The 111,169-nt window shown below is 68.7% G+C and carries 108 protein-coding genes, 3 tRNA genes and 2 rRNA genes (1 of these 113 cut by a window edge); 56 read left to right on the top strand and 57 right to left on the bottom strand.

Annotated elements, in window-relative coordinates:
* The 10 genes from HRJ34_RS21205 to HRJ34_RS21165 all read left to right on the top strand — a co-directional run.
* Positions 1-729 carry the 3' portion of a hypothetical protein gene (locus tag HRJ34_RS21205; RefSeq protein WP_208632328.1) on the top strand. Its footprint begins 123 nt before the window's first position, so the window shows 729 of its 852 coding nt (coding positions 124-852); its start codon lies beyond the left edge, outside the window; the stop codon is at positions 727-729.
* Positions 662-838, top strand: a complete 177-nt coding sequence (locus HRJ34_RS29660; protein WP_404947154.1) for an HGGxSTG domain-containing protein — start codon at positions 662-664, stop codon at positions 836-838. The genes HRJ34_RS21205 and HRJ34_RS29660 overlap by 68 nt, the downstream gene beginning before the upstream one ends.
* A 224-nt stretch (positions 839-1,062) precedes the next feature.
* Positions 1,063-1,299 (top strand): hypothetical protein, encoded by a 237-nt coding sequence (locus HRJ34_RS21200; protein ID WP_208632327.1) that lies wholly within the window; start codon positions 1,063-1,065, stop codon positions 1,297-1,299.
* 139 nt (positions 1,300-1,438) lie between these two features.
* Positions 1,439-1,762, top strand: coding sequence for a hypothetical protein (locus tag HRJ34_RS21195; protein WP_208632326.1), 324 nt, complete (start codon positions 1,439-1,441; stop codon positions 1,760-1,762).
* Between the two features lie 76 nt (positions 1,763-1,838).
* Positions 1,839-2,696 (top strand): DUF2213 domain-containing protein, encoded by an 858-nt coding sequence (locus tag HRJ34_RS21190; RefSeq protein WP_226948879.1) that lies wholly within the window; start codon positions 1,839-1,841, stop codon positions 2,694-2,696.
* Between the two features lie 50 nt (positions 2,697-2,746).
* A complete protein-coding gene (locus tag HRJ34_RS21185; protein ID WP_208632325.1) occupies positions 2,747-3,637 on the top strand; it encodes a hypothetical protein in 891 nt (296 codons plus the stop codon).
* A gap of 215 nt (positions 3,638-3,852) precedes the next feature.
* Positions 3,853-4,176 (top strand): hypothetical protein, encoded by a 324-nt coding sequence (locus tag HRJ34_RS21180; RefSeq protein ID WP_208632324.1) that lies wholly within the window; start codon positions 3,853-3,855, stop codon positions 4,174-4,176.
* Positions 4,163-4,879, top strand: a complete 717-nt coding sequence (locus HRJ34_RS21175; protein WP_208632323.1) for a hypothetical protein — start codon at positions 4,163-4,165, stop codon at positions 4,877-4,879. Before HRJ34_RS21180 ends, HRJ34_RS21175 begins: the two co-directional genes overlap by 14 nt.
* A 9-nt stretch (positions 4,880-4,888) precedes the next feature.
* Complete coding sequence (locus HRJ34_RS21170; protein WP_208632322.1) at positions 4,889-5,338, top strand: HK97-gp10 family putative phage morphogenesis protein; 450 nt, start codon at positions 4,889-4,891, stop codon at positions 5,336-5,338.
* Between the two features lie 5 nt (positions 5,339-5,343).
* Positions 5,344-5,991 (top strand): hypothetical protein, encoded by a 648-nt coding sequence (locus HRJ34_RS21165; RefSeq protein ID WP_208632321.1) that lies wholly within the window; start codon positions 5,344-5,346, stop codon positions 5,989-5,991.
* Between the two features lie 3 nt (positions 5,992-5,994).
* On the opposite strand, the gene HRJ34_RS21160 is transcribed toward HRJ34_RS21165, so the two are convergent.
* From HRJ34_RS21160 to HRJ34_RS21145, 4 genes are all read right to left on the bottom strand, one after another.
* Positions 5,995-6,201, bottom strand: coding sequence for a hypothetical protein (locus HRJ34_RS21160; protein WP_208632320.1), 207 nt, complete (start codon positions 6,199-6,201; stop codon positions 5,995-5,997).
* 50 nt (positions 6,202-6,251) lie between these two features.
* Complete coding sequence (locus HRJ34_RS21155) at positions 6,252-6,728, bottom strand: PIN-like domain-containing protein (protein ID WP_226948878.1); 477 nt, start codon at positions 6,726-6,728, stop codon at positions 6,252-6,254.
* Positions 6,725-7,519, bottom strand: a complete 795-nt coding sequence (locus tag HRJ34_RS21150; protein ID WP_208632318.1) for a DUF433 domain-containing protein — start codon at positions 7,517-7,519, stop codon at positions 6,725-6,727. Before HRJ34_RS21150 ends, HRJ34_RS21155 begins: the two co-directional genes overlap by 4 nt.
* Before the next feature lie 282 nt (positions 7,520-7,801).
* Positions 7,802-9,112: a surface-adhesin E family protein gene (locus HRJ34_RS21145; protein ID WP_208632317.1), complete on the bottom strand. Its 1,311-nt coding sequence runs from the start codon at positions 9,110-9,112 to the stop codon at positions 7,802-7,804.
* A gap of 198 nt (positions 9,113-9,310) precedes the next feature.
* On the opposite strand from HRJ34_RS21145, the gene HRJ34_RS21140 reads away from it, so the two are divergent.
* Positions 9,311-9,640, top strand: a complete 330-nt coding sequence (locus HRJ34_RS21140; protein ID WP_208632316.1) for a hypothetical protein — start codon at positions 9,311-9,313, stop codon at positions 9,638-9,640.
* Positions 9,641-9,841: 201 nt separating this feature from the next.
* On the opposite strand, the gene HRJ34_RS29655 is transcribed toward HRJ34_RS21140, so the two are convergent.
* The gene (locus HRJ34_RS29655; RefSeq protein ID WP_208632315.1) at positions 9,842-10,249 is read right to left on the bottom strand and encodes a type II toxin-antitoxin system PemK/MazF family toxin; all 408 of its coding nucleotides are present in this window, start codon (positions 10,247-10,249) and stop codon (positions 9,842-9,844) included.
* A complete protein-coding gene (locus HRJ34_RS21130; protein ID WP_208632314.1) occupies positions 10,250-10,495 on the bottom strand; it encodes a hypothetical protein in 246 nt (81 codons plus the stop codon).
* A 266-nt stretch (positions 10,496-10,761) separates the two neighbouring features.
* Here HRJ34_RS21130 and HRJ34_RS21125 point away from each other — a divergent pair, with 266 nt between their 5' ends.
* Together HRJ34_RS21125 and HRJ34_RS21120 are read left to right on the top strand one after the other, a co-directional pair.
* Positions 10,762-11,280 carry a hypothetical protein gene (locus HRJ34_RS21125; RefSeq protein WP_208632313.1) on the top strand — a complete coding sequence of 173 codons (519 nt, stop codon included), beginning with the start codon at positions 10,762-10,764 and terminating at the stop codon, positions 11,278-11,280.
* Entirely contained in the window at positions 11,280-11,792 is a 513-nt protein-coding gene (locus tag HRJ34_RS21120) for a hypothetical protein (protein ID WP_208632312.1), read from the top strand. Before HRJ34_RS21125 ends, HRJ34_RS21120 begins: the two co-directional genes overlap by 1 nt.
* A 200-nt stretch (positions 11,793-11,992) precedes the next feature.
* Here the strand turns inward: HRJ34_RS21120 and HRJ34_RS21115 are convergent.
* Positions 11,993-12,078 (bottom strand) — tRNA-Tyr (locus HRJ34_RS21115).
* 125 nt (positions 12,079-12,203) lie between these two features.
* On the opposite strand from HRJ34_RS21115, the gene rlmB reads away from it, so the two are divergent.
* Entirely contained in the window at positions 12,204-12,947 is a 744-nt protein-coding gene (gene rlmB, locus HRJ34_RS21110; RefSeq protein ID WP_016747054.1) for a 23S rRNA (guanosine(2251)-2'-O)-methyltransferase RlmB, read from the top strand.
* 341 nt (positions 12,948-13,288) lie between these two features.
* Here the strand turns inward: rlmB and HRJ34_RS21105 are convergent, their stop codons facing one another.
* Entirely contained in the window at positions 13,289-13,606 is a 318-nt protein-coding gene (locus tag HRJ34_RS21105; RefSeq protein ID WP_016747143.1) for a 2Fe-2S iron-sulfur cluster-binding protein, read from the bottom strand.
* Positions 13,607-13,687: 81 nt separating this feature from the next.
* Here HRJ34_RS21105 and HRJ34_RS21100 point away from each other — a divergent pair, with 81 nt between their 5' ends.
* Positions 13,688-14,332, top strand: coding sequence for a DNA-3-methyladenine glycosylase family protein (locus tag HRJ34_RS21100; protein ID WP_037505483.1), 645 nt, complete (start codon positions 13,688-13,690; stop codon positions 14,330-14,332).
* Positions 14,333-14,469: 137 nt separating this feature from the next.
* Here HRJ34_RS21100 and pheT read toward each other — a convergent pair whose 3' ends face one another.
* The 4 genes from pheT to rpmI form a co-directional block, all read right to left on the bottom strand.
* Positions 14,470-16,848, bottom strand: coding sequence for a phenylalanine--tRNA ligase subunit beta (gene pheT, locus HRJ34_RS21095; protein WP_208632311.1), 2,379 nt, complete (start codon positions 16,846-16,848; stop codon positions 14,470-14,472).
* Complete coding sequence (pheS, locus tag HRJ34_RS21090) at positions 16,845-17,924, bottom strand: phenylalanine--tRNA ligase subunit alpha (protein WP_029993726.1); 1,080 nt, start codon at positions 17,922-17,924, stop codon at positions 16,845-16,847. Before pheS ends, pheT begins: the two co-directional genes overlap by 4 nt.
* Positions 17,925-18,065: 141 nt before the next feature.
* The gene (gene rplT, locus HRJ34_RS21085; protein ID WP_012048646.1) at positions 18,066-18,443 is read right to left on the bottom strand and encodes a 50S ribosomal protein L20; all 378 of its coding nucleotides are present in this window, start codon (positions 18,441-18,443) and stop codon (positions 18,066-18,068) included.
* A gap of 14 nt (positions 18,444-18,457) precedes the next feature.
* The gene (rpmI, locus tag HRJ34_RS21080; RefSeq protein ID WP_012048647.1) at positions 18,458-18,661 is read right to left on the bottom strand and encodes a 50S ribosomal protein L35; all 204 of its coding nucleotides are present in this window, start codon (positions 18,659-18,661) and stop codon (positions 18,458-18,460) included.
* A gap of 166 nt (positions 18,662-18,827) precedes the next feature.
* Between rpmI and HRJ34_RS21075 the strand changes: the two genes are divergently transcribed.
* On the top strand, positions 18,828-20,960 hold the full coding sequence (locus HRJ34_RS21075; protein WP_208632310.1) for an AsmA family protein: 2,133 nt from the start codon (positions 18,828-18,830) through the stop codon (positions 20,958-20,960).
* 106 nt (positions 20,961-21,066) lie between these two features.
* Here the strand turns inward: HRJ34_RS21075 and hisN are convergent, their stop codons facing one another.
* Positions 21,067-21,831 (bottom strand): histidinol-phosphatase, encoded by a 765-nt coding sequence (gene hisN, locus HRJ34_RS21070; protein ID WP_012048649.1) that lies wholly within the window; start codon positions 21,829-21,831, stop codon positions 21,067-21,069.
* Between the two features lie 56 nt (positions 21,832-21,887).
* On the opposite strand from hisN, the gene HRJ34_RS21065 reads away from it, so the two are divergent.
* Entirely contained in the window at positions 21,888-22,310 is a 423-nt protein-coding gene (locus HRJ34_RS21065; protein WP_208632309.1) for a VOC family protein, read from the top strand.
* Between the two features lie 110 nt (positions 22,311-22,420).
* Here HRJ34_RS21065 and HRJ34_RS21060 read toward each other — a convergent pair whose 3' ends face one another.
* Positions 22,421-23,356: a ribose-phosphate pyrophosphokinase gene (locus HRJ34_RS21060; RefSeq protein ID WP_012048653.1), complete on the bottom strand. Its 936-nt coding sequence runs from the start codon at positions 23,354-23,356 to the stop codon at positions 22,421-22,423.
* A gap of 131 nt (positions 23,357-23,487) precedes the next feature.
* On the opposite strand from HRJ34_RS21060, the gene gltX reads away from it, so the two are divergent.
* The gene (gene gltX, locus HRJ34_RS21055; protein ID WP_208632308.1) at positions 23,488-24,816 is read left to right on the top strand and encodes a glutamate--tRNA ligase; all 1,329 of its coding nucleotides are present in this window, start codon (positions 23,488-23,490) and stop codon (positions 24,814-24,816) included.
* A 50-nt stretch (positions 24,817-24,866) separates the two neighbouring features.
* Here the strand turns inward: gltX and HRJ34_RS21050 are convergent, their stop codons facing one another.
* Together HRJ34_RS21050 and HRJ34_RS21045 are read right to left on the bottom strand one after the other, a co-directional pair.
* On the bottom strand, positions 24,867-25,067 hold the full coding sequence (locus tag HRJ34_RS21050; RefSeq protein WP_012048655.1) for a PspC domain-containing protein: 201 nt from the start codon (positions 25,065-25,067) through the stop codon (positions 24,867-24,869).
* 32 nt (positions 25,068-25,099) lie between these two features.
* Positions 25,100-25,267: a hypothetical protein gene (locus HRJ34_RS21045; protein WP_016746880.1), complete on the bottom strand. Its 168-nt coding sequence runs from the start codon at positions 25,265-25,267 to the stop codon at positions 25,100-25,102.
* Between the two features lie 290 nt (positions 25,268-25,557).
* On the opposite strand from HRJ34_RS21045, the gene HRJ34_RS21040 reads away from it, so the two are divergent.
* From HRJ34_RS21040 to ribH, 6 genes are all read left to right on the top strand, one after another.
* Complete coding sequence (locus HRJ34_RS21040; RefSeq protein WP_208632307.1) at positions 25,558-26,190, top strand: energy transducer TonB; 633 nt, start codon at positions 25,558-25,560, stop codon at positions 26,188-26,190.
* 65 nt (positions 26,191-26,255) lie between these two features.
* Complete coding sequence (locus HRJ34_RS21035; protein WP_029993730.1) at positions 26,256-26,597, top strand: hypothetical protein; 342 nt, start codon at positions 26,256-26,258, stop codon at positions 26,595-26,597.
* Positions 26,575-27,552: a bifunctional diaminohydroxyphosphoribosylaminopyrimidine deaminase/5-amino-6-(5-phosphoribosylamino)uracil reductase RibD gene (ribD, locus tag HRJ34_RS21030; RefSeq protein WP_404947153.1), complete on the top strand. Its 978-nt coding sequence runs from the start codon at positions 26,575-26,577 to the stop codon at positions 27,550-27,552. The genes HRJ34_RS21035 and ribD overlap by 23 nt, the downstream gene beginning before the upstream one ends.
* Before the next feature lies 1 nt (position 27,553).
* On the top strand, positions 27,554-28,171 hold the full coding sequence (locus HRJ34_RS21025) for a riboflavin synthase (protein ID WP_012048659.1): 618 nt from the start codon (positions 27,554-27,556) through the stop codon (positions 28,169-28,171).
* Positions 28,172-28,231: 60 nt separating this feature from the next.
* The gene (gene ribB / locus HRJ34_RS21020; RefSeq protein ID WP_012048660.1) at positions 28,232-29,503 is read left to right on the top strand and encodes a 3,4-dihydroxy-2-butanone-4-phosphate synthase; all 1,272 of its coding nucleotides are present in this window, start codon (positions 28,232-28,234) and stop codon (positions 29,501-29,503) included.
* An 11-nt stretch (positions 29,504-29,514) separates the two neighbouring features.
* Positions 29,515-29,937 carry a 6,7-dimethyl-8-ribityllumazine synthase gene (gene ribH, locus HRJ34_RS21015; RefSeq protein ID WP_012048661.1) on the top strand — a complete coding sequence of 141 codons (423 nt, stop codon included), beginning with the start codon at positions 29,515-29,517 and terminating at the stop codon, positions 29,935-29,937.
* 107 nt (positions 29,938-30,044) lie between these two features.
* Here the strand turns inward: ribH and HRJ34_RS21010 are convergent, their stop codons facing one another.
* Entirely contained in the window at positions 30,045-31,100 is a 1,056-nt protein-coding gene (locus HRJ34_RS21010) for an alkene reductase (protein WP_208632306.1), read from the bottom strand.
* A 56-nt stretch (positions 31,101-31,156) separates the two neighbouring features.
* Here HRJ34_RS21010 and HRJ34_RS21005 point away from each other — a divergent pair, with 56 nt between their 5' ends.
* From HRJ34_RS21005 to HRJ34_RS29285, 8 genes are all read left to right on the top strand, one after another.
* Positions 31,157-32,092: a DMT family transporter gene (locus HRJ34_RS21005; protein WP_012048663.1), complete on the top strand. Its 936-nt coding sequence runs from the start codon at positions 31,157-31,159 to the stop codon at positions 32,090-32,092.
* Entirely contained in the window at positions 32,089-32,751 is a 663-nt protein-coding gene (locus HRJ34_RS21000) for a COQ9 family protein (RefSeq protein WP_012048664.1), read from the top strand. Before HRJ34_RS21005 ends, HRJ34_RS21000 begins: the two co-directional genes overlap by 4 nt.
* A gap of 56 nt (positions 32,752-32,807) precedes the next feature.
* Complete coding sequence (locus HRJ34_RS20995) at positions 32,808-33,074, top strand: FeoA family protein (RefSeq protein ID WP_012048665.1); 267 nt, start codon at positions 32,808-32,810, stop codon at positions 33,072-33,074.
* Between the two features lie 13 nt (positions 33,075-33,087).
* A complete protein-coding gene (gene feoB, locus HRJ34_RS20990) occupies positions 33,088-34,953 on the top strand; it encodes a ferrous iron transporter B (protein WP_208632305.1) in 1,866 nt (621 codons plus the stop codon).
* Positions 34,954-35,079: 126 nt separating this feature from the next.
* Complete coding sequence (gene ssb, locus HRJ34_RS20985; protein ID WP_016746874.1) at positions 35,080-35,667, top strand: single-stranded DNA-binding protein; 588 nt, start codon at positions 35,080-35,082, stop codon at positions 35,665-35,667.
* Between the two features lie 140 nt (positions 35,668-35,807).
* On the top strand, positions 35,808-37,349 hold the full coding sequence (locus HRJ34_RS20980; protein WP_208632304.1) for a capsular polysaccharide export protein, LipB/KpsS family: 1,542 nt from the start codon (positions 35,808-35,810) through the stop codon (positions 37,347-37,349).
* The gene (locus HRJ34_RS20975) at positions 37,346-38,407 is read left to right on the top strand and encodes a capsule biosynthesis protein (RefSeq protein ID WP_226948877.1); all 1,062 of its coding nucleotides are present in this window, start codon (positions 37,346-37,348) and stop codon (positions 38,405-38,407) included. Before HRJ34_RS20980 ends, HRJ34_RS20975 begins: the two co-directional genes overlap by 4 nt.
* 47 nt (positions 38,408-38,454) lie before the next feature.
* The gene (locus HRJ34_RS29285; protein ID WP_226948876.1) at positions 38,455-38,607 is read left to right on the top strand and encodes a hypothetical protein; all 153 of its coding nucleotides are present in this window, start codon (positions 38,455-38,457) and stop codon (positions 38,605-38,607) included.
* 110 nt (positions 38,608-38,717) lie between these two features.
* On the opposite strand, the gene HRJ34_RS20970 is transcribed toward HRJ34_RS29285, so the two are convergent.
* The 4 genes from HRJ34_RS20970 to aroA all read right to left on the bottom strand — a co-directional run bounded on the left by HRJ34_RS20970 (position 38,718) and on the right by aroA (position 43,386).
* Positions 38,718-39,248 (bottom strand): GNAT family N-acetyltransferase, encoded by a 531-nt coding sequence (locus HRJ34_RS20970; protein WP_029993738.1) that lies wholly within the window; start codon positions 39,246-39,248, stop codon positions 38,718-38,720.
* Positions 39,249-39,369: 121 nt separating this feature from the next.
* Positions 39,370-41,079, bottom strand: a complete 1,710-nt coding sequence (rpsA, locus tag HRJ34_RS20965) for a 30S ribosomal protein S1 (RefSeq protein ID WP_016746871.1) — start codon at positions 41,077-41,079, stop codon at positions 39,370-39,372.
* A 283-nt stretch (positions 41,080-41,362) separates the two neighbouring features.
* Entirely contained in the window at positions 41,363-41,989 is a 627-nt protein-coding gene (locus HRJ34_RS20960; RefSeq protein WP_012048672.1) for a (d)CMP kinase, read from the bottom strand.
* Positions 41,986-43,386, bottom strand: a complete 1,401-nt coding sequence (gene aroA / locus HRJ34_RS20955) for a 3-phosphoshikimate 1-carboxyvinyltransferase (RefSeq protein WP_208632303.1) — start codon at positions 43,384-43,386, stop codon at positions 41,986-41,988. The genes HRJ34_RS20960 and aroA overlap by 4 nt, the downstream gene beginning before the upstream one ends.
* A gap of 116 nt (positions 43,387-43,502) precedes the next feature.
* Between aroA and HRJ34_RS20950 the strand changes: the two genes are divergently transcribed.
* Positions 43,503-43,823, top strand: a complete 321-nt coding sequence (locus HRJ34_RS20950) for a TIGR02300 family protein (RefSeq protein ID WP_012048674.1) — start codon at positions 43,503-43,505, stop codon at positions 43,821-43,823.
* Positions 43,824-43,979: 156 nt separating this feature from the next.
* Positions 43,980-44,055, top strand: a tRNA-Ala gene (locus HRJ34_RS20945).
* A 52-nt stretch (positions 44,056-44,107) separates the two neighbouring features.
* On the opposite strand, the gene HRJ34_RS20940 is transcribed toward HRJ34_RS20945, so the two are convergent.
* From HRJ34_RS20940 to HRJ34_RS20900, 9 genes are all read right to left on the bottom strand, one after another.
* On the bottom strand, positions 44,108-44,488 hold the full coding sequence (locus HRJ34_RS20940) for a nuclear transport factor 2 family protein (protein WP_012048685.1): 381 nt from the start codon (positions 44,486-44,488) through the stop codon (positions 44,108-44,110).
* 21 nt (positions 44,489-44,509) lie between these two features.
* Positions 44,510-44,995, bottom strand: coding sequence for a hypothetical protein (locus HRJ34_RS20935; RefSeq protein WP_208632302.1), 486 nt, complete (start codon positions 44,993-44,995; stop codon positions 44,510-44,512).
* 119 nt (positions 44,996-45,114) lie between these two features.
* Positions 45,115-46,341: a mechanosensitive ion channel family protein gene (locus HRJ34_RS20930; protein WP_208632301.1), complete on the bottom strand. Its 1,227-nt coding sequence runs from the start codon at positions 46,339-46,341 to the stop codon at positions 45,115-45,117.
* 117 nt (positions 46,342-46,458) lie between these two features.
* Entirely contained in the window at positions 46,459-47,715 is a 1,257-nt protein-coding gene (locus HRJ34_RS20925; protein WP_208632300.1) for a cytochrome P450, read from the bottom strand.
* A 232-nt stretch (positions 47,716-47,947) separates the two neighbouring features.
* The gene (locus HRJ34_RS20920) at positions 47,948-50,428 is read right to left on the bottom strand and encodes a PhoX family protein (protein ID WP_208632299.1); all 2,481 of its coding nucleotides are present in this window, start codon (positions 50,426-50,428) and stop codon (positions 47,948-47,950) included.
* 126 nt (positions 50,429-50,554) lie between these two features.
* Entirely contained in the window at positions 50,555-51,181 is a 627-nt protein-coding gene (locus HRJ34_RS20915; RefSeq protein WP_208632298.1) for an SCO family protein, read from the bottom strand.
* The gene (locus HRJ34_RS20910; RefSeq protein WP_208632297.1) at positions 51,171-51,641 is read right to left on the bottom strand and encodes a copper chaperone PCu(A)C; all 471 of its coding nucleotides are present in this window, start codon (positions 51,639-51,641) and stop codon (positions 51,171-51,173) included. The genes HRJ34_RS20915 and HRJ34_RS20910 overlap by 11 nt, the downstream gene beginning before the upstream one ends.
* Before the next feature lie 56 nt (positions 51,642-51,697).
* Positions 51,698-53,743 carry a TonB-dependent receptor family protein gene (locus HRJ34_RS20905; RefSeq protein ID WP_208632296.1) on the bottom strand — a complete coding sequence of 682 codons (2,046 nt, stop codon included), beginning with the start codon at positions 53,741-53,743 and terminating at the stop codon, positions 51,698-51,700.
* Positions 53,744-53,830: 87 nt separating this feature from the next.
* Entirely contained in the window at positions 53,831-54,232 is a 402-nt protein-coding gene (locus HRJ34_RS20900) for a hypothetical protein (RefSeq protein WP_029993760.1), read from the bottom strand.
* Positions 54,233-54,320: 88 nt separating this feature from the next.
* Here HRJ34_RS20900 and HRJ34_RS20895 point away from each other — a divergent pair, with 88 nt between their 5' ends.
* The 4 genes from HRJ34_RS20895 to HRJ34_RS20880 all read left to right on the top strand — a co-directional run bounded on the left by HRJ34_RS20895 (position 54,321) and on the right by HRJ34_RS20880 (position 57,376).
* Positions 54,321-54,635 carry a DUF1905 domain-containing protein gene (locus HRJ34_RS20895; RefSeq protein WP_012048692.1) on the top strand — a complete coding sequence of 105 codons (315 nt, stop codon included), beginning with the start codon at positions 54,321-54,323 and terminating at the stop codon, positions 54,633-54,635.
* Between the two features lie 133 nt (positions 54,636-54,768).
* Complete coding sequence (locus HRJ34_RS20890) at positions 54,769-55,422, top strand: DUF969 domain-containing protein (protein ID WP_208632295.1); 654 nt, start codon at positions 54,769-54,771, stop codon at positions 55,420-55,422.
* Positions 55,419-56,360: a DUF979 domain-containing protein gene (locus HRJ34_RS20885; protein ID WP_208632294.1), complete on the top strand. Its 942-nt coding sequence runs from the start codon at positions 55,419-55,421 to the stop codon at positions 56,358-56,360. The genes HRJ34_RS20890 and HRJ34_RS20885 overlap by 4 nt, the downstream gene beginning before the upstream one ends.
* Positions 56,361-56,380: 20 nt before the next feature.
* The gene (locus tag HRJ34_RS20880; protein ID WP_208632293.1) at positions 56,381-57,376 is read left to right on the top strand and encodes a DUF2891 domain-containing protein; all 996 of its coding nucleotides are present in this window, start codon (positions 56,381-56,383) and stop codon (positions 57,374-57,376) included.
* A gap of 152 nt (positions 57,377-57,528) precedes the next feature.
* Here HRJ34_RS20880 and HRJ34_RS20875 read toward each other — a convergent pair whose 3' ends face one another.
* Positions 57,529-58,395, bottom strand: a complete 867-nt coding sequence (locus HRJ34_RS20875) for an alpha/beta fold hydrolase (RefSeq protein WP_208632292.1) — start codon at positions 58,393-58,395, stop codon at positions 57,529-57,531.
* Between the two features lie 203 nt (positions 58,396-58,598).
* Here HRJ34_RS20875 and HRJ34_RS20870 point away from each other — a divergent pair, with 203 nt between their 5' ends.
* From HRJ34_RS20870 to HRJ34_RS20860, 3 genes are all read left to right on the top strand, one after another.
* Positions 58,599-59,594: a bile acid:sodium symporter family protein gene (locus HRJ34_RS20870; RefSeq protein ID WP_208632291.1), complete on the top strand. Its 996-nt coding sequence runs from the start codon at positions 58,599-58,601 to the stop codon at positions 59,592-59,594.
* Positions 59,595-59,659: 65 nt separating this feature from the next.
* Entirely contained in the window at positions 59,660-60,679 is a 1,020-nt protein-coding gene (locus HRJ34_RS20865; RefSeq protein ID WP_208632290.1) for an adenosine deaminase, read from the top strand.
* A gap of 17 nt (positions 60,680-60,696) precedes the next feature.
* Positions 60,697-61,209, top strand: a complete 513-nt coding sequence (locus HRJ34_RS20860; RefSeq protein ID WP_016746355.1) for a phosphoribosyltransferase domain-containing protein — start codon at positions 60,697-60,699, stop codon at positions 61,207-61,209.
* Positions 61,210-61,387: 178 nt separating this feature from the next.
* On the opposite strand, the gene HRJ34_RS20855 is transcribed toward HRJ34_RS20860, so the two are convergent.
* Positions 61,388-62,992 (bottom strand): ATP-binding cassette domain-containing protein, encoded by a 1,605-nt coding sequence (locus HRJ34_RS20855; RefSeq protein ID WP_208632289.1) that lies wholly within the window; start codon positions 62,990-62,992, stop codon positions 61,388-61,390.
* A gap of 286 nt (positions 62,993-63,278) precedes the next feature.
* On the opposite strand from HRJ34_RS20855, the gene HRJ34_RS20850 reads away from it, so the two are divergent.
* The 3 genes from HRJ34_RS20850 to HRJ34_RS20840 all read left to right on the top strand — a co-directional run bounded on the left by HRJ34_RS20850 (position 63,279) and on the right by HRJ34_RS20840 (position 65,663).
* Positions 63,279-63,962 (top strand): peptidylprolyl isomerase, encoded by a 684-nt coding sequence (locus HRJ34_RS20850; protein WP_208632288.1) that lies wholly within the window; start codon positions 63,279-63,281, stop codon positions 63,960-63,962.
* Between the two features lie 211 nt (positions 63,963-64,173).
* Positions 64,174-64,587 carry a nucleoside diphosphate kinase regulator gene (gene rnk / locus HRJ34_RS20845; RefSeq protein ID WP_016746068.1) on the top strand — a complete coding sequence of 138 codons (414 nt, stop codon included), beginning with the start codon at positions 64,174-64,176 and terminating at the stop codon, positions 64,585-64,587.
* A 146-nt stretch (positions 64,588-64,733) separates the two neighbouring features.
* Positions 64,734-65,663 carry a 2-hydroxyacid dehydrogenase gene (locus HRJ34_RS20840; protein ID WP_030093103.1) on the top strand — a complete coding sequence of 310 codons (930 nt, stop codon included), beginning with the start codon at positions 64,734-64,736 and terminating at the stop codon, positions 65,661-65,663.
* Between the two features lie 4 nt (positions 65,664-65,667).
* Here HRJ34_RS20840 and HRJ34_RS20835 read toward each other — a convergent pair whose 3' ends face one another.
* Genes HRJ34_RS20835 through HRJ34_RS20825 form a run of 3 tightly spaced genes read right to left on the bottom strand, consistent with a single transcriptional unit; the run spans position 65,668 to position 69,654 of the window.
* On the bottom strand, positions 65,668-67,182 hold the full coding sequence (locus HRJ34_RS20835) for a malonate--CoA ligase (RefSeq protein ID WP_208632287.1): 1,515 nt from the start codon (positions 67,180-67,182) through the stop codon (positions 65,668-65,670).
* Positions 67,183-67,222: 40 nt separating this feature from the next.
* A complete protein-coding gene (locus HRJ34_RS20830) occupies positions 67,223-68,533 on the bottom strand; it encodes a lipopolysaccharide biosynthesis protein (RefSeq protein WP_208632286.1) in 1,311 nt (436 codons plus the stop codon).
* Complete coding sequence (locus HRJ34_RS20825) at positions 68,530-69,654, bottom strand: glycosyltransferase (RefSeq protein WP_208632285.1); 1,125 nt, start codon at positions 69,652-69,654, stop codon at positions 68,530-68,532. The genes HRJ34_RS20830 and HRJ34_RS20825 overlap by 4 nt, the downstream gene beginning before the upstream one ends.
* Before the next feature lie 76 nt (positions 69,655-69,730).
* Between HRJ34_RS20825 and HRJ34_RS20820 the strand changes: the two genes are divergently transcribed.
* The 3 genes from HRJ34_RS20820 to HRJ34_RS20810 all read left to right on the top strand — a co-directional run bounded on the left by HRJ34_RS20820 (position 69,731) and on the right by HRJ34_RS20810 (position 72,836).
* A complete protein-coding gene (locus HRJ34_RS20820) occupies positions 69,731-70,873 on the top strand; it encodes a sugar-transfer associated ATP-grasp domain-containing protein (protein ID WP_226948875.1) in 1,143 nt (380 codons plus the stop codon).
* 99 nt (positions 70,874-70,972) lie between these two features.
* Positions 70,973-72,007, top strand: coding sequence for a D-alanine--D-alanine ligase family protein (locus HRJ34_RS20815; protein ID WP_208632283.1), 1,035 nt, complete (start codon positions 70,973-70,975; stop codon positions 72,005-72,007).
* Complete coding sequence (locus tag HRJ34_RS20810; protein WP_208632282.1) at positions 71,994-72,836, top strand: NTP transferase domain-containing protein; 843 nt, start codon at positions 71,994-71,996, stop codon at positions 72,834-72,836. Before HRJ34_RS20815 ends, HRJ34_RS20810 begins: the two co-directional genes overlap by 14 nt.
* Here the strand turns inward: HRJ34_RS20810 and HRJ34_RS20805 are convergent.
* From HRJ34_RS20805 to HRJ34_RS20785, 5 genes are read right to left on the bottom strand one after another with little or no spacing between them, the layout of a single operon-like run.
* Positions 72,833-74,104 carry an NAD(P)/FAD-dependent oxidoreductase gene (locus HRJ34_RS20805; RefSeq protein ID WP_208632281.1) on the bottom strand — a complete coding sequence of 424 codons (1,272 nt, stop codon included), beginning with the start codon at positions 74,102-74,104 and terminating at the stop codon, positions 72,833-72,835. The two genes, HRJ34_RS20810 and HRJ34_RS20805, sit on opposite strands and share 4 nt — an antisense overlap.
* On the bottom strand, positions 74,101-74,484 hold the full coding sequence (locus tag HRJ34_RS20800) for a RidA family protein (protein ID WP_208632280.1): 384 nt from the start codon (positions 74,482-74,484) through the stop codon (positions 74,101-74,103). The genes HRJ34_RS20805 and HRJ34_RS20800 overlap by 4 nt, the downstream gene beginning before the upstream one ends.
* Positions 74,484-76,685: a TonB-dependent receptor gene (locus HRJ34_RS20795; protein WP_208632279.1), complete on the bottom strand. Its 2,202-nt coding sequence runs from the start codon at positions 76,683-76,685 to the stop codon at positions 74,484-74,486. Before HRJ34_RS20795 ends, HRJ34_RS20800 begins: the two co-directional genes overlap by 1 nt.
* Positions 76,686-76,732: 47 nt before the next feature.
* The gene (locus HRJ34_RS20790; protein WP_208632278.1) at positions 76,733-77,170 is read right to left on the bottom strand and encodes a hypothetical protein; all 438 of its coding nucleotides are present in this window, start codon (positions 77,168-77,170) and stop codon (positions 76,733-76,735) included.
* Positions 77,171-77,196: 26 nt separating this feature from the next.
* Positions 77,197-78,195, bottom strand: a complete 999-nt coding sequence (locus tag HRJ34_RS20785) for an aromatic ring-hydroxylating oxygenase subunit alpha (protein WP_020372110.1) — start codon at positions 78,193-78,195, stop codon at positions 77,197-77,199.
* Positions 78,196-78,376: 181 nt separating this feature from the next.
* On the opposite strand from HRJ34_RS20785, the gene HRJ34_RS20780 reads away from it, so the two are divergent.
* The 3 genes from HRJ34_RS20780 to HRJ34_RS20770 are packed head-to-tail and all read left to right on the top strand — an operon-like array spanning position 78,377 to position 80,142.
* Positions 78,377-78,898, top strand: coding sequence for an Lrp/AsnC family transcriptional regulator (locus HRJ34_RS20780; RefSeq protein ID WP_012048715.1), 522 nt, complete (start codon positions 78,377-78,379; stop codon positions 78,896-78,898).
* A gap of 30 nt (positions 78,899-78,928) precedes the next feature.
* Positions 78,929-79,372, top strand: coding sequence for an SRPBCC family protein (locus HRJ34_RS20775; RefSeq protein ID WP_208632277.1), 444 nt, complete (start codon positions 78,929-78,931; stop codon positions 79,370-79,372).
* Positions 79,372-80,142 (top strand): hydroxyacylglutathione hydrolase, encoded by a 771-nt coding sequence (locus HRJ34_RS20770; protein ID WP_029995134.1) that lies wholly within the window; start codon positions 79,372-79,374, stop codon positions 80,140-80,142. The genes HRJ34_RS20775 and HRJ34_RS20770 overlap by 1 nt, the downstream gene beginning before the upstream one ends.
* A 23-nt stretch (positions 80,143-80,165) precedes the next feature.
* Here the strand turns inward: HRJ34_RS20770 and HRJ34_RS20765 are convergent, their stop codons facing one another.
* From HRJ34_RS20765 to HRJ34_RS20740, 6 genes are all read right to left on the bottom strand, one after another.
* Positions 80,166-81,554 carry an FAD/NAD(P)-binding protein gene (locus HRJ34_RS20765; protein WP_208632276.1) on the bottom strand — a complete coding sequence of 463 codons (1,389 nt, stop codon included), beginning with the start codon at positions 81,552-81,554 and terminating at the stop codon, positions 80,166-80,168.
* Positions 81,555-81,557: 3 nt separating this feature from the next.
* A complete protein-coding gene (locus HRJ34_RS20760) occupies positions 81,558-84,086 on the bottom strand; it encodes a TonB-dependent receptor plug domain-containing protein (protein WP_208632275.1) in 2,529 nt (842 codons plus the stop codon).
* Between the two features lie 102 nt (positions 84,087-84,188).
* Positions 84,189-85,145, bottom strand: coding sequence for an ABC transporter substrate-binding protein (locus HRJ34_RS20755; RefSeq protein ID WP_208632274.1), 957 nt, complete (start codon positions 85,143-85,145; stop codon positions 84,189-84,191).
* The gene (locus HRJ34_RS20750; protein ID WP_208632273.1) at positions 85,142-86,236 is read right to left on the bottom strand and encodes an LLM class flavin-dependent oxidoreductase; all 1,095 of its coding nucleotides are present in this window, start codon (positions 86,234-86,236) and stop codon (positions 85,142-85,144) included. The genes HRJ34_RS20755 and HRJ34_RS20750 overlap by 4 nt, the downstream gene beginning before the upstream one ends.
* Before the next feature lie 51 nt (positions 86,237-86,287).
* Complete coding sequence (locus HRJ34_RS20745) at positions 86,288-87,067, bottom strand: ABC transporter ATP-binding protein (protein WP_208632272.1); 780 nt, start codon at positions 87,065-87,067, stop codon at positions 86,288-86,290.
* 3 nt (positions 87,068-87,070) lie between these two features.
* A complete protein-coding gene (locus HRJ34_RS20740) occupies positions 87,071-87,871 on the bottom strand; it encodes an ABC transporter permease (RefSeq protein WP_208632271.1) in 801 nt (266 codons plus the stop codon).
* Positions 87,872-88,056: 185 nt separating this feature from the next.
* Here HRJ34_RS20740 and HRJ34_RS20735 point away from each other — a divergent pair, with 185 nt between their 5' ends.
* Positions 88,057-88,893, top strand: coding sequence for a LysR family transcriptional regulator (locus tag HRJ34_RS20735; RefSeq protein ID WP_012048724.1), 837 nt, complete (start codon positions 88,057-88,059; stop codon positions 88,891-88,893).
* 16 nt (positions 88,894-88,909) lie between these two features.
* Here the strand turns inward: HRJ34_RS20735 and HRJ34_RS20730 are convergent, their stop codons facing one another.
* The gene (locus HRJ34_RS20730) at positions 88,910-90,034 is read right to left on the bottom strand and encodes a GGDEF domain-containing protein (protein ID WP_208632270.1); all 1,125 of its coding nucleotides are present in this window, start codon (positions 90,032-90,034) and stop codon (positions 88,910-88,912) included.
* A 128-nt stretch (positions 90,035-90,162) separates the two neighbouring features.
* Between HRJ34_RS20730 and HRJ34_RS20725 the strand changes: the two genes are divergently transcribed.
* A complete protein-coding gene (locus HRJ34_RS20725; protein WP_016745134.1) occupies positions 90,163-91,287 on the top strand; it encodes a pyridoxal phosphate-dependent aminotransferase in 1,125 nt (374 codons plus the stop codon).
* Positions 91,288-91,398: 111 nt separating this feature from the next.
* Here the strand turns inward: HRJ34_RS20725 and HRJ34_RS20720 are convergent, their stop codons facing one another.
* Positions 91,399-92,265, bottom strand: coding sequence for a TetR/AcrR family transcriptional regulator (locus tag HRJ34_RS20720; protein WP_208632269.1), 867 nt, complete (start codon positions 92,263-92,265; stop codon positions 91,399-91,401).
* 106 nt (positions 92,266-92,371) lie between these two features.
* On the opposite strand from HRJ34_RS20720, the gene HRJ34_RS20715 reads away from it, so the two are divergent.
* From HRJ34_RS20715 to HRJ34_RS20705, 3 genes are all read left to right on the top strand, one after another.
* Positions 92,372-94,732 carry an arylsulfatase gene (locus HRJ34_RS20715; RefSeq protein WP_208632268.1) on the top strand — a complete coding sequence of 787 codons (2,361 nt, stop codon included), beginning with the start codon at positions 92,372-92,374 and terminating at the stop codon, positions 94,730-94,732.
* Positions 94,733-94,772: 40 nt separating this feature from the next.
* Positions 94,773-97,202 carry a TonB-dependent receptor gene (locus tag HRJ34_RS20710; protein WP_208632267.1) on the top strand — a complete coding sequence of 810 codons (2,430 nt, stop codon included), beginning with the start codon at positions 94,773-94,775 and terminating at the stop codon, positions 97,200-97,202.
* 62 nt (positions 97,203-97,264) lie between these two features.
* Positions 97,265-99,559: an arylsulfatase gene (locus tag HRJ34_RS20705; RefSeq protein ID WP_208632266.1), complete on the top strand. Its 2,295-nt coding sequence runs from the start codon at positions 97,265-97,267 to the stop codon at positions 99,557-99,559.
* Here the strand turns inward: HRJ34_RS20705 and HRJ34_RS20700 are convergent, their stop codons facing one another.
* The 6 genes from HRJ34_RS20700 to HRJ34_RS20675 all read right to left on the bottom strand — a co-directional run bounded on the left by HRJ34_RS20700 (position 99,560) and on the right by HRJ34_RS20675 (position 107,135).
* A complete protein-coding gene (locus tag HRJ34_RS20700) occupies positions 99,560-99,997 on the bottom strand; it encodes an SRPBCC family protein (RefSeq protein ID WP_030091533.1) in 438 nt (145 codons plus the stop codon).
* Positions 99,997-100,353: a nuclear transport factor 2 family protein gene (locus HRJ34_RS20695; RefSeq protein WP_208632265.1), complete on the bottom strand. Its 357-nt coding sequence runs from the start codon at positions 100,351-100,353 to the stop codon at positions 99,997-99,999. Before HRJ34_RS20695 ends, HRJ34_RS20700 begins: the two co-directional genes overlap by 1 nt.
* A gap of 10 nt (positions 100,354-100,363) precedes the next feature.
* Positions 100,364-101,395: a Rieske 2Fe-2S domain-containing protein gene (locus tag HRJ34_RS20690; RefSeq protein WP_016745129.1), complete on the bottom strand. Its 1,032-nt coding sequence runs from the start codon at positions 101,393-101,395 to the stop codon at positions 100,364-100,366.
* Positions 101,396-101,406: 11 nt separating this feature from the next.
* Positions 101,407-103,509 carry a TonB-dependent receptor gene (locus HRJ34_RS20685; RefSeq protein ID WP_208632264.1) on the bottom strand — a complete coding sequence of 701 codons (2,103 nt, stop codon included), beginning with the start codon at positions 103,507-103,509 and terminating at the stop codon, positions 101,407-101,409.
* A 146-nt stretch (positions 103,510-103,655) separates the two neighbouring features.
* Positions 103,656-106,295, bottom strand: coding sequence for a LuxR C-terminal-related transcriptional regulator (locus HRJ34_RS20680; protein ID WP_208632263.1), 2,640 nt, complete (start codon positions 106,293-106,295; stop codon positions 103,656-103,658).
* Between the two features lie 135 nt (positions 106,296-106,430).
* Positions 106,431-107,135: a type 1 glutamine amidotransferase domain-containing protein gene (locus HRJ34_RS20675; RefSeq protein WP_208632262.1), complete on the bottom strand. Its 705-nt coding sequence runs from the start codon at positions 107,133-107,135 to the stop codon at positions 106,431-106,433.
* A 171-nt stretch (positions 107,136-107,306) separates the two neighbouring features.
* On the opposite strand from HRJ34_RS20675, the gene HRJ34_RS20670 reads away from it, so the two are divergent.
* Positions 107,307-107,780, top strand: a complete 474-nt coding sequence (locus tag HRJ34_RS20670) for a ferritin-like domain-containing protein (protein WP_226948874.1) — start codon at positions 107,307-107,309, stop codon at positions 107,778-107,780.
* Positions 107,781-107,883: 103 nt separating this feature from the next.
* Here the strand turns inward: HRJ34_RS20670 and HRJ34_RS20665 are convergent.
* The 3 genes from HRJ34_RS20665 to HRJ34_RS20655 all read right to left on the bottom strand — a co-directional run bounded on the left by HRJ34_RS20665 (position 107,884) and on the right by HRJ34_RS20655 (position 111,124).
* Positions 107,884-107,960, bottom strand: a tRNA-Met gene (locus HRJ34_RS20665).
* A 164-nt stretch (positions 107,961-108,124) separates the two neighbouring features.
* Positions 108,125-108,239: ribosomal RNA gene (rrf, locus tag HRJ34_RS20660) — 5S ribosomal RNA — on the bottom strand.
* Positions 108,240-108,331: 92 nt separating this feature from the next.
* Positions 108,332-111,124, bottom strand: a 23S ribosomal RNA gene (locus HRJ34_RS20655).
* Positions 111,125-111,169: the final 45 nt, after the last annotated feature.

Here is a 111,169-nt window from a genome sequence, read left to right as displayed (position 1 = left end):
CCGCTGCCAGGAGAAGCCAAGGAGATCGAGGCCGCTACGGAGCGCTATCTCGATCGATGCCCGAGGGCGATGCTCGAATATGACGAGAGCGGAAGTGTCGTCGCCCCATATGGCGATCGGATTGGCCACATCTTTCGCCTGATGGACGCGCTCGGCACGCCATCGATGGATTTCGCCAATCTGCAGCTCGTTGTCCTGGAGCGGGCTTGCGGCGGCGCGGGGGACGGGAAGGATGACGTCGCGGTCAATGCGGCTCTGGCGATGATTCAGGCGATCGGGCCGAAGGATGAGCTCGAGGCGGCATTGGCAGTCCAAATGGCAGCAGCGCACGCCCTTTCGCTCAAGGCTGCCGGCTGGGCCAACCGGACAGAAAATATCGTCGCTGCGACGGCCGGTGGCAATCTCTCAGTCAAGATGATGCGCACATTCACCGCCCAGATCGAAGCATTGGCCAGGCTTCGCGGAAAGGGTCAGCAGACGGTCCGAGTGGAACACGTCACGGTTCAGCCGGGCGCCCAGGCGATCGTCGGCGATGTGCACCAACACCTCCCGGGGGGAGGGGGTGGTTCGAAGGAAAGCAAGGATCAAGCCCATGAGCAAACTACCGATGCACCTATCGCCGCGTTGCGGCGCCCGGACCAGAGCAACCACGGCGTGCCGATTGCCTGCGATGAAAAACGGCCGATGCAGGCTGCATGGCGGGCTGAGCACAGGGGCGCCGAAGGGTAATCAGAACGCGCTAAAACATGGCGCCTACACTCGTGAGGCGCTGTCGGGTCGCGCCCAGGCCGCGGCCATTACCCGGGCATGGCGCGACCTACTGGAATCGCTCGAATAGTCGCGCAAACATTCACCGGTGGAGTATTCATCCACCTGACCTCGGGTCAAAAAGCGCCATAAATGGTGAGATCGCCCCTTCTAGCCGTAGGATGTCCCACATTTGGTCCCACAACAGACCGCCGGTGGACGCGTTCGCCGATGCGCCCATCGAACTGGCCGAGCTATATCGACGCGCTGATGTGATCGTCTTATGTTCGTCGAGACGACAGACGCGGGGCCATCATGATCAAGCACTTATCACTGCTCGAAATCATCAACATCTTGCGTGCCGGCGGCGGGGCGACCGTTAGCGCCCGTCAGTTTACCGCGTTGGACCTCGTTAACATGGCGCGCTCTTTGAGAGGAGCGGCCGTTCTGAATGTTGCGAACAGCCAAGCTCTCACCGGCTTGGACATGATTTCTATCGCGCGGGGGGCAACCAAACCGGCGTTCGTGACATTCTCCGGGCGGGCAGAGTAATCGCGCACTGATCCGGCAATATCCTGTCGAACGCTCTGAAGTGCGAAGGTCTCGTCAGGCCATCGCCGCGCCTCCACGGTAGCCCCTTCCCCTGTGACGGCGGTAATCGCATCACGCCGCTTCAATACCTTCACCGGCCATGTTCGCCGGCACCGCCATTCGGAAGCGCAAGCCCGACACCGGCCTGCTGCGCCCCTATCGACCTAAGCCCGCCGACTTCCGCGAAACCTATATCCTGATCGGTTGGGACGGCATCGACGAGCACTTCCACACCAACTGGCGGTGCATCCGGCGCTGGATCATCGAGCAGATCGCCGAGGACGAGGCCGCCGGTCGCATCCACCTGAAGGCGGCCCGCGCGGCTTGGATTCGCGAAAATGGCAGGCTGTTGTCGCGCACGGGCAGCAGGCGGCGCGCCAAGCGATACTGCGCTGGTCGCACTCTAACATCGGTCAGTGGTTGACGGCGGTAGAGATGCGCGTCCCCCAGCCATAGCCTCTCCCCGCCGCTCGCGATTTCGCTGGCTGCGGAGAAAGATGATGCAGATCACGTTGATGGACCGCGCGCCGATCGAGAAGGTCCGCCGGTTGCCAGATGGCCGAATCGCCGCCGTCGCCAAATTTGCCCGTACTGGCTGCCAGACCTATCTCGGCGCCGAACTGGGTCGCCCCGATCTCACCACCGTCACCGTGTATCGCCCCGAAGATGAGGTCTTCGCGCAGGATGCTATGGCGTCCTTCGCGCACAAGGCCATCACGCTCGATCATCCCGGCGAAGACGTGAGCGCCACCAATTGGAAGCGCTTGGCCGTCGGCTTTACCGAGGGGCGCGTCGCCCGCGATGGCGGGTTCGTCGAAATCCCTCTGATGCTCGCCGATGCCCAGGCAGTCAGCGCTTACGACCAGGGCCGAGCTCGCGAACTTTCAGCCGGCTATTCCTGCGAGCTCGTATGGGGTGATGGCATCGCCCCCGACGGCACCCCCTTCCAGGCGACCCAGCGCAGCATCCGCGGGAATCACATCGCTCTTGTGCCGGCTGGCCGTGCCGGTTCGGAATGCAGGATCGGAGATGCCATGACGCTGTTGAACGATGCGGCCGTCGCGGCCGAGGTGGCGCGTCAGCGCATGATCCACGATCAGAAATTCGCCTTCATGGGCAATCGAGCGCCAGCTTTTGATGAGGCCATCGCTGCTATCACGGCGCGGTCGACTACCCTTTCGGGGCAGGCCGCCGACGTCCGCAATATGGCTCGCGACATCCGCTATTCGGCAGCTTCCACACCCGCTCAGGTTGCGGATGCGCGCGCCGAAATGATCGCGGTCATGCGACAGCCGGCAGGGTCGTCCGCGACCTCCGCAGAGGACGTGCGCAACTTGGCTCGAGCTGCCCGCTACTGACTGTCCGCCGTCACGGCCGCGCGTCTGCGCCGCCAATCAGGAGAAGTGAAATGGCGAAACCTCTAGATGATCGCATCCTGGCCGCGATGGGTCATGGTGCCCGAGCAGCAACCGTCTCGGATCTCATCAACGAAGTGGCTGCGGCGATCGATGTCGCCCAGATCGAGCACGACGCACTCGATGCCAGGTCGAAGTCTGCCACATCGCCGGAAGACGAGGCAGAGGCCGCGGCCGAGGAGGCCGGTCGCGTCGCTCGCCGATTGGTGCGCCTGCAGGCCAAGCGCCAGCAGCTCCAGGGACGGTACCAGGAGTTGATGGACTCCGAGCGCCGCAAGCGCCACGTCGAAGAGTATGAGGCGATCAGGGGCCGGCGGGATCAGCTCGCGGCAGACATCAAAGATCGCTGGCCGGTCCTGGTCGGTGAGATCATCGACCTGATCGAACGCATCGAAGCGAGCGACGCCGAGATCGAAGCGTCCCGCCGCAATGTACCGAGCGGCTGTGATTGGCTGGAGTCGGCCGAATCGATGGCCCGGGGATGCCCGGCCAACTGGTATCTTCACGGAGGGTCGCCCGTCCTTCGGTTTACGAAGATGAAGATTCCAACATTCGACGGCACCGATACGTTGCGTCCAAACCTGCGGCCGCAGCGAGAGGAGCGCATGCGCATGGAAGAGCAGGAACGGCAACGCAACCGCTCCTATCTGGCGCAGAAGGCCGCTGAGGAGGCTCGCTTCGCTCGTTACATGGTTACACCGCCGGACCGGCAGAGCGGACCTGCGGTATCGCTGGCCACCCAACATGGCGCGGTGGATTGCATCCGTCGGGGCGAGCTGATGATGACCGTCGAACAAGCTGCCGAAGCGCAGGCAAAGGGCTGCAACGTCGAGCCGCTCGCGGCCGGCCAGGCTCTCAGCCAGCCGGCCGACGCACACTTCTAATGTCCGAGGCTTCACATCATCGGTGCCCGTCTCCTGGCGCCGATGGCCGCGCGCCGAGGCAGGGTATGTTCTCCACCTGCTGGCCGGTGCGCGGCACCCTTTCCGCTTCTCGACGGGGAGGCCGCCGAAGATGCGCCGTCGCTCCTCGATTGGGCGATTGACGACAGCGAGTTCGACCGGACCTGGGCAACTACAAATTTCAGCGAGGATGTGACATGGGGAAGACACTCGGTACCGTCCTGACCATTGGGGCGGCGGCGGCACTGGCCTATTTCAGCTTTGGCGTTGCCGCATCGTTTGCGGCTTTGCCGGGGGCAGCGACGGCCGGTGCCACTGCCATCGCCGGCGCTATCACCGCGCTCGGCGTGACAGCGACGAGCTTCGCCTTGCAAAAGGCGGCCGGCGTGCTCGGGCTTGGACCGAAAGCGCCCAGGCCGCCGACCGCCGAAAACGCTGTGAAAATCACGCTGCCCGAGAGGCAAGCCGCCTATGGTCGGAGCAAGATGGCGGGGTGGGCGCTGCGTTATGACCGCGATTAACGTGTTGCTGCAGCCGACGGCAGCCTATCTGATCACGGACAGCGCGACCACCGACAGCAACGGCGTGCTGATCGACATACGCTCCAAGGTCACCGTTTTATCGCGTTTCAGAGCCGCTATCGCCTGGACCGGCGCGGGGCCTATCCACGCCGCAGGTCAAGCCGATCGCAGGATCAGCGAGGCTTTGGTTTCGAAGGGCGTTTCGAGCCAGGCCGAGCTGCTTGCAGCGTTGCCGCTGATCGCTGCCGAGATGCATGCGGAAAACGCCGCCTATATCGATACAGGCCACGACACGGCGGTTTCTGTCTTCGTCGCCCTCTGGAGCAAAAAGCGGCGCGAACCCCAACTTTGGGCATGTCATGGTGATCAGAGCGTGTTCGGACCGAGCTACGTGCCCTATTCGATGGTGCGGCTCCGGCAGTATGTGACATGTCCTCCAGACGTCGATCCCGACGGGTGGTGTCGTGCGGCGTTCGGTCGCGTGGTCGATTTCGCAGATCCCAAGAGCTTCCGGCCTTCCGTCGACGGCGTCGCGCTCCTTGAGGCCCAGCGACATATTCGTGAAGGCATCGGCGTGTGGGGAGGGTACAGTGTCGGCGGCAGCGCCAATCTCACCACCGTCAGCGCGAAGGGTATTCGCGAGCGCGTCCTCAAGACCTGGCCAGACAAGGTTGGCGAAAAGATTTCGCCGGCTGTGACGTAGGCTTCTACCATGGCAAAGATCCGCGGTGCCAAGGAGCATGCTGCCCGCCTGCGTCGATTAGGCGGCGGAAGTGGCTCGGGCGGTGCGATAGCAGAGGGTATCGGCGATGCGCTGTTCGCTGGTGCCGATCTGATCAAAGCCGATGCCCAAGTGTCGATAACGGCCGGGTCTCGTTCGGGGAGAATGGTAAAGGGGGTCCTCCGGGGCAAGTATCAGGCGTCGGCACCGGGAGAGCCGCCTGCTTATGATACACACGACTTGGCTAATAGCATCGAGAGTGCGCGGCTTGGGCCTCTTCATGCCCAGGTTACCGCCAACGACCGCAAGGCGGCATGGCTTGAATTCGGCACTTCGAAGATGGCCGAACGTCCCTATATGCGGCCAGCGGTCGCCAAGAACCGGAAAGAAGTGGTCGAGATGGTTCGTCAGGCGGTGAATAAGGTGATCCGGCGCAAATAGTCCGCATGACCGCCTGCAACATGATCATATCCGATGACCGCGCCGTGTTCCTGACCGATACAGCGCTGTTCGACCCTGACGGCGTCGTGGTTGGCTTTGAGCGCAAGGTCGTATGTATGCCACGGCTCGGCCTCGCAATTTCGCTGACTGGCATGATGATCGGCGGGCCAGCGGTGTTGAGAGCTATGTTTCGCCCCTTTCGAACGCAAGCCGAGGCGCTCGAGGAATTGCCCGATGTTGCGTGGGCGATCCGGGAGGTGAACATGGAGCATTGCGCGAGAGACGGACGTCGGTGGGCATGTGACGTGACGTTAGCGATCGCCGTGTACGATATAGGGGATCGCCGATTTTCCGGACGTTTGCTGTCTACAGGCAATCTGCCCATCCGCGGCACAGGGCAGGCTTATGTGCCCGGAACATATCTGCAGGTTCGGAACTGCATCAGCCCCGCGATCGATCGGCATTTGCCCGTAGAGTTCTCGGTCATCGAACATGGCCGCTGGCTTTTGGAGCGACAGCGCAGGACGCTATCGAGCGGCGGCTACCACAGCGTGGGCGGTATGGCCGAGCTGAGGATCATCACTGCCGAGGGCTCACGGAAACGGGTAATTTCGACCTGGCCTGATCGCGTGGGCGAGAAGATCGTCCCTTAGCCCTCAGTCGTTCTCGCCACCCATCGGGTTGGCTTCATCGATCAGCGCCTGCACTTCGCCTATGCGAGTATCATCCTCAAGGCGGATCAGCGCGCCACAGGAGCAGCCGGCTGCCTGGTGGAGCCTGATCTGCTTGTAGGTCACGCGCAGTTCGGTGCCGCATTTCGGGCAGTCGACCAATGCGATGATGTCGTCGAGTTCACCGGGCATGGCGGGGATATATGACTTGCAGCCGAGTCGAACCAAATAGCAGCATGCATTTAACGGTTCGGGTCAATTCGTGAAGCGCGCTGAGCCTTCTTAACCTTCTTGTTCATGCCCTGAAAATCGATCGCGATTTTCTTCAGCGATACAGCGTCCGATATGCTAAAGGGCGTAGTATAGCATTCCCGCGGTTTCATCGCTTTGAGCTGCGCTTCTATGCGCTGCCACCAGATCATCAAATGTCCCGCTTGAATTGCTCGGCTTGCATTCGCCCAAGCCGAAGGCAAGTGGATCACTCTCACGCCGGTTCTTTCTACAGCTTGCACTTGGGGCGGCTGTTTCAGGAAATCGGTATCTGCCGTCAAAATGGCTTCACCGCCGTCTGCCGCAAAAGCGGTGATCCAGTGGACATCGGTGCTCCCTTTGAACCCCTCTTTTAGAACCGAGGTGAGTTCGAATCCTTCACCGAGGGCGATCTGGTTGACCGCCTGCACGATCGCTGGTGCGATATGCTCGTCCGCTCTGATTCTCAATTTGCCGTCGTTATCTCGTATTCGACGGCCGCTCTCACAGCGTCTTCGCTGATCTCAAAAGCATCTGCAACACGGCGAATACTTCCCCCCTCGGCTTTCCACATGCGATGGATCGCGGCCGTGGGAATTCGCTCATCAATTAGTGCCGGCTTCCCGAACGCCACTGCGGGATCGACGCTGATCTTTGGAAATTCGGCCGGTAGTGGATACCAGCGCCGCGCGAGCTCCGAAGCAGGATCAAATTCGACACCTTTCGCGATTGTCGCTTCAATCACATCCCACATTTCATGCTGACCAGAAGCCATATCCCAAGTCATCCGATCACCCTGTTGCTCAGCGACCTGGGCAAACACACTACGGCGATCCGTAAGATATCTTGCTCTCGACAATGCAAAGGGATGCGGTTGATCCCATTCCTTCCGAGCTCGGGCCGCGGCGGCGCGCAGTGTCTGCATAGACACACCTTGCCGTCGGAAAGCTTCGATGAATCTCATCTCCATCAGATCTAGGAAGCTGATGGTACGAGAATGCTTGAAGTCGCGGTCCACAATTGGGCCTGCGGCACTATTACCCCAACCGTTCAACCAACCGCGCAGCTTCGGTGAAGCCACTTGGAGGAGGCGTGCAGCGTCGGCCGGACTATAAAAGCCGGCAAGCAACGGATCTGCATTGATTGGGCTATGCTCCAGCGCGGCCTCCTTCGCGATATCCGAGGAATCGGCTATCGACGCGAGCGCGTCAAGTCGGTCATCTCCCAGCACATAAAATGGGCACGCGCACTCCCGCACCATGCGCGGTCCCAAGCCCGCAGGTTTTCTCCGTTCCCTGGATCCCTCCGAGCTCATTCCCCGGCTGGTCAACCCTGGAAGATTCGCGGCGCCACCCAATATATTCGCCATGGAATCCGAGAAATCGAAGTCCGACCACCTTCGCCGCCATCCTCGCCGAAAGCCGAAGCCCCCGAACTGGCTGGTAGCCCCCACGTTCCGAACGATCGTCGTTCGCGAAGAACAGGCGGAGTATGTGCCGGATAAGCGGCCGCCGGACCGCAGGGAGTAGTCCTTCGCTGCCGCCTATTTGGCGGTGCTGAAAAACGACGCCGCAGCCGCATCCGGATCCTCGAAGAGCTTGCCGAACTTGCGCGAGCCGCAGGCCGCCAGGACGGTTTCCTCGTCCACCGTGCCCCGTTTCGGGGTGATCGCCTCGGCGCTTTCGCCTTTGCTCCCAACCGCTGATTTGCCCAGATAGTAGCTCACCGAGATATTCCGGAATGACCGATCGCGACAGTTCGCCTCGCGCAACGCGACGAAATGGTCGCTCCCTTGGTCGGGGCGATAGTAGAGCGCCTCCCGGAAGCGCACGACATCGCCCTGCCGGCGAACGCTCGCAGCATCGATGAAGGCGATCGAGGTGCCAGGAGAGTAGGACGCCTGGCGCCATTGCGCGCCGGCCGCCGGCGCCGAGGATAACGTAGATGGAACCACCTTGGGCATTGAATGCTCCGAAGGCGCCGCTGATGCGAGCTGGACGCCAGCGCGCGGTTGTACCGAAAAATCGAATATGCGGGCCGCCAGAGCGCCGGCTGCCCCACCGGCGGCCAAGGAATAGATGAACCCGTACTCGCCCGGCTCGAGCGGCTCGCGAGGCGTGACGCGATAAACTCCGGGGCGCACCGCATCGTACTGGAACGCGATGCGGTCTTGATCCATCACACCGGTCTTCGTGCCGCCAATATTCATGCTTCCGACGCGGGCCTCGCGGCGCCCATCCTTCTCGTTCAGCCTGATCAACGTAAACTCGCTGGGCGAGGTGACAGTCGCTGCGGTACCGGAAGTCCAGGCAACTGATTGTCGCGCCGCCTCGGGGTTGGATTCGTCGAAAAAGAAGAAAAAGACCGGGGAGGGATCGCCTACACCGACACGAGCCGTCTCATTCTGGATCGTGGCCTTAATGGACAGGGAGGCGATGCCACCAGTCAGAACATACCCCCAAATCCCCCCACTCTTTGCTTGGTTGACGACGGTGGCGTCGAGCTTCTGCATTTCCGCCGACGGCCCTTTTACGAGCACGTAAACGCCGGCCGGATGAGGCGCCATAGGATCCGGCGAGGTCAGCGACATTACCGGGCTGGCCGCTGCAGCCGAAGTGCCTGTGCCCAGCATCGCCGCGATCACTGGCGCGGAAACGCCCCGCTTCTTCAGATCCAACATTTGGCCGGCGGATAGGTCAAAGGTCGCGCCATCCCGCCTCATTTTCGCGATGATCGCTTCGTCACCGAGGCCGGCGGCCGATAGCTCCGCGACCTGGTCGATAGTCAGAGCTTGAGCAAAAAGCGGCCCTGCAGCGAACAGACAGCCCGCCGCGGCCGTCAGGATCTTGATCATCGAAAGCCCCCTATCGAGTCGCAGCGCTAACCGCGAGATCGCACAGGGCAACCAGCGCGCCGCGCCGTCAAGTGGGTTCTTAGGAATGCTCCAGAATGGATGGAGACGGCGAGGTCAGGGAATGCTCGTGAAGTTCCTTGCGGCTGGAGGGTGATCGGGGCAACCTGGCTCCGTCGCCGCGCGCCATTGGGAGCCGCCATGCCCACATTCCTCGTCCGCCTGAACGCTCAACAAAAACATCCGCGCGATTTCGTCGGGGTCTTCGTCGCCGACAATGTCAGGGATCTGCGGGAATACGTGGATGAATGCTGCCCGACGGATGCGTGCGAGTTCGCCACTCTGCCCAATGGCGGGGTATTTCTATCCGGAACCTCGCTGCCTATCCCATATGACCTCGGCGAGAGCGAAGAGGGAGACTTCTTCAAAAGCGCCCAGGTAACCGATAGCTGGTTCCGGTATTTCGTCGGACCTGACGATCAGGCCGAGTGGGAGCCGCTAGAGGCAGACGAGGACGATTTGACGGCGTAAGAACCGTAACTGTCCGACTGGCTGGAGGAGATGGGCGCGACGGGTGTGGTGAACCGCCAAAACGAAAAGACCCGACCCAATCGCTCGGGCCGGGTCTTTCGTCAGATTCCAAGCTGGCAACGCCTGAATCCCGCCGTTGGTACGGACTTAAGCCTGATGCCGAAGCAGTGCAGGAATGGTCCCGATATAGTGCGAAACGCATTAAGGTTCAATGACGATCCCCAGAGCCAGCGCCACCTTGCGCCGTAGTTCCCCCACGACGTCGGGTAACTCAATCTGAACATATTTCCTCACGCCGGTGACCGGGTGCTTTGTGTGGGGAAGGTTCACCCTCGCATATCCTACGGTGGCGACGTGATCGCACGCTGCCCAGCGAGGGCCGTCACCCCAAGGCGCGGGTATCACTAAATCCAATCGATGGTGCCAATCCTCCAAGGGTTGAGGGCATGTCGCACTGAGCGGAACGACGGCGACGAGGTTGTCTCGCCTCTTCAGCTTGGGCGATATCGTGATCGCGAGCCGACGCTTCACCATCTCAGGAGGTCGGAAGCCAGTTGAATAGTCGCAGATTACGATGGTGCCGGGGCGCGGATGGAAGGGTAACGGCATTCAGCTTTTAGCGATCTTTTTGAAGAGGTTCTGCGCATCTGCCAAAGTCAGGCCAGATATCCTTGTTCTGCCCGGATCGACTAGCGTGAAGCCGCTTTTCCCAGAGCCACTCCGCGTTAATTTCCAGCCGCGCCGCTCAAACTCTGCACGCAATCTGTTCTCATTTTCCTCAGTGTGCGCAGTATCGATTTTGGCGAGCTCTGCTTTGGCGCGCGCCTGGATATCTCGCAGTTCGTCAGGAGTCACGCCAGCTTCTCCGTAAGCAGGATCCGCACAGCCTCCGGCCGAGAAGGCTTTGGATCGGACTGTTCCGCGATCCAGCGGTCGAGTGTCGCGAGTTGGTCGGGCGGAAGGCGAAGCGTAATCGGCACCGAGTTAACGGCCGGCCGCCCACGCGATTTTCTGACGTCAGATATTGACATAGCGATTTGTTGATGCCAGAAAATGTGGACCGAAGCAAGGCGGCAACCTCGCTCCGGCCCTAACCGCAACGATCAACTGAGGTGATCGATATGGCTACTCAACCTGTACAGCCGGCCGAGGCGCCGGCCAATACCTCCGTGCGCCGGAAGCGGCGCCTGGTGATCGCCAACGACAATGGCCGTCCCACGCCGCCTGCGGCACCTATTGCCCTTCCGCCCATCCTCGCGTTCATCACCGGCGTTCCGATGGCCCCGCGTCAGGCCGTCGAACAACTCATCGAACAGGCAATCGAGGCGCTCGACCTACTGGACGGAGATCTCGACGTCGAACTGAACGGCGACGAGGTGGATGGCATTAACTCCGAGGACGATTTCTGGCCGCATTCCAATCGCCAAGACACGCCCGGCTGCCCTGTCTCCGATCCCGACCTGGGCGCCGATGATGAGGGCGAGGAGACCAACGAGGACGGCGAGCCGGAACTGTATGTGATCTGGCCGGAATATGGGGACGACCAGTCAAGCGGCCCAATCAACGAGGCATACGCGGAGCGCATCAGGATCGCCACCCAGCGCGCGGACGATTGGCGCTATGAACGGAGGTTCGCGTGATGGGTACCGCCATCCCCACTCGCCGGGCCGCCCTCGGCACCCTGATCGCCGCCCCGTTCGTCATAGGCGCCCCGGTGGCCGCCCTGCCGTCTCCCGCGGCTGGAGCGTTCGAACAGGCGCTTGCGACCCTTGAGCGCGCCAAGGCCGCCCATTACGCCGCGATCGAAACCATGGACGCCGCCGAGGCCGCGTTCTACGCCGCCTGCCAACCGCGCCAGCCCATGGCCGAGCTGGCTGATAGCGAGCGAGCCGCGCGAAAGCAGGCCGATGTGGAGGCCCGTCAACGGTTCGGCGTCGACGAAGCTCTGGAGATGGAAGGACTGGCCGGCAGCGCCGCTTGCGACGCCCTGGCCGCCGTGCTCGCCACCCCAGCTCCCGATATCGCTGCGGTGGTGCTCAAGATCGAGCTGGCCCGGGACGGCAGCCTCGGCATCGACGATCTCGCGCCCGTCCTGGCCGATCTGCGGCGGCTTGGCGCTCCGTTAGCGTCCGTAGGCGCTGGCAGGAGCTGACGATACCTCTCGATCGTCGAAGTGCGCTTCTCCTCGGTTCGACGTCGATGATGGAATGGGCGGGGTGGCTGGCCTGGGCATTGGCTAGCTGCTCCGCCATTTTCTTGATGAGCTCATCACGGCGTGGGTGAAAGTGTGGGAGCCGAAGCCAGAACCTTTCCGGGTTTCCCCGAAAAATCATCAACTTAACCGAAGATTGATGGTGGAAGGGGCTGGATTCGAACCAGCGTACGCTCACGCGGGCAGATTTACAGTCTGCTGCCTTTAACCACTCGGCCACCCTTCCAAAGGCGCCTGAAGCGAGGCGGCTCAATGGCCAATCGGGACACGGCTGTCAACGCCCGAAGCCCGGAAAAATCTCTGTCGCTGCAATGCTTGCGCGAAACCGCCCACCATCGGTAAGGCAGGCCCATGCGCAAAGGCCATCGTCCGTCCCAGCCCGCCCAGGGCCGTCCCCGCTTCTGGGGCCGCCACGCCGTGATCGCGGCGCTCGCCAACCCCGACCGCACCGTCAAGCGACTATGGGGCACACGCGAGGCGGTGAGCGCGCTGGAGCTGCCGCCGGTCATCCCGGTCACCTATGCCGACGCCGCCGATCTCGGCCGCCTGGTGCCGCACGACGCGCCGCACCAGGGGCTGGTGATCGAGGTCGATCCGCTGCCCGACATCTGGCTGGGCGACCTGCTGGAGGCGGCGCAGGGCGACCGCCGGCCGCTGGTCGTGCTGGACCAGGTCACCGATCCGCACAATGTCGGCGCGGTGCTGCGCTCGGCCGCCGCCTTCGACGCGGTCGGCATCGTCACCCAGGACCGCCACGCGCCGCCCGAATCGGGCGCGCTCGCCCGTTCGGCCTCGGGCGCGCTCGAGCTGGTGCCGTGGGTCCGGGTGGTCAACCTCGCCCGCGCGCTCGACGAGATCGCCGAGGCGGGCTTCTGGCGGATCGGCCTGAGCGGCCACGCCAAGGGGACGCTGGCGCAGGTGATGGGGGATTCGCGGATCGCGATCGTGCTCGGCGCCGAAGGAGAGGGCATGCGCCAGAACACCGAGGCGCATTGCGACGAACTCGCCAAGCTGCCGATCAGCCCCAAGGTCGAGAGCCTGAACATCTCGAACGCCGCCGCGATCGCGCTCTACGCGATCGCGGTGAGAGGGTGATGGGGGTTTTGTAGGTTTTTTGTTTTAGCCCTCAGGCGCCGGGCGCCGGGCCTCCGCCCGGCTTGGCTAACCTCGCATAAGCTCGGGCGCGCGTTCGCGCTTGCGGAGCCCTACGGACTCCGAGGCCAATCTCTTGCGGTGGAACGGGACGCGCAGCGTCCCGCAAGGATCGAAGCCGGTCCGCGGACTGCCCGGGGGGCAGTCCGCAGGCGGAGATCGGCTCGCGAAGCGAGCCGTGGCGGCCGCCCGAGCTTATGCGAGGATAGCCAAGGTCGCGGATGCGACCGCCGGCGCTTGAGGCCAAACAAAAAAGGATCGGGCCTCGGCCCGATCCTAACAGCTCAATCTTCCGGCGCGATCGTGACGGTCAGGCCGTCGAGCTCGTCGGTCATGGTGAGCTGGCACGACAGGCGCGAACGGTCGTCGCGATGGTCGCTGCTGTCGAGCAGGTCGTTCTCGTCGTCGCTCATGTCGGGCAGCAGGCCGTTGAAGGCCGGATCGACGAACACATGACAGGTCGCGCAGGAGCAGCAGCCGCCGCACAGCGCCAGCAGCTCGTCGATTCCGGCGTCACGGATGACCTCCATCACCGATAGGCCGGTCTCCGCTTCGATGACCGATTCCTCACCCTCACGCGTAACGACAACCAACTTGGGCATTACCACTCCCCCGATTTGCATAATCCGGATTTCGCGCGCCTATGTAGCGCGGGACCGGTGAAATCAAGAGCAGGAACCGAAATGAGCCTTTCCGCCGAACAGCTCCACCGGAGCATCGATGCGCTGGCGGGCATCGAACCGGCCATCGCGCGCATGCTGGAAGCGATCGGCTACCCCCCGCCCCGCATCCGCGATCGCGGCTACCAGACGCTGCTGCGGACGATCGTCGGCCAGCAGGTGAGCGTCGCCGCCGCCAATGCGATCTGGGCGAAGATGGAGACGATGGTCGGTGCCGGCCTCGCCCCCGAGGCGGTCGCCGCCGCCCCCGACGACCTGCTCCGCGCCACCGGCCTGTCGCGGCAGAAGATCGCCTATGCCAGGAGCCTGGCCGAGCATGTCGCGAGCGGCACGATCGATTTCGACCGGCTGCCCGCCGACGACGAGGAGGCGATCGCGCAGATGACCGCGATCAAGGGGATCGGCCGCTGGTCGGCGGAGATCTACCTGCTGTTCGCCGAGGGGCGCGGCGACGTCTGGCCGGCCGGCGACCTCGCCGTGCAGATCGAGGTCGGCCGCCTGCTGGGCCTGCCCGAGCGGCCGAGCGAGCGCGAGACGCGGCGCCTGGCACATGGCTGGAGCCCGCATCGGGGCGCCGCCGCGATCTTCGCCTGGCATAGCTACAACGCGCGCGCCAGCACGGCCAAGACCGACAAGATGCCGCTGTAGCTTCGGCCGATCTCCCTGCCCTTTTCCGTCATTCCCGCGAAAGCGGGAATCCACGGTCGCGGAGCGTGCGACCTCCTGCGGGCCGCCGTCCATGGATTCCCGCTTTCGCGGGAATGACGCGGTTTTTCAGCGGCCTGTCAGCCCCTGAGCTTCGCCCCCAGCTTCGCCGCCGCCGCGACGATCTTCTCGGAGATCGCCTGGAGGTCGGCGTCGGTGAAGCTCTTCTCGCTGGGCTGGAGCACCACCTCGATCGCCACCGACTTCTCGCCCTCGCCGACGCCCTGGCCCTGGAACAGGTCGAACAGCCGCGCCTCGGCGATCGCCGCCTTGTCGGCGCCGCGCACCGCGCGGAGCAGTTCGTCGGCCGCCCGGTCGGCAGAGACGAGGAAGGCGAAGTCGCGGCGCACCGCCTGCAGCGCGGGCGGCGCATAGGCCTCGCGCATATGGTCGGACGAGGCGCGCTTGACCGGCGCCGCGTCGAGGAACACTTCCGCCGCGACGACGGTGCCGTCGATGTCGAAGGCGCGCGCCACGCTCGGGTGCAGTTCGCCGAACTCGGCCAGCACCGTCTTCGGCCCCAGCCGCAGCGATCCCGAGCGGCCGGGGTGATAGACCCCGCTCGACACCGTCTCGAACAGTTGCAGCCGATCGACCGGCGCGCCGACCGCGCCGAGCATCGCCACCGCCTCGGCCTTGGCGTCGAACGCGTCGAACGCCTGCGCCTTGCCGCTGCGCCAGTCGCGCGGGGTGCGGTCGCCGGCCAGCAGCAGGCCGAGCGTCAGCCCCTCGCCGTCGGCGAGATAGCGGCGGCCGACCTCGAACAGGCGGATGCTGCCGGCGCCGCGATCGGCGTTGCGCCGCGCGGCGGCGACCAGCCCGGGCAGCAGCGACGGCCGCATGACCTTCAGCTCCTCGCTGATCGGGTTGGCGAGCGTCCACGCGCCGCCGCCGAACGGCCGCGCCTCCGCCTCGCTGATGAAGCTCCACGTCACCGCCTCGTTGAGGCCGCGCGCGGCGGCGGTGCGGCGGGCGCGGCGCTCCACCTTCTGCGCCTGGGTCGCGGTCGGCCGGGCGACACCCTCGCCGCGCGGCAGCGGGGTCGACGGGATATTGTCGATGCCGATGATGCGGACGACCTCCTCGACCAGGTCGGCCGGGCCGTCGACGTCGCGGCGCCAGCTCGGCACCGAGACGTTCCAGACCGCGTCGATGCCGAAGCCGAGCGCCGCCAGGATGGTGCGCTGGCGATCGGGCTCGACCGCGAGGCCGGCGATCTTCTCGGTCAGCGTCGGATCGTAGCGCAGCGCCTTGGTGCCCGAGGGCGGGGTGCCCGCCTGGACGACCGGGCTCGGCGTGCCGCCGCACAGCTCGGTCACCAGCCGGGTCGCGATGGCGAGGCCGGCTTCGAGGAACTGCGGATCGACGCCGCGCTCGAACCGCGCCCGCGCGTCGGAGGTCAGGCCCAGCTTCTGGCCGGTGCGGGCGATCGCCTCCGGCGTGAAATAGGCGCATTCGATCAGCACGTCGGTGGTGGCGGCGGTGACGCCGGTCTTCTCGCCGCCCATGATGCCGCCGATGTCGTCGGGGCCGTTGGCGTCGGCGATCACCGTCATCGTCTCGTCGAGCGTGTAGCTCTTGCCGTTGAGGGCAAGAACCTCTTCGCCCGGGGTCGCCTTGCGCGCGACCAGCGGGCCGCTGAGCCTGGCGAGGTCATAGACGTGGAGCGGGCGGCCATGGTCCAGCATCACATAGTTGGTGATGTCGACCAGCGCCGAGATCGGCCGCTGGCCGACCGCGATCAGCCGCTTGGCCAGCCATTCGGGACTGTCGCCGTTGACGACGCCGCGCACCGCCCGGCCGAAGAAGGCGGGGCAGCCCTCGGGATCGTCGGTGCGGATCTCGATCGGGCATTCGCCCTGGCCGATGATGGACGGCAGGTTGAGCGGCCTGAGCGCGCCGAGGCCCGCCGCCGCCAGGTCGCGCGCGATGCCGCGCACGCCCATGCAGTCCTGCCGGTTCGGCGTGATCGCGACGTCGATCACCGGATCGGACAGCCCCGCCCAGTCGGCATAGACGGCGCCGACCGGCGCGTCGGCCGGCAGCTCGATGATCCCGTCATGCGCGTCGCTCAGCTCGAGCTCGCGCATCGAGCACATCATGCCGCGCGATTCGACGCCGCGGATCGCCGCGACCTTCAGGGTGACGTCGATGCCGGGGACATAGTCGCCCGGCCGGCCGAGCACGCCGACCAGCCCCGCGCGGGCGTTGGGCGCGCCGCAGACGATCTGCAGCGGATCGCCGCCGTCGCCGGCGTCGACCGACAGGACCTGCAGCTTGTCGGCCTGCGGGTGCGGCGCCGCGGTCAGGATGCGGGCGATGCGGAAGGCGCCCAGCTTCTCGGCCGCGTCCTCGACGCCCTCGACCTCCAGGCCGACCCGGGTCAGCCCCTCGACGATCGCGTCGAGGCCCGCCTCGGTGTCCAGATGCTCCTTGAGCCAGCTCAGCGTGAACTTCATGCGCCGACTCCCCCCGACAGCGTGGGCACGTCGAGCGCCGCGAAACCATAATGCCGGAGCCAGCGGAGATCGCCGTCGAAGAAGGCGCGCAAGTCGTCCATCCCATATTTGAGCATCGCGAGCCGGTCGATCCCGCAGCCGAAGGCGAAGCCCTGCCATTCGTCCGGATCGAGGCCGCAATTGGCGATCACCCGGGGATGCACCATCCCCGAGCCGAGAATCTCCATCCAGCCGCCGTTTCCGGCCGCCGGATCGCCGCCGATCACGCGGCGTCCCTTCTCCCAGGTGAAGCCGACGTCGACCTCGGCCGAGGGCTCGGTGAAGGGGAAGAAGCTGGGGCGCAGGCGCAGGACGATGTCGTCGCGCTCGAAGAAGGCCTTCACGAAGGTCTCCAGCGTCCACTTGAGATGGCCCATATGGATGCCGCGATCGATCACCAGCCCCTCGACCTGGTGGAACATCGGCGTGTGGGTGGCATCCGAATCCGACCGGTAGGTCCGCCCCGGCGCGATGATGCGGATCGGCGGCTTCTCGGTCATCATCGTGCGGATCTGCACCGGCGAGGTGTGGGTGCGCAGCAGCATCTTCTTCCCGTCCTCGCGGTCCGGGAAATAGAAGGTGTCGTGCATCGCGCGCGCCGGATGCGTCTCCGGGATGTTGAGCGCGGTGAAATTATGCCAGTCGTCCTCGATCTCGGGCCCGGTCGCGACCGCGAAGCCCAGGTCGGCGAAGATCTCGGCCAGCTCGTCCATCACCTGCGCGACCGGATGGACCGACCCCTGCATGCCGGCCGACACCGGCAGGCTCATGTCGAGCGTCTCGGTGGCGAGGCGCGCCTCGAGCGCGGCGCCCTCCAGGCTCGCCTTGCGATCGGCGATCGCGGCGGTCACCGCCTCGCGCAGCGCGTGGATCTTCGGCCCCTCGGCCTGTCGCTGATCGGGCGTCATCGCGCCCAGCGTCTTGAGCAGCGCGGTGATCGTCCCCGACTTGCCGAGCGTGCGCACGCGAATAGCCTCCAGATCGGCAAGCGTCGCCGCCGATGCGATCTCCGAAAGCGCGTCCTGTTCGTCTGCCACCCTGTCTTACCTTCGTCATTCCCGCCTTGTGGCGGACCACTTGTTCGCGCCAGCCCCGTACCCTCGCGGGCGGGCACAAGACAAACAAAAAGGGCGCGGTGACCATGGCCACCGCGCCCCTCCTGTCTGGTGTCCGAAGACTTACGCCGCGATGCGGGCGCCTTCGGGGAGGGCGGCCTTGGCCTGGGCGATGATGCCGCTAAAGGCCTCGCCCTCGTGCATGGCGATGTCGGCCAGGACCTTCCGGTCCAGCTCGATGCCCGCCAGCTTCAGGCCGTGCATGAACACGCCGTAGGTCAGGCCTTCGGCGCGGACAGCGGCGTTGATGCGCTGGATCCAGAGCGCGCGGAACGAGCGCTTCTTAACCTTGCGGTCGCGATAGGCGTACTGGCCGGCCTTCTCGACGGCCTGACGCGCGATGCGGATGGTGTTCTTGCGGCGGCCATAATAGCCCTTCGCCGCGCCAAGAATCCTCTTGTGCTTGGCGTGGGTGGTCGTACCGCGCTTGACGCGTGCCATTTAGCGGTCCTCCCTCAGTTCAGGCCGTACGGGGCCCACAGCTTCACGCGGGCCGTATCGGCCTCGGCGAGAACGGTGGTGCCGCGATTGGTGCGGATATACTTGGAATTGTGGCTGATCAGCCGGTGACGCTTGCCGGCGACGCCGTGCTTCACCTTGCCGGTGGCCGTGAGCTTGAAGCGCTTTTTGACGCCGCTCTTGGTCTTGAGCTTGGGCATTTTCGTCTCCTGATATGCGACGTTTGCAGACAGCCACGGCAGCCCATACAGCCGGACCGTCCATCAAATCGCGGAAGCGCGGGCCTATAAGGGGGGCGGGGCCGGATTGCAACCCGTCAGGGCCGGAATCGGAACCAGCGTCGGCCGCCGGGGGTTTCCCCAGGTCATGGTAGTCGAACCCCATCCCCCGATCGAGGTCCCCGAGGGGGCTTCCGACAACGCTCCGCAGCCGGCCCGGCGGCGGCGCGATCCCGCCAACTGGACGCTCGCCGCGGGCTTCGCGGTGGTGGCGACGGTCATCGGCCTGGTCGTGCTGGCCTGGTTCGTCCTCTACGTCACCAAGGGCCGCTTCCTGAAGCCGACCTTCGAGTCGGTCGCCAGCCGGATGACCGAGCGGCAGGTGAAGGTGGCGGGCGATTTCCAATTCTATTTCGACATCATCGACGCCCGCTTCCTGGCCGACGGGCTGACCATCTCCAACCCGAAATGGACGACCCGGCCCCATTTCCTCGAGGCGCGCCACGTCGCCGCCCGGATCAAGACGATCCCGCTGATCTTCGGGGAGCGGAAGGCCGACTGGCTGGTGCTCGACGGCGCCCGGGTCGACGCCGAATGGGACGCGCGGAAGCGCAACAGCTGGACCTTCGGCGATCCGAACAGGAAGGGCGAGCCGTTCCGCTGGCCGACGATCGCCCGCGCCCGGGTGACCGACAGCCAGGTCCGCTACATTGATCCGGCGTTGCAACTGCGCACCGACGTCAAGGTCGGCGACATCGCGGCCGGCGACGCCCGCATCGCCGGCAAGGTGCCCTTCACCGGCACCGGCACGCTGCGCGGCAAGCCCTTCACGATGAACGGCGCGCTGCTCTCGCCCAATTCGACGGTGGCGTTCGGCAGGACCCGGTTCGCGATGCACGCCCGGTCGGGGCCGACCCGCCTCGACCTCGACGGCGTGCTGCCGGCGGCGACGCAGATCGAGGGATCGGACCTCAACCTGAAGGTGCGCGGCCCCAATATCCGCCTGCTGTTCGACTTCCTCGGCGTCGCCGCGCCCGACACCCGCGCCTATTGGTTCACCTCGAAGCTGACCAAGGCCGGCGGCGAATGGCGCTTCACCCGGATCAACGGCCGCTACGGCGCGAGCGACCTGCACGGCCGCATGACGATCAGCCTGCCGGGCGACCGGCTGTTCCTCGACGCGGTGCTCGATTCGAACCGGGTCGACATCATCGATGTCGGCCCGTTCATCGGCTATGAGCCCGAGGCGCTGGCGGCGAAGGGCGCGCAGGCGGCGGTCGCGCAGACCGGCGGCACCCCGCGCATCCTGCCCGATGCGCCGCTCCGGATCGACGCGATCCGCAATTTCGACGCCCATATCCTCTACACGGTGAAGGATTTCCGGAATCCGAAATTCCCGATCAGCAACGTCGACCTGACCTTCGACCTGAACAAGAGCCTGATGACGCTGTCGCCGTTCAGCTTCGAGATCGCCGGCGGCCACCTCGCCTCCGACATCGTCATCGACGCGCGGGTGCCGGCGGTGGTCACCGACTATGACATCCGCCTGTCGCCGACGCCGATGGCGAAGCTGTTCGCGGGCTTCGGCGTCCACCAGGCGGGAACCACCGGCGCGATCAAGGCGCGCGTGCGGATGAAGGGCACCGGCGACACGCTGCGCGACTCGCTCGCCACGTCGAACGGGCGGATCGCGATCATCCTGCCGCGCGGCACCTTCTGGACGCAATATATCCAGCTGTCCGAGTTCGACGTCGGCGTGTTCGTGCAGAAGCTGCTCCAGGACAAGCTCAAGAAGCCGGTGCAGATCAATTGCGGCCTGCTCGGCTTCACGGTGCGCGACGGCGTCGCCGCGGCCGACCCGATCCTGATCGACACCGACAAGAACGTGATGACGGCGAAGGGCGGCTTCAGCTTCAAGGACGAGTCGCTCGACATGCGCTTCCGCGCCGATTCCAAGAAGTTCAGCCTGTTCTCCGGCCAGTCGCCGGTCGGCATCAAGGGCTATTTCGCGCAGCCCGGCATCAACATCATCAGCCCGCAACTGCTGGCGCGCGGCGGCGCGGGGCTCGCGCTCGGCGCGGTGGCGAGCCCGCTCGCGGCGGTGCTGGCCTTCGTCGACGTCGGCGACGCCAAGGCGGCCGCCTGCGGCCCGGTGCTGGCGGGCGCGCAGGCCAGCGCGATGCGGACCACGAAGGGGAAGCCGCGCAAGGACGTCGGATCGGCCCGCGAGAACCGCCGCCAGGCCGGCGACCGCAAGCAGCCCGACAAGCTGGGGATGTAGGCCCTAGAGCGGTTCACGATCCGATTGCATCGGATCGGCTGCCCTAGACCATTGTTTTACCGCGATTTCCGAGCCGGCAGATGTATCCATCTGCCTAGAAATCGCTCTAGTTCAGCAGCGCCACGATCTGCTCGATCAACCGGTCGTCGCCCACGGCGATCACGTCGCCCGCGCTGTTCGCGTCGAGCGGCCGGCCCTGCCAGTCGGTCATCCGCCCGCCCGCGCCCTCGATCACCGGGACCAGCGCGGCGAAGTCGTGGAGCTTGAGCCCCGACTCGATCACTGCGTCGAGATGGCCCGAGGCGGTCAGCCCGTAATTGTGGCAGTCGCCGCCCCACAGCACGTCGCCGGCGGCGGCGCTCACCCGGGCGAAGCGGTCATAGTCAGACGCCGCGAACAAGGCGGGCGAGGTGCTGCCGAGATGCGCGTCGGCCAGCCGCGCGCAGGCGCGGCTCCGCACCGGGACGCCGTTGAACATGGTGAGCTGGCCGGACGCGCCGACCCAGCGGTCGCGCGCGATCGGCTGGTCGATCACCCCGAGCACCGGCTGCCGGTCCTCGACCAGCGCGATCAGCGTGCCGAACAGCGGCCGCCCGGCGATGAAGGCGCGGGTGCCGTCGATCGGATCGAGCACCCAGACGCGCTCGGCATCCTCCCGCTCGCGGCCATATTCCTCGCCGATGATCCCGTCGGTGGGCCGCTCGACGGCGATGATCGCGCGCATCGCCGCCTCGGCCGCGCGATCGGCCTCGGTGACCGGCGAGGCGTCGGCCTTGGTCTCCAGGTCGAAGCGGGCGCGGAAGAAGGGGCGGATCGCCTCGCCCGCCGCCTCGGCCAGGCGGTTGGCCAATATGATGTCGTCGTTGGTCATGCTGGCGTCATCCCCGCGTCGGGTGCAAAGTGCAAGCCCGCCGAGGAGGAATAGCCATGACCAAGTCGCGCCTGATCCCCTGCCTGCGTTATGAGGACGCCCCCGCCGCCATCGCCTTCCTGTGCGACGCCTTCGGCTTCGCGCGCCACGCCGTCTATGCCGACCCCGACGACCCGTCGATCATCCATCACGCCCAGCTCACCCTCGACGGCGGCATGGTGATGCTGGGCTCCGCCCGGTCCGGCGAAGCGGCCGAGCTGTACCGCTGGAAGACCGCGCGGGAAGCGGGCGGCATCACCATGTGCGTCAGCGCCTATGTCGCCGACCCCGACGCCCACCACGCCCGCGCAAGGGCCGCCGGCGCCGAGATCCTCACCGAACCGAGGGACAACCCCGGCTATCCGGGCCGCGGCTACGACGCGCGCGACCCGGAGGGCAATGTCTGGAACTTCGGCAGCTACGACCCCTGGGCGGGGTGAGGCCGAACGAATGCCGGACCTCAGAATGAGGTCCGCAAGCGCGAACGCGCGCCCGAGCTTATGCGAGGAAGCCAAGCCGGGCGGACGCCCGGCGCCCGGCGTTTGAGGGCTTAATCAAAAAGACTCGACACCGAGCTTTCGTCGGCGATGCGCTTGATCGCCTCGCCGAGCAGCGGGGCGATGGTCAGGTGGCGGATCTTCTTGGCGTCGGCGACCGCGGGGGAGGCGCCGATCGAGTCGGTGATCACCAGTTCGAGCAGTTCCGACCCCTCGACCCGGGCGACGGCGCCGCCCGAGAGGACGCCGTGGGTGACATAGGCGACGACGTCCTCCGCGCCCGCCTGGCGCAGCGCGGCGGCGGCGTTGCAGAGCGTGCCGGCCGAATCGACGATGTCGTCGACGAGGATGCAGAAGCGACCCGACACGTCGCCGATGATGTTCATCACTTCGGATTCGCCGGCGCGCTCGCGACGCTTGTCGACGATCGCCAGCGGAGCGTTGTCGAGACGCTTGGACAATGCCCGGGCGCGGACGACGCCGCCGACGTCGGGCGACACGACCATGATGTTGCGCCCGCCGAAGCGCGCCTGGATGTCGGCCGACATCACCGGCGCGGCGTAGAGATTGTCGGTCGGGATGTCGAAGAAGCCCTGGATCTGCCCGGCGTGGAGATCGACCGAAAGGACGCGGCTGGCGCCCGCCGTCTCGAGCAGGTTGGCGACCAGCTTGGCCGAGATCGGGGTGCGCGGGCCGGGCTTCCGGTCCTGCCGGGCATAGCCGAAATAGGGGATGACCGCGGTGATCCGGCGCGCCGACGAACGCTTCAGCGCGTCGATGCAGATCAGCAGCTCCATCAGATTGTCGTTGGCCGGATAGCCGGTCGACTGGATCACGAACACGTCCTCGCCGCGGACATTCTCATGGATTTCGACGAACACTTCCTCGTCGGCGAAGCGGCGGACGCTGGCGTCGGTCAGCGGCAGTTCGAGATAGGCGGCGATCGCCTTGGCGAGCGGCTGGTTCGAATTGCCGGCGAGCAGTTTCATGGACAGTTTCCCCGAGGGCGGTGGCCGAGACTCGGGCGCTCTTAGGGCTTGCACCCTCAAACGGCAATGGTCGCGGCGGCGCGACGGGGAAGAGGGTGGCTGAACCAACGATATCCGCCTAAAGGCGCCGCATGGTCGTCACCCGCTTCGCTCCATCCCCCACCGGCCGCCTCCATGTCGGCAACATCCGCACCGCGCTCCACAACTGGATGTGGGCGCGCGCGCATGGCGGGCGCTTCCTGCTGCGGCTCGACGACACCGACCTCGAACGGTCGACCGAGGAGAATGCCGCGTCGATCCGCGCCGACCTCGGCTGGCTGGGCCTGCACCCCGACGCCGAGGCGAAGCAGTCGGACCGCTTCGCGCTCTACGAATCACGGTTCGAGGAACTGCGCGCGCAGGGCCGTGTCTATCCCTGCTACGAGAGCGCCGAGGAACTGGAGCTCAAGCGCAAGATCCTCGCCGGACGCGGCCTGCCGCCGATCTACGATCGCGCCGCGCTGGCCCTGTCCGACGCCGAGCGCGCCACTTATGAGGCCGAGGGGCGCCGCCCGCACTGGCGCTTCCTGCTCGACCATGAGTCGCCGATCGCCTGGACCGACCTGATCCGCGGGCCCCAGCATCTCGATCCCAGGCTGCTGTCCGACCCGGTCGTCCGCCGCGCCGACGGAAGCTGGCTCTACATGCTGCCGAGCGTGATCGACGACATCGCCATGGGCGTCACCCATGTCGTGCGCGGCGAGGATCATGTCACCAACACCGGGCTGCAGTTGCAGATGTTCGCCGCGCTCGGCGCGCCCGAACCGGCCTTCGCGCACGAGGCGCTGCTGGTCGGCAGCGAGGGCAAGCTGTCGAAGCGGCTCGGCTCGCTCGGCTGCGACGCCTTCCGCGACGAGGGGATCGAGCCGGTCGCGCTGATCGCGCTGCTCGCCCGGATCGGCACCAGCCTGCCGGTCGAGCCGGTCGCCGATCCGGCGGCGCTGTTCGACGGCTTCGACTTCGCCCGCTTCGGCCGCGCCCCGGCGCGCTTCGACCTCGACGAGTTGAAGGCGCTCAACGCGCGGATCATCCATATGCTGCCCTATGCGGCGGTGGCCGGCCGCCTGCCCGCCGGCATGGACGCCGCCGGCTGGGAGGCGATCCGCCCGAACCTGAACCGTATCGACGAGGCCGCCGGCTGGTGGGCGGTGGTCGAGGGCGCGGTGTCGGCCGCAATCGCCCCCGAGGACCGCGCCTATCTGGCGCAGGCGGCCGACGCGGCGGCGGCGATCGACTGGAACGAAAGCGCTTGGAAGGCGCTCACCGCCGCGCTCGGCGCCGCGACCGGGCGCAAGGGCAAAGCGCTGTTCCTGCCGCTGCGCCTGGCGCTGACCGGCCGCGAGCACGGCCCCGACATGAACGCGCTGCTGCCGCTGATCGGCAAGGCGCGGGCGGTGGAGAGGTTGCGGGCGGCGGCCTGACCTTTCCTCGTCATCCCGGCCTCCGCTGGGATGACGTTTGAGAGGGGGTCTCAGTACCGGTTCGACGGGGCGATCAGGCCGACCAGCAGGTAGAGGATGATCGTCGAGCCGACGCCGCACAGCGTGAGCAGCACGGCGAGCACGCGGACCAGCATCAGGTCGATGCCGCTATAGTCGGCAAGACCGGCGCAGACGCCCATGATCTTGCCCTCGCTCTTGTTGAGGCGGAAGCTGTTGCTGCGGACGGACATGGCAATTTCCCTTTGCGGATGAGAGGGGCGGGTCAGAGCAGGGCGGGCCGGTCGAGCGAGACCGAGGCCGCCGTGCAGAAGCAATTGGCGTTGGCCGGGCCGAGCGCGGTCGCGAGGCAGGCGAGGCTGAACAGAAGACCGCCGCCCACCGCGAGCAGGAAGCGCCGGGCTTCGCCGAGGCTGAGGCTGGTGTCGATCATCGTCTTGCTCCCATTGTCACGACCACCCTTCCGGCCGATGCCAGGACGATTGCAGGAGCCGTGCCAAATCGCCGAAAGCCCGGAATGCGGGCATTTTCCCCAATCTCGACCACATAGGCCGAAGCGATCGCGCCAACAGGTGGGAATATTCACCAATTCCACATGGGAAACGACGCCATACCGCCACCGTTGCGGCCCCGACAGGATTTCCGCGCTAGACCCATCGTAATGATGTATCATTGCCTCTGCGGTCCGCCGCAGCGCGGACGCATTCGGAGCAGGAGGCGTTCATGACCCATGGAGGTTTTCTCGACCAAGGCAAGACGACCAACAAGATCGGCCTGACGCTCGTCATCGCCGGCCATGCGGCGGTCCTCGCCGCGCTCGCGCTCGCGCCGCCCGAGGCGATCCAGCGCATCGTCTATCTTCCCACCATCGTCGAAAGCATCCGGGAGGCGACCCCGCCGCCCGTCGAACCGCCACCCCCGCCGGCCGCCGAACCCGAGCAGGCGCAGCCGACCAGGGTCGATCCGATCGTCCGGGCCGGCGATCCGGTGCGGCCGATCGAGCTGACCCCGCTGCCGCCCCGGCCGCTGCCGCCGGTGCTGCCGCAGATCCCGGCGGCGTCCGAACCGGCGATGCTGCCGGCGACGATCGATCCGTCGGCGGTGGCGCGCTTCCAGCCCGACTATCCGCCCGAGCTGGTCCGCGCCGAGCTGGAGGGGAGTGCCACCGTCCGGGTGCTGATCGGCATCGACGGCCGGGTGAAGGCGGTCGAGATGGTGAGCGCCACCCACCCCGGCTTCTTCGACGCGACCAAGCGGCAGGCGCTGCGCTATTGGAAATTCCGGCCGGCGACGAAGGACGGCATCGCCACCGAAAGCTGGCGGACGATGACGGTGCGCTTCACCCTCAAGGACTGAGGCCCGCACCGGCCCGTCGCGCCCCGGGCTGGCGCGGCGGGCCTTCGGCCACTATCTAGGCGGCCATGGCCGTCTTCCCCCGCCCTTCGAAACCCTCCGCCGTCTGGGCCGACTTCAAGGCGCTGCTGCGCCAGCAGGAGCGGCACAAGCTGCTGATCGCGCTGGTGTCGGTGCTGATGCCGGTGATCATCGTCACCGGCTTCTACGTCGATTCGAAGATGGACCCGCCCAAGGCGCAGATCATCTATGCGCAGAGCTGGCCCGCCAGCCGCACCGACGCCGAGATCGTCAAGCAGAACATCGCCGACCAGAAGATCCGCGACGCCGCCCTCGCCGAGAAGCAGCGCGGCTATCGCAAGCTCGCAGACCAGCTCGGCATCGATTATGAGCAGCAGCCCAAGCGCTGACGACCGCCGCTGGATGCTCTCGGCCGTCGCCCTCGCGGGGCGCGGCCGCGGGCGGACCGCGCCCAATCCCAATGTCGGCTGCGTCATCGTCCGCGACGGGCGGGTGATCGGGCGCGGCTGGACCGGCGCGGGCGGCCGCCCCCATGCCGAGGCGATCGCGATCGAGGCCGCCGGCGACATCGCCGGCGCGACGCTCTACGCCACCCTCGAACCCTGCGCCCATGTCTCGGCGCGCGGCCCCGCCTGCGCCGACCTGATCGTCGCGGCGAAGCCGGCGCGCGTGGTGATCGCGCTGCGCGATCCCGATCCGCGCACCGACGGGCGCGGCATCGCCCGGATCGAAGCAGCGGGGATCGCCGTCGCCGCCGGGGTCGAGGCCGCCGCGGCGCGCGCGGCGATGGCCGGCTTCCTGACGCGCCGGTCGAAGGGCCGCCCGCATGTCACGCTCAAGCTCGCCACCTCGCTCGACGGGCGGATCGCGCTGCCCGACGGGTCGAGCCGCTGGATCACCGGCCCCGCCGCCCGCGCCCACGCCCATCTCGAACGCGCCCGGCACGAGATGATCCTGGTCGGGCGCGGCACGCTGGAGGCCGATTCGCCCGGGCTCGACGTCCGCCTGCCCGGCCTCGAAGAGCGCAGCCCGCGCCGCGCGGTGCTCGGCCATGGCGCGGCGCCCGAGGGCTGGACGGCGCTGCGCGATCCCGCCGCCATCGCCGGCCTCGACGGGGTCGACCATCTGTTCGTCGAGGGCGGGGCGGGCGCCGCCGCCGCCTTCCTCGCCGCCGACCTGGTCGACCGGCTGCTGCTCTACACCGCGCCGATCGTCGTCGGCGCCGGCCGCTCCGCGATCGGCGACATCGGCCTCGCCGACCTCGCCGCCGCGCATGATCGCTGGCGGCTCGCCGACACGCGGACGCTTGGCATCGACCGTCTCTCCATCTACGAGCGGGCCTGACATGTTCACAGGCATCATCACCGACGTCGGCACGATCAGCGCGACCGAGATGCGCGGCGACCTGCATGTGCGGATCGCCTGCGGCTACGACACCGGCACCATCGACATCGGCGCCTCGATCGCCTGTTCGGGCGCGTGCATGACCGTCGTCGAGCTGGGCCCCGACTGGTTCGCCGTCGACATCAGCCACGAAAGCGTCTCGCGCACCGCGCCGGGCCGCTGGGAGACGGGCCGCCGCCTCAACCTCGAACGCTCGCTCAAGGTCGGCGACGAGTTGGGCGGACATATCGTCACCGGCCATGTCGACGGCGTCGGCACGATCGTCTCGATCGCGGCCGAGGGCGACTCGACCCGGCTGGAGATCCGCGCGCCCGCCGAACTCGCCCCCTATCTGGCGCCGAAGGGCTCGATCGCGATCGACGGCATCTCGCTGACCGTCAACAGCGTCACCGACCAGCCCGACGGCAGCACCGTCTTCGGCCTCAACATCATCCCGCACACCGCCGCGGTGACGACGCTGGGCGGCATGACCGTCCATGACAGCGTCAATCTGGAGATCGACGTGCTCGCCCGCTATCTCGGGCGGATGGAACAGCTCCGGTCACTGACGAAGCGATAAATCACATTATAATGTGATTCTTGGATTGTAGGGCATATTGCGGTGTGATATTCACGCCGCATGAGCACCGAACTGATCGAACGCATCCGCACCGCCGTCGCCGAGCGCGGCGTCTCCCGCTCCGGCATCGCCCGCGCCGCCGGCCTCCACCCCAATTCGCTGCGGTCGCTCGACGACCCCGATTGGAACCCGACGGCGGAGACGCTCAAGAAGCTCGAAAGCTACCTGTCCTATTCGGGCCTGTCGCCGATCGAGGAGATCATCGACGAGGCGCGCAACGGCCGGATGTTCATCCTGGTCGACGACGAGGACCGGGAGAATGAGGGCGACCTGATCATCCCGGCGCAGATGGCGACCCCCGATGCGATCAACTTCATGGCCCGCTACGGCCGCGGCCTGATCTGCCTGTCGATGACGCAGGAGCGGATCGACCAGCTCGGCCTGCCGCTGATGAGCCGCAACAACGGCACCCGGCACGAAACCGCCTTCACCGTCTCGATCGAGGCGAAGGACGGCGTCACCACCGGCATCTCCGCCGCCGACCGCGCCCGCACCGTCGCGGTGGCGATCGACGCCGCCAAGGGCGCCGAGCATATCGTCACCCCCGGCCATGTCTTCCCGCTGGTCGCCAAGCCCGGCGGCGTGCTGGTCCGCGCCGGCCATACCGAGGCGGCGGTCGACGTCGCGCGGCTCGCCGGGCTCAACCCGTCGGGCGTGATCTGCGAGATCATGAACGACGACGGGACGATGGCGCGGATGGATTCGCTGGTCGAGTTCGCCCGCACCCACAAGCTGAAGATCGGCACGATCCGCGACCTGATCGCCTATCGCCGCAAGCACGACCATCTCGTCGAACGGCGCGCCGAGGCGCGCTTCGACAGCCGCTGGGGCGGCGAGTGGAAGATGATCACCTTCTTCAACAAGGCGACCGGGACCGAGCAGACCGCGCTGGTGAAGGGCCATATCGACCCCGAGACCCCGACCCTGGTCCGCATGCACCTGCTGTCGCCCTTCACCGACATCTATGGCGAGGAAGGCCCGCGGTCGAACCTGATCCAGCGATCGATGGAGATCATCGCGGAGGAAGGCGCCGGCGTGATCGTCATCCTCAACCGGCGGGTCGGCGGCTGGATGAGCCGTGCGGTCGAGGCGCGCAACACGGGCGACAAGTCGGTGATGGACGAGCTGCGCGACTATGGCGTCGGCGCGCAGATCCTGACCGAGCTGGGCGTCCACGACATGCTTCTGCTGACCAATTCGCACCACACGCTGATCGCGCTGGACGGCTATGGCCTGTCGATCGTAGGCGAACGTCCGATCCTGGCGGAATAGAAAGCGAGAATATGGCCAAGCTGCTCATCGTCGAAGCGCGCTTCTACGACCATCTCAACGACCTGCTGCTCGACGGCGCGCGCACCGCGATCGAGGACGCGGGCCACAAGCACGAGACGATCACCGTCCCCGGCGCGCTCGAAGTGCCGGGCGCGATCGCGATGGCGGCGGAAAGCGGCCGCTATGACGGTTTCGTCGCGCTCGGCGTCGTGATCCGCGGCGAGACCTATCATTTCGAGGTGGTCTCGAACGAGAGCGCGCGCGGTCTGATGGCGCTGTCGATGGACAGCCTCGCGATCGGCAACGGCATCCTCACCGTCGAGAACGAAGCCCAGGCCCTCACCCGCGCCCGCCGCACCGAGAAGGACAAGGGCGGCGAGGCGGCCAAGGCCGCGCTGCGGATGATGGAGCTGCGCGAGAAGTTCGCGGGCTGAGGTAATAATCGTCATCCCGGCGAAAGCCGGGATCTCACTGCCTTTCCGCACCCGAACGAAAAGAAGAGAGATCCCGGCTTTCGCCGGGATGACGTCTTGAGGCCGCCCTACGCCGCGCTGGGATAGTCGATATAGCCCTCCGGCCCCTGCGCGTAGAAGGTCGCGACGTCGGCCCGCAGGATCGGCAGGCCCTTGCTGAAGCGTTGCGGCAGGTCGGGATTGGCGATGAACGGCTTGCCGAAGCTGACCGCGTCGGCCGCCCCGCTGTCGAGCGCGGCCTGCGCGCCCGCCGCGTCATAGCCGGCGTTGACGATGAACGGCCCGTCGAAGGCGCGCCGCATCGCCGGCCCGACCGGGGGATGGTCGAGCCCGCTCGGCTCGCGAATCTCGAGGAAGGCGATGCCGATGTCGGACAGCAGCGCCGCCGCCGCGGTGAACAGCGGCTCGGGATCGCTGTCGTCGACGCCCTGGATGACGCCGTTGGGCGACAGCCGCACCCCGGTCCGCTCGGCGCCGACCGCGTCGACCACGGCGCGCGTCACCTCGCCCAGCAGGCGGGTGCGGTTCTCGATCGACCCGCCATAGATGTCGGTGCGGCGGTTCGACGAATCGCGCAGGAACTGGTCGATCAGATAGCCGTTCGCGGCGTGGATCTGCACCCCGTCGAAACCCGCCGCGATCGCGTTGCGCGCCGCCCGCGCATAGTCGTCGAGCAGCGCAGGCACCTCGTCGATCCGCAAAGGCCGGGGCTCGGTATAGGGCTGGTCGCCCTCATAGGTCATGGCGAGGTCGGGCGCGGTGATCGCCGAGGCGGAGACCGGCTGCTGCCCGCTGACCGACGGATGGACGACGCGGCCCATATGCCAGAGTTGGCTGACGATCCGTCCGCCGGCGACGTGGACCGCGTCGGTCACCGGCCGCCAGGCCGCGACCTGCTCCTCGTTCCAGATGCCGGGCGCATGCGGCCAGCCGAGCCCGGCGCGGCTGATCCCGGTCGCCTCGCTGATGATCAGCCCGGCCGAGGCGCGCTGCGCATAATATTCGGCCATGATCGGCACCGGCACCGCCGCGCGCGTCGCCCGCGCGCGGGTGAGCGGGGCCATGATGATGCGGTTGCGCGCCTCGATGGCGCCGAGGCGGATGGGATCGAACAAAGTCGGCATGCCGGAACCTTTCGCACTTGCGTGATGGAGCAAAAGGTAGGACGAGCCGCCGGGCGATGCACCGGCCCGACGAGACAAGATTTGCTCGCCCCCGCGAAAGCCGGGCTGTCATGGTCCGCGCCTATGCGGCGATGGTGGTCGGCAATGTCGCGCTCGCCTTCGGGCCGTGGCTGGTCCGGCTCGCCGACGTCTCCTCGCTGTCGTCGGCCTTCTGGCGGCTCGCGCTCGCGGCGCCCTTCCTGTTCCTGCTGACCCGGCTCGCCCGCCAGCCGATCCCGCGCCTGTCGCCCGCCATGCTGGGGGTGATCGCGATCGGCGGGCTGTGCTTCGCCGCCGATCTCGGCACCTGGCACATCGGCATCCACCACACCAAGCTCGCCAATGCGACGCTGTTCGGCAACGTCGCCAGCTTCCTGCTCGCCGCCTATGTGCTGATCACAACCCGCACCCTGCCCAATCCCTTCCAGTCGGCGGCGCTGGTCCTCGCCGCGCTCGGCACGGTCCTGCTGCTCGGCCGCTCCTACCAGCTCGACACGCGCTACCTGACCGGCGACCTGCTCTGCATCTCGGCCGGCGTGCTCTACACCGGCTATCTGATCGCGATGACGCGGGCGCGCGGGCTGCTCCAGCCGATGCCGGTGCTGCTGATCTCGACGCTCGCCGGCATGGCGCCGCTGCTGCTGTTCGCGCTGGCCGATGGCGGGCGCATGCTGCCCCATGACTGGACCCCGCTGCTGCTGCTCGCGATCGGCAGCCAGGTGATCGGCCAGGGCTGCATGATCTACGCGATCGGCCATCTGTCGCCGCTGGTGATCGGCCTCGGCCTGCTGACCCAGCCCTTCGTCGCGGCGCTGATCGGCAGCCTCCAATATGGCGAGCGGCTCGGCGCGCTCGACATCGCCGGTGGCCTCGCCATCTGCGCCGCGCTGGTGCTGGTCCGCGCCGGCGGGGCTGGTCAGGCGCGCCGCCCGGTCGTAGAACCCGCGCCATGATCGCGCCGATCGACATGACCCTGGACGAGCTGCGCATGGCGCTGGCCGAGGCGCTGCCCGCCCATGCCGCCTTCGACGGCTGGGGCGAGACGGCGATCGCGGGCGCCGCGGCCGAGCTGGGCGTTCCCGCCGATCGCGCCGCGCTCTGCTTCCCCAAGGGGGCGATCGACATGATCGATGCCTGGTTCGAGAGCATCGACCGCACGATGGCGACGAAGCTCGCCGCGCTCGACCTGCCGGCGATGAAGATCCGCGACCGCATCCGCGCCGCGCTGCTCGCCCGCCTCGAAGAGGCCACCCGCCATCCCGACGCGCTGCGCCGCGCGATCGCCATCCTCGCCCGTCCCGTCCATGTCGCGCGCGGCGGCAAGCTCGCCTGGCGCGCGGCGGACGGCATGTGGCGCGCGATCGGCGACGCCAGCGTCGACGCCGCCTGGTACAGCAAGCGCGCCACGCTGACCGCGCTCTACGTGGCGACGATGACCGCGTGGATGGACGACGACAGCGAAGGCTTCGCCGACACCCGCGCCTTCCTCGACCGGCGAATCGACGACGTCATGAAGGTCGAGAAGCTCAAGGCGCGGCTGAAGCCCGATCCCGACCGGCATTTCAGCCCGGCCCGCTTCCTCGGCCGCCTGCGCTACCGCATCGAGGGGTAGATGGCGCGCACCTTAGCGCTGGCTTTCGCCACCAGTTATTGATAATCACTCGCAGCATGGACGATGATGCCGCACCGATCACCCTCGACAAGCTGCCGCTGAGAAGCGGCGGCGCGATCGTCGGGATCGACTGGAACAGGCTCAGCGAACGCGACGCCCGCCGGCTGCGCGAACTGGGCGTCGACGAGGGCGTGCCGGTCGAGAAGCTGCACAAGGGCCCGTTCGGCGTCGATCCGATCGCCTGCCGGATCGGCCGCATGACGGTGGCGCTGCGCAGTGCCCAGGCCGCCGCGATCGCGGTCGGCCCCCTCAAAAGCAAATGAGCTGCCAGAGCCGATGAACCCCACACCATTGGTCGCGCTGGCCGGCAATCCCAATGCCGGCAAGAGCGCCCTGTTCAATGCCCTGACCGGCGCCCGCCAGAAAGTCGGCAATTATCCCGGCGTCACCGTCGAGCGCAAATCGGGGCGAATGAGCCTGGCCGACGGACGCCCTGTCGAGCTGCTCGACCTGCCGGGCACCTACAGCCTGCAGCCGTCGAGCCCCGACGAGGCGGTGACCCACGACGTGCTGCTCGGCAAGCAGGAGGGCGAGCGGCTGCCGTCGGCGCTGCTGGTCGTGATCGACGCGACCAACCTCGACAACCATCTGCGCTTCGCGCTGCAGCTCATCGCGCTCGGCCTGCCGACCGTGGTCGCGCTCAACATGGTCGACATGGCCGAGCGCGACGGCCTGACGATCGACGCCGCCCGGCTGTCGGCCGAACTGGGCGTGCCCGTCATCCCGACCGTCGCGGTGCGCCGCCGGGGGATCGAGGAGCTCAAGACCGCGATCGGCATGCTGTCGGCGAGCGGCGGCGCGGTCCGCATCGACGCCGATCATCCGGCGCTGCACGAGGACATCGTCGAGTTGCAGCGCCGCGCCCGCGCGATCGCCGTCGCCGCGACGACCGAGGAGAATTTCAAGCGCCGCTGGACGCATCGCGCCGACGCGATCGCGCTCCACCCGATACTCGGCCCGATCCTGCTCGCCACCATATTGTTCGTGATGTTCCAGGCGGTGTTCGCCTGGTCCGCCGCGCCGGTCGACCTGATCGACGGCGCCTTCGTCGACCTGCAGGGCACGGTGACGGCGACGATGCCCGCCGGCTTCCTGCGGTCGCTGATCGTCGAGGGGCTGATCGCCGGCGTCGGCGCGGTGGTCGTCTTCCTGCCGCAGATCCTGATCCTGTTCCTGTTCATCCTGCTGCTCGAAGCGTCGGGCTACATGGTCCGCGCGGCATTCATCATGGACCATCTGATGGCGCGGGTCGGGCTGTCGGGGCGCGCCTTCATCCCGCTGCTCTCCTCCTTCGCCTGCGCCATTCCCGGCATCATGGCGACCCGCACGATCGACGATCCCAAGGACCGGCTGACGACGATCCTGATCGCGCCGCTGATGACCTGCTCGGCGCGGCTGCCGGTCTATGCGGTGATCATCGGCGCGTTCATCCCGGCGCGCGACATCGGGCCCGGAATCGGCCTCCAGGGCCTGGTCCTGTTCGGGCTCTACATCGCCGGGATCGCGGGCGCGATGCTCGCCGCCTATGTCCTGCGCCGCACCGTCACCAAGGGCCCGCCGCCCGGCTTCATGATGGAGATGCCGCGCTACCAGATGCCGATCCTGCGCGACATCGTGCTGGGGCTGTGGCAGCGCGCGCTGATCTTCCTCAAGCGCGCCGGCACGATCATCGCCTTCACCACGGTGGTGCTGTGGCTGCTCGTCTCCTTCCCGAAGCCGCCCGCCGATTACGACCTGCCGTCGATCGACTATTCGGTCGCGGGCCGGATCGCCAACGGGCTAGAGCCGGTGTTCCGCCCGATCGGCTTCAACCGCGACATGGCGCTGGCGCTGATCCCGGCGATGGCGGCGCGCGAGGTCGCGGTGTCGGCGCTCGCCACCGTCTATGCGGTCGACGCCGACGACGAGACGGTGCAGGAGAAATCGCTGGTCGAACGGCTGCGCGGCCGCTGGTCGCTGCCGACCGCGCTCGCCTTCCTCGCCTGGTTCGTGTTCGCGCCGCAGTGCATATCGACGATCGCCGTGGTCCGGCGGGAGACCAACGGGTGGAAATGGACGGGCTTCATGCTCGCCTATCTCTTCGCCCTCGCTTATGTCGCGGCGGGCGCGACCTATTGGACGGCGGTCGCTCTCGGGCTTTGACGGCGGCTATCGTCGGGGGCCTTGCACACCCCCCTTGCCCGCGCTACCCGACATGTCTTGCCGACAGTCGTTCGAAGCCGTCCTGGGACGGTTCCGGCTGTCGACCGAACCCTTAAGGAGAATGCCGTGGCAGGCAGCGTGAACAAGGTCATCCTGGTCGGCAATCTGGGTCGCGACCCCGAGTCGCGGAGCTTCCAGAACGGCGGCAAGGTGGTGAACCTGCGCGTCGCGACCTCGGAGCAGTGGAAGGATCGCAACACCGGCGAGCGCCGCGACAAGACCGAGTGGCATTCGGTCGCGATCTTCAACGAAGCGCTCGCCAACGTCGCCGAGCGTTATCTGCGCAAGGGCAGCAAGGTCTATCTCGAAGGCCAGCTCCAGACCCGCAAATGGACCGACCAGCAGGGCCAGGAGCGCTATTCGACCGAGGTCGTGCTCCAGGGCTTCAACGCCGTGATGGTGCTGCTCGACCGTGCCGAGGGCGGCGGCGGCAATTTCGGCGGTGGCGGCGGCGGCGGCGCGATGGGCGGCGGCTCGGGCGGCGGTGGCGGCTGGGGCGATGACGACGGCTATGGCAGCGGCGCCGGCTTCGGCGGCGGCGCCTCCAGTGGCGGCAATTTCGGCGGCGGCACCCGGGGCGGGAGCAGCGGCGGCGCCGCGCGCAAGTCCGACCCGTTCGACGCCGGCGACCTCGACGACGACGTTCCCTTCTAACGGCCGCTTCGGCCGGAACCTTCCCCGAATCAGGACGAACCGCCCCGGATCAGGGGTCCGGCGTCGTTCAGGCGGTTGATCGAATGTGACGGGGGCGTATTTTCCCGCGATGAACAAACTTGCCCGCGCTGAACGATGAGATGAGACTCCTCGCGCCGGTCCTTCGGTCCCCTCCCTTTCCGGGCACGCCGGCCGACACCGCGGCGGTGAGCCGCGCCGCGCGGCTGCCGGCGCCGCGCGGCGAGCTTTCGGCGGCCGAGATCGAGCGGGCGCGGCGGCTGGCGGAGCAGATCGCCGCGGAACGGATCGGCGGCGACTTCTGGAGCCCCGGCGCCGCCAATGTCTGGACGCGGATCGCCGCCGGATCGCCGGTCGCCGCGCAGGGCGACGACGAGGCCGGGCTGCTCGCCTGGATCGCGGGGGCCGAGGTCGACTGGCTGAGCGACGGCCGCTTCGCCGACATCGCCCGCGACGGCGCCCCCGATCCGCTCGAACGCGCGATCACCTGCTGGCTGATCGACGCCGCCGACTATCGCGATCCCTATTCGGGCCGGCCCGTGTCGATCGAGGCGGCGGTCGAGCAGCTCGCCTTCTGGCGCCAGACGATCGACCATAATCGCGGCATCGCCGTCGCCGCCGGCATCGCCGGATGGAAGCGGCGCGAGGTGGAGGCGATGCTGTGGCCGGGCGAGCCGCTGCATTTCGCCCGCTCGGCCGACGACGCGGTCCGCGCCGCCCGCACCGTTGCGGGCATGATCGCGGTGTGGCCGTCCAAGGCGCCGCGCGGGCTCGATGCCGAGGCGGCCGCGCACGGCGTCGCCGTCCATCCGGTCGAGGACGGCTTCCTGCGCTCGACCGGCCTCGGCAGCGACTGCCATCCGCCCCATTCGATCATCCTCGACCGCGAGGGGCTCCACCTCGATCCCAATCGCCCGTCCGAGCTGGAGCGGCTGATCGCCACCCCGATCGACAACCCCGTGCTGATCGCCCGCGCCGAGCGGCTGATGCGCGACCTGGTCGAGAAGGGGATCAGCAAATATGCCAGCGGCGGCCGCCCCTATGAGCGGCCGGTCAAGGGCCGCCGGCTGGTGCTCGTCACCGGCCAGGTCGAGGACGATCTGTCGGTCCGTCTCGGCGCGGCGGGGGTCGAGGGCAATCTCGACCTGATCCGGCGCGCCCGCGCCGCCGAGCCCGACGCCTTCCTGATCTTCAAGCCGCATCCCGACGTCGATGCCGGCCACCGGCGCGGCGCCGTCCCCGACGCGGAGGCGCTCGCCCATGTCGACCTGGTGCTGCGCGACGTGCCGATGGCGTCGCTGCTCGACAGCGTCGACGCGATCCACGTGCTCACCTCGCTATCGGGATTCGAGGCGCTGATCCGCGGCTGCGAGGTTGTTACGCATGGGCAACCCTTCTATGCAGGTTGGGGATTGACGCGGGACATGGCTCCGCCCATTGAACGGCGACGGGGCCGCAACATAACGAAAGCGCAGCTTGTGGCGGCAACCTTGATCCAGTACCCGCGCTACCTCGATCCGGTCACCAAGCTCCCCTGCCCTCCCGAAATACTGGTCGAGCGGCTCGCGGCCCAACCCGTTCCCCAGGAGACGATCCTGACCCGGCTGCGGCGGTTGCAGGGACGGCTGCGGCGCGGCCTCGCCGCCGCGGGAGGCCGGGCATGAAGCTGCACGACATCGCCAAGCAGCGCTTCCTATTCCTGCAGGGTCCCCCCGGTCCCTTCTTCGACCGGCTCGGAGCGGCGCTGCGCGAGCTGGGCCATGCCGTCCATCGCATCAACCTCAACGCCGGCGACGCCGCGTCCTGGACCGGCCCCGCGATCGACTATCGCGGCACCGCCGAGCGCTGGCCGAGCTTCGTCGACGACTATCTGGTCCAGCATGCGATCACCGACGTGATCCTGTTCGGCGACTGCCGCCCGCTCCACAACGCCGCGCGCGGCATGGCGCGGCTGCGCGGCGTGCGCGTCCACGTCTTCGAGGAAGGCTATATCCGCCCCGACTGGGCGACGCTGGAGCTCGACGGCGTCAACGGCCACAGCTCGCTGCCGCGCGATCCCAAATGGTATCTCGACGCGGCGCGGACCCTGCCGCCGCTCGCCAAGCTGCCGACCGTGCCGTCGCGCTTCCGGCGGCGCGCGCAGGAGGCCACCAGCTATTATGCGCGGACCTCGATCGGCCGCTGGCGCTTCCCACACTACAAGTCGCACCGCGACCGCTCCGCCCCGGCCGAGGCGCTCGGCTGGCTCAAGCAGTTCGCGCTGCGCAGCGTCCATGAGGAGCAGGCCGAGACCGCGCTCGCGACGCTCGAGGGCAAGCGCTATTTCGCGCTGCCGCTCCAGCTCTCGTCGGACCACCAGATCCGCGTCCATTCGCTGTTCGGCACGATGCAGGCGGGCGCCTCCTATGTGATCGAGAGCTTCGCCCGCTCGGCGCCCGGCGACACCTATCTGCTCGTCAAGGAACATCCGCTCGACAGCAGCCTGTTCAGCTGGCGCCGCTTCATCCGGCGCGAGGCGCGGCGGCTCAACGTCGAGGACCGGGTGCTCTTCGCCAAGGGCGGCAAGATCGACGACATCGTCGAGAATTCGCTGGGCGTCGTCACCGTCAACAGCACCACCGGCACGCTGGCGCTGGCCTGCGGCATCCCCGTGATCGCGCTGGGCCAGGCGGTCTACAACATCCCCGGCATCACCTTCGAAGGTCCGCTCGACGCCTTCTGAGCAACCCGACCCCGCCCGACCCGCGCATCTGGGACGCCTTCGCGCGCGTGCTCCAGGCCCGCTGCCTCGTCTATGGCGGCTTCGCCAGCGACGAGGGGATCGAGATGCTGGTCGAGGGATCGATCGCCCGCCTGGTCGAAGCGTCGAAGATCATCGACCTGAGCCGCTATCTGGAAGGCACCGCGCAGGCCGCGGAGTAACTCCCGGGCCCCAACCTCGTCATGCCGGCGGAGGCCGGCATCTCAGGCGGCTCCTGTCGCGACCTCTTCTCCTCCCGAGATCCCGGCCTCCGCCGGGATGACGATAGACGTCAGCGATCCTTCCGCAGGATATATTCCTCGTCATACCAGCTGCCGACCTTGAAGCGGTAGTCGCCGACCTTCTCGAAGCCGCGCGCCGCATAGACCGCCTGCGCCTTGTCGTTGCCCGACCAGACGCCGAGCCACACCGGCCCCGGCCGCGCCTCGGCGAGATGGCCGAGTGCGGCGTCGAGCAGCGCCTTGCCGAGCTTCATCCCCTGCGCCTCGCGCAGCACGTAGAGCTGGTAGAGTTCGCCCTGCGCTTCGCCCGCCTCGGGGTGCGGCAGCTTGCACGGGCCCACCTGCGCATAGCCGAGCAGCCGGTCGCCGGCATCGGCCACCCAGGTCCGCCGGGCCGGATCGGCGAGCTCCGCCGCGACCGCCGGCGCCGAATAGGACGCCGTCTCGAAGATTGCGCGATCGGCGGGGGGATAGGGAATGGCGAAGCCTTCCTCCAGGAAGGTCTCGCGAAAGGTGCGAAGCTTGAGCGCGGCCAGCGCGGCGGCGTCCTCGGGCCGGGCGATGCGGATCGTTGCGGTCATCCCGCCTGACTGGGGGCGACGGGGGGCCGAGGTCAAGCCCGTCCCGTCTCGGTCCAGGCAAAAGAAAAGGGGCGCGGAAGCAAGCCTTCCGCGCCCCGATCCTTTTTCCGTTCGAACAGGCTTAGCTGTTCTGGCGGGCCTTGAGGGCTTCGCCGAGGATGTCGCCGAGCGAAGCGCCCGAGTCCGACGAGCCGTACTGCGCGACGGCCTGCTTCTCTTCGGCGATCTGCATCGCCTTGACCGAGAAGGTCGGCTTCTTCGACCGGTCGAAGCCGGTCACCATCGCGTCGAACTTCTGGCCGACCTGGAAGCGCTCCGGACGCTGCTCGTCGCGGTCGCGGCCGAGGTCGCTGCGCTTGATGAAGCCGGCGGCGCCGTCGTCACCCGCCTGCACCTCGAGACCGCCGTCGGTGATCGCGAGGACCGTGACGGTGACGACCGCGTTCTTGTTGAGCTTCGAGCCGTCCGCGGTCGCCGCGCCGACGCCGCCGCGCTCGAGCTGCTTGATGCCGAGCGAGATGCGCTCCTTCTCGGAGTCGATGTCGAGCACGATCGCCTTGACGGTCTCGCCCTTGTGGTGGAGCGACAGGGCTTCCTCGCCGGTCACGCCCCAGGCGATGTCCGACATGTGGACCATGCCGTCGACGTCGTTGTCGAGGCCCACGAACAGGCCGAACTCGGTCGCGTTCTTGACCTCGCCCTCGACCACCGAGCCGACCGGGTGCGCTTCGGCGAAGGCCTCCCACGGGTTGGTGATCGCCTGCTTGAGGCCCAGCGAGATGCGGCGCTTGTCGGCGTCGACCTCGAGGATGACGACTTCGACTTCCTGGCTGGTCGAGACGATCTTGCCCGGATGGACATTCTTCTTGGTCCAGCTCATCTCCGAGACGTGGACCAGACCCTCGATGCCCGGCTCGAGCTCGACGAAGGCGCCATATTCGGTGATGTTGGTGACGCGGCCGGTGAACTTGCCGCCGATCGGGTACTTGGCGGCCGCACCCTCCCACGGATCGCTCTCGAGCTGCTTCATGCCGAGCGAGATGCGCTGCGTGTCCTTGTTGATGCGGATGATCTGCACCTTCACGACGTCGCCGATGTTGATCATCTCGTTCGGGTGGCCGACGCGCTTGTAGCTGAGGTCGGTGACGTGCAGCAGGCCGTCGATGCCGCCCAGGTCGACGAAGGCGCCGTAATCGGTGATGTTCTTGACGACACCCTCGATCACCTGGCCCTCATGGAGCGACTGGATCAGGCCCGAACGCTGCTCGGCGCGGGTCTCTTCGAGGACGGCGCGGCGCGACACGACGATGTTGCCGCGGCGGCGATCCATCTTCAGGATCTGGAACGGCTGCGGGATGTCCATCAGCGGGGTGACGTCGCGGACCGGGCGGATGTCGACCTGCGAGCCCGGCAGGAAGGCGACGGCGCCGTTCAGGTCGACGGTGAAGCCGCCCTTGACGCGGCCGAAGATCACGCCCTCGACGCGGCTGGACTGCGAGAATTCGGCTTCGAGCTTGTCCCAGGCGGCTTCGCGGCGGGCGCGGTCGCGGCTGAGCATCGCTTCGCCATGGACGTTCTCGACGCGGTCGACATAGACCTCGACCTCGTCACCGACCTTGAGATCGGCCTTCTGGCCGGGCGCGGGCGCGAATTCGCGCAGCGCCACGCGGCCTTCCGACTTCAGGCCGACGTCGATGACGGCCATGTCGTTTTCGATCGCGGTGACGGTGCCCTTGACGACGCGGCCTTCGAAGCCTTCATTCTCGCCGCCGAGGGTCTGATTGAGCATAGCCGCGAAATCGTCGCGGGTCGGGTTTGCCGTAGTGGCCATAGACGAATGTCTTCCTGTTTCGATTTATTCCGGCCATCCGGTTGTCTCCGGAGGTCTAAAAGCCCGATCGGATCAGGCTTTCATCGGGATTTGCGATCTCGATCCACGAACCGGGCTCATTCCCGGCTCGATCGAGGTCGTGGGCCAGAACCGCCCCGGAAGCCCCATGCCTCCGCGGCATCCGCCACGCGATTGCGATCGCGAAGCCCCGAAAGCATAAAAGGCACGGCAAAGGATCGGCTGTTGCTGCCGACCCCCTGTCGCGCCTGCTGGCGATCGCTTTCTAGCGGTCCGCCGTCCGGGCCTCCACGAGCGAAATCGCCCGTTGGACGGCCGCGTCTATACCGAGATCGCTGGTATCGAGCAAGTCGGCATCGTCGGCCTGCCGCAGCGGTGCGGCAGACCGCCCGGCATCGCGTTCGTCGCGGGCGAGGATGTCGGCCATCACCGCGTCGAACGGCACGGCCGCGCCCATCCGCTCCAGCTCGTGGAAGCGGCGTTCGGCGCGCACCAGGCTGCTGGCGGTGACGAACAGCTTGGCGTCGGCGTGCGGCGCGATCACCGTGCCGATGTCGCGCCCGTCGAGCACCGCCCCGCCCGGCTGGCCGGCGAAGGCGCGCTGCCGGTCGAGCAGCGCCGCGCGCACCGGCGGATGGACCGAGACGAGCGAGGCCGCCCGGCCCGCCGCTTCGGTCTTGAGCGCGGGATCGCCGAGCAGCGCGGGATCGAAGGCGCAGCCGGCGAGCGCGTCGGCCGGATCGGCGGGATCGCCGCCCGCCCGCTCCACCGACACGCCGACCGCGCGGTAGAGCAGCCCGGTGTCGAGATGCGGCAGCCCGTAATGGCGCGCGAGCGCCTTGGCGATCGTGCCCTTGCCCGACGCCGCCGGCCCATCGACCGCGATGATCATGCCGCTACCGCCCCCAGCTCGCCCATCAATCGGGTGAAACCCGGGAAGCTGGTCGCGACCGGGCCCATGTCGTCGATCGTCACCGCCGCCTTCGACACCAGCCCGGCGACCGCGAAGCTCATCGCGATGCGATGGTCGAGTCGCGCGGCGATGGTCGCGCCGCCGGGCAGCGGATCGCCGCCGGTGCCGTCGATGATCAGCCCGTCCTCGAGCTCCTCGACCCGGGCGCCGATCGCGCGCAGCCCCTCGGCCATCACCGCGATCCGGTCCGATTCCTTGACCCGGAGCTCCTCCAGCCCGCGCGCGACGGTGCGCCCCTCGGCCAGCGCCGCCGCGACGAACAGGATCGGATATTCGTCGACCATCGAGGCGACCGTCTCGACCGGGGTCTCGATGCCCTTCAGCGTCGAATGGCGCACGACGATGTCGGCGACCGGCTCCCCGCCGACCTCGCGCGGATTGGCGAATTGGATGTCGCCGCCCATCATCCGCAGCACGTCGAACAGCGCGGCGCGGGTGGGGTTGAGGCCGACATTGGCGATCGTCACCGCCGACCCCGGCACGAGCAGCGCCGCGACCGCCGGGAAAGCGGCCGAGGAGGGGTCGCCCGGCACGACGATATGCTGCGGCCGCAGCTCGGCCTCGCCGCGAATCGATATGATCCGCGCGCCGTCAGCGTCCTGCTCGACCTCCAGCTCGGCGCCGAAGCCCCGGAGCATCCGCTCGCTATGGTCGCGGGTCGCGACCGGCTCGATCACCCGGGTGATGCCGGGGGTGTTGAGCCCGGCGAGCAGCACCGCCGACTTGACCTGCGCCGAGGCGACCGGAAGCCGATAGTCGATCGGCACCGCCGGGCTGATCCCGCGCAGCATCAGCGGCAGCGTGCCGCCCTTGCCGCCCGGGGTGGCGGTCACGTCGGCGCCCATCAGCGACAGCGGCTCGATCACCCGGTTCATCGGCCGCTTCGACAGCGAGGCGTCGCCGGTGAAGGTGGCGGTGATCGCGTGGCTGGCGACGAGGCCCATCAGCAGCCGGGTCGAGGTGCCCGAATTGCCCATCTCCAGCGCGCCCTCGGGCTGGAGCAGCCCGCCGACGCCGACGCCGTGGATGCGCCAGACCTCGTCGTCGCCGCGCTCGATCGACGCGCCCATGGCGCGCCCACCGCCGCCTGTGGCGGCGGATTCCCTGACGATATGCGCGCCCATGGCGCGCATGGCGGCGGCGGTGGCGAGCACGTCCTCGCCGGTCAGCAGCCCTTCGACCCGGCTTTCGCCGATCGCCAGCGCCGACAGCATCAGCGCGCGGTGCGAGATCGACTTGTCGCCCGGCACGGCGATGCTGCCGCGAAGCGGGCCGGGGGCCGAGAAGCTGGCGGGTCGGGGCGAGGAGGCATGCATAGGGCGCGGCTTTTGACAGCGGCGCTCCGCTATGGCAAGGCGCCCGGCGATCAGGCTTTCCGCTGACGCGGGGGGCCGGGAATTCATCTTCATTTTCGATCTGGAGTTTGTCGACCGTGGTGAAACCGGAATGGGGCACCAAGCGGACCTGCCCGAAGTGCGGTACCCGCTTCTATGACCTGGAAAAGGACGATCCCGTCACCTGCATCGAATGCGGCACGGCGTGGGAGCCCGATCCCGTCCTGAAGTCGAAGCAGCCGCTGCCGTTCGACGCGCCCAAGAAGGAGGGCCCCGAGCCGAAGGCGGTCGATTCCGACCTGTCGGACGACGATCTCGACATCGACGAGGACGCCGAGGAGAATCCGGACGACGACGTCGACCTGGGCGGCGACGACGATATCGGCCTCAACACGGCCGACGACGACGACGAGAATTGACCGGGCCCGCCGGAATGCCCAGCGATGCGGCATTCCGGCGCCCTTTCATCGAAAAAGCCGTCCGTCATGCAAAAGGGCTCTTGCAGGGCCCCGCAACCTGACCTAAAGGGCGCGCTCCGCCGCCGGGCCCAACCGGCGAGCGACCGAAAATGGCACGGGGCCGTAGCTCAGCTGGGAGAGCGTCGCAATGGCATTGCGAAGGTCAGGGGTTCGATCCCCCTCGGCTCCACCATTTTCCCATTCCCCACGAAACATCTCCATGACGCCGTGAAGCGGCCGGCCGGCTACCCCTGCGCCGGAAGCTGGGTCGACGCATAGGCGGCGATCCGCCATGCCCCGTCCTCATGCGCCCAGACCGAGAGGAACAGCGTCTCGGCCAGGCCTTCCTCGCCGGTGTCGGGCCGGCGATAGCCGACGCGGGAGACGCCCCTGATCCAGCCGGCGGCGCCGATCAGGTGCGCGTCGAGGTCGTGCGCCGTCATCGTCGTATACTGGACCTGTCCGGCCCTGATCCGCGCCAGATAGGATAGGCGGTCGTCGGTCATCCCGTTGAGATGCGCATAATAGAAGCCGTCCGCCATCATCGCTTCCAGCCCGGCGGCATCGCCGTCGACCGATAGCCGCCGGCGCCGATGCTCCGCGGCGATCAACGATTGCTCATCCATGCCGATCTCCCTCCCGGCGCCTCAATTGTCCCGCATGTCCTTCAGCCAGGGCGGCATGTCGATCGGCGGATCGGGGAGCTGGACCACGCCCCGCTCCTCCATCAGCGCGACATAGGCGTCGTTGTCGCCCGGAAAGGATCGGGGATCGCCCATCATCACCTCGATCAGCCTGGTGCCGTTCGGCCCGGCGATGAACGGCCCCATCGCCTGCCCCTTGTCGACGGCGATGTGCGTGCCGGCCGGGCAGTAACGATCGCCGCACATCATGTCGCCGTCGATCACGAACATGACGTGATCGCTGTAATGGCCGTGCGACCGGACGATCACGCCAGGGTCCCATTGGCAATAGAGCGACAGATAGGCCGGCGAGAACTCCATCCACTGGTCGCGGATCGAGGCGATCCGGTCGCCATGCCGCTGGCGGCGCACCTCCTGCACCTTGACGCTGTCGAGATGCGTGAAGCGCGCCCGCCGGTTGAGATCGGGGTCCCGGTCCGCAACGCTCATCCTGTTCCCTCCGAACCGTCATGGAGGGCCAAGGCTATACCGCGGCCGGCGCCAAGTCATTTGAATGGTCGTCACGCCGATGCTGAACGGCGGACAGCTCTCCGGACCGGCCGCGCCGCCTATGCCGCCAGCAGCCGGCGGACGTCCTGCCCGCTCGGTTCCTGGAACAGGCGCAGGCCGAATTCGGGCAGGATCGCGAGCAGATGGTCAAAGATATCGGCCTGGATGCTCTCATAGTCCGCCCAGGCCGTGGTCGCGGTGAAGCAGTAGATCTCGAGCGGCAGGCCCTGCGGACCGGGCTGGAGCTGGCGGACCAGCATCGTCATGTCCTGCGACACCCGGGCATGGCTGCGCAGATAGGCGACGACATAGGCGCGGAAGGTGCCGATGTTGGTGGCGCGGCGATCGTTCACCGGATCGCGCCCCGCCGCCGCCAACCGCTCGTTCCACCGGTCCAGCTCGGCGCGCTTGCGGTCGAGATAGTCGTCGATCAGCGCGAAGCGGCGCATCGCCTGCCGCTCCTCGCCGGTCAGGAAGCGGATGCTGGTCTGGTCGATCGACAGCGAGCGCTTGATCCGGCGCCCGCCCGCTTCGCGCATGCCCCGCCAGTTCTTGTAGCTTTCGGCGATGAGCCGGTGGGTGGGGATGGTGGTGATCGTCTTGTCCCAGTTCTGCACCTTCACCGTGTGCAGCGCGATGTCGATCACGTCGCCGTCGGCGTTGAGCTGCGGCATCTCGATCCAGTCGCCGACCCGCAGCATGTCGTTGGAGGTGAGCTGGACCGAGGCGACCAGCGACAGGATCGTGTCCTTGAACACCAGCATCAGCACCGCGGCCATCGCCCCCAGCCCCGACAGCAGCAGCAGCGGCGACTGTTCCATCAGCGCAGCGACGATCAGGATCGCGGCGCCGGCGAACAGCAGCATCTTGACGACCTGGACATAGCCCTTGATCGGCCGGCTCGCCGCGTCTGGGCGGCGCTGGTAGAGTTGGTTGGCGAGGTCGAGCGCGCCGCTGACCGCCAGCATCACCGTCAGGATGACGAAGGCGCTGACGACGTTGCGGGCAACGGCGACGGCCGCATCGGGCAGGTGCGGGACGGCGCCGACGCCGCGCGCGACGATGATCGCCGGGACGATTGCGGAGAGCCGCCCGGCGATCCCGGCCAGCGCTGCGCCGTCGTCGGGCAGCAGGCGCAGCGCCAGCCGCAGGATGATCTTCCGGACAAGGAGATGGGCGAGAAAGGCGACGGCGGCGAGCAGGCACAGGCCGATCGACGTCTCGAGCCAGGGCGCCCCTTCGGGGAGAAGGGACAGGGCGGTCGGGATCGATGCAATGTCGGTCATCAGGGACGATATCGCTGTCGCCGGGCGACAGGCGGCGGCTCCTTGCTGTGGGCGGGATGGCGGGGACCCTGCCCGCCGGGGTCCCAGCTGTCAAACCCGGGCCGCCGCGCCCCGCGCCTACCGCACCAAGCGGACCGGCATCGTCTCCCAGCTGTTGCGGATGATGTGGACGACCGGAACCGGTTCGCCGGTCGGCTCGATCCGATCGAAGCGATCGAGCATCGCTTCCAGCACCAGCGCGCCCTCCATCCGCGCCAGGCGCTGGCCGAGGCAGAGATGCGGCCCGGCCCCGAAGGCGAGCTGGCGCGAGGCGGTGGCGCGGCGGAGGTCGAAGGCGTGCGGGTCGGCGAACACCTCGGGATCGCGATTGGCCGCCATGTACATCAGATAGACGTGCTGCCCCTCCTTCATCGCCTGCCCGTCCACCTCGGTATCGGCGGCGACGTAGCGCAGGAAAGCCCGCGCCGGGGTCACCAGCCGCAGCGTCTCCTCGATGGCGTTCTTCACCAGCGAGCGATCCTCCTTCAGCAGGCGCCACTGGTCGGGATTCCGGGCGAGATAATAAGGCAGGCCGAGCAGCAGCGCGCGCGTCGTGTCCGCCCCCGCCGCGATCGCCGTCATCGCGAAGGTGATGACGTTGGGCAGCTTGACGCCCTTCTGCCCGTCGAGCTCGGCGTCGAGCAGGACCGAGATCAGGTCGAGCCCCTGCGTGTCGCCGGCGGCGCGCTCCGCTTTGCGGCGCTCGACATTCTCGGTGATATAGTCCTTCAGGCTGTCGAACTCCGCGACCGCCGCCTGCAACTCCTCGAACGAGATGTCGGCGCCCAGCTTCTCGAGCTCGTCGCTCCAGAATTGCACGCGCGACCGATCGGTCGCGGAAAGGCCGATCAGGTGACAGGCCGCCTCGACCGGGACGCCCGCGGCGAATTCCCAGAAGTCGACGTCGCCGCCGTCACCCAGCGCATCGAGCCCATGCCCGACATGCGCCGTCAGCTTTTCCTGCAGCGACTGGATCGCCGGAATCGTGAAGGCCCCCTGGCTGACGCGGCGAAGTTCCTGGTGGCGCGGCGGATCGGTATTGCCGATCTGCTCGCCGCCCTCGGGCCAGAAGCCTTCCGAGAAATTGGTGCCGCCGGCCGCTTCGCGATATTTGATCTCGTTGAGGAAGATGCCGCGAGCATTGCTGAACACGTCGGCCCGCGACGATATCGTCCGTATGTCGCGATGCCGCGTGATGACGAAGGTATCGAGCGGCTCATAATGATAGAAGGGGGCCTCCCGCTGCATCCAGGCGAAGGTGGGCCACGGGTCGTCCAGATAGAATTGCGGTGACTCGATCGGCACCTCCCGGTGCAGTGCCGCTTGATCGGACATGTTCGCTCTCCATGATCTGGAACTTTTGGGACGTTGGCATCTCGTCTGGCAGACGTCGCGACCTTTCACCGCTTCAGTCGGCCGGCACGATGCCACAGACCTGTCGAGCATAAAGCAGCGACCGCGGGCGGTTTAGGCGTCGCTCGCGCGGGATTGGAGGCCGAAGCACCTAAACAGGAAAAGGGACGCGGTCGCCCGCGTCCCCTTTCCCTTTCCGTCGCGGAGGATCGGGTCAGAGACCGACGACGCCGCCGTCGTTCCTGGTGATCACGATCGTCGCCGAGCGCGGGCGCGCGGTCGAGCTGGTGCCGCCCTGGGTCGCGGGCCAGCTGCTCTGCAAGGTGGCCAGGCTGCCCTCCTCGCCGGGATGCTGGATGTTGACGAACAGGGTGCGGCCATCGGGCGTCGTGTCGATGCCGGTGATCTCGCAGCCCTTCGGACCGACCAGGAAGCGCTTCAGCGTCGCGCCGGTCGCCGCCTTGCCGACGATCGTCGCCTGGGTGCGGGTGCTGCCGTCGGCGCCGGTGTTGGTGATCGTCTTCGCGCCGCCGTCGCCGACCTTGCCCGGAAGCGCGACCAGCATCTGGTTGTTGGTGCGATCGGTAAAGGCGCCGTCGTCGGTCTGGATCCACAGCAGCGGGCTGACCTGGCCCGATTCGTTGCTCGGCCGGCCGAACCACAGGCCATCGGGGCTCGAGAAGTCGTTGCTCGCGTCGAGGCCCGACAGATTGACGTTGGCCGGGTCCGAATCGGCGGAGTCGGCGCCGAACAGATAGACGTCCCAGTTGAAGCCGGTCGCCTCCGACGTGTCGCCGGTCTCGCGCAGCCGCACGATATGGCCGTTCGGATTGCCGCGCTGCGCGCTGTTCGCCGCGCCCTTCGGGTCGTTATAGTGGCGCGGGTTGGCGGCATCGGTGCCGTCGAGCGGGCGGACCGAGGCGCTGTTGTTGGTCAGCGTCAGGTACATCTCGCCGGTCGCCGGGTTGATCGCCGTCCATTCGGGACGATCCATCTTGGTGGCCCCCAGCGCGTCGGCGGCGAGCCGGGCGTTGGTCAGCACGTCGGCCTGGTCGGCGAAGGCATAGGCGGCGTTGGCGGCGGTCAGCGGGCCGGTGCCGAACAGCAACGGCATCCAGGTGCCGCTGCCGTCGGCGTTGAACTTCGCGACATAGAGGGTGCCGGCGTCGAAATATTTGTCGCCGATCGCGAGCCGGTCGGTCGCGCCGGCGTCCGCCGCCGCCCAGGGCTGGGCCGAGACGAACTTGTAGAGATATTCGCCGCGCGAATCGTCGCCCATGTAGAAGGCCGGCTTGCGGCCCGCGACGAACGCCGACGGCCAGCAGCCCTCATGGCCGAAGCGGCCGAGCGCGGTGCGCTTGCGGGGCGCCTTGGTCGGGTCATAGGGATCGATCTCGACCACCCAGCCGAACTGGTTCGGCTCGTTGCGGAAATCGGCGGTGCCGTCGGCGGCAGCGCCGCTCGCGCTCGCGTCCCAGCGCGCATAGACGGTGCTCGCCGCATCGGCGGGGACGACCGAGGCCCAGCCATAGCTGCCGCCGGCGCCTTCGGGGATGCCGTAGCGCTTGAGCGCGACCACCGACCTGGCGGCGCCGCCGCCGCGCGCGGCATCGTCGCCCGCCGCGCGGCGGAAATAACCGGCCCAATTCTCCTCGCAGGTCAGGTAGCTGCCCCAGGCGGTGAAGCCGTTGGCGCAATTGTTGATCGTGCCGCGACCGTCGGTGCCGGCGGCCGAGAAGCGGGTGCGGAGCAGCGCGTTGCCGCGCGCCGGACCGCTGAACAGGGTGGGCGTCAGCGGGGTGACGCGGCGGTTGAGCGCGCTGCCCTGGACATAGCTCCAGGCGCCCGAGCCGGCGCGGCCGACCTCGACGACGGCGACGCCGTGCGCCTCCATCTCCTTGAGCGCCTCGCCCTCGGGGCGGACGCCGCCGGTCGAGGTCGGGCCGTTCGCGTGCAGATAGACCTGGGTGATGTTCTCATGGTTCATCACCAGCAGGCCGCGCGTGTTGCTGGCGTCGTCGCGGGTCGATCCGGTCGCGGCGAGGCCGAAATAGTGCATGCCGTCATGATGGTCGCCGCCGCGCGCCGAGAAGCCGGTGTCGGTGCCGTTGTTGGCATAGGCCGAGGTCGCCGCGTTGAGCGGATCGCCGAGGCGATAGAGGACCGAGACGGCATAGCCCTCGGGCACCTTGACGACGTCGTCGAGGCTCTTGGCCACGGCGGTGAAGCCGAGCACCGCGGGGGAGACGGTGACGGTGGTCTGCGCCGTGGTCGACTTGTTGCGGTCGTCGGTCGCCTTGAACTCGAACACCAGCGGGGTCGCCGCAGACACCGCCGGCGCGATGAAGGTCGCAGTGTTGGTGTTGGCATTGCTCAGCGTGACGGTCGGGCCCGAGACCTGGGTCCAGGACAGGGTCAGCGCATCCTTGTCGGTGGCGGTGCCGGCCAGCGTCACCAGCTTGCCCGAGCTCGACTGGCCGTTGGCGCCGGCGTTGACGACGGGCGCGTCGTTGTCGCTGCCGCAGGCGGTCAGCAGCAGCCCGCCGAAGCTGGCGGCGGCGATCGCCGAAATGCCGCCGAACAGCGTCTGGCGGCGCGAATAGCGCTCGGCGGCGATGCTTTCCAGCGTCGGATTGTCGGTCGGATTGCAGTCGACGACACCATCCGAATAGCCGTCACGAACCACGTCAGTCATGGGCTTGCTCCCCTTGATGAGAAGCCGGCTCGCTAACAACGGCGCGCGAAACATTTGTGCGCTTCGGCTTACGCGAACATGAAGGTCCTATGGCGTTTCCGTGTCAGGGCGCTGGTGACGGCGGGCTCAGCCCGCCGTCACCAGCCTCCGCAGCTTGGCCAGCCGGGGCGCATCGCCCTCGTCATGCGCCAGCGTTCCGAAGAAGCGCCCCTCGGCGTCCATCAGGAAGACCGTCGCGGTGTGATCGATGACATAGTCGCCGCCGTCGACCGGCACCTTCTTGTAATAGACGTGATAGGCGCGGACGATGCGGTCGATCTCCGCCGCCGATCCGGTCAGGCCGATGATCGGCGTGCCGAACAGGGTGAGATACTGGCCGATGTCGGCCGGCCGGTCGCGCTCATGGTCGAGCGACACGAAGACGAGGTCCAGCTTCTCGCCGGCCGGGCCCAGCGCCCGCTTGAGCCGCGCCATGGTCTGGAGGGTGGTGGGGCAGACCTCGGCGCAGCGGGTGAAGCCGAAGAAGATCGCGAAGGGCCGGCCGCGCAGGCTCGCCTCGGTCACGGTCCGGCCGGTCTGGTCGGTCAGGCGGAACGGCCCGCCGAAGGCGGCGGCATAGCCGGCCTGCGGATCGGCGGGCGGACGCAGGCGCGGCCACAGCGTCAGCCCGGCATAGCCCAGCAGCACCGCCGCGACCGCCGCCCACAACAGGACGCGCAGCGGGAACAGCGGCCCGCGCGGTTCACCGCCCATGCTGTCCTCCCTCGGGCCGGAAGTCGATCGGCTCGACCCGGAAGCGGACCGGCAGCTCGCCCGCATGGGCGAAGCGCAACCGGATCTCGACGACATCGCCGCGCCGCAGTGGGCGCTTCAGCCCCATCAGCATCAGGTGATAGCCGCCCGACCGCAGCGCCACCGCGCCGCCGGCGGGAACGGCGAGCCCGCCGGTCACCGGCCGCATCCGCATGATGCCGCCGTCCATCGTCATGCTGTGCACCTCGACGCGCTCGGCGACCGTCGAGCGGGCGTCGAGCAGCCGGTCCTCGCGCCGGCCGGCATTGCGGATCAGCGCATAGCCCGCGCCGGTCCTGGCGGCGGGCGGGGTCTCGCGCAGCCAGGGGGTCTCGATCCGCAGCGGCGCGGCGACGGCGGAGGCCGGAGCGGCGGCAGCGGTGGCGGCGATCGCCAGCGCGATCGTCATCGTCTTGATCATCGGGATTCTCCACAGGCAGCGCGGGGCGGCGCGACGGCCGCCCCGCGCCGGGATCGTCAGAAGGTCATGCGCAGGCCGCCGTAGAAGGCGCGGCGCTCGATCGGGTAGAAGGCGACGCTGCCCTCGTCGGCCGGGGTCGCGCGGTTGTCGGGCGCATAGGCGACCAGCGCGCTGATGTCGCCGACCGCCTTCTTGCCGGTCAGGTTGCGCGCGTCGAGGAACAGCGTGACGCCGGGCGCGAGCCGCGCCTCCGCCCCCAGGCCGATCGTCGCATAGCCCGGCGCGCGGAGCGTGTTGCGATAGTCGGCCCAGGCGCCCTCGGGCACCCATTCGACATTGGGGGTGAGGTTGAGCCCCTCGAAGCCCAGCCGCAGCTCGGCGCGATATTGGTGCCGGGGGATCACCGGCAGCCGGTTGCCGCCATAGACGGCGTCGTCGCGGAAGCGGAAGTCGTTATACTGATAGACCTGCCGCAGCCGGATCAGCGCGCCAAGCTGGAGGTCGAGCCCCGCCTCGATCCCCTGGTGCCGGGTGCGCCCCGCGTTGAAGGTCGCCGCCGGGATGATCGGGCTCACCGCATATTGCAGCATCTCGCCCTTCAGGTCCGCGCGATAGAAGCTGATGTCCCAGGCGGCGATGCCGTGGCGGCCGCGCGTGCCGATCTCGACCGTCCAGGCCTTTTGCGCCCCGACCGGGGTGAAGCCCGGCAGGCCGGTGTTCGGCGTCTGGCTCAGCTCGTTGAAGCCGGGCAGCTCGACCGAGCGGCTGACATTGGCGAAGAGCTGCACCGCCGCCGACGGCGCGTAGAGCAGGCCGAGCTTGGGGGCGAAGGCGTCGAAATCGGCCTCGCCGCTGCGCGCCGGGGCGAGCCGGTTGACGATCCGCCGCTCGCCGCTGGTGTAGACGCCGCCGGCGATCAGGGTCAGCGGCTCGATCGGCCGCAGCCGCAGCTCGCCATAGCTGTTGATCGTCCGCGCGGTCTGGCGCTGGTCGGCGGTCGGCGCGCCGCGTCGGCCCGCGACGTTGACGAACTGCTTCGCCGCGACCGTGCCGAACCGCGCCTGGGTGCCGAGCGTCGCCTCCCAGGGCAGCCCGCCCAGCTCGCCGGCCAGGTCGAGGCTGGCGAAGACGCCGCGATCGTTGCTCTTCTGGTCGAGCACCTGGAAGATCGGGTGGAACAGCTTCTTGGCGTTGAAGAAGCCGCCGAAGCTCAGCCGCCCGCTGCCGAGGTCGACCGTGGTGCGGTTCTGGAGGCGGACCGAATCGACGTCGCGCTCCTGGTCCATCGCGATGTTGGCGGGCAGCGACAGCTTCGGCGTCGACAGCGCCTGCGCCAGGGTCAGCGAGCCCGGCAGGTCCTGGTCGATATGGCTGATCGTCGCGTAGAAGCGCGTCTCGATCGCATCGGTCAGGCGCAGGCCGACATTGCCGTTGAAGCGGATCGCGTCGCGCTTCGCATGGTCGCGGTCGCCGTCCGAGCGATCGGTGGTCAGCGCGACATAGGCGTCGCCGCGCGCATCGGCGAAGGCCGCCGCCGCCTTGGTCCGCAACGTGCCATAGCTGCCGCCGTCGACGCGCAGCTCGAAGCGCGGGGCGGTCCGGCCGGTCGGCGTGACGGCGTTGATCGCGCCGCCCAGCGTCGATCCGCCGAAGCGCAGCGCATTGGCGCCGCGATAGACCTCGATCCGCTCGAACACCTGCGGGTCGAGCTCCTGGAAGTCGCCATTGTCGTCGGCCAGGTTGATCGGGATGCCGTCCTGCAACAGCGTCAGCCCGCGCATATGGAAGCCGCGGCTGAGCCCCGATCCCCGGATCGACAGGCGGACCTCCTGCCCGAAGCGCGGCTGGGTGTAGACGCCGGGCGAGAAGGCGAGTGCATCGCGCAGGTTGACGGCGACCTTGTCGGCGAAGGCCGACGCCTCGACGACGTCGACGCCGCCGGGCCGCTTCTCGACCGCCGCGCGGGCGTCGTCGGCGACGGTCTGGGCGTTGACGATGATGGTGGCGCGATCGGCCTCGGCCTCCTCGGCGAGGGCAGCGGCGGACAGGCAGAGCAGCGCGAGCGCCGAGGCGCCGCGAGCGAAATGGGATATGCGATTCATGGAAATAGGCCTCGATCGGGCGCGCCCGATCGCGGGCCGCCCATGGACAGATCACCGGCCGCGCGGAGGCGGCCGGTCAGCTCCGGATCAGAGGCGGGCGGGTGGTCCTGTCGCGGGCGGCGGCGGGGCGGCGAGGCCCCGGCCGATCGCAACGGCGGTGACGGCGAGCGCGGGCAGCGCGGTCGCGACCGGCAGCGGCGCCGCGATCGCGTCGAGGCCCGAGGGCAGGTCGAGCACCGCCGCGAAGCCGCCGAACACGCAGGGGTGATCGGCCTGGCCCTCGCCGGGCTTGCCCTTGTGGATATTGCCCTGCTCGTCGATCCACGCCTGCTGCGCGCCGGCGCCGGTGCAGAGCGTGATCGCCAGGCCGCGATCGGCGGCGGGCATCCAGCCGGCGGGGACCAGCAGGCGCATGAACAGCGCCAGCGCGACGAGGATCAGCGCGATCCTGCCGCCCCTTCGTCCCCGATCGAGATCCGCCCCGGTCATGGCGGCGCGTCTAGCCGCGAGGCCGGGCGAAGTCCATCACCCGCGTCGCGGGATTGATTCCCGCCGCGCCCGGCGCCACTCTGCCGCCATGACCGGAGACGAGACCTTCGCGCTGACCGCCACCGTCTGGCTGTGGCAATCGGCCGGCAAGGAGCGGCCGATGGCCTGGCACTTCTTGACCATCGACGGGCAGACCTCGGCCGAGATCCGCTTCGCCGCGCTCGGCCGCACCGGCGGCTTCGGGTCGATCCCGGTCGAGGCGCGGATCGGGACGACCTGCTGGCGCACCTCGATCTTCCCGCACCGCGACAGCGGCGGCTACATCCTGCCGCTCAAGGCCTCGGTCCGGAAGCGCGAGGGGATCGCCGCTGGCGACGAGGTGAGCCTATCCCTCGCGCTTTGAGTCCCCCTCTCCTCCCGTCACCCCAGCGAAGGCTGGGGTCCATGTCTCTCGTCAGCCAGATGGCATCCGAGGAGACGACAGACATGGATGCCTGCCTCCGCAGGCATGACGATATCACCCTGAGTGCGGACTGATGCTCGTCCTCTCCGGCATCCTGATCATCGTCGCGGGCTTCGTGCTGCGCTTCAACCCGCTGCTCGTCGTGCTCGTCTCGGCGCTGGCGACGGGGCTCGCCGCCGGGATCGGCCCGCTCGACCTGCTCGCCGCCTTCGGCAAGGCGTTCAACGACAGCCGCTATGTGACCGTGATCTACATGGTGCTGCCGGTGATCGGCCTGCTCGAGCGCCACGGCCTGCAGGAGCGCGCCCGCACCCTGATCGCGGGCCTGCGCGGCTTCACCGTAGGCCGGCTGCTGCTCGGCTATCTGCTGTTCCGCCAGGTCACCGCCGCGCTCGGCCTCGTCTCGGTCGCCGGGCATGCCCAGACGGTGCGCCCGCTGGTCGCCCCGATGGCCGAGGCCGCCGCCCAGCAGCAGAGCGGCGAGGAGGCGCGCGACGAGGAGGCCGCCGCGATGGCGGCCGCGACCGACAATATCGGCCTGTTCTTCGGCGAGGACATCTTCATCGCGATCGGGTCGATCCTGCTGATGAAGGGCGTGCTCGAAGGCTATGGCATCGTCATCGAGCCGTTCCACCTGTCGGTCTGGGCGATCCCGACCGCGATCGCCGCCTTCGTCATCCACGGCCTCCGGCTGATGCTGTTCGACCGGCGGAAACGGCGTCCATGATCGGCCTGAATCTCGTCTATCCCTTCGCGGGGCTGATCTTCCTGGCCTTCGCCGGATCGGCGCTGCGCGACCGCAGCCATGGCAAGCGGATCGGCAACGCGCTGTTCTACGCGCTGATCGCGCTCAGCCTGCTCGCCGGGGACCGGCTCGGCGACCTCGGCAACGGCGTGCTGGTGCTGGGCCTGGTCGCGATCGCCGGCTTCGGGCTGATGGGGCGCGGCGACGCCGCCACCACCTCGCCCGCCGAGCGCGCGGCCGAGGCGGCGGCCCGGCGCAACCGGCTGTTCCTGCCCGCGCTGGCGATCCCGGCGACGGCGCTCGCGGGCACGCTGGCGTTCAAGCAGATGCCGGCGCTGGTCGATCCGAAGCAGGCGACGCTGGTCGCGCTGACGCTGGGCGTCACGATCGCGCTGGCGATCGGCTATGCCTGGCTGCGGCCGCGCGCGATGACGCCGTTCGACGAGGGCCGCCGGCTGATGGACGGGGTCGGCTGGGCGGCGGCGCTGCCGCAGATGCTCGCCAGCCTCGGCGCGGTGTTCGCGCTGGCCGGGGTCGGCGACGTGGTCGGCGGGCTGATGGGCCGGCTGATCCCCGAGGGCAGCCTGTTCGGGGCGGTGCTCGCCTATGCGCTCGGCATGGCGCTGTTCACCATCATCATGGGCAACGCCTTCGCCGCCTTCCCGGTGATGATCGCGGCGGTCGGCATCCCGGTGCTGATCCACGGCGCCGGCGGCAACCCGGCGATCGTCGCGGCGATCGGCATGCTCGCCGGCTTCTGCGGCACGCTGATGACGCCGATGGCCGCCAACTTCAACCTCGTCCCCGCCGCGCTGCTCGACCTCAGGGACCGCCACGGCGTGATCCGCGCGCAGATCCCGACCGCGCTGCCGCTGCTGGCCGTCAACATCGGGCTGCTCTACTGGCTGGCGTTCCGGTGATGCGAGGGGCTGGGACGACGATGGACACCACCACCCTCACCCCCGATCTCGCCGCGCGCTTCGCGGCGCTCACCCTCGGCCATCTCGGCCGGGAATGGCCGTTCAAGCTCGACCATGTGATGGCGGGGCCCGAGGACGTGCTGCCGCCGTCGGTGCTTCACCCGATCTTCCACGGCAGCTTCGACTGGCATAGCTGCGTCCATGGCTGGTGGCAGGTGATGCGGCTGCTGCGCCGCTTCCCCGATCTGCCGCAGGCCGCCGCGATCCGCGCCCGCGCCGACGCGATGCTGATGCCCGACAAGGTGGCGGGCGAGCTGGCCTATCTCGATCGCCCCGCCTCGGCCGGGTTCGAGCGGCCCTATGGCTGGGCGTGGCTGCTCGCGCTCCACGACGAGCTGGGCCGCCACGAGGACCGGCGCTGGTGGCAGGCGCTCGATCCGCTCGCCCGCGCCTTCGCAGAGCGGTTCAAGGCCTATCTGCCCCGGCTCACCTATCCGATCCGGGTCGGCGCCCATCCCAACAGCAGCTTCGCGCTGCTCCACACCCATGCATGGGCGACCGCGCACGACCCCGAGCTTGCCGCGCTGGTCGCGGCCCGTGCGACGGGCTGGTTCGGCGCCGATCGCGGCTGCCAGGCGTGGGAGCCGGGCGGCGACGAGTTCCTCTCGCCCGCGCTGACCGAGGCGCATCTGATGCGCGCGCTGCTCGCCCCCGCCGATTTCCACCGCTGGTTCGACGCCTTCCTGCCCGAGGTGCCCTCGACGCTGCTGACCCCGGCCGTCGTCTCCGACCGGACCGACGGCAAGATCGCCCATCTCGACGGGCTCAACCTGAGCCGCGCCTGGAGCTGGCGCGCGATCGCAGCCCGCTTGCCCGCCGATCATCCGGTCGGCCCGATCGCGCGCGACGCCGCCGAGCGCCACCTCGCCGCCGCGCTGCCGCACCTCGCCGACCATTATATGGGCGAGCACTGGCTGGCGAGCTTCGCCCTGCTCGCGCTCGACGACGAGGACTAGAGCATGCGTTTAGTTTGACGCACCCCGGTCCGTTCATCCTGAGGAGGGACTGAACGAAGGTGAAGGCCCGTCTCGAAGGACCTTCGAGACGCCATTTCGACTTCGCTCAATGGCTCCTCAGGATGAGCGGTTCAGATAAACCGCACGATGTCCTAGCCTAGGAATTCCCGGGCCAGCGCGATGAACGCGTCGCGCCGGTCGTGATGGACCCAATGGCCGGCGCCCTCGAACAGTTCGACCCGGGCGTCGCGGAAATGGCTCGCGCGCCCGTCGACGGCCGGGTTCGACGCCCAGCTCTCCGCGCCATAGACGAGCAGCACCGGACAGGCGATCGCCGCCCACATCCGCTCCTTGGTCGCCTGGGCGAGGTCGACCGGCGAGGTCGGCCCCAGCGCCGGATCATGCTTGGGGCGGACCGTCCCGTCGGGATCGGCATGGGCGGCGTGGATTGCGAGATGATCGAGCGTGGCGTCGTCGAGCCGAGGATCGGCCTCGCGCAACCGGGCGGCCAGCGCGGCGCGGTCGGCGAAGGCGCGCGGCGTCCGCGCGGTCGTCTCGGCGCGGCGCGCGATCCAGGCGCGCAGCGTCTCGAGCGGGTCGGCGGCGGCTCGGCGGGCCGCGGCCTCGGGCGAATCGCCCAGTCCCTCGATGCTGATCAACCGGGTCGCGCGATCGGGATAGAGGCCGAGGAAGCGGGTGACGATGTTGCCGCCCAGCGAATGGCCGATCATCGGGCAGGGCGGCAGGTCGAGCGCCGCGACGATGCCGGCGAAATCGTCGAGATAGTCGATCATCTCATAGGCGCCGTCGTTCGACCACTGGCTGTCGCCATGGCCGCGCAGGTCGGGCGCGATCACGCGATGGTCGGCGGCGAAGGCGTTCGCCACCCAATCCCAGTTGCGGGCATGGTCGCGCCCGCCATGCTGGAGGATCAGCGGCGGCGCGTCCGGGTCGCCCCATTCGACGATGTTGAGCTGCAGGCGCCGGACGGCGAGCATATGGGTGCGGGGCTCGATCATGGGCGGGGGAGTAGAGGAGCGGCCGGGCCGATACAATCGCGCGATACCCGCCCACATTCGCCCGTCATCCCGGCGAAAGCCGGGATCTCCCTTTTCTTGCCTCGATAAAGGCAGGGAGATTCCGGCCTCCGCCGGAATGACGGGAACGGAAGGGGAGCCCCACTCCGCTTGACGGCGGCCGCGCGCGCCGACATTCCCCGGCGATGCGCCTGATCGCCCGCCTCCTGAAGGGGCTCGACCCCTTCCTCATCCTCCTCACCCTGACGATCGTGGTGGCGTCGCTGCTGCCCGCGCGGGGCGTGGCGGTCGGCCTGTTCGAGGGGCTGACCGACGCCGCGATCGTGCTGCTGTTCTTCCTTCACGGCGCCAAGCTGTCGCGGCAGGCGGTGCTCGCCGGGATCGGCAACTGGCAGCTCCACCTGCTCGTCCTCGCCTCGTCCTTCCTGCTGTTCCCGCTGCTCGGCTGGGCGCTGGCCTGGGGCGCCCGCGGGCTGACCACGCCCGAGATATTGTCGGGCATGCTCTATCTGTCGCTGCTCCCCTCGACGGTGCAGTCGTCGATCGCCTTCACCGCGATGGCAGGCGGCAACGTCCCCGCCGCGGTGTGCAGCGCGTCGCTGTCGAACATCACCGGCATCGTCCTGACCCCGCTGATGGTCGGGCTGCTGATCGAGGTGCAGGGCAGCGCGCCGGGCGTCTCGCTCGACGCGATCGAGGCGATCATGCTCCAGCTGCTGCTGCCCTTCGTCGCGGGCCACCTGCTGCGCCCGTGGATCGGCGGCTTCCTGGACCGGCACAGGAAGCTGCTCATGCCGGTCGACCGATCGTCGATCCTGCTGGTGGTCTACACCGCCTTCTCGGCCGCCGTCGTCAACGGCATCTGGCAGCGGACCGAAGCGGCCGACCTGCTGATCATCCTCGGCCTCAGCGCGGTGCTGTTGGCCGTGGTCATGACGGTCAACCTGTTCGTCGCGCGCCGCCTGCGCCTGCCGCGCGGCGACGAGATCGTCCTGCTGTTCTGCGGTTCGAAGAAGAGCCTGGTGTCGGGCGTGCCGATGGCGGGCGCGATCTTCGCCCCGGCGCAGGTCGGCGTGATCATCCTGCCGCTGATGATCTTCCACCAGCTCCAGCTGTTCGTCTGCGCGCTGGTCGCCGCCCGCTACGCGCGGACCGCCGCCGACGTCCCGGTCGACGCCTGACGCCGGCTTCATCGCCATTGCCACGCATCGATCCCCTGTTAGGATCGCGGCGGAAGGATGGGGCCATGATCGATCTCGCGCATTTCGTATCGGGCCTGCCCAAGGCCGAGCTCCACCTCCACATCGAGGGCAGCCTCGAGCCCGAGCAGATGTTCGAGCTGGCCCGGCGCAACCGCATCGCCATCCCCTTCGCCTCGGTCGAGGAGCTGCGCGGCGCCTATTCGTTCAGCCGGCTGCAGGACTTCCTCGACATCTATTACCAGGGCGCCGACGTGCTCCGCACCGAGGAGGATTTCCGCGACCTCGCCCTCGCCTATTTCCGCCGCGCCGCCGCCGACAGCGTCGTCCATGCCGAAATATTCTTCGACCCGCAGACCCACACCGACCGGGGCATCCCCTTCCAGGTCGTCGCCGACGGCCTGCTCGCGGGGATGCAGGAGGCCGAGCGCGACCTGGACGTGACCAGCCGGCTGATCCTCTGCTTCCTGCGCCATCTCGACGAGGACGCCGCGTTCGAGACGCTCGCCGCCGCCGAGCCCTGGCTCGACCGGATCGCGGCGGTGGGCCTCGATTCGTCGGAGGTCGGCCATCCGCCGTCCAAGTTCCGCCGGGTGTTCGACCGCGCCGGGGAGATGGGGCTGCTGCGCGTCGCCCATGCCGGGGAGGAAGGGCCGCCCGCCTATGTCCACGAGGCGCTCGACCTGCTCCACATCGACCGGCTCGACCATGGCAACCGCGCGCTGGAGGACCGGGCGTTGACCACCCGGCTGGCGCGGTCGGGGATGACGCTGACGGTCTGTCCGCTGTCGAACCTGAAGCTGTGTGTGGTCGAGGACATCGACGCGCATCCGATCGAGCGGATGCTGCGGCTCGGCCTGCGCGCGACGGTCAATTCGGACGACCCCGCCTATTTCGGCGGCTATGTGAACGACAATTACCGGGCGCTGATCCCGGCCGGCCGGCTCGACGCGCACGACTTCGCGACGCTGGCGCGCAACAGTTTCCTCGGGTCCTTCCTCGACGACGTCGCGGTGACCCGGCATATCGACGCGCTCGACGCCTATGTCGCGGCCGCCCTCGCCTGATCCCAAGGAACCCGTTCATGCCGACCCTGACCCCCGTCGACCAGCCCGAGTTCCTGACCGCCGTCCATTATGTAGCGGCGCGCATCCGCGAGAGCGGCTGGCGGCCCGACGTCATCATCGGCATCGGCCGCGGCGGCCTGATCCCGGCGGTGTATCTGAGCCATGCGACCAGCATCCCGATGCTGTCGGTCGACCACAGCTCGCACCTGCCCGACTTCTCGGCCGGGCTGCTCGCCACGCTGGCGGGGATGAGCGCGGCGCAGCGCCTGCTGTTCGTCGACGACATCAACGACAGCGGGACGACGATCACCCATATCAAGGCGGCGCTGCGCGACGCGGGCGGCGCGATCGACAATGTCCGCTTCGCCACGCTGATCGACAATGTCGTCTCGGCCGAGCGGGTCGACTATCGCTTCCGCACGATCGACCGGACCGCCAACAAGGACTGGTTCGTCTTCCCCTGGGAACAGGTCTCGCCGGTCGACAAGGTGATCGAGGATTCGGCGGTGGTGCCCGAACGGCTGGCCTGACGACAGCCATGGCCGGTTCGTGTCGAGCGGTTTAGACGGGTTCCAAGTCAGATAAAGCCATGTCCTCGCCCCTGTCGTCATTTCCGCGAAAGCGGGAATCCATGGACGGCGGCCCGCAAGAGACGACATGCTCCGTGACCGTGGATTCCCGCTTTCGCGGGAATGACGGAAGGAGGCATCAACCCACCTCCCCCAGCCGCCCGTCCGACAGCTCTAGCCGACGCCCGATGCCGATATGGGTGAGGAAGCTCTCGTCATGGCTGACGACCAGCAGGGCGCCGTCATAGGCGGTCAGCCCGGCCTCGATCGCCGCGATCGAATCGAGGTCGAGATGGTTGGTCGGCTCGTCGAGGATCAGCAGCGGCGGCCGCGTCTCGCCGCCCAGCACGCAGGCGAGGCCGGCGCGCAGCTTCTGTCCGCCGCTCAGCGATCCCACCATCTGCTCGGCCGCCTCGGCGCGGAAGCGGAAGCGCGCCAGCGCGGCGCGGCAGCCATTGTCGGTGGCGCCGGGATGCAGCCGCGCGAAATTGCCGGCGAGCGACAGCGCCGGATCGAGCAGGCTCACCCGCTGGTCGAGCAGGGCGCAGGCGGCCGGGCGGCGCACCTCCCCCGACAGCGGCGCCAGCGCGCCGGTGGCGAGCGCGAGCAGCGTGCTCTTGCCCGAGCCATTGGCGCCGCCCAGCGCGATCCGCTCGGGGCCGCGTATCTCCAGGTCGACGCCGTCGAGGACGAGCCGGTCCGGCGTGTAGCCGGCGCGGACGTCGCAGAGCTGGAGGACGATCCGGTCGCCCGGCAGGCCGGTCGAGGCGAGCGTCACCCGCATCGGTTCGAGCCGCTCGATCCGCGCGCGGGCGGCGGACAGCGCCTCGGCGGTCTCGGTCCGCTGGCGTTCGGCCAGCCGCGCCTGCGCGCCGACGCTCTCCTCCGCCTGCCGCTTGCGGCCGCCGGCGACGATGCGCGGCATGTCCCCGCGCGCGCCCTTGCGCGCGCCGGCGGCATCGCGCCGCTGCTGGCGCTCGCGCGTCGCCTGGGCGGTGCGCGCGGTCTCGGCGGCGCGCCGTTCGGCCTGGACGAGGTCGTGCCGCGCGGCGTCGAGCTCGATCGCCTTGCGCGCGCGATAGGCGGTCCAGTTGCCGCCATGGCGCGCCGCGCCGAGGCCGCTCAGCTCGACGATCGCGTCCATATGGTCGAGCAGCTCGCGGTCGTGGCTGACGACGATCGCGCCGCCGTGCCAGCCGGCGAGCAGGTCGTGGACGGCGGCGCGGCCGGCGCGGTCGAGATTGTTGGTCGGCTCGTCGAGCAGCAGGAAGTCGGGCTCCGCGAACAGCGCCGCCGCGATCGCCGCGCGGCTGCGCTGGCCGCCCGACAGCGCCGCGAGCCGCGCATCCGGCCCGGCGTCGAGCCCGACCGCGCCGAGCGCGGCGAGCATCCGCGCCTCGAGCGTCCAGTCGGCCTCGGCCAGCTCGTCGAGGCTCGCCGTCCCCGCCTCGGCGCGCGCGAGCAGGGCGAGCGCGTCGCGCACCCCGAACAGGTCGGCGATGCTCTCGTCGGGGGCGACGTCGACGATCTGGCGCATCACGCCGATCGTGCCGTCGATGCCGATCCGGCCGGCGCGCGGCGCCAGCTCGCCCGCGATCAGGCGGAGCAGCGTGCTCTTGCCGATGCCGTTGCGGCCGACCAGGCCGCAGCGCTCGGGCGCGAAGACGATGTCGAGATGGTCGAAAAGCGGACGGCCGTCAGGCGTGGTCCAGCTCAATTGGGAAAGCGTGATCGAGGCAGGCATGAGGATGATCCCGGACGACAAGGCGGAAGGGCTTTGCGGTCGGGTGGGAATCCATCGTCTCGTCCTCGGTCTGACGGCGCGTCGCACGTCGCGCGTGCCGCCGCTATAGGCGATCCAGCCGGCGCGTCCAAGTCATCCTCTACCCGTCATCCCGGCGAAAGCCGGGATCTCCCTGCCTTTTCGACGACCCGGCCCGAGCAGTGGAAGAGAAGGGAGATCCCGGCTTTCGCCGGGATGACGCGTGGGCATCTTCTGTCGCGGCCGCTTCCTGCGCTAAGCTCGCGCCATGACGATCCATCGACTCGCGCTCGGCGCCCTGCTGTGCCTCTCCGCCCTTCCCGCCCTCGCGCAGGAAACCGCTCCGCCCGCCGCCGCGCCGGCCCCGGCCGCGCCGCCGGCGGCGCCCGCGCCCAAGCCGGCGACGGTGCAGGTCAGCATCCTGACCAGCGAGGGCCCGATCCTGCTGGAGCTGGAGAAGGAGCGCGCGCCGATCACCACCAGCAATTTCCTGCGCTATGCCGACACCAAGCGCTTCGACAACACGACCTTCTACCGCGCGGTGGCGGTGCCCAACGCGCCCGAACTGGGCCTGGTCCAGGGCGGCATCAAGTTCGACCCCAAGAAGGTGCTGCCCGGCATCGCGCACGAGCCGACCACCAAGACCGGCCTCAAGCATGTCGACGGCACCATATCGATGGGCCGCAACGCGCCGGGCACGGCGGCGGGCGACTTCTTCATCGTCGTCGGCGACATGACCTATATGGACGCCAATCCCTCGGCCCCCGGCGACAATCTCGGCTATGCCGCCTTCGGCCATGTCGTCGAGGGGATGGACGTGGTGAAGAAGATCCTCGCCGCGCCACGCTCCCCGACGCTGGGCGAAGGCGTGATGAAGGGCCAGATGCTGGCCGCCCCGATCAAGATCATCAGCGTCCGCCGCGTCGCCGCGCCCAAGCCGGCCCAGCCCTGAACATCCGACATTTGACTTAGATGGGCGCAGGCACCATCTTGGCCTGATGCGGAGCTTCTGCTGCCTTTTCCGTTTCCGCCATCAAGCGGGTCAGCTTCTCGCGGGCATCTAGCCCCGGGTTCCGGTGCCTCGCGCCCCGAGCCCGGGGCGAACCTTCGATAGACCGGCGCGCCGCATGGCTGCGCGCGCGCCCATATCCGGAAAAGGCACCATGATGAAGAAGAAGGCGGGCCGGCGTCCGGCCATCCATATGATCGATTCCGAAGCCGAGACGCTCGCCAACATGGCCGTCGCCGCCGAGGAACGCATTCCCCAGGTCAGCGAGCTGCTGCTCGAGGAAATCGACCGCGCCACGCTCTACAAGGCGGCGCGCATCCCCGCCGACGTCGTCACCATGCACTCGCATGTCGAGTTCGTCGACGAGGCGAACGGGACGTCGCGCACCGTGCAGCTCGTCTACCCCAAGGACGCGGACATCGACGCGGGCAGGGTCTCGATCCTCACCCTGGTCGGCGCGGGGCTGATCGGCCTGCGCGAAGGCCAGTCGATCCTGTGGCCCGGCCGCGACGGCCACCGCCGCCTGCTCACCATCACCAGGGTGAGCCGGGAGGCGGAAGCAGCCTGAGCAGGCGCGGGACCGGGCGGCGGAGGCGCAAGGCGCTTCCACCGCAACGGATCAAGGTCTCACCTATTTGAAGAGAGCCTGATTCACGTCATCGGCGGAAGCGCGAAGCGCTTCCACCTCAGACGATCAGGCTCTAGACAAGGCGCATGTCCGATCGTCCCGTCATCGCCGTCGTGCAGCCGCATCTCGGCCTGCTCGTCCCCCAGCTTTCCCAGCATTACGACATGATCGCGCTGTGGGAGGAGAAGGACCCGCCCCGGCTGGCGGAGGTCAGCGCCCTCATCATGGCGGGCGAGTTCCGGCTACCGCCCGAACTGGTCGAGCGGATGCCGAAGCTGGGCCTGATCGCCTGCTTCACGGTCGGCTATGACGGGGTCGACGTCGCCGCCGTCCGCGCGCGCGGCATCCAGGTCTGCCATGCGCACGATGCCAATAACGAAGACGTCGCCGATCACGCCATCGGCATGATCCTGGCCGAGCGCCGCCGCATCTTCTCCGGCGACCGGATGCTGCGCGCGGGCGAATGGAAGCCCGGCGCGAAGCTGATCACCGGATCGCTCGATGGCGCCCGGATCGGCATCGTCGGGCTGGGCAGCATCGGCGCCGCCGTCGCCCGCCGTGCCGATGTGATGCGGATGGAGACGCGCTGGTGGGGTCCGAACCCCAAGCCCGACGCCGCCTGGCCGCGCATGGAGACGCTGGAGGACCTCGCCGCGTGGAGCGACATATTGGTCGTCGCGGCGCGCGCGCATCACGACAATGAGAAGATGATCTCCGCCGCGGTCATCGACGCGCTCGGCCCCGAAGGGCTGCTCGTCAACGTCGCGCGCGGCCAGGTGGTCGACGAGGACGCGCTGATCGCCGCGCTGCGCGACGGTCGGCTCGGCGCCGCCGCGCTCGACGTCTATGCGCAGGAGCCGACCCCGGCCGAGCGCTGGGCCGACGTGCCCAACACCATCCTCACCCCCCACACCAGCGGCGCCACCGACGCGGCGGTGCGGCGGATGAAGGAGATGCTGCTCGCCAACCTGACCGCCTTCTACGCGGGCGAGCCGCTGCCGACGCCGGTTCCATAGGCGCCTACCGCGCCGCCAGCAGGTCCTTGTGCTCCTCGCGCAGCAGCGCCTTCTGCACCTTGCCCATCGCATTCTTGGGCAGGGCGTCGACGAACAGGATGGCGCGCGGCTGCTTGTAGCGGGCGAGCGTGTCGGCGAGGCCGGCGCGGATCGCATCGGCGTCGGCATAGCCCTTGTCGCGCGGCACGATCACCGCGACCGGCGCCTCGCCGAGGTCGCGGTGCGGGACGGCGATCACCGCCGATTCATGGACCTGCGGCAACTCGTCGAGCGCGGTCTCGACCTCGGCCGGATAGACGTTGTAGCCACCCGAGATGATCAGGTCCTTGGCGCGCCCGACCAGCGTGACATAGCCGCGCGCGTCGACCAGGCCCAGGTCGCCCGAGACGAACCAGCCGTCGCGGAACTCGGCCGCGGTCTTGTCCGGCATCCGCCAATAGCCCTGGAAGACGTTGGGCCCGGCGATCTGCACGACGCCGACCTCACCCTGCGGCACCTCCGCCCCCGTCTCGGGATCGGCGATGCGGATCGACACGCCGGGCAGCGGGAAGCCCACCGTCCCGGCGATCCGATCGCCGTCATAGGGGTTGGAGATGTTCATGTTGGTCTCGGTCATGCCGTAGCGTTCGAGGATGGCGTGGCCGGTGCGCTCGCGGAACTCGCGGTGGATGTCGGCCGACAGCGGCGCCGATCCCGACACGAACAGCCGCATGTGCGCGACATGGTCGCGGGTGAAGCCGGCCTCGTCGAGCAGGCGGATGTAGAAGGTCGGCACCCCCATCATCACCGTCGCGCGCGGCAGCCGGCGCAGCACCTCGGCCGCGTCGAACTTAGGCAGGAAGACCATCGATGCGCCCGCCGCCAGGATCGTGTTGGTCGCGACGAACAGGCCGTGGGTGTGGAAGATCGGCAGCGCGTGGAGCAGCACGTCGCCGCCGCCGAAGGCCCAGGCCTCGCGCAGCGTGAAGGCGTTGGAGCCGAGATTGTCGTGGCTCAGCATCGCCCCCTTCGAGCGGCCGGTCGTGCCCGAGGTGTAGAGGATCGCCGCGAGGTCCTTGTCGTCCCGCGCGACATCGTCGAAGCTCTCGGGCCGGCCGGCGAGCAAAGCGGCGAGGCTGCCGCCGCCGTCGGCGCCGAGCGTCTCGACCCGCGGCACGCCCGCCGCCTCGGCGAGCGGGGCGACCGCCGACAGCGCCGCCGGATCGCAGACGAACAGCGCGGGCTCGGCGTCGCGCATGAAATAGTCGAGCTCGCCCGCCGTATAGGCGGTGTTGAGCGGCAGGAACACCGCCCCCGCCCGCAGCGCGCCGAGATAGAGCATCAGCATGTCGATGCTCTTCTCCGCCTGCACCGCGACCCGGTCGCCGACGCCGACGCCCGCCCCGCGCAGCAGGTGCGCGAAGGCCGCCGATCGCCGGTCGACGTCGCCATAGGTCACGACGCTGCCGTCGGGCAGATGGGCGAAGGGGGTGGCGGGATCGGGAAAGCCGGCGGCGAGGCGCGAGTAGAGATTGCTCATCGCGCGGGCTTAGAACGTGATCGTCCGGGGTGGAAGTATCCTATTGCACCGCTGCCGCCCGACCCAGCGCGACCCGCATCGCCAGCGACGCCGCCACCGTCGCGACCGCCGCCGCCATCGCGCCGAGGGTCGGCAGCAGCAACGCGATCAGCAGCCCGAGCAGGAGGGTGCCGGCGACGCGGATGGCGAGCACCGTTCCCGCCCGGCCGTGCGCGACCAGCAGCGGTTCGAACGCGAAGCCCGACAGGTCGATCGCGACGCCGATCGCCATCACCACCAGCATGTCGCGCGCGAAGCCATAGCCGGGGCCGGCGATCAGCCCGATCAGCAGACCGCCGCCCGCCAGCGCGACGACGACCACCGCCAGCGACAGGCCGATCGCATAGCGCGACACCCGCGCCATGACATGGTCGAGCGTGGCATGGTCGGCGCTGGCGTGAAGCCGGGCGAGCTCGGGATAGAGGACGCGCGCGGCGATCTGGATCGGCTTGGCGAGCGCGCGGGCGACCTTGCTGGCGATGCGGAAGCCACCCGCCGCGATCGCCCCCGCCGCGCCGCCGACCGCGAGCGTCGCGAGCTGCTCGCCGAGCAGGCCGACCGTGCCCGCCGCGTTGGTGGTGAGGGCGAAGCGCCAGATGCCCTCATTCTCGCGCACCGCCCGCCCGGCGCGCCGCCAGCCGATCGCAACCGGCAGGCCGGTTCGGGTCAGCGCCGCGAACCAGGTCGCGCCATGCTGGAGCAGCGCGGCCGCCGCCCAGCCGGCCAGGAACAGGCCGATGCCGCCGTCGGTCGCCCAGGCGGCGATCGATGCCGCCAACCGCACCAGCGGGCCGACCGCCTGGCACCAGGTGGTGAGGTCGAAGCGGTCGACGAGGCGCAGCATGCCGGTCGGCGTCGCGCCGATCGACAGCAGCAGCGCGACCCCGAACCAGGCCGCGCGGCCCCGCTCGGCCGCGTCCCAGCCGAGCCAGCCGGCGGCGAGCGCGACGCCGGCCGCCGCGACGATCGCGCCGAGGATCGCCCCGCCGCCGTCGAACAGGGTGGTGAGGCCGAGCAGCCGGCCGAGCCGGTCGCGCGCGCCGGCGGCGATGTGGATGGTGCCGTAGCGGATCACCGTCTGCCACGACTGGAACTGCGCGACGTTGGCGATCGCCTGGCCATAAGCGAGCACCAGGGTGAACTCGCCGAAGCGAGCGGGGCCGAGGGTGCGCGCGGCGAGGCCGAGATAGAGCAGGCTCGCCACCGCCTGGAAGCCGCGCCCGCCGAGCAGCCAGGCGAGGTTGCGCCCCATCCGCGCGAAGACCGCGCCGCCCTGATGGGCGGGAAGACTCGCGGAAGGGCTGGCGGTCATGCGGCGGCCCGCGCCGTGCCGTCCATTTCGGCCATCACCGCCTCGACCAGGTCGAGATAGGCGGCGCCCGGCAGGCCATAGGCGCGCGCGCGGTCGCCCGGCCGCACCGCATAGCCCGAGAGCTGGACGAGGATCGCGCGCGCCAGCTCGGTGCGGTCCTCGCCGCCGACGAGCAGGCCGTGGCGGCCCTCGTCGAGCACCCGCGCGGCGTCGCCGGCGAGGCGCGAGGCGATCACCGGGACACCGACCGCCATCGCCTCGAGCAGCGCCACCGACGAGCCTTCCCAGCGCGACGGCAGCACGAACGCGCCCGCGCGCGCCGCCCAGGCGAAGACGTTGCTGCTTTCGCCGGCGAGCAGGAAATCCTCGCCCAGCCCGGCGCGCGCGGCGCGCTGTTCGAGCCGGCTGCGTTCCTCCCCGGTGCCGTCCCCGAGGATGACGAGCCGCAGCCGCCGTTCGGCGCGGGCGATGCCGACCGCCTCGATCAGCAGGTCGAAATTCTTCTGCGGACGCAGCCGGCCGATGCCGAGCACGACGGGCACCTCCGCGTCGAGCCAGGGGTGCGGCACGGGCGCCGCCGCCATCGCCCGCGCATGATCGCCGTCGACCCCGCTCGCTATCTCGATCGCCTGGCCGCGCCCGATCGCGCGGGCCAGCATCGGCGCGCGGCGCAGCGCGGCGCCGACGATCGCGATCCGCGCCGCGTCGGCGATCAGCCGCTCCATCCAGTGCATCCGCAGCGCCCCGCGCAGACCGTCGCCGCGCGTCACCTCGTTGCTGATCCGGTAGATGCGGCGGACATGGCCGAGCCCGCGACAGGCGAGATAGGCGGTCGCATGGCCGTGATTGCCCATCGACAGCAGCACCGCCGGCGGCTGGTGCCGCAGCCAGCGGCGCAGCGGCTGCGCGGCGGTGATGCGCGAGGCGGCCGGGCTCGGCCGGTCCTTCAGGATCACCAGCCGGTAGCGGCCCCGTTCGGCCTCCTCGCGGAAGAAGCCCTCGCCATGGCCGGCGACGAGGATGGCGTCGTGACGGCCGGCGATATGATCGGCCAGCATCATCGCGTCGCGGACCACCCCGCTCGACCGCAGATCGTGAACATAGATGATGATAGTGCCCATGCGCCCAGGTCCGACCCGAAAGCGTCACGCTAACCGACATATATGACGATCCCGCGAGACGGCTTCGGGGTCGATGATGGCGGGTTACGACAGGCTCTATTATCTGCGGAAGGCGTGGCCGCTGTTCCCCGGCATCGTCCGGCCGGTCGCCGCGCCCTTCCTGGCGCCGCATTATGCCGAGCGGCGCGCCGGGCGCGGGCCGCTGCGCGCGGCGATCGACGCGCTGGTCGGCCTCGGCTTCCACCTGTGGATTCCGCGCCGCGCGGCGCGGGTGCAGCGCCGCTTCGGCCTCGACGACGCCTGGCGACGCCGCGCGATCGCGATCGCCCGCATCCGCTTCGCCGACCCGAACGACATCGCGCTGTTCCGGATCGAGGAGGCCGGGCAGCTCGACCTCTATGTCCGCCGTTTCGAGGACGCCGCGATCAACAAGCGGATCAACCCGCTCGGCTGGACCGCCGGCTGCGCGCTCGCCGACAAAAGCCGCTTCGCCGAGCGCTGCCGCGCGGCCGGGCTGCCCTGTCCCGAGACGGTGGCGACGGTGACCGGCGGCGCGATCGAGATCCGCGCCGATCCCGCCGACCGGCCGCTGATCGTCAAGCCGGTGCACGGCGAGGGCGGCGACGGCCTGCGCATGCTGGGGCCGGTGACGGACGGTCCCGCCCTCCGCGCGCGGCTGCGGGGACTGAGGCAGGACATGCTGGTCCAGCCGCTGATCGCCGTCCACCCGGCGCTCGCCGACATCGCGCTGGGCGCGCTGCCGACGGTGCGGATCGTGACGATGATCGACGAGGCCGGCGCGCCCGAGCTGGTCAGCGCCACCTTCCGCTGCGCGTCCGACCCGCGCGCGCGGGTCGACAATATGAAGGCGGGCGGGCTGATCGTGCCGGTCGCGCTGGCCGACGGTACACTCGGCCGCGCCTGTTTCGGCTATGGCGGGCAGGACCATGACGTCCACCCCGCGACCGGCGCGCCGATCGCCGGCCGGACGCTGCCCGACTGGGACGCGGCGACCGCGCTGGTGGTCGACGCGCATGCCCGCGCCTTCGCCGACTATGTGCTGATCGGCTGGGACGTCGCCTTCACGCCGCACGGGCCGCTGCTGATCGAGGGCAACGGCAAGCCCGGCGTGCTGATGCCGCAGCGGGCGGCGCGGCGGGGGCTGGGCGAGGGCCGCTACGGCGCGCTGCTGGCGCATCATCTCGCAACCAAATCGTAGCGGCGGCGTCACATCGGCCACTTACCATGGCGCCGGCCCGGGGCCGGGAAGCGTGATGGGGAGGGTCCTCGCGCCTCGGCCAGGGACTGGAGAACCGGAATGACTCGCATCGCGGCGCCCCGTGCGCTTCCCGCGGCGGCCAAGCGCGCCCTGCGGATCATGTTCATCGCCAGGCATGTCCACTGGGACGGCGGCCTCCACCCGACCGACGGCACCCACGCCACCTATCATCGCGAGATGCGCGCGGTGCTGGAGGGGATGGGCCTCGATCTCCATCTCGCCGACGGCTACGAGGCGCTGTTCGCGGCGCCCGACGTCGACTTCGTCTTCCCGCTGCTCAACCGCGGCGGCTTCCTCAATTCGGAGATGCTGCTGCCGCTGCTCTGCGAGCGGCGCGGCATCCCCTATCTCGGCGCCAGCCCGATCCTGCGCGGCCTGTCCGACGACAAGCATCTCGCCAAGCGGGTCGCGGTCGCGCGCGGCCTGCCGACCGCGCCCTGGGCATTGTTCCGGCGCGGCGCGCCGATCGACCTGTCGCTGTGCCCGCCGGCCGCCAGGCACGTCGTCAAGCCCAACGCCTCCTCGGCGAGCTGGGGGATCAGCGCCGCCCACGACCTGGAGGACGTCCGCGCCGCCGTCGCCCGCCTCCACAAGGAAGGCCATGACGTGATCGTCGAGCCCTTCGTCCCCGGCCACGACATCGAGGTGTCGGTGATCACCCTCGACGGCGAGCCGTTCATCCTGCCGGTGCAGATCGTCGAGCAGGACGACCCCGGTTATCTCCGCACCTATCTGGAGAAGCGCAACCTGATCGACGACCAGGCCTATGCGATCCGGCCGCTCGACGACGACCGCCTCCGCATCGAGGCGACGCGCCAGGCAATCGAGATGATGAAGGAATTCCTGCCCTTCGACTATGGCCGCTTCGAGTTCCGCCTGAACGCCGCGACCGGCGCGCTGAGCTTCATGGAGGTCAACCTCAACTGCAACCTCTGGTCGCGCAAGACGATCGCGATGGCGGCGGCGCAGATCGGCTGGAGCCATGCCGAGCTGGTCGAGACGATCCTGACCGAGAGCCTCGACCGCCACGGCCTGCTGCCGGCCGAGCGGGTCCCCGATCGTGTCGCGGCCTGAGGCGGGCTTCACCGCGATCGTCCTGTCGGCGCAGCGCGCCGGCCGGGTCGATCCGCTCGCCGCGGCGCACGGCCTGTCGCACAAATGCCTGGTCCCGGTCGGCGGCGCGCCGCTGATCGCGCATGTCGCGGGCGCGCTGTCCCGGACGCCAGGCTGCCGCCGCATCATCATCGTCGTCGAGCCGGCGATGTTCGGCGCGCTGCGCCTCCTGTTGAAGGACGGCCCGCCGCCGGTCGATTTCGTCGCGGCGGCCGACAACCTCGCCGACAGCGTGCTCGCCGCGACCGACGGGATCGACGGGCCGATCGTCGTCACCACCGCCGACAATGTCCTGCTGCGCCCCGACGCGGTGCGGCGCATGGTCGAGACGCTCGATCGCGGCGCCGACGTCGCGCTGGCCATGGCGACGCGGGCGGCGGTGCTCGGCGCGCATCCCGAGGGGCAGCGGCGCTTCTACGCGTTCCGCGACGACGCCTATTCGAACTGCAACCTCTACGCCTTCGCCGGCCGCCAGGCGGCGACGGCGGCGGAGAGCTTCCGCAGCGGCGGCCAGTTCGCCAAGAAGCCGCTGCGGCTGGTGGCCGCCGCCGGCCTCGCCAATGTCGTGCTGATGCTGCTCGGCCGGCTGTCGCTGGCGGGGGCGCTGGCGCGGCTCGGCCGCCGCTTCCGGCTGCGCATCGAGCCGGTGATCCTGGCCGACGGCGCCTGCGCGATCGACGTCGACAATGAACGGACCTGGAAGGTCGCCTCGGTGCTGCTCGAAGCGCGCGAGAAAAGCACGCGCGCCGGCGCACGGACGATGGCGCGGGTGATCGAGGCCGCCGCCTAAACCCCGACCCGGTTGGCGATCGGCACGAGCAGGTTGCGCAGCAGCACCGGCAGCACGCGCGCCAGCGGCAGGGCCTTGGGCGACGACAGCGGCAGGACCAGCTCGTCCTCGGCCGTGCCCATCGCCCAGCGCGCAGCCTCGCGCCCGGCGAGGATGCCCAGCGTCAGCCCGGCGCCGTTGCACCCGGTCACGCCGACCAGCCCCTCCCCGCCCCGGATCAATCGCGGCAGGCCGTCGGGGGTCAGCGCGACCCGGCCCCAGGACAGCGTCTCGAAGGGCGGCTGCGACCAGCCGGGAAAGGCGCGCGCGAGCCGCCGCCGGGCGGGGCCGGGGGCGCGGTCGAGATCCGCGCGCAGCCCGTTCATCAGGAAGCTGACCAGCAGCCGCCCGTCCGCCGTCACCGCCGGCGAGAAGACCGCCTTGTCGTCGAGGTCAGCGATCGGCCCGCCCCGGGGCAGCAGCGCGGCGGCGCGGTCGGGGAGCGGCGCGGTGGCGGCGATCGCGACCGGCGCGGCATAGACGGTGCGGGCGAGTGCGGGCCAGGCGGGCAGCCCGGCGCTGCCGGTCGCGACGATGACGTGGCGCGCGGCGACGCCGCCGCCGGCGCTGCGCGCTTCCCAGCCCGCCGCCAACCGGCGCAGCGCCGTCACCCGGCTGCGGCTATGGACGATCGCCCCGGCGCGGGCGGCCGCGAACGCGAGCCCGTCGACCAGCCGCGCCGGATCGATGATCCCGCCGTCGACCCAGCGATAGCCGCCGGCATAGCGGTCCGACCCGACCAGCCCGCGCAGCTCGTCGCGATCGACCCGCTCGACCCGCGCGCCATAGGGTTCCCACTGCGCATAGAGGCCGGCGGCAGCGGCGAGGCTCGCCTCGCTGCGGTGGACGGCGACGAGGCCGTGGCGCGCCTGCGCGTCGATGCCGAGCGCGGCGATCCGGTCGAACAGCCAGCGGCCCGACGCCGCGACCCTGTGGTTGAGCCGCGCGCCGCGCACGGCGCCGAGCGTCGCCGCCACCTGTTCGGGCGTGCGGCGCGCGCCGTACATCAATGGCGCGACCTGCCCGGCGCTGGCCGCCGACGCGCCGTCGCCGATCTCCCCGGCTTCGAGCAGCACGACCGAACGCCCCGCCTCCGCCAGTTCGAGCGCGGCGGCGAGGCCCGCGAAGCCGGCGCCGATCACCAGCACCTCGGCGGCGAGGTCGCCCGCCAGCGGCGCCGGCCGGATGCTGGGCGGATCGACCCGCCAGACCCGGCCGGGCGGCGTCACAGGACGGCCGTCACTTCGATCTCGACCATGCATTCGGGGAAGGCCAGCCGCCGCACCTCGACCGCCGTCGTCGCCGGATGCCAGCCGGCATAGGCGTCCATGCGGACCCCGTTCGCGGCGATGAACGCGTCCATGTCGGTGACGTAGATCGTCTCGCGCACGATATTGGAGAGGGTGGCGCCGAACGCCGCCAGGGTGCGGCGGATCGCGTCATAGGCCGCGCCGATCTGGCCGCCCATGTCGCCGGCATGGAGCGGCGCGAAATCCTCGTCGAGGCTCAGCGAGCCGGCGATGTGGAGCGTGTCGCCGACCCGCACCGCCTGGGCATAGCCGAACGCCTTCTCGCCGCCGGGCCGGAGGTGGAAGCCCTGCGCCGCCATCAGAAGCGCACCCGCGCTTCGACGCCGAAGGTGCGGCCGGGATCGGGCTGGACCGCGTCGGTGCCCAGCGGCACCAGCGCCACCGAGAAGATGTAGCGCGAGAAGGCCGAGGTCGCGTAGCGCCGCTTGAGCAGGTTGCGCCCGAACACGGTCACCGCCCAGCGGTCGGCCTCCAGCCCGATCTGCCCGTCGAGCAGCCCGAACGCCTTCTGGTACAGGTAGAGGTCGGGATTGGTCGGCAACTGGAAATCCTGGAACGATTCGCGCCCGGTCAGCTTGTAGTCGGCCCGCACCCGCAGGCTTAAGTCGTCTTTTAGGGGGAGGCGGTAGCCGGTCCCGAGGTTGAGGGTGTATTTCGGGGCGTTGGGAAGCTGCTGCCCGACATAGGCGCTGGTGACGCCGTCGAAGTCGTGGATCTTCGCGTCGACATAGCCGAAGGCGACGTTGACGTCCCAGAAGCGGGTCGGCCGCGCGACCACGTCGAATTCGAAGCCCTTGATCCGCGCTTCCCTCGCGTTGAGCGATCCCTGCCCGAAGGTCGCGGGGTCGAGCTGGAAGATCTGCGGGTTGAGATGCTGGGTGTAGAAGGCCGCGACATTGGCGCGAACCCGCCGGTCGAACAGGCTGGTGCGCAGGCCCAGTTCGTAATTCTTCGACACCTCCGGCGCGACGACGCGCGGGAAGCCGGGGCCCGCCGACACCGGGTTGAACGCCCCGCTCTTGAAGCCCTGCGAATAGGTTCCGTAGAGGGTGAGCGCCTCGGTCGGGCGATAGGACAGGCTGAGCTTGGGCTGGAGCCGCGAGAAGGTCGCCGTGTCGACGACCCCGGCGGCCCTGTCGTCCTGCCGTCCGTCGATCGTGTCGTAGCGCAGCGCGGCGGTCAGCTCGATCCGGTCGGTCAGGTCGTAGTTGAGCTGGCCGAACAGCGAATATTGGTTGAAGCGGCTGGCATAGTCGGCGAGCGGCGTCGTCAGCACCCCGCCCGAGGTGAAGCCGCCGCCCGGCGCGAAGCAGGTCCCGGCGAACAGGCAGAGGTCGAGCGTGACGACGTTGCGGATCGCGCGCGTCGTCCGCTGGTAGTAGCCGCCGAGGATGTAGCGCAGCGGCTGGTCCCCGGCGGACGTCAGGCGCAGCTCCTGGCTGAAGCCCTTGGTTCGGCGGAGCTGGTTGGTGTCGGGCACCAGCGGCAGGGGCGACACCTCGATATCCTCGTGGAAGTCGACCTTGATGTCGTCATAGGCGGTGATCGCGGTCAGCGTGCCGATCGCGGTGTCGAGATTGACCAGCATCGACAGGTCGGTGACCTTGCGCCGGGTGCTCGACGGGCCGTCATAGTCGGGGTTGCGGCCGGCGATGTCCTCGGTGATCGCGCCGCCGGTCGTGCCCAGCACGTCGAAGCCGCTGAAATAGACCGAGCCCGCCTTCTCGTCATACCAGGAGGCGCGCAGGTCGACCTCCAGCCCGTCGCTCGGCTGCAGGATCACGCGGCCGCGGATGCGGAACTGGTCCTGCGGATTGGCGGGCTTGCCGGTCAGGTCGTTGTCGATCGTCCCGTCGCCGTTGCGATAGAGGACGCTGAGCCGCGCCAATATCTTGTCGCCGGCGATCGGCCCGCCGATCGCGCCGAAGGCGCGGAAGATGTCGCCGCTCTCATAGCCGATCTCGGCCTTGCCCTCGATCGTGTCGGTCGGGCGCGGCGTGGTGATGTTGATCGCGCCGGCGATCGCCCCCTTGCCGTAGAGCGCGCCCTGCGGCCCCTTCAGCACCTCGAGCCGCTCGACGTCGCTCAGGTCCATGGTGAAGGCGTCGGCGTCGGGCAGGATCACCCCGTCGACCGAGAAGGCGACCGCCGCCGCCTGGTTGCGGTTCGATCCCAGGCCGCGGATCGAGATGTTGTTAGTCGCGGCGTCCTGGTCGGCGGTGATGTTGACGTTGGGCGTGAGCTGCAGGAAGTCGCCGATCGTGTCGAGCCGGCGCTCCTCGATCACCGCCGGCGAGAAGGCGGTGATGGTGTCGGGGACGTTCTGCAGATTCTCCTCGCGGCGCCGCGCGGTGACGACGATCGTCCCGATCTCGCCATTGTCGGCGCCAGTCCGGTCCTCGGCCGGCGGCGCGGCGGCGGCCGGCGACGGCAGCGCCGCGACGGTCGCCGTCGCCAGAAGTGCGGCGACGATGCGCCGGTGGTTTCCACGTCGTTCCATGTCGAATCTCCCCCCTCGACTGTGTTTGGTTGCGTCGTTGCGCGCGATCAGATCAGCCCGGCCGGCAGCGGGGCCTCCTCGCGTTCATTCTCCCAGGCGGCGGCGAGGATCAGCCAGCGCCCCTCCTCCCGGACCAGATGGGCGAAGGTCACGCCGCGCCGGCCGATCCCGTCGATCGTCGCGACGAAGCCGCTGCATACGCTGGCGAGGTTGCCATAGCCCTCGACCCGGTGGCCCAGTTCGACCTCGTCGAGGCTGCCGACCGCGCCGGAGGAGCGCTGCCCCTCCATGGCGGCGACGAAGGCGTCGAGCGGCACCGGCGTCGCCGCCCCGCTCCCCATCGGCACCAGCATCGCCTGGCGGTGGCAGCAGCGGCGAAAGGCGTCCCAGTCGGGCGCCCTGGCCGCGCTCCAGCCGACCGCCGCGTAGAGGCGCGGCAGGACGGCGCCGATCTCGGCCAGGTCGGTTTCGGTCAACAGGCTCATATCCCCTCCCCCTTTCGGTCCGCCGCCTAGCTGATGTGGCCGGCGGACGGATGGGCGCGCGGATGGGCGCGCAGATAGTCGAAGAAGCGCGCCAGCGTCCGGTCGCTGCGGGTCAGCGTCCCCGGCTTGAAGCGCGCGCGCCGGACGATCGGCAGGTCCTCGGTGGCGATGCCGACCTCCAGGTCGTACATCGCGTCGAGGAAGGCGCGGGTGCCGTCCGGATCGGCGGGATCGTCCTCCACCGCCACCGCGAAGAAGAGCCGCGACCGGCCCGGCCGCGGCAGGCCCATCGGCGCGACGAAGCCGAACCAGCGGCCGTCGAACGCGCCATGCTGCCAGTAGATGCTGGTGCCGTAGATCCCGACCGCGAAGCCGATGGGCGTGCCGTCGCGCATCTTGCCCTGGAACTGATAGTTCATCGAATGGGTGGTCCATTCGACCTCCCCATGCGGTTCGCCCCCGTCGAAGCTGATGCCGTGGACGACCTGGATATGCTGCATGTCGGGCGTGTTGCAGCAGATCACCCAGGGATCGACCGGCATCTCGACGTCCCATTCGCCGACCTTCCACACCAGCCCTTCGGGCGGCTTCGGGAAATCGGGCAGCTCGAACAGCGGCTCGGCGCCGTTGAAGACGAAGACGCAGCCATATTTCTCGGCGGTCGGAAAGGCGAACAGCTTCGCGGTCGGCGGCACCGGATCGCCGGACTCGGTCGCGACGCACCGGCCGTCGGGCCCGTAGCGCCAGAAGTGGAAGGGGCAGCGCACCGTGCCGTCGACCATCTCCCCGGTGCAGAGATCGGCGCCCATATGCGGGCAATAGGCGCTCAGCACCCGTGCCGCGCCGTCGGCGTCGCGCAGCGCGACGACCCGGCCGTCGAGGAAATCGAAGCCGCGCACCTCGCCCGCCTTCAGGTCGGCCGACAGGCAGAGCGGGAACCAGCTCTGGGTGAACAGCCCATCCTCGCCTTCGCGGAGAAGCGCAGAAGATCGGCGTGGAGCAGCGGATTTGGCCAAGGCTTCCATCATTTTCCTACGAATCCATCAATGATCACAGCTTATGACTACGATTCGATCATGTTGTCAATCTTCATATACGATATCCGCAATCATATTGACTTCCTGTAACGGATTTCGCAGATATTGAGCATCAAAGCTACGTAAGGCACAGAAAGCACCCCCATTGGCTCCAGGCAGGATCACTCGCATGCCCGCACATTCCGACGCACCGAAGCGCGCTCGCGCCCCCAGGGACGGCGGCGAGGACGGCTCGCCCGAGGGCATCGAACTCAACCGGAAGATCATCGCCCTGCTCCAGCAGGACGGGCGCATGGCCTATTCGGCGATCGCGGCGCAGGTCGGCGTGTCGGAGGGGACGGTGCGCAACCGCGTCCGCCAGCTGCTCGACGACAATGTCATCACCATCCAGGCCGAGGCGCACCCCTATGCGCTGGGTTACGAGTTCAACGGGCTGACCTTCGTCAAGGTCGCCGCCGGCGTCCCGATCGACGACGTCGCGAAGCGGCTCTCGGCGATCCCGGAGGTCTATTACCTGATCATGGTGCTGGGCCGCTTCGACCTGAGCATCGCCACCTACCACAAGTCCCAGGACGATTATCGCGACTTCCTGACCACCCATTTCTACGGTCAGCCCGATATCGCCGGGATCGAGAACAGCCTGGTCCTGAAGGTCCACAAGATGAAGCTGCAATGGGACCTGAACGGCTGAACCGACGCAGCGCCACAAGGGAGCAAGCATATGGTCGTCAATGAACGCGCCTCGAAGATCGACGCCCCGGCCGCGCGGGTCTGGGAACTCGTCTCCACCGCCGAAGGGCAGCGGCTGGCCGGCCGGGGCTTCGTCGGGGAGATGGCGTTCACCGGCGCGGGGCTGGGCATGGTCCGCCGGATGCGGACGCAGGGCCATCTCGGCGACGGCGTCGTGGTCGAGCGCTGCGACCATTTCGACGACGCCGCGATGGAGATGACCTACCGGATCGTCGACACCGGCGGGATCGTCCCCTTCGCCGACTATCGCGGCGCCGCCAAGGTGATCCCCGCCGGCGACGGCGCCAGCGTGCTGCTGCTGCGATCGACCTTCATCCCGGTCGACATGGGCGAGGAGGAGGCGAAGCGCCTGTCGGAGATGAACTTCGCGCTGTTCTTCGACAATGTGAAGGCGGTGGTCGCCGAGGCGGCCTGATGCCGCTGCTCGCCACCGCGACCGGCAACGCCTTCGCCCATGTCGCCTATCTCGCCTGGTGCGCCGACACCGGCGAGGCGGCCGCGATCGATCCCTATCAGGTCGACCTGGTGCTGGAGACGGCGCGGGCCAACGGCCTGACCGTCACCCGCATCGTCAACACCCATGAACATTGGGACCATGCCGGCCGCAACGCGCAGCTGCGCGAGGCGACCGGCGCCGAGGTGCTGGCGCCCAGGGCCGCCGCCGGGGTGATCGAGACGGTCGACCACATGCTGGCGGAGGGCGACGAGATCGTCGTCGGCACAAGCTGCCGGCTGCGCGTGATCGAGATGCCGGGCCACACCATGACCCATGTCGGCCTGCTCGGCGAGGGCGCGGACCGGGGCGAGGACGAACCCTTCCTGCTGTGCGGCGACACGCTGTTCGGCGCCGGGGTCGGCAATGTCGGCCATGGCGGCCACGGCCCGACCCTGTTCGCGACGGTCGACCGGCTGCGCCGGACGCTCGACCCGCGCACCCGCCTCTATCCGGGCCACGACTATCTCGCCCGCAACCTCGGCTTCACCCTGCGGCACGAGCCCGACAACCGGGCCGCGCGGGCCTTGCTCGAAACGATCGGCCCGGCCCCGCGCTTCACCACCATGGCCGAGGAGGAGGAGATCAACCTGTTCTTCCGGCTCGACCAGCCGGCGGTGCGGGCGGCGTTCGGCGAGGCCGACCGCGAGGCGCGGTTCCTGGCGATCCGCCGCGCGCGCGACCTGTGGTGATCGGGGCCCGGCCGCCGGCCTGATCAGAGGCCCTCGCCCTCGACCCAATGGGCGTGGCTCAGGCGGCGGGCGACGGACCAGCTCTGGACCCGGATATCGGGGACGGCGACGATCTCCCAGAAGGCGCCGCGCGTGATCGGGCCGAGCGCGAGCAGGCGCGGATGGGCCCGCCCTTCCGCGTCGATCGTCTCGGCCTGGGCGGTGACGTCGATGCCGAAGCGGTGCGGATCGGGGCGGACCTGCCCCGCCGCCAGCAGCCCGCGCAGCAGCGGCTCGCGGGTGCGCAGCAGGTCGCCCTGCGGCCCGGTGCAGTTGATCGCGCGCCGCACGACGAGCCGCTCCGCCGCGCCGCCATGGCGGGGCCGCCAGGCGACGGCGAGGCGGCCGTCGCGGGCCTCGACCGCATCGATCTTCCCGGCGACCGCGCGGAGGCGGCCGGCGGCGCGGAGCGCGTCGAGCCGCGCGGCGACCTCGGGGGCGAGCCGGTGGCGATGGACATCCCACCAGGGCCGCAGATGGCGCAGGAAGCGGGTCTGCTCGGCGAGCGGCGCGGACAACCACATCGCCTGGGTGTAAGGGCGCAGCTCGTCGACGGCGGCCCGCCAGCCGACCGCGCGGGCGCGCTCGCGCACGAAGCGGACCAGCGCCGACCCGTGCATCGCCGGCTTCTCCGCCAGCGACGAGGACGGCATCGCGCCGTCGCCATGGACGCGTGGCGCCAGCCCGCGCCGCGAGATGGCGACGATCCGCCCGCGAAACCCCTGCGCCTCCAGGCTCAGCACGACGTCGACCATGGTCAGCCCGGTGCCGACGACGAGGACGCTATCCTCCGCGTCCAGCCCCGACGCCAGCGCGCCCGCTTCGGGGCCGGCCCAGGGATCGGCGACATAGAGATCGGCCGGCAGCGCCGCGACGGCGAAGCCGGGCGGATCGTGCGGCGGCAGGTTGCCGAGCGCGAGCACCGCCGCGTCGGCGGCCAGCCGCTCCCCGCCGGCGAAACCGACGGTGACGCCGTCGTCGCGCACCGCCAGTTCGATCGCGTCGTCGCGCCGCAGCGTCAGCCGCCCCGGCGCGGCGCGCATCGTCGCCTGGAGCAGCTCGCCCAGATAGCGGCCATAGTCGCGGCGCGACGCGAAGCTCTGCGGCCGCCCCTTGCCGGCGGCGGCGAGCCAGCGGACGAAATGGTCGGGATCGTCAGGCAGCGCGCTCATGTTCGCCGCCCGGACGTTGAGGAGATGGGCCTCGTCGGGCGTCGAATAGGCGACGCCCCGCGCGAAGCTGCCGCGCCTTTCGATCAGGGTGACGCGGGGCCCGTCGTGCCGCAGCAGGTTGATCGCCTGCAAGCTGCCCGAGAACCCCGCGCCGATGATCGCGACATGCCCTATGCGCGGCGGCGCGCCCTTATCCGTCATGCATCAGAATTTGACCGAAACGCGCCCATAATAAAAGCCGCCGCTGAGACCGAACGGCGCGAAATTGCCATAGGCGCCCGATCCGTCATAGGCGATCAGCCCGTTGCGGTCGGGATAGACGTCGAACAGGTTGTTGGCGCCCGCCGACAGCGTCACCCGCTCGCTCAGTTCGTAGCTGACGTCGAGGTCGGTGACCCATTTCGCGCCGAACCGCCGGTCGCCGCTCGCGACGTTGCTCGATTCGACATAGCTGCCGTAGCGCGTGACGCGGAGCAGCGCGTGGAAGCGGTCGAGGCTCCAGTCGTTCGACAGCACCAGCTTGGTGCGCGGCAGCGCCGCGACCAGGTCGCGCTGCGCCTGGCGGCCGAACAGGGTGACGTTGAGCGGCGCGAGCTGCGCCGGATTGTCGATGACCTTCAATATCTTCGTCTTGTTGTAGCTATAGGCGGCGTTGAGCCGGAAGCTGCCGAACCCGGCGGTGCGCACCGTATATTCGGCCACCACGTCGACGCCGCGCGTGCGCGTGTCGATCGCGTTGGTGAAGAATTGCGCGCTGTCGACATTGGCGACGCCGTTGGCGATCAGGATGTCGCGGATCGCGGTGCCGCCGTTGGAGGCCGTGCCGAGGAACTCGGTCTTGACGATGCGGTCGTCGACCCGGATCTGATAGGCGTCGACGGTCAGCCGCGCCGGCCCCCGCTCGAAGGTGAAGCCGCCGGTGAAGTTGAGCGACTTTTCGGGCTTGAGCGGCTTCGCCCCCAGCGCCAGCGCGGCGATGCTGTTGACCGGCAGGAATTTGGAGATGGTGCTGACCCGGTTGTTGCCGATCACCGTCACCGTGTTCTGCGTCGTCGAGAAGGCGGTCTGCGCCAGCGACGGCGCGCGGAAGCCGGTGTTGACGCCGCCGCGCAGCGCGAAGCCGGGGGCGATCTCGTAGCGGGTCGAGAATTTGCCCGACACGGTGTCGCCCGCGCTGTCGTCATAATGCTCGAACCGCCCCGCCACGCCGACGAACCAGCCCTTGGTGATGCTGGTCGACAGGTCGACATAGGCGGCCAGGTTGTTGCGGCTGATCGAGCTCTGGTCGGCCGGCGAGGTGCCGGTGAAGGAGACCAGCCCCGGCGACGGCGATCGCCCGCCATAGAGCTGTCCGAAGGGGGTGCCGTCGGCCGGGATCACATAGCCGCCGTCGCGATAGCTGTCGGGCTCCCCGGCGATGTTCTGGAACTTCTCCCAGCGATGCTCGACGCCGACCGCGACGGACAGCGGCTCGGCCAGGCCGATGTCGTAGTCGCGGCTGAGATCGACATTGTTGACCCACAGCGCCTGGACCTGCTTGCCCATGAAGAAGCTGGTCTTGCTCGACGGCCCGAGCGAGGGGTTGAGCGTGCCGACCGCGCCGAGCCGGACATGGTCGCGGCCATAGCTCGACGAGACGTCGAAGTCCCAGGCGCCGATCGTCCCCTTCAGGCCCAGCGTCCCCTGCCCGTCCCATTCGCGGATGCGCCGGCGCGCCTGGAAGCCCGACGGATAGACCTGCGGCAGCACGGTCTGGCCCTGGACGTTGGCGAGGCCGCCATAGCCGGTCGGCGCGGCGAAGGCCGAGCCGCGCTTGTCGTCGATGTCGCGGTAGCTGAGCGTCGAGAAGCCGTAGAGCTTGAGCGCGTCGCCGACCGGCAGCTCGGCGTTGAGCGAGCCGTTGATGATCTTGTCGCGGTTCGACCGGCCATAGCCGCCGGCGATCAGGTGATCGGCATTGGCCTCGCGCGGGTCGGGCGCGCCGTTGATGAAGGGGTAGATATAGGGCACCGGCTCGGCCGAGCTGTCGGCGCGGTCGTGATATTTGCCCTCGACCGCGAAGCGGACGAAGCCGCCGTCGCCGATCCGCGTGCCATAGCCGATCTGCTGCTGGAGCAGCGCGCCGCCCTTCTCGTAGAGCTGCCCGGCGGTCGAGCTGAACTCGCCGCCCTCGGGCGAATCGTCGAGGATGATGTTGATCACGCCGGAGATCGCGTCCGATCCATATTGGGCGGCGGCGCCGTCGCGCAGCACCTCGATCCGGCCGACCGCGTTGGTCGGGATCAGGTCGATGTCGACCGGCGTCGAGCCGCCCGAGATGCGCGAGAGATTGTTGATCAGCGAGGTGGTGTGCCGCCGCTTGCCGTTGACCAGCACCAGCAGATAGTCGCCCGACAGCCCCCGGATCGAGATCGGCCGCACGCTGGCGGAGGTGCCACCGCCGCCGAGCGCGGGCATGGTCAGCGACGGCACGATCTGGCCGAGCACCTCCTTCAGGCCGGTGCGCCCGGTCGCCTTCAACTCAGCCGGCTGGATCACGTCGATCGGCACCGGGCTGTCGGCGACGGTGCGGACGCTGCGGCTGCGGGTGCCGGTGACGATGATCGTCCCGCCGTCCGCCGCCGCGTCGTCGGCGGGCGGCGCGACGATGTCGGCGGGCGCTTCGGCCGCGACGGCCAGGGCAGGGGTGGCGAGGGCCAGCGCCGCGGCGCCGGTCAGGAGGATGGTCTTCATGTGTCTTGTCCCCAATCTGCGTGCTGTCGGGGCGCACGCCGCCTCTCCCCGAAGCCCCTCGGCTTCGCGGTCGTCGGCCCCTGTTGGTTGGCTGGAGGTCGTCTAGTTCGCTGCCGCGACCTTCCCGGTGAAGAATGACCGGTCGAACCCGTCGGCCAGGGCGCGGTCGCCCTTGACGGCGCCGGCCGTCTGGAAATCGTCGAGCACCTGCCGCTGCTCCGCGATCAGCGCATCGTCGATCGGCACCAGGGTGCGCGCGTTCTTGAGCGCGTAATCGCGCGCGATCTCGATCGGCAGGCCGGTCTCGCGGGCGAGCACCACGCCATAGGGGCCGGGATTCGCCCGCGCCCAGGCGAGCGCCTTCGCCTCGCGCTTGAGAAAATCGGCGAGGATCGCCGGCTTGGCGCGGATCGCCGCCTCATTGGCGACGTCGAAGCCATAGCCCTTCACCAGGTCGTGCCCGTCGGCGATCGTGCGGGCCCCCTCCTTGAAGGCGGGGAGCAGATAGGGCGCCCAGGTCGCCCAGCCGTCGATCGCGCCCGAACTGAACGCGGCCTTGGCGTCGCCCGGCGACAGGAAGACGAAGCTCACCCAGTCGGGCGGCAGCTTCGCCTGCTGTAGCGCCCGGATCACCAGATAATGGCCCACCGAGCCGCGCGTCGTCGCGATCTTGCGCCCTTTCAGGTCGGCGAGCGAGCGGACGGGCGACCCCTTCGGCACGACCAGCGCGAGCGCGCCGACCGGCCGTTCCTCGACGAACTGCGCGCCCACCGCCTTGATCCGGCTGCCGCTCTGATAGGCGAAGACGAAGGGCGCGTCGCCGACCACCCCGACGTCGACCGCGCCGCCGCCGATCGCCTCCAGCAGGTGCTGGGCCGCCGGGAATTCGGACCATTCGACCCGGTAGGGCGCGCCTTCCAGCGCGCCGCTGGCGAGCAGCACCGCCTTGGTGCCGCCACGCTGGCTGCCGACGTGGAGCACGGTCGTGTCGCCGCCGGCGTCGCGACCACAGGCCGCGAGCGCCAGCAGGGCGGCGAGGGCGAGCGCTACCTGCTTCACGCGACCGCCTTTTCCTCGCCGCGCTCGGCGTCGCGCCGCGCCACCCGCTCATGGACCAGCGGCAGCAGTTCGCGGCCATATTGGATGGCGTCGCCGAGCGGATCGAAGCCGCGGATCAGGAAATGGTCGATGCCGAGGTCGTAATAGTCGATCAGCGCGTCGGCGACCTGCTCGGGCGTGCCGACCAGCCCGGTCGAGTTGCCCTGCGCGCCCGCGACGGCGGCGAGCCCGGTCCACAGCCTTTTGTCGGCGCGATAGCCGGCGCGCGCGGTCTGGAGCAGCCGCTGCGACCCGGCGTTGGGCGGGGCATGGTCGCTGGTCGCGACCGCGTTGCGCTCGCGGATCTCGCGGACGATTGCGACGATCTCGTCGGCGCGCTTCCACGCCGCCTCCTCGGTATCGGCGAGGATCGGCCGCAGCGACAGCGAGAAGCCGGGCCGGCGGCCGTAGCGCGCGGCCGAGGCGCGGATCGTGGCGACCGCCTCGCGCACCTGCTCCTGCGTCTCGCCCCACAGCGCGTAGACATCGGCGTGGCGGCCGGCGACGTCGATCGCCTCGGGCGAGGAGCCGCCGAAGAAGACCGGCAGGTTCTGCGGCTTCACCGCCGCGAAGCCCTGGCGGATGCGGTAGAAGTCGCCGTCATGGTCGAACGGCGTCTCGGCCGTCCATTCGCGGCGCAGCACCGTCAGATATTCGTCGGTGCGGGCATAGCGCTGCGCCTTGTGCGACTCGTCGCCGTCCTTGGCCATCTCCGCGTCGGCGCCGCCGGTGATGATGTGGACCGCGACGCGCCCGCCCGAAAGCTGGTCGAGCGTCGCGAGCTGGCGCGCGGCGACGGTCGGCTGGGTGAAGCCGGGGCGGTGCGCGATCAGGAAGCCGAGCCGGGTGGTGATCGCCGCCGCGTGCGCCGCGACGATCTGGCTTTCGGGGCTGTTCGACCCGAACGGGATCAGGACGCGGTCGAAGCCGCCTTCCTCCTGCGCCCTGGCTGCCGCCTCGACATAGTCCTTGTCGAGCGCGCGGATCTGGCGAAGGCTGTGGATCTCGCTCTCATTGTTGAAACCGATATAGCCGATGAACTTGACGGGCATGGATGCCTCCTTGGCGGGACTATCAAAGGGTGGAAGGGAGGGCGGGCGCGGTCATTCGGCCGCTTCGAGCAGGCCGGCGCCGGCGACCGCGTCGGCATAGGAACCGCTCGGCGCGGTGACGCCGAGATGGGCGAGCAGCCGGCGGCGCAGGTCGCGCACGCTGGCGGTGCGCCGGCCGCGCTCGGCCTCGATCCGCTCCTCGGCGACGAACCGCCCCTTGGCGAGCACCAGCACCCGGTCGGCGAGCGCGATCGCCTCGTCGACGTCGTGCGTCACCAGCAGCACGGCGGGCCGGTGCGCGCGCCACAGGTTGAGCACCAACTCGTGCATCCGCAGCCGGGTGAGCGCGTCGAGCGCCGCGAAGGGTTCGTCGAGCAGCAGCAGTTGCGGCTCGCGGACCAGCGCGCGGGCGAGCGCGGTGCGCTGCGCCTCGCCGCCCGACAGGGTCAGCGGCCAGGCGTCGACGCGGTGCGACAGGCCGACCTCGGCCAGCGCCGCCTCCGCCCGTTCCCGCGCGCGCCGGCCGGGCAGGCCGAGGACGACGTTCTTCCACACCCGCTTCCACGGGAGCAGGCGCGAATCCTGGAAGACGACGGCGCGCGCGCTCGGGATCGTCACGTCCTGGCCGTCGGCTTGGTCGAGATTGGCGAGGGTGCGCAGCAGCGTCGTCTTGCCGCTGCCCGAATGGCCGAGCAGCGCGACGAACTCGCCGGGCGCGATGTCCAGGTCGAGTCCATCGATGACGACGGTCTCGCCGAAGGTGCGGGAGAAGCCGCGCAGCCGCACGACGGGCTGGAGCTGGCCGACGCGGGGGAACAGGGACACGGTCATGGATCAGGCCTCCACCAGCTTGGGGCGCCAGGCGAGCGCGCGGGTTTCGACGATGCGGACGAGCAGGTCGGCGGCGAGGCCGAGCAGCGCGTAGACCATCAGGCAGACGACGATGATGTCGGTGCGCATGAAGTCGCGGGCGTTGTTGACGAGGAAGCCGAGCCCGGCGCTGGCGTTGATCTGCTCGGCGATGACCAGCATGACGATCGAGATGGTCAGCGCGTAGCGCAGCCCGACCAGCAGCGAGGGCAGCGCGCCCGGCAGGATGACGTGGACGATGAGCTGCCAGCGCGTGAGGCCGAAGCTCAGCGCGCCTTCGACCAGCCTTTTGTCGACGCCGCGGATGCCGTTGTAGAGGTTGAGGTAGAGCGGGAACATCGCGGCGAAGGCGATCAGCGCGATCTTCGGGGTCTCGCCGATCCCGAACCAGACGATGAACAAGGGCGCCAGCGCCACCACCGGGATCGTCCGCTTGATCTGCATCAGCGGATCGACCAGCGCCTCGCCCTGGCGCGACAGGCCGGCGACCAGCCCCAGCGACACGCCCAGCGCGACGCCGATGCCGAGCCCCGACACGACCCGCCAGAAGGACACCGCCAGGTTCGACGGCAGCTCCCCCGAGCGGATCATCGCGAACAGCGTCGCCAGCACGGCCGAGGGCGCCGCCAGCGTGTGGCCGGGGATCAGCCCGGCGCGCGACGCTGCCTCCCACAGCAACAGCAGCAGGATCGGCGACAGCCAGCGCGATCGCAGCAAGGCCGCGACGATCGACGGGCGCGGGACGGAGGGGACGGAATGGGTCATGCCGTCAGCCTCGGCCAAAACTCTATCGATTCAATAGAGTTTAGCTGCTAAGACCTATTAGTATTGCTTCACCGGAGATCGGAAAGCCTGGAAATCCGGGATTTCCGTCCCGGATCGGGCAGGCCTGACAGAAAGGCTTTAGGGCCTGAAAGCTGTGCTGCCTGCCTCCTGGAAAAGGATGGGAAATGGCCGTCAACCTGCCGACCAACATGCTCCGCAGCTTCGTCGCGATCGTCGACGCGGGATCGATGCTCAACGCGGCCGAGCGGGTGTTCGTGACGCAGAGCGCGCTCAGCCTGCAGATCAAGCGGCTCGAGGAATTGGTGCAGAAGCCGCTCTTCCACCGCGAGGGCCGCCGCCTCGCGCTCACCGCGGCGGGCGAGCTGCTGCTCGGCTATGCGCGCCGGGTGCTGGCGCTGCATGACGAGGCGCTGGCGGCGGTGACGGCGGGGCAGTTCGCCGGGCCGGTGCGGGTCGGCATGGTCCAGGACTTCGCCGACCTGCTGCTCTCGGGGCTGCTCGCCCGCTTCTCCGAACTCCACGCCGACGCGCAGATCTTCGCGCGGGTGGCGGGCACCGCCGAGCTGCAGGAGATGCTGGCGCGCGGCCAGCTCGACCTGCTGATCGGCTATGCCGCGCCGGGCGACGCCCATGCGGTGCGCACCGCGCCGAGCATCTGGTTCGGCGACGACGCGCTGACCCTGAAGGCCGAACTGCCGCTGGCCGTGCTCGAAAAGCCCTGCCGCTTCCGCGAGGCGGCGATCGCCGCGCTCGACGCGGCGGGGCGGCCATGGCGGATCGCGGTCGAGACGCCGAACCTGTCGACGCTGCGCGCCGCGATCGCCTCCGGCCTGGGGGTCAGCAGCCGGACCGGGCTGTTCCTGCGCGACCTTCCGGCCGTCACGCCCGGCCTGCTGCCGCCGCTGCCCGACGTGGCGTGCATCGTCGCCCGGGCGCAGCCCGATCGCGCGGCGGCGGGCCATCTGCACGAACTGGCGGTGGAGCTGATCGCCGGCCTCTGATCCGGACCGGCTTCGATCAGGCCGCGATGATGCCGCGCCCCTCGGCCTTGGCCTGGTAGAGTGAGCCGTCGGCGCGGTGCAGCGCCGCGTCGACGTCGCGTTCGCCGTCGAGCACCGACGCCATGCCCATGCTGACGGTCCAGCCGACCGCGTCGTCGGCATGGGACTGGAGATGGGCGCGGAGCCGCTCGGCGAAGCGGCCGGGATCGGGGCCGCCGGCGGGCAGCAGGATCGCGAACTCGTCGCCGCCCAGCCGGAACAGCTCGCCGCCCCCGGCCTGCGACAGCCGACCCGCCTCGCGGCCGAACAGCGCCAGTACCGCGTCGCCCGCGGCATGGCCGTGGCGATCGTTGATCGCCTTGAAATGATCGATGTCGATCGCGATCGCGGCGACGCCGGGCGTCAGGAAGCGCGGCTTCTGCGCCTCCAGCCCGGCGCGGTTCCAGGCGCCGGTCAGCGGATCGCGCAGCGCCGCCTGCCGCAACTGCCGCTCCGCGCGTTCGACCGGGATGGCGAGCAGGCCGAGGTTGATGATGCCGAGCAGGGCCTGGTCCGACAGCATGGCGAGCAGCGCCAGCGACTCCATCCCGCGCAGCACATGATATTCGCCCGCGATCGACAGGAGGAAGCCCGGAATATAGGCGAGCAGCCCCGCGCCCGCGATGCGATGGCCCGCCGTCCGCACCGTCCAGCGGCCCCACAGCAGCATCCCGCCGTTGATCGCGATCGACAGCGACAGGCCGAGCGCGTCGCCGATATTGGGCAGCAGGCTCGTCGCCGGCAGCCAGCCCTGGGCGACCGCCAGCCGGGGCAGGCCATGGCCCGCCCCGGCCGCGACGATCGGGATCAGCATCCACCAGGCGAAGGGCGGCCTGCCGTCGAGTCGGCGGGCACCCGCCAGCGGCAGCACGTTGCACAGCGAGAGCAGCGCGAAGAGCGGCATGGTGACGGCGACGGCATTGGGCGGCGTCAGGCTGAAGCTGAACATGACGGCGCCGTAGAGCAGCGAACCGGCGGCCCAGAAGAGCAGATGGCCCTCCGTCCGGTCGCGCAGCCAGAGCGCGCAGAACACCAGCCCGAACGCGGTCGAGGTCAGCATGCTGCACAGCCGCAGCGTATCGACGTCGGGAAAGATCGGCATATCGGTTCGACCTTGCTCCTTTTCCCATTCGGGATCAGCAAGATTCATCCGTGCCGAGGGGCGATGGCGTGTTGCGAAGCGGCCGACATTCGACGAAACAGCGCGGCGGACAAGGACGGAACCCCGCGATGCAGAACCAGGTGCAACCCTTTCGCGCGATCGAGATCAGCGGCCTCGCCCGCCGGCTGGCAACCGAGGGGCGCTCGGTGCTGCACATGGAGTTCGGCCAGCCGTCGATGGGCCCGCCGCGCAAGGTGCTCGACGTCGCCCGCGCCGCGATCGACAACGACCGGATGGGCTATTGGGAGAGCCCGGCGCTCAAGGAGCGGCTCGCCGCGCTCTATGCCGATCGCTACGGCGTCGCGATCGATCCGTCGCGCTTCCTGCTGACCTGCGGCGCATCGCCGGCGCTGGTGCTGGCGCTCAGCATCTGCTTCCCGGCCGGCGCCCGGATCGCGATGGCGCGCCCCGGATACGTCGCCTATCGCAACACCGTCCGGGCGCTCAACATGGTGCCGGTCGAGCTGCCCTGCGGCGCCGAAAGCCGCTTCCAGCTCACCGCCGAGGCGCTCGCCGCGATCGAGCCGGCGCCCGACGGCGTGATCATCGCCAGCCCCGCCAATCCCACCGGCACGATCATCGGCGGCGACGAGCTGCGCGCGATCGCCGCGGTCTGCCGGCGCCGGGGCATCCGCATCCTGTCCGACGAGATCTACCACGCGCTCAGCTATGGCGAGCCGTGCCGGTCGATGGCCGAATATGATCCCGACGCGGTGATCATCAGCAGCTTCTCCAAATATTATTGCATGCCGGGCTGGCGGCTCGGCTGGCTGCTGGTGCCGCCCGACCTGGTCGAGCGCGCCTGGTCCTATCTCGGCTGCCTGTTCCTCACCCCGCCGACGCTGAGCCAGCACGCCGCGCTGGCGGCGCTCGACGCCACGGAGGAACTCGACGCCAATGTCGCGGTCTATGCCGGCAACCGGGCGCGGCTGCTCGAAGCCTTGCCGCAGATGGGCCTGCGCCGCATCGCCCCGCCCGACGGCGCCTTCTACATCTATGCCGACATCGGCCACCTGACCGACGACAGCATGGGCTTCTGCCGCAAGCTGCTGCTCGACACCGGGCTGGCGACGGGACCCGGCATCGACCATGACCCGGTCGACGGACACCGCTTCTTCCGGCTGAGCTTCGCGATCTCGGCGGAGGAGGTCGAGCAGGCGTTGCAGCGGCTGGCCGACTGGCTGCCGCGCTAGAGCGATTTCTAGGCAGATGGAAACATCTGCCGGCTCGGAAATCGCGGTAAAACAACAATCTAGAGCGGCCGATCCGATGCAATCGGATCGTGAACCGCTCTAAGGCGGGGCCTATCGCTCGCGCGCCGCGAGCATCTGCTTGAGCCGACTGCGTTCCACGCTCAGGTCGGCGACGAGCTGGCGGAGCGCGGCATTCTCCTCCTGGAGCTGGCTCGTGCGGTCGGCGGGGCGGCCCGCCGGCGGGGGCGACACCGCGTCGGCGCCGGCCGGCAGTTGCGGCGGGATCGTCAGTTCCTCCGCCGCCGGCGGGGCGGCGATCGCGCGCACCATCATCTCCAGCGTGTCGGCGACCTCGCGCCGCGCCGCTTCGCTGGCCAGCCCGTTGCCGAATTCGATCTCCGACCGGACCATCATGTTCAGGAACATGCCGTGGCATAACGCAATGCGGTTATCCGCGCGGCGCGACTCCATCTTCAGCTCGTCGATGATGAGCTGGCGCACCCGGCCGATCGCGGGGGATATCTGCACCACGTCGACGATCGCGTCGCGATAGTCGATGTCCTGGTAGAAGGCGTAGAATTGCAGCAGGAAGCGGGCATAGGGGAATTGCCCGCGCTCGTCGCGCAGCGATATCTGCGGCACGCAGTAGATTTCGAGCAGCGTCCGCATGTCGCCCAACCGGCCCGTGGCCTCCGCCTCGCGGAGCATGACGGTGCGCTGCGCCTCCATCTGCTGGACGCGGTAGGTCAGCAGCGCCCGCACCAGTCCGGCGCGATTCTCGAAATGATATTTGACCGCGTTGTTGTTGCCGTTGCCGGCCAGCGCCGCGATCTTGCGCAGCGACGCGGTATCGATGCCCTCGCGCGCGAATTCGCGCTCCGCGGCCAGCAGCAGGCGCAGCCGCGCGTCCGAGACGGGGCCCGCCTGGTCCGCCGATTCGGGGCCTTGGTCCGATGATAGGGACGCCTTCGCGCGCATAAGCCCCTCCTTGCTGCCGGCCCTCTTATCCATCCGGCATTGACAATCCAAATTTAACACGACTATGTTAACTCATATAAGTTATTTATGCGATGGGGAGAGGGCGATGGCGCGACCGGGGCGGTCGATGCGGGCAGTGATGCGCATGCTGGCGGGCGGATCGCTGCTCGCGGCGAACCTGGCCTTCGCCGCCGCGCCGCCGCCCGTCGCGGGCGACGCCGCGCGCCCCGTCGCCGATCCGCCGGGCGCGCAGCATTTCGCCGGGATCACGCCCGCCACCTCCTCCGCGCCGTCCTGGCCGGAACAGCCCCACGCTCCGAAGGGCGCGCCCAACGTCCTGCTGATCCTGACCGACGACATCGGCTTCGGCGCGACCAGCACCTTCGGCGGCCCGGTCCCCACCCCGACCTTCGACGCGCTGGCGAAGGAGGGGCTGCGCTACACCCAGTTCAACACCACCGCGATCTGCTCGCCGACCCGCGCGGCGCTGCTCACCGGGCGCAACCCGCACGCGGTGGGGATGGGCCATGTCGAGAACACCTCGGCTGGCTACGAAGGCTATGATTCGGTCATCCCCAAATCCTCGGCCTTCATCTCGCGGATCCTGCGCCAGGGCGGCTACGCCACCGCCGCCTTCGGCAAATGGCACCTGACCCCGCAATGGGAGCAGAGCCAGGCCGGCCCCTATGATCGCTGGCCGCTGGGCCAGGGCTTCGAGAATTTCTACGGCTTCCTCGCGTCCGACAACAGCCAGTGGAACCCCACGCTGACGCAGGACAACAGCTTCATCGACGTGGCGACGCCGCCCGGCTATCATTTCGACGCCGACATGGCCGACCATGCGATCCGCTGGATCGCCGAGCGCAAGGCCAACGCGCCCGACAAGCCCTTCTTCGCCTATTATGCGCCGGGCACCGCGCACACGCCCAGCCACGCGCCCAGGGAATGGCTCGACCGCTTCAAGGGCCGTTTCGACAAGGGCTGGGACGCGCTGCGCGAGGAGATCTTCGCGCGGCAGAAGGCGCTGGGCGTGATCCCCGCCAACACGGTGCTGACCCCGCGCCCGAAGGAGCTGCCCGCCTGGAGCTCGCTCTCCGCCGACCAGCGCCGCCTCTATGCGCGCTACATGGAGGCCTGGGCGGCGTCGATCGCCTATATGGATTCGCAGATCGGCCGGGTGATCCAGTCGCTCAAGGACAGCGGCCAATATGACAACACGCTGATCATCTACATCCAGGGCGACAACGGATCGAGCGCGGAGGGCGGCATGGACGGCCTGCTGTTCCAGCAGTCGCTGCTCAACAACCATGCCGAGCAGCGCGCCTATGCGCTCAGCCGGATCGACGACATCGGCGGGCCCGACCTCTATCCGCTCTTCCCCGCCGGCTGGGGCTGGGCGACCGCCGCGCCGTTCAAATATTACAAGCAGATCGCCTCCTATTTCGGCGGCACCCGCAACGGCATGGTGATGAGCTGGCCGAAGGGGATCGCCGACAAGGGCGGCATCCGCGGCCAATATCATTTCGTCACCGACATCATGCCGACCATCCTGGAGGCGACCGGCGTCGCCCGGCCCGCGTCGGTCGACGGGGTCGAGCAGCGTCCGCTCGACGGGGTGAGCATGGCGTACAGCTTCACCGCCCCCGACGCGCCGTCGCACCGGCGGATGCAGGTGTACGAGATGGTCGATTCGCGCGGCATCTATCTCGACGGCTGGTTCGCCTCGATGCGGCCGACCCGGCAGCCCTGGACCTTCGACAAGCCCGCCGATCCCGACAAGACGCCGTGGGAACTGTACGACGTCCGCGCCGATTTCAGCCAGGCGCACGACCTGGCGGCGCGCTATCCCGATCGGCTGCGGACGATGCAGCAGCTCTTCTGGGCGGAGGCCGGACGCAACCACATCCTGCCGATCCTCGAGCCGACGATCCTGCCCACCGGCCGCCCCTCGCTCGGCACCGGCCGCACCGGCTTCCGCTATCCGCAGGGGATCACCCGCATCCCCGAGGACAGCGCGCCGCACATCATCGGCCGTTCCTACAGCGTGTCGACGACGATCGACGTGGCGGGCGCGCCCAACGGCGTCCTCGTCGCGCAGGGCGGCCGCTTCGGCGGCTGGGCGCTCTACTTCCGCGACGGGCGGCTGACCTACCACCAGAACGCGCTCGACCCGCGCCAGTATCGCGTCGTCAGCGATCGCGCGATCGGGCCCGGGCGGCACAGCGTCGAAATGCTGTTCAAGGCCGACAGCCATGCCCGCGGTGCGGGCGGCACGGTCAGCTTCACGATCGACGGCCAGCCGGCGGGACAGGGCCATGTGCCGCTGACCCTCGGCGGGTGGATCTCGCACATCGAGGGGCTCGACGTCGGCGTCGACACCGGCACGCCGGTCTCCGACGAGTACCGATCGCATGACAGCGCGTTCAACGGCCGGTTCGATGCACTGGAGATGAAACTGATCGATTGAACCGCGATCCGAAAACGGATCGAACCAGGGGAGAGGACTAGTGGGGAAGACGACCATCTTGCTGGGAAGCGTGGCGCCGCTGGCGCTGGCGATGCTGGCGGTGCCGGCACAGGCGCAACAGGACGCGGGGGCGCAGGGGAGCGCCGCCGAGGCGCCGACCGGCGGCGTCGAGGACATCGTCGTCACCGCGACGCGCCGCGACACCCGGCTGCAGCAGACGCCGATCGCGGTCTCGGCGATCACCTCCAACACCATCCAGCAGATGGCGCCGCGCGACATCGGCGACCTCGCCGCCTTCGTGCCGAACTTCTCGGCCAGCCGCATCCCGAGCTTCAAGGCGGCGGCGTTCGCGATGCGCGGCGTCGGCACCACCACGATCATCCCGTTCAACGACGCGCCGATCGGCGTCGTCGTCGACGATTTCGTGATGCCGTCGATCCAGACGCAGCTGCTCGACACGTTCGACATCGCCCAGATCGAGGTGCTGCGCGGCCCGCAGGGCACGCTGTTCGGCAAGAACACCACCGGCGGCGTCGTGGTGGCGCGCACCAAGCGCCCCGACCTCGGCGCCTTCGGGGCGCAGCTGCGCGGCGAGATCGGCGATTTCGGCACCCGCGTCGTCCAGGGATCGATCGACGTCCCGATCATCCAGGACGTGCTCGGCCTGCGCGTCGTCGGCAGCTACCGCCATTCCGACGGCTATATGTATAACAACGCCTGCTACGGCCCGATCACGCCGGTCGCCACCACCGCCTTCGCGCAATCCTATGCGGGGCGGACCGGCTGCGGCGACGGCCGCGCGCTCGGCGGGGACGAGATGTTCAACGGCCGGGTCAAGCTGCTGTGGAAGCCGACGTCCGGCATCACCGCGCTGCTGCAATATGAGATGGTGCGCGACTCGGGCGACGCGCCGGGGATCGTCAACCAGACGCGGCCGGGCTTCGTCTTCTACAATCTCGGCTTCCGCCCCGGCACCGGCAACCCGCTCAAGCGCGCGGGCGCCAGCGACGGCGATTTCGGCTTCAACGATTTCGACGCCGGCCAGGTCGTCAACAGCGACGGCGTCTACGCCAATGTCGATATCGAGATCGGGAAGGGGACGCTGAGCTCGGTCACCGGCTACCGGTCGCAGCGGTCGCGCCTGCCGGGCAATTTCGCCGGCGCGGTCAGCCCGATCCGGCTGTGGGACGCGTCGCGCGACGACAATCGCAAGACCTTCCAGCAGGAGCTGCGCTACGCGGTCGAGCTGTCCGACCGGATCAACCTGGTCGCGGGCGGCTTCTACCAGCGCGACAAGGTCGACTTCTGCGTCGCCTCGCTGCTCGGCTATCTCGACCTGCTGCGCGGCCCGTCGGCGGTCGGCAACTATGCCGACAATCCGCAGGTCGCCTGCAACAAGCAGCGCGCCACCTCGACCGCGCTGTTCGCCGAGGCCAATTTCGAGCTGACCGACCGGCTGACGCTGACCACCGGCGGGCGCTACAGCTGGGACAAGAAGCGCCTCGCCGCGCGGACCGCGGTGTTCGCGCAGCAGCTCGGCGGCGGGATCGATCCGTCGGTCACCTGGCGATCCTTCGACAGCCCGTTCGACTATGGCGATTTCGACCGCTATCCCGCCGGCGTGCTGCGCGAGCGCGCGAGCTGGAAGGAGCCGACCTGGCGCGCCAGCCTCAGCTACAAGGCGTCGCCGCAATTCTTCACCTATTTCACCTATTCGCGCGGCTACAAGGCGGGCGGGTTCAACGAGCTGGGCACGTCGGGCGTGCCGCTGATCCAGGCGCAGCTCGCGCCCTATGACCCGGAGAAGGCGGATTCGTTCGAGCTCGGCTTCAAGTCGGACCTGTTCGACCGCAGGCTCCAGCTCAACATCGCCGGCTTCCACGTCACCTATGACGACGCCCAGCGCCAGTTGCTCTTCCCGTTCACGCGCAGCGACGGCACCAGCTTCAGCGAGATCCGCTTCATCAACGCCGCCAAGATCGAGGTGAACGGCATCGAGGCGGAGGCGACGCTGGTCCCCACCGACGGGCTGACGCTGCGCGGCACGCTCGGCTATCAGGACGGCAAGTATAAGAGCTTCACCTCGCCCACCCCGACGGCGCGCAACCTGGTCGACGTGCCGCTCAACCGCACGCCGAAATGGCAGGCGTCGGGCAGTGGCAGCTACGACATCCCGATCGGCGGCATCGGCCGGATCACGCTGTTCGGATCGGTCACCTATCAGAGCCGCAGCCTGTTCAACTTCGACCTGAACAACCCCGCCAACGACGCCTATCTCGACGCGCGCACCCTGTTCAACGCGTCGATCGGCTTCACCGATGCCTCCGACCGCTATTCGATCCGGCTGGTCGGGCAGAACCTCACCAACCAGCTCTACCTCACCGGCGGACAGACGGTGGGCCAGCTCTTCACCCGCGAGACCTATGGCGCGCCGCGCTACGTCGCGGTCGAGCTCGGCGTGAAATTCTGATCGCATAAGCCTCCGACCTGGCCCCGGCGCGAGCCGGGGCCTTTTTTTCGCGGAGATCATCCTTGAGCCTGCCCTTCCTCTCCCGCCTCGCCATGGGCGCCGCCGCCGCCCTGATCGCCGCCGTACCCGTGCCGGCCGTCGCATCCGCGGGGCAGGGCGCCTGGCCGGCGCGGGTCACGGCGCCGCGCGGCGCGCCCAACGTCCTGCTGATCATGACCGACGACGTCGGCTTCGGCGCGTCGAGCGCCTATGGCGGGCCGATCGCGACGCCGGTGTTCGACGCGCTGGCGAGGGGCGGCGCGCGCTACAACAATTTCAACACGACCGCGCTGTGCTCGCCGACCCGCGCCTCGCTGCTCACCGGCCGCGATCCGCACAACGTCAACATGGGCAACGTCACCAACATGCCCACTGGCTTCGAAGGCTATACCACCGCGATCCCGCGATCGGCGGCGACGGTCGCCCGCATCCTGCGCGACGGCGGCTACAGCACCGCGATGTTCGGCAAGAGCCACCTCACCCCCGACTGGGAGCTGAGCGCCGACGGCCCGTTCGACCGCTGGCCGACCGGGCTCGGCTTCGACTATTTCTACGGCTTCCTGTCGGCCGACACCAACCAGACCGCGCCCAACCTGTACGAGAACACCCGGCCGATCGCCCCGCCCGACGAGCCCGGCTATCTGCTCGACACCGACCTCGCCGACCGCGCGATCGGCTGGATCTCGGCGCAGCATGCGGCGGCGCCCGGCAAGCCCTTCTTCGTCTATTATGCGCCGGGCACCGCCCATTCGCCGCACACCGCGCCGGCCGAATGGTTGCGGCGCTATCGCGGCGCCTTCGACCAGGGGTGGGACAAGGTGCGCGAGGAAACGTTCGCGCGGCAGAAGGCGCTCGGCATCATCCCCGCCGACGCCGCGCTCGCCGCCCGGCCGCCCGGCATCCCCGCCTGGGACAGCCTCACCCCCGACCAGAAGCGGCTGTCCGCGCGGATGATGGAGGCCTATGCCGCGAGCCTCGCCTATTGCGACGCGCAGATCGGCCGGGTGATCGAGCATCTCCGCCGCACCGGCCAGCTCGCCGACACGATGATCGTCTTCCTCCAGGGCGACAATGGCGGCAGCGCCGAGGGCGGGCCGATGGGAATGATCTTCGAGCAGACCGCCGTGCTGGGCAGCGAGGAGGACCCCGCCGACCAGATGCGCCGCATCGACGACATCGGCACCGGCCGCGCCTACACCATGTATCCGGCCGGCTGGGGCTGGGCGATGAACGCGCCCTTCCCCTGGTACAAGCAGGTCGCCAGCCATGCCGGCGGCACGCGCAACGGCCTGGTCATCGCCTGGCCCGGCCATGTCGCCGCGCCCGAGACGGTGCGCGGCCAATATGCCCATGTCTCCGACATAGTGCCGACGATCCTGTCCGCGACCGGCGTGGCCGCGCCGAAGACGGTCGACGGCGTCGCGCAGCAGCCGTTCGACGGGATCAGCCTCGCCTATACGCTCGACCGGCCGACCGCGCCGGCCCGCCGCCGCACGCAGGTGTACGAGATGATGGAGAATTTCGGCATCTATCGCGACGGCTGGTTCGCCGGATCGACGCCCAAGCGCTACGCCTGGCAGTTCGCGACCAGGGAGAGCCTGGCCGATCCGCAGAATCGCGACCGCCATTGGGAGCTGTACGACCTGCGGACCGACTTCTCCCAGACGCGCGACCTCGCCGCCGCCCAGCCCGCGAAGCTGAAGGCGTTGCAGGCGCTGTTCTGGAAGCAGGCGGCGCGCAACCACATCCTGCCGATCCACGACTATAAGCTCGGCGCCGAGGGCCGGCCGACGCTCAACGCCGGGCGCGACGTCTTCACCTACACCGCGCCGGTCAGCCGCGTCCCCTATGCCGCCGCGCCGCCGACGACCGGCCGAAGCTTCACGATCGAGGCCGACGTGACGCTCCCTGCCGATGGGGGGCGGGGCGTGCTGCTGGCGGCCGGGGGACGCTTCGGCGGCCATGCCTTCTTCCTCGACGACGGCCGCCCGGCCTTCCACGTCAACGCGGTCGGCCCCCATCAATATGAGCTGATCGCCCGCGACCGGCTCAGCCCCGGCCGCCATCGCCTCGCCGCGCGCTTCGTCGCCGACGACGCGACTCCGGGCAGCGGCGGCGTGATGCTGCTGCTGGTCGACGGGGTCGAGGTCGCGCGCGGCCGCGCCGACCGCGTCTTCCACGGCTGGCTGCAGAACACCGAGGGGTTCGACATCGGCGAGGACACGCTGACCCCGGTCAGCCCGCGCTACGACGTCGCCGGCAGCCGCTTCACCGGAACGATCGAACAGGTCGTGGTCCGGCTGGACTCCGCGCCCTGATCAGCCGGCGAGGGCGCGGCGGATCTCGGTGACGAGCTGGGTCTCCATCGCCAGCCAGGTCTCGATCCATTCGGCCTCGCTCACCTCGACCGCGGTGAACTCGCATTCGATCTTGAGGTGGCAGGCGTCGGGGCCGGCCGGCGTCACCCGGACATAGCCGCGATAGTCGGTGATCGGCAGCGAGCCGACGTCGGTCAGCCGGTAGCGATAGGTGCGGTCGGCGAGGTCGAGCGATTCGAGCCGCTCGCTGATCGGCAGCCCGTCATGCGGATAGATCGTCTTGGTGATGCCGACCCTGGGCTCGTCGCCCTGGAACTCGATCTTCCTGAAGAAGCCGCCCGAATATTGATCGAGCTTGGCGACGCCGTGCCAGCAGACATAGTCCCAGACCGCGTCGGCGGGCGCCTCGATCCGTTCGGCGAGGGTGACGACCGCCATTAGAAGAAGCCCCACAGCTCGGCGATGCGGCCGTCCTCGGCATGGCGGGCGACGTCGATCCCCTCCAGCCGCACGTCGGAGCCGTCGCCGCCCTTGGCGGTCAGCGTCCATTTGGAGGCGGTGTGGTCGCCGCAGCTGGTGACGAAGTCGGTGGCGACGCGGATGTCGCTGAACGCGCCGAGCACGCCCTCCAGATAGGCGCGGCGCTGCTCGTCGGTTTCGAGCGGCGGCCGGTTGACCGGATCGCGCGCGACGGCGCCGGGGGCGAAGGTGGCGAGATAGGCGTCGACGTCGCCGCTGCCGATCGCGTCCCAGAAGCGGCGGACGGTGACGAGGTTCTTCTCGGGGTCGGTCATGGCGTGTCCTTCAATTGATGAAATCGCGGGAGGGGTGGGCGCGCGGATAGTTGCGCACGATGTCGAGCCAGCGCGCGAGGCTGGTGTCGCCCCGGGTCAGCGCGCCCGGCATGTAGTGGATCGTGTCGAGGATCGGCTTGTCCTCGCGCGCGGTGCGGGCGAGCAGTTCGGCCCCGAAGGTCAGCCGCTCGTCGACCAGCCGGTCGCCCTCGGCCGTGCCGTCGCCCTTCTTCACCGCGATCGCCAGATAGACGACATGGGTGCCCGGACGCGGGCAGGCGAAGCCCGCCGCGACCCCCATCCACCAGCCGTCGACCGACCCCTCCTGGATGAAGGTCGAGGTGCCCCGGATGCCGACGTTCCAGTCGAGGTCCTCGCCCTGCTGGTGGATCGCCTCGACCCGCATGCGGAAGCCATAGGGGTCCCACTCCACCGCGTCGTGCGGGTCGGGCATCTTGAAGCGGATGCCGTGGACCGCCTTGATATGCTGGATGTCGGGGGTGTTGGCCGCGAATATCCACGGATCGCAAGTATAGACGTCGGTCTTGAACGGCCGGAATTCGAGCTCCGCATCGGGGAATTCGAAGTCGAACAGGTCCCAGAGCGGCTCGTCGCCGTTGAACGCCCAGACGATGCCGAAGCGTTCCTGCGACGGAAAGACGTAGAGGCAGGCGGCGGGCGGCGGCGGATCGCCCACCCCGGTCCTCGCGACCCAGCCCTCCTGGTCAAACTCCCAGCGGTGGAAGGCGCACTGGATATGGTTGCCGACCACCGCGCCGACCGAAAGATCGGCGCCGACATGGGGGCAATAGGCGCTGGCGACGGTGACCTGGCCGTTCTCGCCCCGGAAGACGACGACCTTGCCGTCGAGGAAGTCACGGCCGATCACCTGCCCCTGCGCCACCTCGCTCGACAGCGCGATCGGGAACCAGGTCTGGCTGAAGACGCCGTTGTCGCCTTCCATCGGCACCGGCCGGGTGAGGCGCCTGCGTTCCCGCTTGCGCCCCGCCGCCGGTGCATCCTCCACCATCTTGATCGTCATGCTCTCGTCCTTCAGAAACGCACCTTGGCGCTGCCGCCGATCTGGCGGGGCGGCGACGCCGAGCCCAGGTCCTTGCCGGTGATCGTGCCGCCGAAATTGACCGGCACGAACTCGACGTCGTAGCGCCGGTCGAACAGGTTCTTGACGAAGCCGGTCAGCTCGACCTTGCCGACCGCCCAGGTCAGCCGCGCATTGACCAGCCAGACCGGCTTCTGCTTCTGGGCGTTGTCGATCTCCCAATAATAGTCGCCGCCCCAGCCGGAGACGTCGACGCGCGAGATCAGGCTGCTGCCGCCCAGATCGGCGGTGTATTGCGCCGCCGCGTTGAGCGTGTAGCGCGGCACCTGGTTGAGCTTGTTGCCCTTGAAGTCTCCGCGCGCGGCAGTGCCCGAGAAGACCGTCACGTCATATCTGTTGATCTTCGTGTCCATCAGGCTGGCGCCCATCGACAGCTCCAGCCCCTTGACCGGGCGCGCCGTCATCTCCAGCTCGGCGCCCCAGACGCTCGACTTGGGGATCGGGTTGGCGATGAACTGCGCCGGGCCGGTGCTGAGATCGAGGCCGAACACCTGCCGGTCGGTGATGTCGCTGTAGAAGATGGCGCCGTTCAGGTAGAGCTTGCGGTCGGCGAGCGCGGTCTTGAAGCCGAGCTCATAGTTCCACAGCTCCTCCTTCTTGAACTCGCGCGTGACCACCGCGTTCGAGTTGAAGCCGCCGCTGCGGAAGCCCTTGGCGACGGTCGCATAGGCGAGCGACCCGCCGGGGAAGCTGTAGGCCAGCGACAGCTTGGGCTGGAGCGACTTGTACGTCCCCTTGTAGCGCGGGACGACGGCGGGCACCGGCGGCGAGACGTCGTCCTGGCGGCGCCGGTCGATGTCGTAGCGCAGCGCGGCGGTCAGCTCGAGATGCTCGACGATGTCGTAGTTGACCTGGCCGAACGCCGCATAGGCGTCGTTGTCGTCCTTCGCGATTAGCCGCGAGCCGAGCACCCGGCTCGGCAGGCCGGTCAGGTCGGGGCCGAGGAAGATCGCGGTGTTCAGGGTGCGGTCGGTGTGGAGATAATAGAGCCCGGTCATCCAGCGCAGCGCCGATCCGGGGGTGTTCGACGACAGCCGCAGTTCCTCGCTCCACGCCTTGACGTCGAGCGTCTGGGTGGCGGCGGCGAGGTCCTGCGGCTCCCAGTCGAGCTCCTCGAACAGGTCCGACTTGACCGACGACCAGGCGGTGACCGAGGTCAGCGCGACCGAGCCCAGGTCGAGGTCGATCTTCGCCGAGACGTCGCCCAGCTTGCGTCCCGCCTTGCCGAGGATGTTGCCGACCACCGGCACCCGCGGGCTGTTCGCCGGGCCGCCGACATACCAGGAGGCGCCGGCATCCTGGTCGTAATAGCTGCCGCGCAGGTCGATCTTCAGCGTCTCGGTCGGCTTGAGCAGCAGCGCGCCGCGCACCGCCCAGGTCTCGTCGAAGTCGACCTTCTTGTTGAGCGTCGAATTGGTGATCTGGCCGTCGCGGTTCAGATAGCTGCCCGCCAGGCGGAAGCCCGCCTTCTCGCCCAGCGGCGCGGTGATCGAGGCCTTGGCGCGGAACTCGTCGCCCTCGGCATAGCCGAGCTCGGCGCTGCCGCCGAAGCTGTCGCCCGGCTCCTTGGTGACGATGTTGATCGCGCCGCCGATCGCGTTGCGGCCATAGAGCGCGCCCTGCGGCCCCTTGAGGATCTCGATCCGCTCGACGTCGAACAGGTCCTGGGTGATCTGGTTCGGCGAGTTCTGCTGCACCCCGTCGACCACCACCGCGACCGGCGATTCGCCGTTGCGCACCTGGCCGATGCCGCGGATGTTGATCAGCACGACGCCGGGCTGCTGCGCCTCGACGATGCGGAAGCCCGACACCATCTGGGTCAGGTCGTTGACCGATTCGATGCCCGCCCGTTCGAGCGTCGTCGCGGAGAAGGCCTGGATCGTGTCGGGCACGTCCCGGATATTCTCCGATTGCTTGCGCGCGGTGACGATCAGTTCGTCCTGATCGCTGGCGACGACCTGCGCCGCCGCCGGCGCGATCGCCATGACGCCCGCGAATCCCGCCGCCGCCACGCCGATGAGCAGCCCCCTCTTCATTGTCACCCTCCCATTGTCGTCGATCCCGCCGCCGCCCGGATCTGGCCGGGTCGCGCGCCGATGATCGGACCATGCCCGCGCGGCGTTCATCGCCACAGTCAACAAAAAGGGGGATGCCGAGATAGGGGGATACCCCCCGGCGACGGTCAGATGATCAGCAGGTCGCGCGCCCGCGCGATCGCCTGCGACCGGCTGGCGACGCCCAGCTTCTCGTGGATCTTCTTGCGGTGGGTCTTCACCGTCCCCTCGGAGATGCCGAGGCGGACCGCAATCTCCTTGGTGATATAGCCTTCGGCGACCAGCGCGATGATCTCGGTCTCGCGCGGGCTGAGCGTGAAATTGTTGGGCGCCTGCTCGACGCCGCGGCGCGGGCTGCTCTGCTGCAGCGTCGCGCCGCTCTCGGTGCCGTCGGCGCCGCGCAGCACGTCGTCGACATAGGCGCCGATCCGCGCGGGCAGGTGGCGGCCGTTGCGGATCGACCAGTCGAACACTTCGGTCAGGTGCTGGCGATTGTTGAGCGCGCGCCGCACCAGCCCGGCATGGCTCGCCAGCTCGACCGCCGCCTGCATATGGTCGACCGCGGCATTGTAGCGCCGCATCCCGTAGGCCGCGCGCATCGCCATGATCCGGAAGGTGAAGCGGAAGCGGCTGTCGGCCTCGCCGAGGAAGGGCTTGTTGATCCGGTCGAGCCAGGCCTGCGCGTCGTGCGGCCGGCCGAGCTCGATCATCAGCCGGGCGACTTCGAGCATCGCCGGCACCTGCACGCCGAGCACCGCGTGCGACAGGCTGTCGGTCGCGAGCAGCCCGGCGAAGCCGGGGCTCTCGACATGCTCCATCGCCGCCCGCCATTCGCCCGCGCGGGTCAGCTCGCGCAGCCGCGCGATCGCCATGAACTGGAGCAGGCGCGGCAGGTTGCGCTCGCGCGCCAGCGCCTCGCCGGCGCGGAGCCGTTCCTCGGCCGCGTCGATGCCGTGGCGGATGCCGGCGATCGCCGCGGCGGTGCCGAAGCCCGACGCGCACAGCCGCACCCAGGCGTTGATCGAGCCGAGCTGGCGGAGGCTGGGGTCGAGCAGCGCCAGCGCGGCGTCGAGCTCGTTATTCTCATAATGGAGGCCGGCGCGCAGGATGCGGGTGGCGATCACCTCGTAATTGTCGACGCCGCTGCCGATCCGGGCGATGCGCTGGGCGTCCTCGATGTAGAGCACCGCCTTGTCGACCGTGTCGCGCGCCACCGCGATGTCGGCCTGGTGGATGCGCAGGAACACCGAGACCCGGCTGTCCTTGACGTCGTGCATCGCGTGCAGGCCGATCCCGCACACCGTCGCCGCCTCGGCGTAGCGGGACAGTTCGAGATAGGCGAGCGCCAGCATGCAGGCGACGCCGCTCGCCAGGATCGGCCGCACCCCGCGATGCGCCTCCATCGCCCGTTCGAGCTCGGCGAGCCGCTGCTCGGTGATCGGCCGGTCGTCGGAGGCGTCGAGCACCATGTCGATGAGCTGGGCGAAGCCGCGGATCGATTCGGGGTCGGCGCCGCGATCGAGCAGGGTGAAGCCGCGCGTCTGCCGCCCCGCCTCCTCCAGCGCGGCGCGCGCCTCGACCGATCGCCCACGCCGGATCGCGAAATAGATCTGCCCCAGGAACAGCAGCGGCAGCTCGCCCGCCCGCGTCGCGGGGACGCGCTCGCCCAGGCCGACATCGGGGCCGTCGCACAGGTCGACATGGATCGCGCCGACATTCTCGATGACGCGCGCGGCGAAGGCGGAGTCGGCGACGGTGACGGCGTGGCGGATCGCCTCGGCGCCGAAGCCGTTCGCCTCGAACCAGGAGGCGGCGAAGCGGTTGAGCGCGTCGAACCGGTCGGGATCGAAGCGCCGCAGCCGCTGGCGCAGGTGCCGGCCGAACACCGGATGGAACGCCGCCCAGCAGCGCTGCTCGTCGACATAGCGGATGAACGATCCCTCGCGGATATGGTCGTCGATCTGCGCCCAGTCGCAGGGCCGGCCGGGCATCGCCGCCAGCGCCTCGGGGGTGAAGCGGTCGAGCACGCTGACGTCCATCAACGCGGCGAGCGAGGCAGCGTCCATCCGCGCGCAGACGACGTCGTCGAGATAATTGGCCATCTCGACCGGAAAGGGCCGCTCCCCCGTGCCGTCCAGCAACCGCTCCGCGCTGCGGGGGGCGCGGGCGACGAAGCGCAGCCCGGCGGCCCAGCCATCGACCGCCTCGTTGATCCGCTGGCGATCCCAGGGGCTCCACGCCTCGCCGAGCAGCGCCGCCGCCTCGTCGTCGGTCATGCGCAGCTCGTCGGGGCCGATGACCTCGACGACGCCGCGCAGCCAACCGTCGTGGAACATCGCGCCCTGCATCCGGCGCGCGGTGATGTGGAAGCTGCTGCTCGGCGGCAGTTCGAGGACGAAGGCGCCGATCAGGGCGCGGGCCGGGGCGGCGTCGATCTTCTCCAGCCCGTCGATGAAGCCGACGATATCCTCGGGCGGATCGGACAGGCCTTCGCTCTCCTCGCGCCCCTCCGCGCCCGCGCCCCGGAAGGCGTGGTCGAGATGGCGGCGCAGGATGGCGGGGTCATTGTCCTCGGCCGACAGCGTCAGCCAGCGCACCGCCGCGCCGGCGGCGGCGAGATCGGCGTGGTGGCTGGCGAGCGCCGAGGTCTTGCCGCTGCCCGGCGGGCCGACGACCAGCGTCACCTTGCCGGCCGCCTCCGCCATCCGCCGGGCGATACGCGGGCGCGCGACCAGCGGTTCGATCAGCCGGGGCGGACAATAGCGCATCGCCGACGCTCCCCGGCGGCGGGCCGGAGCCTTGGCATCGGCGATGCTGACGATCCGTGACGTCGGCCTTCTCCTCGTTTCCCGCAGCGCCGGCAGGGTGCCACGCGCCCGCCGGCCTGCCAAGCGCGGCGGCGATCAGGCCCCGGCCGGCTCGACGGCGAGCGCCTCGAGCAGCGCCGCCGCGACGAGCGGCGCGGAGGCCGGGTTCTGGCCGGTGACGATGTTGCCGTCGACCTCGACATGGCCGCCGAACGGCTCGGCCGCCTTGGCATAGACGCCGCCCAGCTCGACGAGGCGGGTTTCGGGCAGGACGGGGACAACCTTGTCGAAGGTGGTCAGCTCCTCCTCGACATTGCTGATCGCGGTGACGCGCCGGCCGGCGACGAGCGGGCGGCCGTCGGCGGTGGTCGCGCCGGCCAGCGCGAGGACGCCGTGGCACACCGCCGACACCAGCCCGCCCTGGCGATCGATCGTCTCGATGGTCGCCTTGACCGCCGGATCGACCGCGAAGTCCCATGCCGCGCCGGCGCCGCCGACGAAATAGACCGCGTCGAAGCCCGACGGATCGAGCTCCGCCAGGCGCGGCGTCGCGGCGAGCGCCGCCGACGCCGCCGGATCATCGAGGAAGCGCGTGCCCGCGTCGGTCAGCCACGGCGCCTCGAGGCTCGCCGGATCGAGCGGCGCCGCCCCGCCCGCGATCGAGGCGAGCGTCAACCGCTGGCCATCGTCGGCGAGCAGATACCAGGCGCTCGCCAGCTCCTCGAGCCAGGTCCCGGTCTTCTGTCCCGTGCCGCCCAGGTCCGCCTGCGATGTCAGGACGAACAATATTTTGCTGCTCATGTCGCGATCCTCGGTTGTCTTCGGATCAGGCCTGCGGCCTCGGGCGGGCGAATTCACCTCAACTAAAAGGGGGAGCGGTCGATGCCCGCCCGAAACCCGGGCAGCCCTCGTCGGCGGAATACCGCATTATTCCTGAATCGCATTTTGACGGCGCATCGCTTGAATTGCTCCATGACCACGTGGATGCGCAGCGGGGAGCGTCTTCTGGAGACCCTGGCCGACAGCCTCACCGGCTTCGACCATGTCGCCGAACAGGCGCATCGCTTCGATTTCTATTCCTACTGCGAACATTATGCCGTGCAGCGCGGCCAGTTGGCCCGCACGTTCAAAGGCGTCATGAAGCAACGCGGATCGAAGCTGCCGATACACGGCACGGTGCTGGGCTCCGCCCATCGATTATATCTGGATATAAGGGGCGCCCTGGATTCCGGGGTCGTCGCGGTGCTCGAAGAACTGCTGCGCGGCGAGACGTTCCTTGCATCGCGCGCGGATGCCACGCTGGAGCACGAGGGACTGCCCGACGACATATATGAGATCGTTCGGCTGATCCGCGCGAACACCAGCCAGTCCTTGCTGGATCTGAAGGCAATGCTCAGCCACGCGAGCAAGGGCTTCGCGGCAGGCTCCTTCAGGCTTTACCGCTGAGACCTGCAGAGCGCCCGGCATAATATGCCGGAACGATTTTAGCCCCGCGAGACTGCTGTCTTGCGGGGTTGTGTTTGTATGTGGGTTGGTGGTTTGTGGGAGATGGTTGCGGGGATAGGATTTGAACCTATGACCTTCAGGTTATGAGCCTGACGAGCTACCGGGCTGCTCCACCCCGCGACACTGATTGTGGCCTTGTTGGGCCGAGGACCGGAGCCTGTAAGGCTCCGCAAGGCCAAAGGCCGTCGCGGTATCCCCGCGGAAGCCAAGGCAGCGGATGCTGCCGCCGGCGCCTGAGGCCGGCAAACAAAGTGAATGGGTTATTCTGATGCACGGCCTTCAAAGCCTGGCGACGCCCTACTCTTCCACCGCTTAAGCGCTAGTACCATCGGCGCAGTCTGGTTTCACGGCCGAGTTCGGGATGGGATCGGGTGGGTCACAGACGCTATGGCCACCAAGCTATGGAGGCCGTGCATGAGAATTCTAGAAACCGTGCATGTTGATGCTGAGAGTTTTATACCGCCATCAGGATTGTTATTGATGGTGGGGCTCTCAAGCGCGACTAGAGCAATTAGTATCGGTTAGCTCCACGCGTTACCGCGCTTCCACATCCGATCTATCAAGGTCGTGGTCTTCGACCGCTCTAAGATATCTTATCTTGAGGGAGGCTTCCCGCTTAGATGCTTTCAGCGGTTATCCCGTCCGTACATAGCTACCCTGCTGCGCGGCTGGCGCCACGACAGGTCCACCAGAGGTACGTTCAACCCGGTCCTCTCGTACTAGGGTCAACTCCTCTCAAATATCGACGCCCACGGCAGATAGGGACCAAACTGTCTCGCGACGTTCTGAACCCAGCTCACGTACCACTTTAATTGGCGAACAGCCAAACCCTTGGGACCTGCTCCAGCCCCAGGATGTGATGAGCCGACATCGAGGTGCCAAACAACCCCGTCGATATGAGCTCTTGGGGGTTATCAGCCTGTTATCCCCGGCGTACCTTTTATCCGTTGAGCGATGGCCCTTCCACGAGGGACCACCGGATCACTATGACCGACTTTCGTCTCTGCTCGACTTGTCAGTCTCGCAGTCAGGCTGGCTTATGCCATTGCACTCTAACAGCCGGTTTCCAACCGGCCTGAGCCAACCTTCGCGCGCCTCCGTTACTCTTTGGGAGGCGACCGCCCCAGTCAAACTACCCGCCACAGAGGGTCCCTGAACCAGTTTCATGGTTCGAGGTTAGACATCAGAAAACAACAGGGTGGTATTTCACCTATGGCTCCACCAGGACTGGCGTCCCGGCTTCAAAGCCTCCCACCTATGCTACACAGTTATTTCCTAATGCCACTCTGAAGCTGCAGTAAAGGTGCACGGGGTCTTTCCGTCTAACCGCGGGTACTCCGCATCTTCACGGAGAATTCAATTTCGCTGAGCATGTGCTGGAGACAGTGGGGAAGTCGTTACGCCATTCGTGCAGGTCGGAACTTACCCGACAAGGAATTTCGCTACCTTAGGACCGTTATAGTTACGGCCGCCGTTTACCTGGGCTTCATTTCGGAGCTTGCACCCCTCCACTTAACCTTCAGGCACCGGGCAGGCGTCAGACCCTATACGTCGTCTTGAAGCCGACTTAGCAGAGCCCTGTGTTTTTGCTAAACAGTCGCTACCCCCTGGCCTGTGCCCCCCACAACTGGTTGCCCAATCGTGGGGCCTCCTTCTTCCGAAGGTACGGAGGCAATTTGCCGAGTTCCTTCAGCACACTTCTCTCAAGCGCCTTGGTATACTCTACCAGACCACCTGTGTCGGTTTCGGGTACGGTCTATACGGTGGGGCTATTTCCTGGAACCATTTCGAAGCACGTCCAATCCGTTAAGGACGTACAACACACATGATCCGTCACACACCACCAGGCCCACGAATATTAACGTGGTTCCCATCGACTACCCCCTTCGGGCTCGTCTTAGGGGCCGGCTCACCCTGCGCGGATTAGCCTTGCGCAGGAACCCTTGGTCTTTCGGCGACAGGGCATCTCACCCTGTTTATCGCTACTCATGTCTGCATTCGCACTTCCGATACCTCCACGGCCCATTACCAGACCGCTTCACAGGCTTACGGAACGCTCCGCTACCGCGTGGATAAATCCACACCCTAAGCTTCGGTGCGTGTCTTGAGCCCCGTTACATCTTCGCCGCAGGAACCCTTATTTAGACCAGTGAGCTGTTACGCTTTCTTTAAAGGATGGCTGCTTCTAAGCCAACCTCCTGGTTGTTTTGGGATTCCCACATGCTTTCCCACTTAGACACGACTTGGGGACCTTAGCTGTAGGTCAGGGCTGTTTCCCTCTTGACGACGGACCTTAGCACCCGCCGTCTGTCTCCCGGATATCACTCGTTGGTATTCGGAGTTTGGTTGAATTTGGTAGATCTCGCGACCCCCGCATCCATCCAGTGCTCTACCCCCAACGGTGTTCATCCGAGGCACTACCTCAATAGTTTTCGCGGAGAACCAGCTATTTCCCGGCTTGATTGGCCTTTCACCCCTAAACACAACTCATCCGGTAACTTTTCAACGTTAATCGGTTCGGACCTCCAGTGGGTGTTACCCCACCTTCATCCTGGTCATGCCTAGATCGCCGGGTTTCGGGTCTAATGCATCAAACTAAGTCGCCCTATTCAGACTCGCTTTCGCTGCGCCTACACCTATCGGCTTAAGCTTGCTTGATACATTAAGTCACAGACCCATTATGCAAGAGGTACGCTGTCAGGCCATAAAGACCCTCCAACTGCTTGTAGGCATTCGGTTTCAGGTACTGTTTCACTCCCCTCATCGGGGTGCTTTTCACCTTTCCCTCACGGTACTTGTTCACTATCGGTCATGCACGAGTATTTAGGCTTGGAGGGTGGTCCCCCCATGTTCAGACAGGATTACACGTGTCCCGCCCTACTCAAGTCCTGATGTTTCACTTTCGCATACGGGGCTGTCACCCGCTATGGCCACTCTTTCCAAAGTGTTCTGCTAATTCACCATCAGGCACTGGCCTGGTCCGCTTTCGCTCGCCACTACTTACGGAATCTCGGTTGATGTCTTTTCCTCCAGCTACTGAGATGTTTCAGTTCGCCGGGTTCGCTTCACCAAAGCTATGTATTCACTTCGGTGATATCCTTCCCAATTAACTCCCAAACTGTGTCGCCACAGTGCAGAAATTAATTGGTGAGGATGGGTTTCCCCATTCGGAAATCGTCGGGTCAAAGGTTGCTCACACCTCACCGACGCTTATCGCAGCGTGCCACGTCCTTCATCGCCTGTGCATGCCAAGGCATCCACCAAATGCCCTTACCTCACGCTTGAGAGCCCGCACCACCAACAGCAATCCTGAAGGATCGCCGCGGCGT

The organism is Rhizorhabdus wittichii, from assembly GCF_017607425.1.
Lineage (GTDB): Bacteria > Pseudomonadota > Alphaproteobacteria > Sphingomonadales > Sphingomonadaceae > Rhizorhabdus > Rhizorhabdus wittichii.
This window is presented reverse-complemented; position numbering and strand designations above follow the sequence as displayed.

Excerpts from the sequence above, each read along its gene's own strand:
- HRJ34_RS21075 (WP_208632310.1), top strand. The coding sequence starts at position 18,828 with ATGGTAGTCGAACCCCATCCCCCGATCGAGGTCCCCGAGGGGGCTTCC.
- HRJ34_RS20855 (WP_208632289.1), bottom strand. The coding sequence starts at position 62,992 with ATGCCTGCCTCGATCACGCTTTCCCAATTGAGCTGGACCACGCCTGAC.
- HRJ34_RS20720 (WP_208632269.1), bottom strand. The coding sequence starts at position 92,265 with ATGCGCGCGAAGGCGTCCCTATCATCGGACCAAGGCCCCGAATCGGCG.
- HRJ34_RS20775 (WP_208632277.1), top strand. The coding sequence starts at position 78,929 with ATGGTCGTCAATGAACGCGCCTCGAAGATCGACGCCCCGGCCGCGCGG.
- HRJ34_RS20935 (WP_208632302.1), bottom strand. The coding sequence starts at position 44,995 with ATGAGCGTTGCGGACCGGGACCCCGATCTCAACCGGCGGGCGCGCTTC.
- HRJ34_RS20795 (WP_208632279.1), bottom strand. The coding sequence starts at position 76,685 with ATGGAACGACGTGGAAACCACCGGCGCATCGTCGCCGCACTTCTGGCG.
- HRJ34_RS20760 (WP_208632275.1), bottom strand. The coding sequence starts at position 84,086 with ATGAAGACCATCCTCCTGACCGGCGCCGCGGCGCTGGCCCTCGCCACC.
- pheT (WP_208632311.1), bottom strand. The coding sequence starts at position 16,848 with ATGAAGTTCACGCTGAGCTGGCTCAAGGAGCATCTGGACACCGAGGCG.
- HRJ34_RS20875 (WP_208632292.1), bottom strand. The coding sequence starts at position 58,395 with ATGATCGAGCCCCGCACCCATATGCTCGCCGTCCGGCGCCTGCAGCTC.
- HRJ34_RS20745 (WP_208632272.1), bottom strand. The coding sequence starts at position 87,067 with ATGACCGTGTCCCTGTTCCCCCGCGTCGGCCAGCTCCAGCCCGTCGTG.
- HRJ34_RS20830 (WP_208632286.1), bottom strand. The coding sequence starts at position 68,533 with ATGACCGCCAGCCCTTCCGCGAGTCTTCCCGCCCATCAGGGCGGCGCG.
- rplT (WP_012048646.1), bottom strand. The coding sequence starts at position 18,443 with ATGGCACGCGTCAAGCGCGGTACGACCACCCACGCCAAGCACAAGAGG.
- HRJ34_RS21105 (WP_016747143.1), bottom strand. The coding sequence starts at position 13,606 with ATGCCCAAGTTGGTTGTCGTTACGCGTGAGGGTGAGGAATCGGTCATC.
- HRJ34_RS20735 (WP_012048724.1), top strand. The coding sequence starts at position 88,057 with ATGGCCGTCAACCTGCCGACCAACATGCTCCGCAGCTTCGTCGCGATC.
- feoB (WP_208632305.1), top strand. The coding sequence starts at position 33,088 with ATGAACCCCACACCATTGGTCGCGCTGGCCGGCAATCCCAATGCCGGC.
- HRJ34_RS21005 (WP_012048663.1), top strand. The coding sequence starts at position 31,157 with ATGCACCGGCCCGACGAGACAAGATTTGCTCGCCCCCGCGAAAGCCGG.
- ribH (WP_012048661.1), top strand. The coding sequence starts at position 29,515 with ATGGCCAAGCTGCTCATCGTCGAAGCGCGCTTCTACGACCATCTCAAC.
- HRJ34_RS21200 (WP_208632327.1), top strand. The coding sequence starts at position 1,063 with ATGATCAAGCACTTATCACTGCTCGAAATCATCAACATCTTGCGTGCC.
- HRJ34_RS20970 (WP_029993738.1), bottom strand. The coding sequence starts at position 39,248 with ATGACCGCAACGATCCGCATCGCCCGGCCCGAGGACGCCGCCGCGCTG.
- HRJ34_RS20880 (WP_208632293.1), top strand. The coding sequence starts at position 56,381 with ATGGACACCACCACCCTCACCCCCGATCTCGCCGCGCGCTTCGCGGCG.
- HRJ34_RS21100 (WP_037505483.1), top strand. The coding sequence starts at position 13,688 with ATGAGCCTTTCCGCCGAACAGCTCCACCGGAGCATCGATGCGCTGGCG.
- HRJ34_RS21190 (WP_226948879.1), top strand. The coding sequence starts at position 1,839 with ATGCAGATCACGTTGATGGACCGCGCGCCGATCGAGAAGGTCCGCCGG.
- HRJ34_RS21165 (WP_208632321.1), top strand. The coding sequence starts at position 5,344 with ATGACCGCCTGCAACATGATCATATCCGATGACCGCGCCGTGTTCCTG.
- HRJ34_RS20940 (WP_012048685.1), bottom strand. The coding sequence starts at position 44,488 with ATGGATGAGCAATCGTTGATCGCCGCGGAGCATCGGCGCCGGCGGCTA.
- rlmB (WP_016747054.1), top strand. The coding sequence starts at position 12,204 with ATGCGCAAAGGCCATCGTCCGTCCCAGCCCGCCCAGGGCCGTCCCCGC.
- hisN (WP_012048649.1), bottom strand. The coding sequence starts at position 21,831 with ATGACCAACGACGACATCATATTGGCCAACCGCCTGGCCGAGGCGGCG.
- HRJ34_RS20790 (WP_208632278.1), bottom strand. The coding sequence starts at position 77,170 with ATGAGCCTGTTGACCGAAACCGACCTGGCCGAGATCGGCGCCGTCCTG.
- HRJ34_RS21010 (WP_208632306.1), bottom strand. The coding sequence starts at position 31,100 with ATGCCGACTTTGTTCGATCCCATCCGCCTCGGCGCCATCGAGGCGCGC.
- HRJ34_RS20750 (WP_208632273.1), bottom strand. The coding sequence starts at position 86,236 with ATGCCCGTCAAGTTCATCGGCTATATCGGTTTCAACAATGAGAGCGAG.
- HRJ34_RS21025 (WP_012048659.1), top strand. The coding sequence starts at position 27,554 with ATGTTCACAGGCATCATCACCGACGTCGGCACGATCAGCGCGACCGAG.
- rnk (WP_016746068.1), top strand. The coding sequence starts at position 64,174 with ATGATGAAGAAGAAGGCGGGCCGGCGTCCGGCCATCCATATGATCGAT.
- HRJ34_RS20995 (WP_012048665.1), top strand. The coding sequence starts at position 32,808 with ATGGACGATGATGCCGCACCGATCACCCTCGACAAGCTGCCGCTGAGA.
- HRJ34_RS20885 (WP_208632294.1), top strand. The coding sequence starts at position 55,419 with ATGATCGGCCTGAATCTCGTCTATCCCTTCGCGGGGCTGATCTTCCTG.
- HRJ34_RS20815 (WP_208632283.1), top strand. The coding sequence starts at position 70,973 with ATGACTCGCATCGCGGCGCCCCGTGCGCTTCCCGCGGCGGCCAAGCGC.
- HRJ34_RS20840 (WP_030093103.1), top strand. The coding sequence starts at position 64,734 with ATGTCCGATCGTCCCGTCATCGCCGTCGTGCAGCCGCATCTCGGCCTG.
- HRJ34_RS20765 (WP_208632276.1), bottom strand. The coding sequence starts at position 81,554 with ATGACGGATAAGGGCGCGCCGCCGCGCATAGGGCATGTCGCGATCATC.
- HRJ34_RS21060 (WP_012048653.1), bottom strand. The coding sequence starts at position 23,356 with ATGAAACTGCTCGCCGGCAATTCGAACCAGCCGCTCGCCAAGGCGATC.
- HRJ34_RS20820 (WP_226948875.1), top strand. The coding sequence starts at position 69,731 with ATGGCGGGTTACGACAGGCTCTATTATCTGCGGAAGGCGTGGCCGCTG.
- HRJ34_RS20800 (WP_208632280.1), bottom strand. The coding sequence starts at position 74,484 with ATGGCGGCGCAGGGCTTCCACCTCCGGCCCGGCGGCGAGAAGGCGTTC.
- HRJ34_RS20910 (WP_208632297.1), bottom strand. The coding sequence starts at position 51,641 with ATGATCAAGACGATGACGATCGCGCTGGCGATCGCCGCCACCGCTGCC.
- HRJ34_RS20900 (WP_029993760.1), bottom strand. The coding sequence starts at position 54,232 with ATGACCGGGGCGGATCTCGATCGGGGACGAAGGGGCGGCAGGATCGCG.
- HRJ34_RS20915 (WP_208632298.1), bottom strand. The coding sequence starts at position 51,181 with ATGGGCGGTGAACCGCGCGGGCCGCTGTTCCCGCTGCGCGTCCTGTTG.
- HRJ34_RS20870 (WP_208632291.1), top strand. The coding sequence starts at position 58,599 with ATGCGCCTGATCGCCCGCCTCCTGAAGGGGCTCGACCCCTTCCTCATC.
- HRJ34_RS20725 (WP_016745134.1), top strand. The coding sequence starts at position 90,163 with ATGCAGAACCAGGTGCAACCCTTTCGCGCGATCGAGATCAGCGGCCTC.
- HRJ34_RS20975 (WP_226948877.1), top strand. The coding sequence starts at position 37,346 with ATGAAGCTGCACGACATCGCCAAGCAGCGCTTCCTATTCCTGCAGGGT.
- HRJ34_RS20700 (WP_030091533.1), bottom strand. The coding sequence starts at position 99,997 with ATGGCGGTCGTCACCCTCGCCGAACGGATCGAGGCGCCCGCCGACGCG.
- HRJ34_RS21045 (WP_016746880.1), bottom strand. The coding sequence starts at position 25,267 with ATGATCGACACCAGCCTCAGCCTCGGCGAAGCCCGGCGCTTCCTGCTC.
- HRJ34_RS20960 (WP_012048672.1), bottom strand. The coding sequence starts at position 41,989 with ATGATCATCGCGGTCGATGGGCCGGCGGCGTCGGGCAAGGGCACGATC.
- HRJ34_RS21175 (WP_208632323.1), top strand. The coding sequence starts at position 4,163 with ATGACCGCGATTAACGTGTTGCTGCAGCCGACGGCAGCCTATCTGATC.
- HRJ34_RS20850 (WP_208632288.1), top strand. The coding sequence starts at position 63,279 with ATGACGATCCATCGACTCGCGCTCGGCGCCCTGCTGTGCCTCTCCGCC.
- HRJ34_RS21120 (WP_208632312.1), top strand. The coding sequence starts at position 11,280 with ATGGGTACCGCCATCCCCACTCGCCGGGCCGCCCTCGGCACCCTGATC.
- HRJ34_RS20770 (WP_029995134.1), top strand. The coding sequence starts at position 79,372 with ATGCCGCTGCTCGCCACCGCGACCGGCAACGCCTTCGCCCATGTCGCC.
- HRJ34_RS20890 (WP_208632295.1), top strand. The coding sequence starts at position 54,769 with ATGCTCGTCCTCTCCGGCATCCTGATCATCGTCGCGGGCTTCGTGCTG.
- HRJ34_RS21035 (WP_029993730.1), top strand. The coding sequence starts at position 26,256 with ATGGCCGTCTTCCCCCGCCCTTCGAAACCCTCCGCCGTCTGGGCCGAC.
- HRJ34_RS21125 (WP_208632313.1), top strand. The coding sequence starts at position 10,762 with ATGGCTACTCAACCTGTACAGCCGGCCGAGGCGCCGGCCAATACCTCC.
- HRJ34_RS20785 (WP_020372110.1), bottom strand. The coding sequence starts at position 78,195 with ATGGAAGCCTTGGCCAAATCCGCTGCTCCACGCCGATCTTCTGCGCTT.
- HRJ34_RS21065 (WP_208632309.1), top strand. The coding sequence starts at position 21,888 with ATGACCAAGTCGCGCCTGATCCCCTGCCTGCGTTATGAGGACGCCCCC.
- HRJ34_RS20980 (WP_208632304.1), top strand. The coding sequence starts at position 35,808 with ATGAGACTCCTCGCGCCGGTCCTTCGGTCCCCTCCCTTTCCGGGCACG.
- HRJ34_RS20905 (WP_208632296.1), bottom strand. The coding sequence starts at position 53,743 with ATGAATCGCATATCCCATTTCGCTCGCGGCGCCTCGGCGCTCGCGCTG.
- HRJ34_RS21050 (WP_012048655.1), bottom strand. The coding sequence starts at position 25,067 with ATGTCCGTCCGCAGCAACAGCTTCCGCCTCAACAAGAGCGAGGGCAAG.
- HRJ34_RS29655 (WP_208632315.1), bottom strand. The coding sequence starts at position 10,249 with ATGCCGTTACCCTTCCATCCGCGCCCCGGCACCATCGTAATCTGCGAC.
- HRJ34_RS21160 (WP_208632320.1), bottom strand. The coding sequence starts at position 6,201 with ATGCCCGGTGAACTCGACGACATCATCGCATTGGTCGACTGCCCGAAA.
- rpmI (WP_012048647.1), bottom strand. The coding sequence starts at position 18,661 with ATGCCCAAGCTCAAGACCAAGAGCGGCGTCAAAAAGCGCTTCAAGCTC.
- aroA (WP_208632303.1), bottom strand. The coding sequence starts at position 43,386 with ATGCATGCCTCCTCGCCCCGACCCGCCAGCTTCTCGGCCCCCGGCCCG.
- HRJ34_RS20865 (WP_208632290.1), top strand. The coding sequence starts at position 59,660 with ATGATCGATCTCGCGCATTTCGTATCGGGCCTGCCCAAGGCCGAGCTC.
- ribB (WP_012048660.1), top strand. The coding sequence starts at position 28,232 with ATGAGCACCGAACTGATCGAACGCATCCGCACCGCCGTCGCCGAGCGC.
- HRJ34_RS20695 (WP_208632265.1), bottom strand. The coding sequence starts at position 100,353 with ATGACCGACCCCGAGAAGAACCTCGTCACCGTCCGCCGCTTCTGGGAC.
- HRJ34_RS20835 (WP_208632287.1), bottom strand. The coding sequence starts at position 67,182 with ATGAGCAATCTCTACTCGCGCCTCGCCGCCGGCTTTCCCGATCCCGCC.
- HRJ34_RS20920 (WP_208632299.1), bottom strand. The coding sequence starts at position 50,428 with ATGACTGACGTGGTTCGTGACGGCTATTCGGATGGTGTCGTCGACTGC.
- HRJ34_RS20930 (WP_208632301.1), bottom strand. The coding sequence starts at position 46,341 with ATGACCGACATTGCATCGATCCCGACCGCCCTGTCCCTTCTCCCCGAA.
- HRJ34_RS20740 (WP_208632271.1), bottom strand. The coding sequence starts at position 87,871 with ATGACCCATTCCGTCCCCTCCGTCCCGCGCCCGTCGATCGTCGCGGCC.
- ribD (WP_404947153.1), top strand. The coding sequence starts at position 26,575 with ATGAGCAGCAGCCCAAGCGCTGACGACCGCCGCTGGATGCTCTCGGCC.
- HRJ34_RS20675 (WP_208632262.1), bottom strand. The coding sequence starts at position 107,135 with ATGAGCAGCAAAATATTGTTCGTCCTGACATCGCAGGCGGACCTGGGC.
- HRJ34_RS21180 (WP_208632324.1), top strand. The coding sequence starts at position 3,853 with ATGGGGAAGACACTCGGTACCGTCCTGACCATTGGGGCGGCGGCGGCA.
- HRJ34_RS20895 (WP_012048692.1), top strand. The coding sequence starts at position 54,321 with ATGACCGGAGACGAGACCTTCGCGCTGACCGCCACCGTCTGGCTGTGG.
- HRJ34_RS20670 (WP_226948874.1), top strand. The coding sequence starts at position 107,307 with ATGACCACGTGGATGCGCAGCGGGGAGCGTCTTCTGGAGACCCTGGCC.
- HRJ34_RS20825 (WP_208632285.1), bottom strand. The coding sequence starts at position 69,654 with ATGGGCACTATCATCATCTATGTTCACGATCTGCGGTCGAGCGGGGTG.
- HRJ34_RS21195 (WP_208632326.1), top strand. The coding sequence starts at position 1,439 with ATGTTCGCCGGCACCGCCATTCGGAAGCGCAAGCCCGACACCGGCCTG.
- HRJ34_RS20680 (WP_208632263.1), bottom strand. The coding sequence starts at position 106,295 with ATGCGCTATTGTCCGCCCCGGCTGATCGAACCGCTGGTCGCGCGCCCG.
- HRJ34_RS21185 (WP_208632325.1), top strand. The coding sequence starts at position 2,747 with ATGGCGAAACCTCTAGATGATCGCATCCTGGCCGCGATGGGTCATGGT.
- HRJ34_RS20925 (WP_208632300.1), bottom strand. The coding sequence starts at position 47,715 with ATGTCCGATCAAGCGGCACTGCACCGGGAGGTGCCGATCGAGTCACCG.
- HRJ34_RS20860 (WP_016746355.1), top strand. The coding sequence starts at position 60,697 with ATGCCGACCCTGACCCCCGTCGACCAGCCCGAGTTCCTGACCGCCGTC.
- rpsA (WP_016746871.1), bottom strand. The coding sequence starts at position 41,079 with ATGGCCACTACGGCAAACCCGACCCGCGACGATTTCGCGGCTATGCTC.
- HRJ34_RS21140 (WP_208632316.1), top strand. The coding sequence starts at position 9,311 with ATGCCCACATTCCTCGTCCGCCTGAACGCTCAACAAAAACATCCGCGC.
- gltX (WP_208632308.1), top strand. The coding sequence starts at position 23,488 with ATGGTCGTCACCCGCTTCGCTCCATCCCCCACCGGCCGCCTCCATGTC.
- HRJ34_RS20690 (WP_016745129.1), bottom strand. The coding sequence starts at position 101,395 with ATGACGATCAAGATGGTGGAGGATGCACCGGCGGCGGGGCGCAAGCGG.
- HRJ34_RS21145 (WP_208632317.1), bottom strand. The coding sequence starts at position 9,112 with ATGATCAAGATCCTGACGGCCGCGGCGGGCTGTCTGTTCGCTGCAGGG.
- HRJ34_RS21000 (WP_012048664.1), top strand. The coding sequence starts at position 32,089 with ATGATCGCGCCGATCGACATGACCCTGGACGAGCTGCGCATGGCGCTG.
- HRJ34_RS20780 (WP_012048715.1), top strand. The coding sequence starts at position 78,377 with ATGCCCGCACATTCCGACGCACCGAAGCGCGCTCGCGCCCCCAGGGAC.
- HRJ34_RS21150 (WP_208632318.1), bottom strand. The coding sequence starts at position 7,519 with ATGGTGCGGGAGTGCGCGTGCCCATTTTATGTGCTGGGAGATGACCGA.
- HRJ34_RS20730 (WP_208632270.1), bottom strand. The coding sequence starts at position 90,034 with ATGCCGATCTTTCCCGACGTCGATACGCTGCGGCTGTGCAGCATGCTG.
- HRJ34_RS21170 (WP_208632322.1), top strand. The coding sequence starts at position 4,889 with ATGGCAAAGATCCGCGGTGCCAAGGAGCATGCTGCCCGCCTGCGTCGA.
- HRJ34_RS20685 (WP_208632264.1), bottom strand. The coding sequence starts at position 103,509 with ATGAAGAGGGGGCTGCTCATCGGCGTGGCGGCGGCGGGATTCGCGGGC.
- HRJ34_RS21040 (WP_208632307.1), top strand. The coding sequence starts at position 25,558 with ATGACCCATGGAGGTTTTCTCGACCAAGGCAAGACGACCAACAAGATC.
- HRJ34_RS20715 (WP_208632268.1), top strand. The coding sequence starts at position 92,372 with ATGGCGCGACCGGGGCGGTCGATGCGGGCAGTGATGCGCATGCTGGCG.